General features: G+C 67.2%; 110 protein-coding genes (1 of these 110 cut by a window edge). 41 read left to right on the forward strand and 69 right to left on the reverse strand.

Annotated features, from left to right (window positions below; translation table 11 throughout):
- Nucleotides 1-303 precede the first annotated feature (303 nt).
- Both AC5P7E_RS09610 and AC5P7E_RS09615 read left to right on the forward strand, forming a co-directional pair.
- Complete coding sequence (locus AC5P7E_RS09610; RefSeq protein WP_043034209.1) at nt 304-516, forward strand: DUF4287 domain-containing protein; 213 nt, start codon at nt 304-306, stop codon at nt 514-516.
- Between the two features lie 110 nt (nt 517-626).
- Entirely contained in the window at nt 627-1,334 is a 708-nt protein-coding gene (locus tag AC5P7E_RS09615) for a YitT family protein (RefSeq protein ID WP_043034218.1), read from the forward strand.
- Between the two features lie 83 nt (nt 1,335-1,417).
- Here the strand turns inward: AC5P7E_RS09615 and AC5P7E_RS09620 are convergent, their stop codons facing one another.
- Both AC5P7E_RS09620 and AC5P7E_RS09625 read right to left on the reverse strand, forming a co-directional pair.
- Nucleotides 1,418-1,963 (reverse strand): DNA-3-methyladenine glycosylase I, encoded by a 546-nt coding sequence (locus AC5P7E_RS09620; RefSeq protein WP_114619170.1) that lies wholly within the window; start codon nt 1,961-1,963, stop codon nt 1,418-1,420.
- Complete coding sequence (locus AC5P7E_RS09625) at nt 1,960-3,759, reverse strand: DUF4153 domain-containing protein (RefSeq protein ID WP_111188983.1); 1,800 nt, start codon at nt 3,757-3,759, stop codon at nt 1,960-1,962. The genes AC5P7E_RS09620 and AC5P7E_RS09625 overlap by 4 nt, the downstream gene beginning before the upstream one ends.
- 91 nt (nt 3,760-3,850) lie before the next feature.
- Here AC5P7E_RS09625 and AC5P7E_RS09630 point away from each other — a divergent pair, with 91 nt between their 5' ends.
- The 4 genes from AC5P7E_RS09630 (at nt 3,851) to AC5P7E_RS09645 (ending at nt 6,565) form a co-directional block, all read left to right on the forward strand.
- Nucleotides 3,851-4,417: a YqgE/AlgH family protein gene (locus tag AC5P7E_RS09630; protein ID WP_495222839.1), complete on the forward strand. Its 567-nt coding sequence runs from the start codon at nt 3,851-3,853 to the stop codon at nt 4,415-4,417.
- Nucleotides 4,410-4,904, forward strand: coding sequence for a Holliday junction resolvase RuvX (gene ruvX, locus AC5P7E_RS09635; RefSeq protein ID WP_005408378.1), 495 nt, complete (start codon nt 4,410-4,412; stop codon nt 4,902-4,904). The genes AC5P7E_RS09630 and ruvX overlap by 8 nt, the downstream gene beginning before the upstream one ends.
- A 15-nt stretch (nt 4,905-4,919) precedes the next feature.
- Complete coding sequence (locus AC5P7E_RS09640) at nt 4,920-5,870, forward strand: aspartate carbamoyltransferase catalytic subunit (protein WP_005412492.1); 951 nt, start codon at nt 4,920-4,922, stop codon at nt 5,868-5,870.
- 197 nt (nt 5,871-6,067) lie between these two features.
- Nucleotides 6,068-6,565, forward strand: coding sequence for an REP-associated tyrosine transposase (locus AC5P7E_RS09645; RefSeq protein WP_114619171.1), 498 nt, complete (start codon nt 6,068-6,070; stop codon nt 6,563-6,565).
- A 186-nt stretch (nt 6,566-6,751) separates the two neighbouring features.
- On the opposite strand, the gene AC5P7E_RS09650 is transcribed toward AC5P7E_RS09645, so the two are convergent.
- The 16 genes from AC5P7E_RS09650 to AC5P7E_RS09725 all read right to left on the reverse strand — a co-directional run bounded on the left by AC5P7E_RS09650 (nt 6,752) and on the right by AC5P7E_RS09725 (nt 20,188).
- Complete coding sequence (locus AC5P7E_RS09650; RefSeq protein ID WP_043034206.1) at nt 6,752-7,549, reverse strand: carboxylesterase family protein; 798 nt, start codon at nt 7,547-7,549, stop codon at nt 6,752-6,754.
- Nucleotides 7,550-7,619: 70 nt separating this feature from the next.
- Nucleotides 7,620-7,886 carry a hypothetical protein gene (locus tag AC5P7E_RS09655; RefSeq protein ID WP_005412494.1) on the reverse strand — a complete coding sequence of 89 codons (267 nt, stop codon included), beginning with the start codon at nt 7,884-7,886 and terminating at the stop codon, nt 7,620-7,622.
- A 62-nt stretch (nt 7,887-7,948) separates the two neighbouring features.
- Nucleotides 7,949-9,310 carry a magnesium transporter gene (mgtE, locus tag AC5P7E_RS09660; RefSeq protein WP_005408383.1) on the reverse strand — a complete coding sequence of 454 codons (1,362 nt, stop codon included), beginning with the start codon at nt 9,308-9,310 and terminating at the stop codon, nt 7,949-7,951.
- A 227-nt stretch (nt 9,311-9,537) separates the two neighbouring features.
- On the reverse strand, nt 9,538-11,307 hold the full coding sequence (gene ptsP, locus AC5P7E_RS09665) for a phosphoenolpyruvate--protein phosphotransferase (RefSeq protein ID WP_114619172.1): 1,770 nt from the start codon (nt 11,305-11,307) through the stop codon (nt 9,538-9,540).
- A 2-nt stretch (nt 11,308-11,309) separates the two neighbouring features.
- Entirely contained in the window at nt 11,310-11,579 is a 270-nt protein-coding gene (locus AC5P7E_RS09670) for an HPr family phosphocarrier protein (protein WP_005408385.1), read from the reverse strand.
- Nucleotides 11,572-11,964 carry a PTS sugar transporter subunit IIA gene (locus AC5P7E_RS09675; protein WP_005408386.1) on the reverse strand — a complete coding sequence of 131 codons (393 nt, stop codon included), beginning with the start codon at nt 11,962-11,964 and terminating at the stop codon, nt 11,572-11,574. The genes AC5P7E_RS09670 and AC5P7E_RS09675 overlap by 8 nt, the downstream gene beginning before the upstream one ends.
- 491 nt (nt 11,965-12,455) lie before the next feature.
- Nucleotides 12,456-13,340, reverse strand: coding sequence for an RNase adapter RapZ (gene rapZ, locus AC5P7E_RS09680; RefSeq protein WP_005408387.1), 885 nt, complete (start codon nt 13,338-13,340; stop codon nt 12,456-12,458).
- Between the two features lie 27 nt (nt 13,341-13,367).
- Nucleotides 13,368-14,318, reverse strand: a complete 951-nt coding sequence (gene hprK, locus AC5P7E_RS09685; RefSeq protein WP_099484778.1) for an HPr(Ser) kinase/phosphatase — start codon at nt 14,316-14,318, stop codon at nt 13,368-13,370.
- Nucleotides 14,315-14,767 (reverse strand): PTS sugar transporter subunit IIA, encoded by a 453-nt coding sequence (locus AC5P7E_RS09690; protein ID WP_005408389.1) that lies wholly within the window; start codon nt 14,765-14,767, stop codon nt 14,315-14,317. The genes hprK and AC5P7E_RS09690 overlap by 4 nt, the downstream gene beginning before the upstream one ends.
- A 21-nt stretch (nt 14,768-14,788) precedes the next feature.
- A complete protein-coding gene (hpf, locus tag AC5P7E_RS09695; RefSeq protein ID WP_004147311.1) occupies nt 14,789-15,106 on the reverse strand; it encodes a ribosome hibernation-promoting factor, HPF/YfiA family in 318 nt (105 codons plus the stop codon).
- A gap of 58 nt (nt 15,107-15,164) precedes the next feature.
- Complete coding sequence (locus AC5P7E_RS09700; RefSeq protein ID WP_012479344.1) at nt 15,165-16,586, reverse strand: RNA polymerase factor sigma-54; 1,422 nt, start codon at nt 16,584-16,586, stop codon at nt 15,165-15,167.
- A gap of 39 nt (nt 16,587-16,625) precedes the next feature.
- Nucleotides 16,626-17,345 (reverse strand): LPS export ABC transporter ATP-binding protein, encoded by a 720-nt coding sequence (gene lptB, locus AC5P7E_RS09705; RefSeq protein ID WP_005408391.1) that lies wholly within the window; start codon nt 17,343-17,345, stop codon nt 16,626-16,628.
- On the reverse strand, nt 17,345-17,896 hold the full coding sequence (lptA, locus tag AC5P7E_RS09710; protein WP_005408392.1) for a lipopolysaccharide transport periplasmic protein LptA: 552 nt from the start codon (nt 17,894-17,896) through the stop codon (nt 17,345-17,347). Before lptA ends, lptB begins: the two co-directional genes overlap by 1 nt.
- A gap of 103 nt (nt 17,897-17,999) precedes the next feature.
- A complete protein-coding gene (gene lptC, locus AC5P7E_RS09715) occupies nt 18,000-18,575 on the reverse strand; it encodes an LPS export ABC transporter periplasmic protein LptC (protein ID WP_114619173.1) in 576 nt (191 codons plus the stop codon).
- Complete coding sequence (locus AC5P7E_RS09720) at nt 18,572-19,120, reverse strand: KdsC family phosphatase (RefSeq protein WP_005408394.1); 549 nt, start codon at nt 19,118-19,120, stop codon at nt 18,572-18,574. The genes lptC and AC5P7E_RS09720 overlap by 4 nt, the downstream gene beginning before the upstream one ends.
- A 66-nt stretch (nt 19,121-19,186) precedes the next feature.
- Nucleotides 19,187-20,188 carry a KpsF/GutQ family sugar-phosphate isomerase gene (locus AC5P7E_RS09725; protein WP_100437968.1) on the reverse strand — a complete coding sequence of 334 codons (1,002 nt, stop codon included), beginning with the start codon at nt 20,186-20,188 and terminating at the stop codon, nt 19,187-19,189.
- A 54-nt stretch (nt 20,189-20,242) separates the two neighbouring features.
- Between AC5P7E_RS09725 and AC5P7E_RS09730 the strand changes: the two genes are divergently transcribed.
- Genes AC5P7E_RS09730 through AC5P7E_RS09740 form a run of 3 tightly spaced genes read left to right on the forward strand, consistent with a single transcriptional unit; the run spans nt 20,243 to nt 22,080 of the window.
- Nucleotides 20,243-20,473, forward strand: a complete 231-nt coding sequence (locus AC5P7E_RS09730) for a BolA family protein (RefSeq protein ID WP_005408396.1) — start codon at nt 20,243-20,245, stop codon at nt 20,471-20,473.
- Between the two features lie 21 nt (nt 20,474-20,494).
- The gene (gene murA, locus AC5P7E_RS09735; RefSeq protein WP_099484943.1) at nt 20,495-21,766 is read left to right on the forward strand and encodes a UDP-N-acetylglucosamine 1-carboxyvinyltransferase; all 1,272 of its coding nucleotides are present in this window, start codon (nt 20,495-20,497) and stop codon (nt 21,764-21,766) included.
- Entirely contained in the window at nt 21,763-22,080 is a 318-nt protein-coding gene (locus AC5P7E_RS09740) for a hypothetical protein (RefSeq protein WP_005408398.1), read from the forward strand. The genes murA and AC5P7E_RS09740 overlap by 4 nt, the downstream gene beginning before the upstream one ends.
- Nucleotides 22,081-22,219: 139 nt before the next feature.
- Here the strand turns inward: AC5P7E_RS09740 and AC5P7E_RS09745 are convergent, their stop codons facing one another.
- The 7 genes from AC5P7E_RS09745 to purM all read right to left on the reverse strand — a co-directional run bounded on the left by AC5P7E_RS09745 (nt 22,220) and on the right by purM (nt 27,141).
- Nucleotides 22,220-22,903 carry a DUF3108 domain-containing protein gene (locus tag AC5P7E_RS09745; protein ID WP_005408399.1) on the reverse strand — a complete coding sequence of 228 codons (684 nt, stop codon included), beginning with the start codon at nt 22,901-22,903 and terminating at the stop codon, nt 22,220-22,222.
- A gap of 2 nt (nt 22,904-22,905) precedes the next feature.
- Entirely contained in the window at nt 22,906-23,727 is an 822-nt protein-coding gene (locus AC5P7E_RS09750; protein ID WP_005412504.1) for a DUF3108 domain-containing protein, read from the reverse strand.
- Nucleotides 23,728-23,794: 67 nt separating this feature from the next.
- Nucleotides 23,795-24,454 carry a phosphoribosylglycinamide formyltransferase gene (purN, locus tag AC5P7E_RS09755; RefSeq protein ID WP_114619174.1) on the reverse strand — a complete coding sequence of 220 codons (660 nt, stop codon included), beginning with the start codon at nt 24,452-24,454 and terminating at the stop codon, nt 23,795-23,797.
- Entirely contained in the window at nt 24,451-25,113 is a 663-nt protein-coding gene (locus tag AC5P7E_RS09760) for a DUF2238 domain-containing protein (protein WP_106551087.1), read from the reverse strand. The genes purN and AC5P7E_RS09760 overlap by 4 nt, the downstream gene beginning before the upstream one ends.
- A 40-nt stretch (nt 25,114-25,153) precedes the next feature.
- Nucleotides 25,154-25,576: a hypothetical protein gene (locus tag AC5P7E_RS09765; protein ID WP_106551086.1), complete on the reverse strand. Its 423-nt coding sequence runs from the start codon at nt 25,574-25,576 to the stop codon at nt 25,154-25,156.
- Complete coding sequence (locus tag AC5P7E_RS09770) at nt 25,573-26,061, reverse strand: hypothetical protein (RefSeq protein WP_106551085.1); 489 nt, start codon at nt 26,059-26,061, stop codon at nt 25,573-25,575. Before AC5P7E_RS09770 ends, AC5P7E_RS09765 begins: the two co-directional genes overlap by 4 nt.
- Nucleotides 26,062-26,082: 21 nt before the next feature.
- The gene (gene purM, locus AC5P7E_RS09775) at nt 26,083-27,141 is read right to left on the reverse strand and encodes a phosphoribosylformylglycinamidine cyclo-ligase (RefSeq protein WP_114619175.1); all 1,059 of its coding nucleotides are present in this window, start codon (nt 27,139-27,141) and stop codon (nt 26,083-26,085) included.
- A 99-nt stretch (nt 27,142-27,240) separates the two neighbouring features.
- Between purM and AC5P7E_RS09780 the strand changes: the two genes are divergently transcribed.
- From AC5P7E_RS09780 to hda, 3 genes are read left to right on the forward strand one after another with little or no spacing between them, the layout of a single operon-like run.
- Nucleotides 27,241-28,380 carry a DUF2066 domain-containing protein gene (locus AC5P7E_RS09780; protein WP_114619176.1) on the forward strand — a complete coding sequence of 380 codons (1,140 nt, stop codon included), beginning with the start codon at nt 27,241-27,243 and terminating at the stop codon, nt 28,378-28,380.
- Entirely contained in the window at nt 28,377-29,546 is a 1,170-nt protein-coding gene (locus AC5P7E_RS09785; protein ID WP_106551083.1) for an AI-2E family transporter, read from the forward strand. Before AC5P7E_RS09780 ends, AC5P7E_RS09785 begins: the two co-directional genes overlap by 4 nt.
- Entirely contained in the window at nt 29,546-30,253 is a 708-nt protein-coding gene (gene hda, locus AC5P7E_RS09790; RefSeq protein ID WP_106551082.1) for a DnaA regulatory inactivator Hda, read from the forward strand. The genes AC5P7E_RS09785 and hda overlap by 1 nt, the downstream gene beginning before the upstream one ends.
- A gap of 527 nt (nt 30,254-30,780) precedes the next feature.
- Here hda and murU read toward each other — a convergent pair.
- The 4 genes from murU to AC5P7E_RS09810 all read right to left on the reverse strand — a co-directional run bounded on the left by murU (nt 30,781) and on the right by AC5P7E_RS09810 (nt 34,410).
- On the reverse strand, nt 30,781-31,491 hold the full coding sequence (murU, locus tag AC5P7E_RS09795) for an N-acetylmuramate alpha-1-phosphate uridylyltransferase MurU (protein WP_114618508.1): 711 nt from the start codon (nt 31,489-31,491) through the stop codon (nt 30,781-30,783).
- Entirely contained in the window at nt 31,488-32,513 is a 1,026-nt protein-coding gene (locus tag AC5P7E_RS09800; protein ID WP_106549241.1) for an aminoglycoside phosphotransferase family protein, read from the reverse strand. Before AC5P7E_RS09800 ends, murU begins: the two co-directional genes overlap by 4 nt.
- A gap of 64 nt (nt 32,514-32,577) precedes the next feature.
- On the reverse strand, nt 32,578-32,847 hold the full coding sequence (locus AC5P7E_RS09805) for a GlsB/YeaQ/YmgE family stress response membrane protein (protein WP_005415577.1): 270 nt from the start codon (nt 32,845-32,847) through the stop codon (nt 32,578-32,580).
- A 69-nt stretch (nt 32,848-32,916) separates the two neighbouring features.
- Entirely contained in the window at nt 32,917-34,410 is a 1,494-nt protein-coding gene (locus AC5P7E_RS09810) for a M20 family metallopeptidase (RefSeq protein ID WP_114618509.1), read from the reverse strand.
- 199 nt (nt 34,411-34,609) lie between these two features.
- Here AC5P7E_RS09810 and AC5P7E_RS09815 point away from each other — a divergent pair, with 199 nt between their 5' ends.
- The 4 genes from AC5P7E_RS09815 (at nt 34,610) to AC5P7E_RS09830 (ending at nt 37,760) form a co-directional block, all read left to right on the forward strand.
- Complete coding sequence (locus AC5P7E_RS09815; protein WP_024958219.1) at nt 34,610-34,936, forward strand: ComEA family DNA-binding protein; 327 nt, start codon at nt 34,610-34,612, stop codon at nt 34,934-34,936.
- A 352-nt stretch (nt 34,937-35,288) separates the two neighbouring features.
- A complete protein-coding gene (locus AC5P7E_RS09820) occupies nt 35,289-36,374 on the forward strand; it encodes a L,D-transpeptidase (protein ID WP_114618511.1) in 1,086 nt (361 codons plus the stop codon).
- A 17-nt stretch (nt 36,375-36,391) separates the two neighbouring features.
- Nucleotides 36,392-37,117 carry a murein L,D-transpeptidase catalytic domain family protein gene (locus AC5P7E_RS09825; protein WP_005408415.1) on the forward strand — a complete coding sequence of 242 codons (726 nt, stop codon included), beginning with the start codon at nt 36,392-36,394 and terminating at the stop codon, nt 37,115-37,117.
- Between the two features lie 34 nt (nt 37,118-37,151).
- Complete coding sequence (locus AC5P7E_RS09830) at nt 37,152-37,760, forward strand: HutD/Ves family protein (protein WP_114618512.1); 609 nt, start codon at nt 37,152-37,154, stop codon at nt 37,758-37,760.
- A gap of 147 nt (nt 37,761-37,907) precedes the next feature.
- On the opposite strand, the gene AC5P7E_RS09835 is transcribed toward AC5P7E_RS09830, so the two are convergent.
- The 13 genes from AC5P7E_RS09835 to AC5P7E_RS09895 all read right to left on the reverse strand — a co-directional run bounded on the left by AC5P7E_RS09835 (nt 37,908) and on the right by AC5P7E_RS09895 (nt 51,335).
- Complete coding sequence (locus AC5P7E_RS09835; RefSeq protein ID WP_114618513.1) at nt 37,908-39,512, reverse strand: sulfite reductase subunit alpha; 1,605 nt, start codon at nt 39,510-39,512, stop codon at nt 37,908-37,910.
- Nucleotides 39,509-40,480, reverse strand: coding sequence for an FAD:protein FMN transferase (locus AC5P7E_RS09840; RefSeq protein ID WP_133050764.1), 972 nt, complete (start codon nt 40,478-40,480; stop codon nt 39,509-39,511). Before AC5P7E_RS09840 ends, AC5P7E_RS09835 begins: the two co-directional genes overlap by 4 nt.
- 53 nt (nt 40,481-40,533) lie before the next feature.
- Nucleotides 40,534-41,337, reverse strand: coding sequence for a DUF4198 domain-containing protein (locus tag AC5P7E_RS09845; protein WP_005408419.1), 804 nt, complete (start codon nt 41,335-41,337; stop codon nt 40,534-40,536).
- Nucleotides 41,338-41,412: 75 nt separating this feature from the next.
- Nucleotides 41,413-41,931, reverse strand: coding sequence for a DUF2271 domain-containing protein (locus tag AC5P7E_RS09850; protein ID WP_005408420.1), 519 nt, complete (start codon nt 41,929-41,931; stop codon nt 41,413-41,415).
- A gap of 26 nt (nt 41,932-41,957) precedes the next feature.
- Nucleotides 41,958-42,596 (reverse strand): PepSY-associated TM helix domain-containing protein, encoded by a 639-nt coding sequence (locus AC5P7E_RS09855; RefSeq protein ID WP_049459150.1) that lies wholly within the window; start codon nt 42,594-42,596, stop codon nt 41,958-41,960.
- 199 nt (nt 42,597-42,795) lie between these two features.
- A complete protein-coding gene (locus tag AC5P7E_RS09860) occupies nt 42,796-45,216 on the reverse strand; it encodes a TonB-dependent receptor domain-containing protein (protein WP_114618624.1) in 2,421 nt (806 codons plus the stop codon).
- Nucleotides 45,217-45,361: 145 nt separating this feature from the next.
- Complete coding sequence (locus tag AC5P7E_RS09865; protein WP_111193269.1) at nt 45,362-45,763, reverse strand: hypothetical protein; 402 nt, start codon at nt 45,761-45,763, stop codon at nt 45,362-45,364.
- A gap of 164 nt (nt 45,764-45,927) precedes the next feature.
- Complete coding sequence (locus AC5P7E_RS09870) at nt 45,928-46,605, reverse strand: Fe2+-dependent dioxygenase (RefSeq protein WP_012510312.1); 678 nt, start codon at nt 46,603-46,605, stop codon at nt 45,928-45,930.
- A 10-nt stretch (nt 46,606-46,615) separates the two neighbouring features.
- Entirely contained in the window at nt 46,616-47,335 is a 720-nt protein-coding gene (locus AC5P7E_RS09875) for a tetratricopeptide repeat protein (protein WP_087803694.1), read from the reverse strand.
- Between the two features lie 68 nt (nt 47,336-47,403).
- Nucleotides 47,404-49,710 carry a TonB-dependent receptor gene (locus tag AC5P7E_RS09880; protein WP_005408426.1) on the reverse strand — a complete coding sequence of 769 codons (2,307 nt, stop codon included), beginning with the start codon at nt 49,708-49,710 and terminating at the stop codon, nt 47,404-47,406.
- Nucleotides 49,711-49,861: 151 nt separating this feature from the next.
- Entirely contained in the window at nt 49,862-50,266 is a 405-nt protein-coding gene (locus AC5P7E_RS09885; RefSeq protein WP_005408427.1) for a hypothetical protein, read from the reverse strand.
- 200 nt (nt 50,267-50,466) lie between these two features.
- The gene (locus tag AC5P7E_RS09890) at nt 50,467-50,799 is read right to left on the reverse strand and encodes a non-heme iron oxygenase ferredoxin subunit (protein WP_005408428.1); all 333 of its coding nucleotides are present in this window, start codon (nt 50,797-50,799) and stop codon (nt 50,467-50,469) included.
- Nucleotides 50,796-51,335: a GNAT family N-acetyltransferase gene (locus AC5P7E_RS09895; protein WP_005408429.1), complete on the reverse strand. Its 540-nt coding sequence runs from the start codon at nt 51,333-51,335 to the stop codon at nt 50,796-50,798. Before AC5P7E_RS09895 ends, AC5P7E_RS09890 begins: the two co-directional genes overlap by 4 nt.
- 207 nt (nt 51,336-51,542) lie before the next feature.
- Between AC5P7E_RS09895 and AC5P7E_RS09900 the strand changes: the two genes are divergently transcribed.
- Complete coding sequence (locus AC5P7E_RS09900; protein ID WP_060380430.1) at nt 51,543-52,193, forward strand: transposase; 651 nt, start codon at nt 51,543-51,545, stop codon at nt 52,191-52,193.
- 141 nt (nt 52,194-52,334) lie between these two features.
- Here the strand turns inward: AC5P7E_RS09900 and AC5P7E_RS09905 are convergent, their stop codons facing one another.
- Genes AC5P7E_RS09905 through AC5P7E_RS09930 form a run of 6 tightly spaced genes read right to left on the reverse strand, consistent with a single transcriptional unit; the run spans nt 52,335 to nt 57,966 of the window.
- The gene (locus AC5P7E_RS09905; protein ID WP_010483557.1) at nt 52,335-53,591 is read right to left on the reverse strand and encodes a cysteine desulfurase; all 1,257 of its coding nucleotides are present in this window, start codon (nt 53,589-53,591) and stop codon (nt 52,335-52,337) included.
- Nucleotides 53,588-54,850: a Fe-S cluster assembly protein SufD gene (sufD, locus tag AC5P7E_RS09910; RefSeq protein ID WP_049459146.1), complete on the reverse strand. Its 1,263-nt coding sequence runs from the start codon at nt 54,848-54,850 to the stop codon at nt 53,588-53,590. Before sufD ends, AC5P7E_RS09905 begins: the two co-directional genes overlap by 4 nt.
- On the reverse strand, nt 54,850-55,614 hold the full coding sequence (sufC, locus tag AC5P7E_RS09915) for a Fe-S cluster assembly ATPase SufC (protein ID WP_024958766.1): 765 nt from the start codon (nt 55,612-55,614) through the stop codon (nt 54,850-54,852). Before sufC ends, sufD begins: the two co-directional genes overlap by 1 nt.
- 2 nt (nt 55,615-55,616) lie before the next feature.
- On the reverse strand, nt 55,617-56,021 hold the full coding sequence (locus AC5P7E_RS09920) for a hypothetical protein (RefSeq protein WP_005408434.1): 405 nt from the start codon (nt 56,019-56,021) through the stop codon (nt 55,617-55,619).
- Nucleotides 56,018-57,493, reverse strand: coding sequence for a Fe-S cluster assembly protein SufB (gene sufB, locus AC5P7E_RS09925; RefSeq protein ID WP_005408435.1), 1,476 nt, complete (start codon nt 57,491-57,493; stop codon nt 56,018-56,020). The genes AC5P7E_RS09920 and sufB overlap by 4 nt, the downstream gene beginning before the upstream one ends.
- 17 nt (nt 57,494-57,510) lie before the next feature.
- Nucleotides 57,511-57,966, reverse strand: a complete 456-nt coding sequence (locus AC5P7E_RS09930; protein ID WP_005408436.1) for an SUF system Fe-S cluster assembly regulator — start codon at nt 57,964-57,966, stop codon at nt 57,511-57,513.
- 208 nt (nt 57,967-58,174) lie between these two features.
- On the opposite strand from AC5P7E_RS09930, the gene AC5P7E_RS09935 reads away from it, so the two are divergent.
- Together AC5P7E_RS09935 and AC5P7E_RS09940 are read left to right on the forward strand one after the other, a co-directional pair.
- Nucleotides 58,175-58,642, forward strand: a complete 468-nt coding sequence (locus AC5P7E_RS09935; protein WP_012479369.1) for an SET domain-containing protein — start codon at nt 58,175-58,177, stop codon at nt 58,640-58,642.
- 162 nt (nt 58,643-58,804) lie between these two features.
- Nucleotides 58,805-59,347, forward strand: coding sequence for a type 1 glutamine amidotransferase domain-containing protein (locus AC5P7E_RS09940; protein ID WP_024956948.1), 543 nt, complete (start codon nt 58,805-58,807; stop codon nt 59,345-59,347).
- A gap of 38 nt (nt 59,348-59,385) precedes the next feature.
- Here the strand turns inward: AC5P7E_RS09940 and AC5P7E_RS09945 are convergent, their stop codons facing one another.
- The 4 genes from AC5P7E_RS09945 to AC5P7E_RS09960 form a co-directional block, all read right to left on the reverse strand.
- A complete protein-coding gene (locus tag AC5P7E_RS09945; RefSeq protein ID WP_005408439.1) occupies nt 59,386-59,982 on the reverse strand; it encodes a YceB family lipoprotein in 597 nt (198 codons plus the stop codon).
- 82 nt (nt 59,983-60,064) lie between these two features.
- A complete protein-coding gene (locus AC5P7E_RS09950) occupies nt 60,065-60,595 on the reverse strand; it encodes a hypothetical protein (RefSeq protein WP_005408440.1) in 531 nt (176 codons plus the stop codon).
- 51 nt (nt 60,596-60,646) lie between these two features.
- On the reverse strand, nt 60,647-60,955 hold the full coding sequence (locus tag AC5P7E_RS09955; RefSeq protein WP_005408441.1) for a DUF3861 family protein: 309 nt from the start codon (nt 60,953-60,955) through the stop codon (nt 60,647-60,649).
- Between the two features lie 295 nt (nt 60,956-61,250).
- Nucleotides 61,251-61,649, reverse strand: coding sequence for an HU family DNA-binding protein (locus AC5P7E_RS09960; RefSeq protein WP_005408442.1), 399 nt, complete (start codon nt 61,647-61,649; stop codon nt 61,251-61,253).
- Between the two features lie 372 nt (nt 61,650-62,021).
- Between AC5P7E_RS09960 and AC5P7E_RS09965 the strand changes: the two genes are divergently transcribed.
- Complete coding sequence (locus AC5P7E_RS09965; RefSeq protein ID WP_005408443.1) at nt 62,022-62,453, forward strand: OsmC family protein; 432 nt, start codon at nt 62,022-62,024, stop codon at nt 62,451-62,453.
- 158 nt (nt 62,454-62,611) lie between these two features.
- Here the strand turns inward: AC5P7E_RS09965 and AC5P7E_RS09970 are convergent, their stop codons facing one another.
- Together AC5P7E_RS09970 and AC5P7E_RS09975 are read right to left on the reverse strand one after the other, a co-directional pair.
- Entirely contained in the window at nt 62,612-63,490 is an 879-nt protein-coding gene (locus tag AC5P7E_RS09970; RefSeq protein WP_114618514.1) for a PhzF family phenazine biosynthesis protein, read from the reverse strand.
- Nucleotides 63,491-63,621: 131 nt separating this feature from the next.
- Nucleotides 63,622-64,494, reverse strand: a complete 873-nt coding sequence (locus AC5P7E_RS09975; protein WP_114618515.1) for a PhzF family phenazine biosynthesis protein — start codon at nt 64,492-64,494, stop codon at nt 63,622-63,624.
- Between the two features lie 75 nt (nt 64,495-64,569).
- Here AC5P7E_RS09975 and AC5P7E_RS09980 point away from each other — a divergent pair, with 75 nt between their 5' ends.
- The 3 genes from AC5P7E_RS09980 (at nt 64,570) to murD (ending at nt 69,983) form a co-directional block, all read left to right on the forward strand.
- The gene (locus AC5P7E_RS09980) at nt 64,570-67,164 is read left to right on the forward strand and encodes a bifunctional aspartate kinase/diaminopimelate decarboxylase (RefSeq protein WP_329761744.1); all 2,595 of its coding nucleotides are present in this window, start codon (nt 64,570-64,572) and stop codon (nt 67,162-67,164) included.
- Between the two features lie 76 nt (nt 67,165-67,240).
- Nucleotides 67,241-68,593 carry a UDP-N-acetyl-alpha-D-muramoyl-L-alanyl-L-glutamate epimerase gene (gene murL, locus AC5P7E_RS09985; RefSeq protein WP_114618516.1) on the forward strand — a complete coding sequence of 451 codons (1,353 nt, stop codon included), beginning with the start codon at nt 67,241-67,243 and terminating at the stop codon, nt 68,591-68,593.
- Entirely contained in the window at nt 68,574-69,983 is a 1,410-nt protein-coding gene (gene murD / locus AC5P7E_RS09990; RefSeq protein ID WP_114618517.1) for a UDP-N-acetylmuramoyl-L-alanine--D-glutamate ligase, read from the forward strand. The genes murL and murD overlap by 20 nt, the downstream gene beginning before the upstream one ends.
- A gap of 94 nt (nt 69,984-70,077) precedes the next feature.
- On the opposite strand, the gene AC5P7E_RS09995 is transcribed toward murD, so the two are convergent.
- Complete coding sequence (locus AC5P7E_RS09995) at nt 70,078-70,671, reverse strand: SMI1/KNR4 family protein (protein WP_012479376.1); 594 nt, start codon at nt 70,669-70,671, stop codon at nt 70,078-70,080.
- Nucleotides 70,672-70,803: 132 nt separating this feature from the next.
- Here AC5P7E_RS09995 and AC5P7E_RS10000 point away from each other — a divergent pair, with 132 nt between their 5' ends.
- Nucleotides 70,804-71,595 (forward strand): dienelactone hydrolase family protein, encoded by a 792-nt coding sequence (locus AC5P7E_RS10000; protein ID WP_049459141.1) that lies wholly within the window; start codon nt 70,804-70,806, stop codon nt 71,593-71,595.
- A 188-nt stretch (nt 71,596-71,783) separates the two neighbouring features.
- Here AC5P7E_RS10000 and AC5P7E_RS10005 read toward each other — a convergent pair whose 3' ends face one another.
- The gene (locus tag AC5P7E_RS10005) at nt 71,784-72,782 is read right to left on the reverse strand and encodes a polyprenyl synthetase family protein (protein ID WP_005408451.1); all 999 of its coding nucleotides are present in this window, start codon (nt 72,780-72,782) and stop codon (nt 71,784-71,786) included.
- Between the two features lie 214 nt (nt 72,783-72,996).
- On the opposite strand from AC5P7E_RS10005, the gene AC5P7E_RS10010 reads away from it, so the two are divergent.
- Entirely contained in the window at nt 72,997-74,610 is a 1,614-nt protein-coding gene (locus AC5P7E_RS10010; protein ID WP_114618518.1) for an alpha-glucosidase, read from the forward strand.
- 205 nt (nt 74,611-74,815) lie between these two features.
- Here the strand turns inward: AC5P7E_RS10010 and AC5P7E_RS10015 are convergent, their stop codons facing one another.
- Nucleotides 74,816-77,572 (reverse strand): TonB-dependent receptor, encoded by a 2,757-nt coding sequence (locus AC5P7E_RS10015; protein WP_162792531.1) that lies wholly within the window; start codon nt 77,570-77,572, stop codon nt 74,816-74,818.
- Between the two features lie 251 nt (nt 77,573-77,823).
- Nucleotides 77,824-79,875 carry a glycoside hydrolase family 97 protein gene (locus AC5P7E_RS10020; RefSeq protein ID WP_114618519.1) on the reverse strand — a complete coding sequence of 684 codons (2,052 nt, stop codon included), beginning with the start codon at nt 79,873-79,875 and terminating at the stop codon, nt 77,824-77,826.
- Nucleotides 79,876-80,112: 237 nt separating this feature from the next.
- Here AC5P7E_RS10020 and AC5P7E_RS10025 point away from each other — a divergent pair, with 237 nt between their 5' ends.
- The 6 genes from AC5P7E_RS10025 (at nt 80,113) to AC5P7E_RS10050 (ending at nt 86,932) form a co-directional block, all read left to right on the forward strand.
- A complete protein-coding gene (locus tag AC5P7E_RS10025) occupies nt 80,113-82,305 on the forward strand; it encodes a glucosidase family protein (RefSeq protein ID WP_114618520.1) in 2,193 nt (730 codons plus the stop codon).
- Nucleotides 82,302-83,789, forward strand: a complete 1,488-nt coding sequence (locus tag AC5P7E_RS10030; RefSeq protein WP_114618521.1) for an MFS transporter — start codon at nt 82,302-82,304, stop codon at nt 83,787-83,789. Before AC5P7E_RS10025 ends, AC5P7E_RS10030 begins: the two co-directional genes overlap by 4 nt.
- On the forward strand, nt 83,789-85,504 hold the full coding sequence (locus AC5P7E_RS10035; RefSeq protein WP_114618522.1) for an alpha-amylase family glycosyl hydrolase: 1,716 nt from the start codon (nt 83,789-83,791) through the stop codon (nt 85,502-85,504). The genes AC5P7E_RS10030 and AC5P7E_RS10035 overlap by 1 nt, the downstream gene beginning before the upstream one ends.
- A 121-nt stretch (nt 85,505-85,625) precedes the next feature.
- Nucleotides 85,626-86,012, forward strand: coding sequence for an SseB family protein (locus tag AC5P7E_RS10040; protein WP_114618523.1), 387 nt, complete (start codon nt 85,626-85,628; stop codon nt 86,010-86,012).
- Nucleotides 86,013-86,162: 150 nt separating this feature from the next.
- On the forward strand, nt 86,163-86,627 hold the full coding sequence (locus AC5P7E_RS10045; RefSeq protein WP_114618524.1) for a GNAT family N-acetyltransferase: 465 nt from the start codon (nt 86,163-86,165) through the stop codon (nt 86,625-86,627).
- A complete protein-coding gene (locus tag AC5P7E_RS10050; RefSeq protein ID WP_088431548.1) occupies nt 86,624-86,932 on the forward strand; it encodes a hypothetical protein in 309 nt (102 codons plus the stop codon). Before AC5P7E_RS10045 ends, AC5P7E_RS10050 begins: the two co-directional genes overlap by 4 nt.
- On the opposite strand, the gene AC5P7E_RS10055 is transcribed toward AC5P7E_RS10050, so the two are convergent.
- The 4 genes from AC5P7E_RS10055 to AC5P7E_RS10070 form a co-directional block, all read right to left on the reverse strand.
- Nucleotides 86,922-87,323: a hypothetical protein gene (locus AC5P7E_RS10055; protein ID WP_229302625.1), complete on the reverse strand. Its 402-nt coding sequence runs from the start codon at nt 87,321-87,323 to the stop codon at nt 86,922-86,924. The genes AC5P7E_RS10050 and AC5P7E_RS10055 overlap by 11 nt on opposite strands.
- A 146-nt stretch (nt 87,324-87,469) precedes the next feature.
- On the reverse strand, nt 87,470-91,054 hold the full coding sequence (locus AC5P7E_RS10060; protein ID WP_114618525.1) for an ABC transporter permease/M1 family aminopeptidase: 3,585 nt from the start codon (nt 91,052-91,054) through the stop codon (nt 87,470-87,472).
- A gap of 12 nt (nt 91,055-91,066) precedes the next feature.
- Nucleotides 91,067-91,969 carry an ABC transporter ATP-binding protein gene (locus tag AC5P7E_RS10065; RefSeq protein ID WP_060380496.1) on the reverse strand — a complete coding sequence of 301 codons (903 nt, stop codon included), beginning with the start codon at nt 91,967-91,969 and terminating at the stop codon, nt 91,067-91,069.
- Between the two features lie 130 nt (nt 91,970-92,099).
- Nucleotides 92,100-93,131, reverse strand: a complete 1,032-nt coding sequence (locus AC5P7E_RS10070) for a LacI family DNA-binding transcriptional regulator (RefSeq protein WP_114618526.1) — start codon at nt 93,129-93,131, stop codon at nt 92,100-92,102.
- 292 nt (nt 93,132-93,423) lie between these two features.
- On the opposite strand from AC5P7E_RS10070, the gene AC5P7E_RS10075 reads away from it, so the two are divergent.
- The 5 genes from AC5P7E_RS10075 (at nt 93,424) to AC5P7E_RS10095 (ending at nt 98,150) form a co-directional block, all read left to right on the forward strand.
- Nucleotides 93,424-93,996, forward strand: a complete 573-nt coding sequence (locus tag AC5P7E_RS10075; RefSeq protein ID WP_005408464.1) for a single-stranded DNA-binding protein — start codon at nt 93,424-93,426, stop codon at nt 93,994-93,996.
- Nucleotides 93,997-94,198: 202 nt separating this feature from the next.
- Entirely contained in the window at nt 94,199-95,104 is a 906-nt protein-coding gene (locus AC5P7E_RS10080) for a hydroxypyruvate isomerase family protein (protein ID WP_033833417.1), read from the forward strand.
- A 27-nt stretch (nt 95,105-95,131) separates the two neighbouring features.
- Complete coding sequence (locus AC5P7E_RS10085; RefSeq protein ID WP_114618527.1) at nt 95,132-96,817, forward strand: GMC oxidoreductase; 1,686 nt, start codon at nt 95,132-95,134, stop codon at nt 96,815-96,817.
- Nucleotides 96,817-97,392, forward strand: a complete 576-nt coding sequence (locus AC5P7E_RS10090; protein WP_012479395.1) for a gluconate 2-dehydrogenase subunit 3 family protein — start codon at nt 96,817-96,819, stop codon at nt 97,390-97,392. The genes AC5P7E_RS10085 and AC5P7E_RS10090 overlap by 1 nt, the downstream gene beginning before the upstream one ends.
- Nucleotides 97,392-98,150, forward strand: coding sequence for a 3-keto-disaccharide hydrolase (locus AC5P7E_RS10095; protein ID WP_114618625.1), 759 nt, complete (start codon nt 97,392-97,394; stop codon nt 98,148-98,150). Before AC5P7E_RS10090 ends, AC5P7E_RS10095 begins: the two co-directional genes overlap by 1 nt.
- Nucleotides 98,151-98,180: 30 nt before the next feature.
- On the opposite strand, the gene AC5P7E_RS10100 is transcribed toward AC5P7E_RS10095, so the two are convergent.
- The 5 genes from AC5P7E_RS10100 to AC5P7E_RS10120 are packed head-to-tail and all read right to left on the reverse strand — an operon-like array spanning nt 98,181 to nt 102,813.
- Nucleotides 98,181-98,477: a c-type cytochrome gene (locus AC5P7E_RS10100; RefSeq protein ID WP_012479397.1), complete on the reverse strand. Its 297-nt coding sequence runs from the start codon at nt 98,475-98,477 to the stop codon at nt 98,181-98,183.
- A gap of 18 nt (nt 98,478-98,495) precedes the next feature.
- The gene (locus tag AC5P7E_RS10105) at nt 98,496-99,359 is read right to left on the reverse strand and encodes a sugar phosphate isomerase/epimerase family protein (protein ID WP_114618528.1); all 864 of its coding nucleotides are present in this window, start codon (nt 99,357-99,359) and stop codon (nt 98,496-98,498) included.
- Nucleotides 99,360-99,378: 19 nt separating this feature from the next.
- Nucleotides 99,379-100,503: a Gfo/Idh/MocA family protein gene (locus tag AC5P7E_RS10110; RefSeq protein ID WP_114618529.1), complete on the reverse strand. Its 1,125-nt coding sequence runs from the start codon at nt 100,501-100,503 to the stop codon at nt 99,379-99,381.
- 12 nt (nt 100,504-100,515) lie between these two features.
- On the reverse strand, nt 100,516-101,733 hold the full coding sequence (locus AC5P7E_RS10115; RefSeq protein ID WP_495222840.1) for a nucleoside permease: 1,218 nt from the start codon (nt 101,731-101,733) through the stop codon (nt 100,516-100,518).
- Between the two features lie 27 nt (nt 101,734-101,760).
- Nucleotides 101,761-102,813 carry a sugar phosphate isomerase/epimerase family protein gene (locus AC5P7E_RS10120; RefSeq protein ID WP_111193223.1) on the reverse strand — a complete coding sequence of 351 codons (1,053 nt, stop codon included), beginning with the start codon at nt 102,811-102,813 and terminating at the stop codon, nt 101,761-101,763.
- A gap of 95 nt (nt 102,814-102,908) precedes the next feature.
- Here AC5P7E_RS10120 and AC5P7E_RS10125 point away from each other — a divergent pair, with 95 nt between their 5' ends.
- From AC5P7E_RS10125 to AC5P7E_RS10140, 4 genes are all read left to right on the forward strand, one after another.
- Complete coding sequence (locus AC5P7E_RS10125; protein ID WP_005412565.1) at nt 102,909-103,916, forward strand: LacI family DNA-binding transcriptional regulator; 1,008 nt, start codon at nt 102,909-102,911, stop codon at nt 103,914-103,916.
- A 148-nt stretch (nt 103,917-104,064) separates the two neighbouring features.
- On the forward strand, nt 104,065-105,117 hold the full coding sequence (locus AC5P7E_RS10130) for a sensor domain-containing diguanylate cyclase (RefSeq protein WP_005412567.1): 1,053 nt from the start codon (nt 104,065-104,067) through the stop codon (nt 105,115-105,117).
- Between the two features lie 107 nt (nt 105,118-105,224).
- Entirely contained in the window at nt 105,225-106,250 is a 1,026-nt protein-coding gene (locus tag AC5P7E_RS10135; protein ID WP_032966486.1) for an AI-2E family transporter, read from the forward strand.
- Between the two features lie 162 nt (nt 106,251-106,412).
- Nucleotides 106,413-108,155: a GGDEF domain-containing protein gene (locus AC5P7E_RS10140; RefSeq protein WP_114618531.1), complete on the forward strand. Its 1,743-nt coding sequence runs from the start codon at nt 106,413-106,415 to the stop codon at nt 108,153-108,155.
- 9 nt (nt 108,156-108,164) lie between these two features.
- Here AC5P7E_RS10140 and AC5P7E_RS10145 read toward each other — a convergent pair whose 3' ends face one another.
- Nucleotides 108,165-108,671 (reverse strand): PaaI family thioesterase, encoded by a 507-nt coding sequence (locus AC5P7E_RS10145; protein WP_114618532.1) that lies wholly within the window; start codon nt 108,669-108,671, stop codon nt 108,165-108,167.
- Between the two features lie 35 nt (nt 108,672-108,706).
- Entirely contained in the window at nt 108,707-109,141 is a 435-nt protein-coding gene (locus tag AC5P7E_RS10150; RefSeq protein ID WP_005412572.1) for a hypothetical protein, read from the reverse strand.
- Between the two features lie 284 nt (nt 109,142-109,425).
- Between AC5P7E_RS10150 and AC5P7E_RS10155 the strand changes: the two genes are divergently transcribed.
- Nucleotides 109,426-109,687, forward strand: partial view of a pyridoxamine 5'-phosphate oxidase family protein gene (locus tag AC5P7E_RS10155; protein ID WP_005412573.1) — the 5' portion only. 170 nt of this gene lie beyond the right edge of the window; 262 of the gene's 432 nt are visible here — the first part of the coding sequence; the start codon lies at nt 109,426-109,428; its stop codon lies beyond the right edge, outside the window.

Here is a 109,687-nt window from a genome sequence, read left to right on the forward strand (position 1 = left end):
GATTCCGGCGTGGGCGCCAAGCTACATGGCGATCGTCGAGATCCAGGCTCGTACGGCGGCCCACGCCGGCTCTCGACACCTACGCTGACAGATTTTCATCAGATAAGGCTCGGTCGCCGCATCCATGCGGCTCACGCCCCCTCAACCGGACCCACCCCACCTTCGACAGTTTCCCGTGAGCTGTTGGAACGGCATTCTGCTTTGGTGGGTGCCGACCGTTGGTCGGCACTGGGTCGGACGTGTGGGTATGTCGATTTCTGCGTCTGTTGTTCGTCGAATGAATGACTTCAACGGGAGCTGCACATGAGCACTGACACCAAGCCGAAAGGCCCGGCCTCGTATTTCCCCTCCATCGAGAAGACCTACGGGCAGCCGGTGGCGCACTGGTTCGGGCTGCTGGCCGCGAAGAAGGGCCTGAAACACATGGAACTGGTCAGCTTCCTGAAAAGTGAGCATGGGCTGGGCCATGGCCATGCCAACGCGCTGGTGGCGCACCATCTGGCCGGCAAGGGTTGAGCAGCGGCGGGCCGGAGATCGGGCGGGGCGCATTCAGCTGAACGATTTCATCTGCAACTGTCATGCAGATCGTGTCTAATACCGCTCCCCACCTGCTGTTCCCCACCCGTATGTCCCTTCCCTCCCATGGCCCCGCGCCGTGCGACGACGCTGACGGCCACCTGGTCACCGCCGGTCCGCTGACCCCGCCGCCCGACAGCGCCGGCACCACCGCCGACGAAAAAGCGCTGCGCCACTCGATCGCCGAGGACGTGCAGGGCATGGTGCTGGCCACGATGGTGGCCTCGCTGGGCTTGGCCATCTTCGCCAAGGGCGGGCTGATGATCGGCGGCATGGCGGGCATGGCGTTCCTGCTGCACTACGCGATGGGCTGGAACTTCGGCCTGGTGTTCGTGCTGGTCAACCTGCCGTTCTACTGGGTGGCGCTGCGGCGCATGGGCTGGGAATTCACCCTGAAGACCTTCGCTGCGGTCACCGCCTGTGGCGTGCTGACCGACCTGCTGCCGCGCTGGATCGACTTCTCGCACATCCACCCGCTGTGTTCGGCGATCGTCGGCGGTGCGTTGTCCGGCCTGGGCATCCTGTTCTTCATCCGCCATCGTGCCAGTCTCGGCGGCATCGGCATCCTGGCGGTGTACCTGCAGCGCACGCGTGGCTGGAGCGCGGGCAAGGTGCAGATGTCCTACGACGCCTGCCTGATGGTGGCCGCGTTCTTCGTGTTGTCGCCGTCGAAGGTGATGTACTCGGCCATCGGCGCGGTGGTGCTCAGCCTGGTGCTGATGTTCAACCACCGCCCCGGCCGCTACATGGGCGTGTGACCGTTCAACGGGGTTGCCGGCCAGCGGCCGGCACTACCGGAACCCACGCGTGATGACGCCGGGCCATGCCCGGCGGATATCCATCAGCCAGGCGCGGCCTGCAACCACGGCGGCGACAGCGTCAGCAGCCGCGCATGCACCGGGCAGTCCTCGGCATGCGCACCGGGCAGGTAGCCCAGGCTCATCAGGAACTCGCCGGTGATCTCGCCGCCGGTGAAGCGGAAGGTCTTCTTGAACAGCTTCACCCAGTCAGCCTTGCTGCGCGGGTGGTGCGCATCCAGCCACGACGCGAAGCTGCCGTGGCTGGCCCGCAGCTGCTGGATCACCTGCGCGTTGTGGATGGCCGCCAGCACCTTCAGCCGGTTGCGGATGATGCCTGCGTCCGACAGCAGGCGCTCGATGTCCTGCTCGGCGTACGCCGCCACGCGGTCCACATCGAAGCCGTCATAGGCCGTGCGGAAGCCCTCGCGCTTCTTCAGGATCGTTTCCCAGCTCAGGCCGGCCTGGTTGATCTCCAGCACCAGCCGTTCGAACAGCTCGCGCTCGTCACGCTGCGGGAAGCCGTACTCGTTGGCGTGGTAGTAGTCGTGCACCGGATGGCCCGGGGCGATGAGGCAGTAGCCGCTCATGGGGAAGGCTCGTTGGATTCGGGTTCGGATTCGGATTCGGGATCGATGGCCAGCGCAGGGCGCCCGCCGATGGACAGCATCGGCCAGCGCGCTGGCACGAGCGTGAGTTCGCCATCACGCAGGGCCTGGTTGATCGCCTCGGCCTGGCCGCTGACGGTGCCGAACAGCGAACCGGCCCGGCGCCAGTGGGCATCCCTGCCACGTGCGTACAGCACGCAGTCCGGCCCACGGTGGGTGTACAGCTCGCACAGCAGCACTTCGCCAGTGCCATCGCCGTCCAGGTCGCGATGCACGATCAGGCAGTCGCGCTCGCTCTGGGCGCAGGATTCGCCATCGATCGCGCGCGTGGCCAGTGCCTGCCACCAATCGTCCGGTGGCGAGCTGGATCCCTTGGCCAGCTTCAACGCGCGCTGCAGGGCGACGACGTCCTGCGGCCCCTTGTCGAGGCGGTGGCCGTCATCCCAGCGCGAGGTACGTGCCAGCGCGGCAGCGATCACCTGTGGCGCGTTGGCATCGGCGGTGATGGCCGGATCACGCTGCAGCTCGCGCAGCGCCCGCACGCCGCGGTGACCAAGATCAAAGCGCAGCACGTTGACGTCACTGCTGGTGATCGCGGGCGGGTCCGCACGCAGGCGCGCCAGCTGGCTGGACAGAGTCAGCCGCACCGGGTCCAGCAGCGGCGAGTTGCCCAGCAATGCCAGTGCCAGCACCGCCCAGCACATCCAGCGGTTGACCGGCTCCAGCATCTGCAACCAGCGGCGCTGCCGGCGCAGCACCGCCAGCGCGTAGCCCGTGGCATAGCCGGCCACGGCCATTGCGACGAGTACCGCCCAGAACCGGTCCACGGTCCAGCCGTACTGCACTACGCGCAGTCCCAGTGCGTACAGCGCCAGTGCGGCGTAGACCGGCAGCGCCAGCAGGCTGGCTTCAACCAGCCGGCGCAGCAGCAGCGGGTAGGGGGCGCTGTCTTCCCCCTGCTGGTAGACCGCATTGGTGAACGTCACCAGCAGCAGCGACAGCACCAGCAGCAGGCCGGCGGCCGAGCGGGTCTTCCACAACGGTTCCAGCCCGGTAAGCGGCAGGCTCAGCACGAACAATACGGCGATGAACGAGAGCAGCGGCAACAGCCCACGGCAGATCGCGAACAGCACCTGGCGGGTGATCTGGATGGTGCGGTGCTGGGTGCGCCCGATCAGTACGCCGAACCCGGCCAGGCTGCCGGTGGCCAGTGCGATGAACGCGTCCTGCCGGAACAGGTCGCGGAAGACGGTCACGTCGAGCAGCTGGAACAGCGCCGACCACAGCCACAACAGCAGCCAGGTCAGCCCGGTGAACAGTGCCGCCAGGGCCAGGGTCAGACCATTCTGCCAGGCGCGCTCGAACAGCTCGGGGTAGCTGGCACGCCAGTGCCCGTGCTGCAGCTGGAACTGCCACCAGGGCAGGACCACGAACACCGCAACGGCCATGCCCAGGGTCAACGGAAGCTGCAACGCGCCCGATTCCAGTGCGGTCTCGCCATTGAGGTTCCAGCCGATCCAGGCGGCCAGCGCCAGCACCACCGTCGAGCCGAGCACGGCCTGCAGCCACAGGCGGCGCTGGCCCAGCTCCACCAGGCTCAGCGCCACAGCGCTGGGAATGGCCAGCACCCAGGCGTACCAGCAGTAGCGCCAGCCGATATCGCGGAAGGGCCACGCGTCGGACAGTTCCTGCGCGGCATACAGCATCAGGCCCTGCAGCAGGGCAAGCAGGACGATGGCGCTGCGTGCCGGCAGGGTCAGGGGCGTTGAAGACTGCATCGATGACCTTCCATGGCAAAGCACCATCCTAGCCCATCGCTGTTCGACGCCATCGCGCGACCATCCCGCCCCCAGCAGGTAGAATAGGACCATGCCTGTAACGCCGACCTCCCTTGCCGATCACCTGCTCGTCGCGCTGCCGTCGCTGCTCGACGCGACCTTCGCCCGCAGCGTCGCGCTGATCTGCCAGCACGACGAGAACGGGGCGATGGGCGTGCTGGTCAACCAGCCTTCCGAGTACACGCTGGGTGAAGTGCTTGCACAGATGGACATCACCACCGGTGATGGCGACCTGCAGGCGCGCATGGTGCTCAACGGCGGCCCGGTGCATCCCGAGCGCGGCTTCGTCATCCATGACGACGCGCGGGCGTGGGATTCCAGCCTGACCGTGGGCGACGGCCTGTACCTGACCACCTCGCGCGACATCCTCGAAGCGATGGCGCGCGGCGAAGGCCCGGCCAATGCCGTGGTCACCCTCGGCTGTGCCGGTTGGGGCGCAGGGCAGCTGGAAAGCGAGCTGTCCGAGAACAGCTGGCTGACCGTGCCGGCCGATGCCGAGCTGTTGTTCCAGCTGCCGCTGGAGCAGCGCTGGCAGGGTGCGGCCTCGCGCATCGGCGTGGACCTGTTCCGGCTGACCGACTACAGCGGCCATGTCTGAGCCCATCACGCCCGCGCCGGATTCTGCTGCCCCGGCGATCCGCCGTGACGGCACCGTTCTGGGTTTCGATGTCGGCTCGCGACGGATCGGCGTGGCCATCGGCAGTGCCTTCGCAGCGCATGCGCGCGCGGTGGCCGTGGTCGATGTGCACGGCAACGGCCCGGACTGGACCGCGATCGAACGCCTGCTCAAGGAATGGAAGCCCGACGGCCTGGTGGTCGGCGACCCGCTGACCCTGGACGGCCAGGACCAGCCCAACCGCAAGCGCGCGCAGGGCTTCGCCCGCCAGCTGCGGGAGCGCTTCAAGCTGCCGGTGGTGATGATCGACGAGCGTTCCAGCTCGGTCGAGGCCGCACGCCGCTTCGCCGTCGAGCGCGCCGAAGGGCGCAAGCGCCGCCGTGATGCAGCTGCCCTCGATGCCGTCGCCGCAGCGGTGATCATCGATCGCTGGCTGTCGTCGCCGGACGACGCCACCCCCATTCCCTGACTGCCCGACACCGCCATGACCGCCCAGCAAATCGATGCCTCCGGACGCCTGCGCCACCTGCTGACCCTGGAGGGCCTGCCGCGCGAAACGCTGCTTCAGCTGCTCGACCGCGCAGGGCAGATCCGCGATGCCGCAGTCGGCCGCGTCGGCAACAAGCGCCAGGTGCTGGCCGGTTCGGCGGTGTGCACGCTGTTCTTCGAACCGTCCACGCGCACCCGCAGTTCGTTCCAGCTGGCCGCGCAGCGGCTGGGGGCGGACGTGCTGAATTTCGACGCCTCGACCTCCTCTACCCGCAAGGGTGAGACCGCCTGCGACACGCTTCGCAACCTGGAAGCGATGGGCGTGCGCGGCTTCGTGGTGCGCCACCCCGATGACGGCGCCGTGGCCGCACTGGCCGATGCGGCAGGCGAGGGCACCGCGCTGATCAATGCCGGTGACGGCCGCAGTTCGCACCCGACCCAGGGCCTGCTGGACATGCTGACCCTGCGCCAGGCCAAGGGCCCGGATTTCTCGAAGCTGAAAGTCGTGATCGTCGGCGACGTGAAGCACTCGCGCGTGGCCCGCACCGACCTGCATGCGCTGCGCACGCTGGGCGTGGGCGAGATCCGCGTGTGTGGCCCGCAGTCGCTGCTGCCGGACGACGAGACCCTGAAGGGCTGCGTGGTCGGCGATGATTTCGACGCGATGCTGGAAGGCGTCGATGCGCTGATGATGCTGCGCCTGCAGCGCGAGCGCATGGAAGAAGGCCTGGTGCCGTCGCTGGAGCAGTACCACGCGCAGTACGGCCTGACCAACGAACGCCTGGCGCGCGCGGGCAAGGATGCCGCGGTGCTGCACCCGGGCCCGATCAACCGCGGCGTGGAAGTGACCGACGAGGTGGCCGACGGCCCGCAGTCGTGGGTGCTGCGCCAGGTCGCCAACGGCGTCGCCGTGCGCATGGCCGTGCTGGAAACCCTGCTGGGCTGACCTGCCCTGGTGGGTGCCGACCGTTGGTCGGCACGGTTGATCTGTCCTTATCCGATCCGGTGGGTGCCGACCGTTGGTCGGCACTGAACCGTCAGTGCGGTGAAGTGCGGGCCTAGCCATTGAATGGTTCCGGGCCTACCTGTACTGACGTGATTGCCCGATAGAACCGGAGTAGCGGCAGGCGCACGCTTGGGCCCATGAGCCGCGCACGCCTACGCCTACGCCTTGGCCGCCATTCCCGGATCGGACAATCCTACATCCTGACCACCGTCATCCAGGAGCGTCGACGCTACTTCGATGATGCCACTGCGGCACAGGAGGTGATGGATGTGTTCCGTCGCATTGATGCTGAGGGCCTGACGCACTCACTTGCCTATGTGGTCATGCCGGACCACATCCATTGGCTTGTGGAGATCCGTGCGTTCTCGCTGGACTACATCATGCAACGCTTCAAATCGAGCAGTGCATTGCGGATCAACCGCATGCTGGGTAGGACAGGACCATTCTGGCAATCGAGCTATCACGATCACGCCATTCGTTCTGAAGAATCACTGTTTCGCCATGCGATGTACATCGTCGCCAACCCGGTCAGGGCGAACTTGGCGAGCTGCGTGGGAGAGTATCCGTATGCCTGGTGCCGATGGGAGATCGATGAGAGGTACCAGGCAATGGATTACCCCGAAGCGGAGAGGTAGTGCCGACCAACGGTCGGCACCCACCCATACCCAAGCCGACCAACGGTCGGCACCCACCCATACCCAAGCCGACCAACGGTCGGCACCCACCCATACCCAAGCCGACCAACGGTCGGCACCCACCAATACCCAAGCCGACCAACGGTAGGCATCCACCAACAGGTGTTTCCCAGCAGAAGCTGCGCTTCAGCGCTTCTGCGCGAACAGCCATTCCCACATTGCCGGGTCGGCGTAGGTGGCGTCCCAGGCATTGTGGTTGCCTTCCGGGTATTCGGTGTAGCGCACGTCGCGTGCGGCGGCGCGCTGGAATGCGGCATGCAGTCTGCGGTCGTCGTCCGGCGGCACCACGTCATCCAGTGCGCCGTGGAAGATCCAGATCGGCGTGTGCTGCAGGCGCTGGGCAATCACCGCGTACGGGTCCGCTTCGTGCGCGACCTGCTCGACGAACAGGGTCGGGCGTACCGCACGCGGGGCGAGCACCGCGCCGCACACGGGGACGATCGCGGCAAAGCGGCGTGGGTCATCCAATGCGATGTTCCAGCTGCCATAGCCGCCCATCGACATGCCGGTCAGGTATTGCCGCGCCGGGTCGGCGCCGAATTCGGCGATCGTCGCGTCCAGCGCGGCCACTGCCGCACGGTTGTTGCGGCCGCTCCATTCCTCGTGGCCCGGCACCTGTGGGAACACCACCAGGGCGGGGAAATCGGGATGCGCGCGCAGGTAAGGCCCCAGCCCGGCGTGGGTCTGCTTGACGCCATCGGCGCCGCGCTCGCCCGAGCCGTGCAGGAACAGGACGACCGGAAGGTGGGTGGGAGCGGCGGCCGGCACGCCGGCCGGAATGAACACCTGGTAGTAAGCCGTTTGCCCGTCCACCTTCACCGCACGTGCTTCGAAGCGGCCACGCGCGCTGTCCGGCAGCGAAGTGCAACCGCTCATCATCAGAAGGGCCAGCAGTGGCAGCCAGCGCGACAGCAAACGGACCATGGGATTTTCCGAAGCGGCGAGATCGCCTGCATCGTAGTCCGCCGACGTCGGCCCGGCATCGTGCGCCGCGTCACTGCGGGCGCGGGAAGCTGGCGATGATCTCCAACTGCTCCTGTGCCTCGGCATTGCCTTCGGCGGCGGCGGCCTGCACCTGCGCAATGTCCGGGTGCAGGACCACCAGCAGTGGGTTCTCGCAGACCGGGCAGTCGTACTCGGTGGCGTCCTCGTCCAGCTCCATCTCCATGGCACGCGAGCTGCCCTTCCATTCGCAGGCCGGGCAGGTGTGCTGCTGGTCGCGCCAGCCGGGCTGGAAGTAGTTTTCGATTGTCGTTGCCATGGGGGGATCCAGTTGGGATCGGGTCAGAGCGCCGCGCAGCGGGGATCCGACCGTCGAGATGGTCAGTGCAGGAGCACCAGGGTGGCCAGGCCGAGGAAGGTGAAGAAGCCCATCGAATCGGTCACGGCGGTCAGGAAGATGCCGCTGGCCAGCGCCGGGTCGAAGCCGAAGCGTTTCAGCGTCAACGGCACCAGCACGCCGGCCAACGCAGCAAACAACAGGTTGCAGGTCAACGCGATGGCGATCACTGCCGACAACCCGGGCGAGTGGAACCAGGCGAGCACGATCAGGCCCAGCACCGAACCCAGCATCACGCCGTTCAACAGCGCGACCCGAACTTCCTTCCACAGCAGGGTGCGGGCGTTGGAGGCGCCCACCTGGCCCAGCGCCAGGCCGCGCACCATCAGTGCCAGCACCTGGGTACCGGCGTTGCCGCCGAGGCCGGCGACGATCGGCATCAGCACCGCCAGCGCCACCAGTTTGTCGATGGTGCCTTCGAAGTGGCCGACCACGCTGGAGGCCAGGAAGGCCGTGCACAGGTTCACCGACAGCCACATCAGGCGGCGGCGCATCGCGCGCCAGACCGGGCTGAACAGATCTTCGTCCTCGTCCAGACCGGCGGCGCCCAGCGCCTGGTGCTCGGCCTGGCCGCGGATGATGTCGACCACGTCATCGATGGTGATGCGACCGATCAGGATGTTGTTGTCATCCACCACTGGCGCGGAGATCCAGTCATGGTCGGAGAACTGGCGGGCGACTTCCTGGTCGCTCTCGCCGACGTCGATGGCTGGCTGCTCGTCGTCGATCAGGCGATTGATCGGGGTGGTGTCCTCGTGGGTCACCAGTGCCGCCAGCGACACGCGGCCGAGGTACTGATGGCGGCGGCTGACCACGAACAGGTGGTCGGTGTGGTCGGGCAGTTCACCGCGCAGGCGAAGGTAGCGCAGCACGACGTCGACATTGACGTCGGCGCGCACGGTCACCACGTCCGGATTCATCAGGCGACCGGCGCTGTCCTCGGGATAGGACAGGACCTGTTCCAGGCGCTCGCGGTTCTCGCGGTCCATCGACTTGAGGACTTCGTCGATGACCGTGTCCGGCAGGTCTTCGACCAGGTCGGCCAGATCGTCGATGTCCAGGTCTTCGACCGCGGCGATGATCTCGTCCGGGTCCATGTCCGCGAGCAGGCTTTCGCGCACGTCGTCGCCGACGTGGACCAGCACCTCGCCGTCGTCTTCCGGATCAACCAGTCCCCACACCACCTCGCGCTTGCCCGGCGGCAACGATTCGAGCAGGTTGCCGATCTCGGCCGGGGCCAGGGTGTTGACCAGGCGACGCACCGGGCCCAGCCGGCCGCTGTCCAGTGCATCGGACAGCATCCGCAGTTGGCGCGCAGTCTTGTCGTGGCGTACAGCTTCAGCCATCGCAGCTCCCGCGGGGATAAGAAAAGCCGCGATCCCGGCAAGGATGCGGCAACAGGGGTGTTCAGCGCGTCATTATCGCAAGGCGATGTTTCAACGCATAGCCGCCGGGTGGCGGGAGTGCCGGCCGCTGGCCGGCAACGTCTTGACCTTCAACGGGCGGGGTCAGATCCCTTTTCCCGCGGAAAAGGATCTGACCCCAGGCGTGCATGCCCGGCGAGCGGGGGGTATCAGGTCGTTTCGGCCACCAGTGCCAGCCAGCGTTCGATCGCGCGGCGGTCGCGCGCGGCCAGCAGCTTCGGTGCGCGCGCGCGCAGCATGGCCAGGTCGGCCTCGCGGACCGCGCGGCGTACTTCCAGCAGCGTGCCCGGGTGCAGGCTGAACTCGGTCAGGCCCAGTGCCAGCAACAGCGGGGTCATCCGCGCATCGCCGGCCATCTCGCCACAGACCGCCACCGGGATGCGGTGGCGCGCGCCGGTCTCGATCACCATCTGCAGCAGCCGCAGCACCGCCGGGTGCAACGGCGAATACAGCTCGCCCAGTGCTTCATTGTTGCGGTCGGCCGCCAGCAGGTACTGCACCAGGTCGTTGGTGCCGATCGACAGGAAATCGACCAGGTCGATGAAGCTTTCCAGCGCCAGCGCCGCAGCAGGGACTTCGATCATCGCGCCCAGTGGCACGTGGTCGGACACCATGTGGCCTTCGCCGCGCAGCTGTTCGGTCAGCTTGAGCATGCGGCGGCGCACCGCCAGCAGTTCCTCCCGGGTGCTGACCATCGGCACCAGCACCCGCAGCTTGCCGTAGGCCGAGGCGCGCAGGATCGCGCGCAGCTGGGTGTCGGCTACCTTCGGCCGTGCCAGCGACAGGCGTACGCCGCGAAGGCCGAGCGCCGGGTTTTCTTCGTTGCTCAGGGTCAGGCCGGTGCGGTCGGCCTTGTCCGCGCCCAGATCGAGGGTGCGGATGGTCACCGGTCGCCCGCTCATGCCCAGTGCCGCATCGCGGTAGGTCTGGAACTGTTCTTCTTCATCCGGCAGCTCGTTGCGCTGCAGGAACAGGAATTCGGTGCGGTACAGGCCCAGGCCGTGGGCGCCCAGCGCATGCGCCTGGGTCACGTCCTCCAGCGACTCGGCATTGGCCAGCAGGGCAATGTCGACCTGGTCGCGGGTGCGGCTGGGCTTGCTGCGCAGGCGGCCGAGCTCGCGCTGTTCGCGCGCGTGTTCCTTCAGTCGTGCGCGGTAGTCGCGCAGATTGTCGGCCTGTGGATTGGCGGTGATGCTGCCGTCGGCGCCGTCGATGATCAGCACGTCGCCATCGGCGATGCGGCTGAGCAGCTGCGGCACGTTGACGATCAAGGGCAGGTGCAGGCTGCGCGCAAGGATCGCGCTGTGCGAGAGCGCGCTGCCGGCGGCGGTGACGATGCCGACCACGCCTTGCGCCTGCAGCTGTGCCAGTTCGGAGGGCGCGATGTTGTCGCAGACCAGGATCTCGCCGGCCAGGCCTTTCACCGCTGGCGGGCGTTCGGGCTGCAGGAAGGCATGGATGCGGCCGATCACATGGTCGAGGTCGTCCATGCGGCTCTTCAGGTAAGCATCGTCCATGCCGTCGAAGACCTTGGCCAGGCGGTCGCGCTGCAGGCGCAACGCATAGCCGGCGCTGTACGGTCCGCTGCGGATCAGTTCGTCCAGCCCATACAGCAGCTCGGGATCGTCCAGCAGCAGCGCATGCAGGTCGAGGAACTCACCCACTTCCTGGTTCAGCGCTCCATGCAGGCGCTGGCGCAGCTCGTGCATCTCCGAGCGCGCGGCGTCCACCGCGCGATGCAGGCACGCCAGCTCGGCCTCGACCTGGTGGGCGGCAACGCGCTGCTCGGCCACTTCCAGTGCATGCGGCAGGCGCACGCGGGCGCGGCCCATTGCCGTGCCGCGGGCGGCACCATGCCCGGCCAGCAGCAGTACCGGCCGCTGGCCGGAAGGGGGTTGGCCGGCGCGTGCGCGTGGCACGCTCAGCTGTCCTCGTCGAAACGGCGTTCGAACAGGCCGACCACCGCCTCCATCGCGGCGGCTTCGTCCTCGCCGTTGATCCGCACGGTGACGGGGGTGCCCTGGCCGGCGGCCAGCAGCATCACGCCCATGATGCTCTTGGCGTTGATCTCACGGCCTTTGGCGGCCATGGTCACGTTGCAGCGGAACGGCGCCAGGGTCTGCACCAGCTTGGCGGTGGCCCGGGCATGCAGGCCCAGGCGGTTGCTCACGGTGAGTTCTCGTTCAAGCATCGTCGACTATCGCTCCATTACGGGTACCCGCCGCGGCTGTGGCGGGCAGTTGATCCAGTCCCTGTTCCGGATAATTCATCACCCGCAGCAACATCGGCAGGCTCAGCGCCGACACCCGGCGAACCGGGGTCCCCAGCCGGGCCAGCTGCCCGGCGAGGTTGGCAGGGCTGGCGCCGTACAGGTCGGTCAGGATCAGCACACCATCACCCCCGTCAACCCGCCGCAGGGCGGCCGAGGCGAGCGGGAGCAGGGCGTCCAGGTCTGCGTCGAACGGTACTTCGAAAGCTTCGGTTTTCAGCGGCAACTGCCGCAGGAGCCGGGTCGCCACGTCAAGCAGGGCGGTCCCGACCCCGGGATGTGTTACGAGGAGAATGCCACAGGTCATTACTGCACGTTAACAGGTCAAGGTGAATTGGCGATAGCAGCAGGAGAGGGGCACTGTGTCCCGTATTCAGCGTTGCTCCCAGGGGAGGCCTTTTCCGTTGAGAAAGAGATCCGACCCCATCCGTTTTTCGATGCCTGACAGCGATTCATCCACGCATGGCGTGGATCCATCGTGTCGACCAGGGTCGACACCCCCCAACAGCGGCAGAAATCTGTCAGAGGTGGGGCGGTGTGGGTCTGCAGGACCGTTGGCGCCATGGATGGCGCCATCGAGCCCCCAGGGGTGAGGGCGCTTTGCTTGCGAAGCACTGCTTCGCAAGCGCCCGAACGCCCAGCCGCCAGCGGCTGGGCCGGACCGCGGAGCGGGGTTCACGGCGTGTCCTGCAGACCCACACCGCCCCGCCATCCCACGGAATGCCGCATCTGCTGTTGCTGTTGCCGGCCAGCGGCCGGCACTATCGGCGGGTGCCGGGCGCAGCCCGGCCGACCCCCTCAATCCTGTTCGCGGTGGTACGTCGCCACGTCTTCCCAGCCCATCTCGCGGGCATGCCGGGCCAGGCGCTCGGCCAGGAACACTGACCGGTGCTTGCCGCCGGTGCAGCCGAACGCCACGGTCACATAGCTGCGGGTGCCATCACTCAGCTTCGGCAGCCAGGTATCGAGGAAGTCCATCAGCTGGGCCAGGTAGCGCTGCACGTCCGGCTGCGCTTCCAGGTAGTCGCGTACACCCGGTTCGCGACCGCTGAGCGCGCGCAGGTCCGGGTCCCAGTGCGGATTGGGCAGCACCCGCGCATCGAACACGAAGTCCGCCTCGGCCGGCACGCCGCGCTTGTAGGCGAACGATTCGAACAGCAGCGACAGGCCGGTGGCATGGTCCATCGTGAACTCGGTGATGATCCGCCGCCGCAGCTGATGCACGTTGAGGCTGCTGGTGTCGATCACCGCATCGGCCTCGCGGCGCAGCGGTGCGGTCAACTCGCGTTCGCGGGCGATGGCTTCAGGCAGCGACAGGCCCAGCTGGCTCAGCGGATGGCGGCGACGGGTGTCGGCGTAGCGCTTGAGCACGGCCTCGTCGCTGGCCTCGAAGAACAGCACCTTCACGTCCACGCCGGCGTCGGCCGCCAGCTGCCGCCAGTCGCCCAGCTGGCTCAGGTCGGCCTGGCCGCGAACGTCGATGCCTACGGCCAGACGCCGTGGTGCGCTGCCGTCGTGGTTGGTCAGCAGGCTGCGCACGAAGTCGGGGAGCAGATTGATCGGCAGGTTGTCCGAGCAGTAGTAATCCTGGTCCTCGAAGGTCTTCAGGGCGACGGATTTACCCGAGCCGGACAGGCCGCTGACGATGATCAGGGTCGGGGCGGAGGGGGTGACGGTGCTCATGGACAGGCTCTTCGAAGGGCAGGGAAATCAGGGTGTTCGCCGTTCCAGCAGGTTGCTGTGACGGGCAATGAACATGGCTGCCGGGTCGATGCCCTTGGTGCGCAGGATGTGCAGGCGGGTGGCCGCCTCGGTCAGCACGGCCAGGTTGCGGCCGGGCATCACCGGCAGGGTGATCAGCGGTACGTCCAGGTCCAGCACATGGCGGGTGCCCGAATCGCCGGTCAGGCGCTCGTAGCCATGCGGGGTGGGTTCGGTCATCGGCTTGGTCAAGTGGACGATCAGCCGAAGGTACTTGTTCTTCTTTACAGCCGTGTCGCCGAACATCTCGCGCACGTTCAACACGCCCAGGCCGCGCACCTCCAGCAGGTCCTGCAGCAGCTCCGGGCAGGTGCCATCGAGTACATCGGGCGCGATCTGGGTGAATTCGGGGGCATCGTCGGCCACCAGGCGATGGCCACGGCTGAGCAGTTCCAGCGCCAGTTCGCTCTTGCCGGATCCCGCTTCGCCGGTGATCAGCACGCCGATGGAATAGATCTCCATGAACACGCCATGCAGGATCACCCGCGGCGCCAGCGTCCGCGCGAGGTGGTAGGACAGGTGGTTGAGCAGTTCGTGGCCGCGCTTGGGCGACAGCCACAATGGCGTGCCGGATTCGTCCGCGGCAGCGCGCAGGTCTTCCGGGCAGGCCTGGTTGCGGGTCAGCACCAGCGCCAGCGGGTGCGACTGCATGATCTTTTCGATGGTCTCCCAACGCTGGCGCGGTTCCAGCGCATCCAGCCAGGACAGTTCCTCGGTGCCCAGGATCTGCACCTTGTTGGGATAGATGGCATTGAGGTAGCCGGCCAGCGAGGGGCGCCGCGAGACCGTGTTGCCGGCCTCCAGCTCGCGCTGCTCGCCGGACTTGCCGGCAGCCCAGCGCAGTCCCAGCCGCTCGCGCTGCTGTTCGAACAGTTCACGGGCGGTGATGCTGGTATTCATGCGGCACTCGCAGGTGGGGTCATGTCCAGCGCCTCGCGCAGCGCCCGGGCATCGCCCGCTTCGCGCAGGGCCTGGCGGATGTCCGGCGCCGAGAACAGCTCGGCCAGCTCGGACAGCAGCATCAGGTGCTGGTGGGTGTAGTGGGCGGGGACGGCCATCGCGAACACCAGGTCCACCGGCTCCTCGCCACCGAAATCGACCGGGGTGGCCAACCGCAGCAGGGCGCCGCGGGGGCGGTCCAGGGTTGGCGCGCGGCCGTGGGGAATGGCGATGCCGTGGCCGATGGCCGTGCTGCCCAGCGCTTCGCGCTGGCACAGGTTCAGATAGATCTGTTCGGCGTTGGCCTGGCGGCAGGCCAGCAACCCGGCGGCGGCCTGCAGGACGCTGTCACGGTCGGTGGCCGTGCAGAGCTGGGTCTGCACGGCCGCCAGGAGGTCAGTCAGGGGCATGTCTGCGGGGAACGGTGGCGATCAGCCACCATTGTCGCCCACCGGCAGCGGTGCGTGCTGCTGTTTTTTCTCCTTGTGCTTGATCACCAGACGGTCAAGCTTGTCCGCAAGCAGGTCGATCGCGGCATACATCGTCTGGGCATTGGCCTCGGCGTGCAGGGTCTGGCCGGGAATGTTGAGGCTGGCGTCGACGTGGTGTTCGGTCTTCTGCAGCTTGAGGGTCACCCGCGCTTCGCAGTGCTGGTCGAAGTGCTTTCCGATCCGGGCCAGCTTCTCCTCAACATAGGACTGCAGGGCCGGGGTGACTTCGACATCTTTGCCAAACGTTTCGATGCGCATCGGGTTTCTCCTGTGTTCGGATGTGCCAATGAACCTCTCCGCCGGGCGCGGCGGCGCGTCAAGCGATTCTGACCCTTTCGTGCGAGGCGGAAATGTTCATGGCTTCACGATACTTCGCCACGGTGCGTCGCGCTACTGGAATTCCCGACGATTTGAGCAGGTCAGCCAGCTTGGCGTCAGAAAGCGGCTTGCGCGGGTTCTCGTCGTCGATCAGGCGCCGGATCATCGCCTGGATGGCGGTGCTGGACGCCTCGCCACCGCTCTCGGTATCGATGCCCGAAGCGAAGAAGGCGCGCAGCGGCAGGGTGCCTCGCGGGGTACGCACGTGCTTGCGGGCGATCGCGCGCGAGACCGTGGATTCGTGCAGGCCGAGCTCGGCGGCGATCTCGCGCAGGGTCAGTGGACGCAGCGCCTGCTCGCCGAATTCGAGGAAGCCGGCCTGCTGCAGGATCAGGCTGCGCACGACGCGCAGCAGGGTGTCACCACGCTGCTGCAGCCCTTTCAGCAGCCAGCGCGCTTCCTGCAGCTGGGCACGCAGGTAGCCGGCATCGGCGTCGCCACAACGTCGGATCAGCTGTTCGTAGCCACGGTGGATCACCACCTTCGGCCCGGCATGCGCGGCCAGCGCTGCGCGCCATACGCCGTTCTGCCGCCACACCACCACGTCCGGCACCACGTAGGTGTCCTGCGACAGCGGCGCGATCTGCGTGCCCGGGCGCGGGTCCAGCGAGCGCAGCAGCGCCACGGCAGTCTCGACCTCGTCCAGCGGCAGCTTCAACTCATGGGCGAGCCCGGCGACGCCGCTGCGCGGCAAACGTTCCAAGGGTCCTGCGGCAATCTGTCGTGCCAGGAGCAGGCCGGGCGTGTCGCCGGCCAGCACATCCAGCTGCAGCAGCAGGCATTCGCCCAGCGTGCGTGCAGCCACACCCACCGGATCGAAGCGCTGGATGCGATGCAGCACGGCGAGGATCTCGTCCTCGTCGGCGTGGATCGCCGGCAACAGGGTTTCAGCGATGGTGGCCAGCGGCTCGCGCAGGTAACCATCGTCGTCCAGTGCATCGATCAGCGCGGCACCGATGCTGCGATCACGCGAGGACAGATGCGACAGATGCAACTGCCACAGCAGATGGTCGGCCAGTGTTTCGGTTTCGGCTACGCGCTCGGCAGCGCTGCCGTTGTCGTCGTCATCATCGAAGCTGCCACCGCTGCCGGTCGTCGTCCAGTCCAGTTCGGTCGGCGCCCAGTCGTCGCCCTCATCGCTGCGCTCTGCAGGCGCTTCGTTGTCGTTGCCATCGCTGCCTTCGTTGGCGGCGCTGCTGTCGTTGCTGTCGGCCCAGTCCAGCAGTGGGTTGCTTTCCACTGCCTGCGCGATCTCCAGCTCCAGTTCGGTGGCCGACATCTGCAGCAGCTTGATCGCCTGCTGCAACTGGGGCGTGAGCACCAGTTGCTGTCCCAACGATGTCTGCAGCCGAGTCTTCATGCCTGTGCCGAAAGGAAGGAAAGGGACCCGGCGACTGCTTCACAGCTTGAAGGAATCCCCGAGGTAGACGCGACGTACATCGGCGTTGTCCAGGATCGCCTCCGGCGAACCCTGGGCCAGCACGCTGCCCTCGGCGAGGATATACGCGCGGTCGCAGATACCCAAGGTCTCGCGCACGTTGTGGTCGGTGATCAGCACGCCGATGCCACGCTGCTTGAGGTGGGTGACGATGCGCTGGATCTCGCCGACCGAAATCGGGTCGACACCGGCGAACGGTTCGTCGAGCAGGATCAGGCGCGGTTGTGCGGCCAGTGCGCGGGCGATCTCGCAGCGGCGGCGTTCGCCACCGGACAGGCTGGCGCCGAGCTGGTCGGCGACATGGCCCAGCTGCAGTTCGTCTAGCAGGCCGTTCAATTCGCGCTCGCGGCCGGCCGAGTCCAGGTCCTCGCGCAGTTCCAGCACCAGGCGGATGTTGTCGGCCACGGTAAGCTTGCGGAACACCGACGGTTCCTGCGGCAGGTAGCCCACCCCCTGCTTGGCGCGGGTGTACATCGGGTCGCCGGTGATGTCCTTGCCGTCGAGCACGATGCTGCCGGCATCGGCGGCCACCAGACCGACGATCATGTAGAAACAGGTGGTCTTGCCGGCACCGTTGGGGCCGAGCAGGCCGACCACTTCACCCGCATCGAGGGTCAGGCCGAAGTCCTTGACCACTTCGCGCTGCTTGTACTTTTTGCGCAGGCCCTTGGCGACGAGCATTACTTCCTGCTCCCGGCCGGCTGTGCCGGCGTGGTGGCCTTGGGCTGTGCCGCAGGCGCGGCCGGGGTCTTGTTCTTCGGCGGGATGACGGTACGCACGCGGCTGCCGTCACCACCGGAGTTCATCTCGCCGGTGCGGGTGTTGTAGACCATGCGCTGGCCGGCATTGGTGCCGCGCGCGCTGGTGACCTTGTAGTTGCCGGTCAGGGTGATGATCTCGGTCTTGATGTCGTAGTCGATGCGATCAGCCAGCGCATCCATCCAGGTGCCGTCATCAAGCTGCTGCTTCATCTTGGCCTGCTTGCCGGTGAACACCACGCGCACGGCCTCGCCGTCCTTGAGGTAGATCTCGGCCTCGGACGAACGCAGGTCCAGCGTGCCCTGGGTGATGATCACGCCCTGCGACAGCACGGTCTTGCCGTCGCCGGTGAGCATGCCGGACTGGGCGCCGGAATCGATGTGCATGTCTTCGTTGCGGTCGGTGGACTTGGCGAAGGCAGCGCTGGGGACAAGAAGACCGAGCGCGAGTACGGCGGCAAAGGGAATCTTCATCGGGGTCCGTTCTACCGGTGGGGGCCTGCCGGGCGGGCCGGGGGCGGAGGGTGGGGCTGTCGGCCCTGCGCCTGTCCGGAGACGTCGCGGGCTGGCGGCGGAATCAGCGTCTGGGCGTGTAACGGCCCTTGGACTGGCTGAGGAAATGATACGTGTTGTTCTTCGAATCCACTTCGAAGCCGACGCCGGACTGTTCCATGCCCGGGCGGGTCATGGTCACCAGGGCGTCGGTACGGGCGCGGTTCTCCTTCGGGAACACGTCCAGGTGGTCGGTGCGGAAGGTGGTCGGCACCACGCCCGGGCCCGCCGGGCTGTCGCCGGCAACCTTGCCGCGCAGCTTCATCTCGTCGCCCTTGGCGCTGAGCCAGCCGGTCTCGGCACGCAGCGTCCAGTGCTTGCCATCCTTGTCCGGCATCTCGAACAGCGGGGTGGCGATGTTGATGGTCTGGTCGCCGCGCTGGCGCTCCAGCCGCGGTGCGCGCAGGGTGGTCGATTCCTTGCCGTGCTCATCCAGGGCAACGATCTGGAAGTCATGGAGGATGTAATCCACGCCGACTTCCTGGCCCCCCGTGGCTGGACCCTTGTCGCGGTTGCGCAGCGCCGCCCAGCTGCTCAGCAGGGCGGCCAGCAGCAGGCTGATGCCGAGCACGGTGCGCCAGTTCAAGGTGGGCAGGTTCATGCGCCAAACCTCGCCAGCACCGCATCCGCGCGGCCCTGGGCGGCCAGCAGGATGTCGCACAGCTCGCGCGCGGCGCCACGGCCACCCTCGGCGCGGGTCTGCCAATGCACGCGTTCGGCGATCCACGGATGGGCATTGGCCGGGGCCACCGCAAGGCCGACCGCACCCAGCGGCGCCAGATCGGGCAGGTCATCGCCCATGAACGCCACCTGTTCCAGGCCGATCCCGTGCTGCGCACACAGCGCCTGCACGCTGGCCAGCTTGTCGCCCACGGCGATCTGGGTGTCGATGCCGAGGTCGGCGCCGCGCTTGAGCGCGGACTGGCTGTTGCGCGCGGTGATCAGCACGGGGTGGATACCGTGCTGCTGCAGCAGTTTCAGGCCCAGGCCATCCTGCACGAAGTACGCCTTGCTCTCGTTGCCGTCCTTGTCGTAGTACAGCCGACCGTCGGTGAGGGTGCCGTCCACGTCGAAGCAGGCTAGGCGGATCTGGGCCGCAGCGGCATGCAGGTGGGCGGGGAAGGCGGGCAGGGGGGACCAGGGCATCAGGGCGGCAGGCTCGTTATGGGCGGGTGCAGCGTTACAGACTGAATGGGGTCTACGGACTGTCGGTTAAACCACCCGGGCCCGCAACAGGTCATGAATGTTCAGCGCGCCAACCGCGCGGCCCTGGCCATCAACCACGATCAGGCCGGTGATCTTGTGGGTCTCCATCAGGCGGGCGGCCTCGACCGCCAGCTGGTCGGCGCCGATGGTGCGCGGGTTGCGGGTCATCACGTCGGCGATCTTCGCCGTGCGCACATCCAGCGCGCTGTCCAGCGCACGGCGCAGGTCGCCATCGGTGAACAGGCCGATCAGCACGCCGTCGGCGTCAACCACGGCGGTCATGCCCAGCCGCTTGCGGCTCATTTCCACCAGCGCCTCGCTGAGGCTGGCGTCGGCGCCCACGCTGGGCAGGTCGTCGCCGGTGTGCATGACGTCGGTGATGTGCAGCAGCAGGCGACGGCCGAGGCTGCCGGCCGGGTGCGAGCGGGCGAAGTCATCGGCGGTGAAGCCACGTGCATCGAGCAGGGCCACGGCCAGTGCATCTCCCATCGCCAGCGAGGCGGTGGTGCTGGAAGTGGGTGCCAGCGCCAGCGGGCAGGCCTCGGCCGGCACGCTCACATCCAGATGGATGTCGGCGGCGGTGGCCAGGCTGGACTGCGGGCGGCCGGTCATGGAGATCAGCAGGTTGCCCTGGCGCTTGAGCACCGGCAGCAGCATCAGCACCTCGTCCGATTCGCCCGAGTAGGACAGGGCCAGCACGACGTCGTCCTCGGTGATCATGCCCAGGTCGCCGTGGCCGGCTTCACCGGGGTGCACGTAGAACGCCGGCGTACCGGTAGAGGCCAGGGTGGCGGCGATCTTGCGCGCGATATGCCCGGACTTGCCCATGCCGGTGGCAACCACCCGCCCGCGGCTGGCCAGGATCGCCTGGCAGGCCTGCTGGAAGGCCTCGCCGAGGCGGTCGGCCACCGCATCCAGGGCCTGCCGCTCGATCTCGAACACGCGGCGGCCACTGGCAACCAGGCCGGCAGGGTCGACGGAACGGGGGGGCAACAGGGGTTCGGCCATGCGGACGCCACGCAGCGGAAGTAGAATGGACCCACATTTTATTAGGAAAGCCCGTTGGACGCCGACACCATCCGCAATCTGATCGAAACCGGCCTGCCCGGCGCCCGCGCCGACGTGCAGGGCGACGACGGCGTGCATTTCGAAGCGACCGTGGTCTGCGAGGCCTTCGCCGGCAAGATGCCGCTGGCCCGCCACCGCATGGTGTACGCCACCCTGGGCGACCTGATGGGCGGCGCGATCCACGCGCTGGCGCTGAAAACCGTGACCCCGGCCGAAGCCGGCTGAACCGCAGAAGATCCCGAATACATGGCCAAGATCGTTGTGACCGGCGGCGCTGCGCTGCACGGTGAAGTGAGCATCTCCGGCGCCAAGAACGCCGTCCTCCCCATTCTCTGCGCGACCCTGCTGGCCGATGCGCCGGTGGAGATCACCAACGTGCCGCACCTGCACGACGTGGTCACCACGGTGAAGCTGCTCGGCGAGCTGGGCGCCAAGGTCACCATCGACCAGGGCACGCTGTCGCGCGGCAGCGCGATCGTGGTCGACCCGCGTCCGGTCAACCAGCACGTCGCACCGTATGAGCTGGTCAAGACCATGCGCGCCTCGATCCTGGTGCTGGGCCCGCTGCTGGCCCGCTTCGGCGCCGCCGAGGTGTCGCTGCCGGGCGGCTGCGCGATCGGCTCGCGACCGGTCGACCAGCACATCAAGGGCCTGCAGGCGCTGGGCGCCGAGATCGTGGTCGAGAACGGCTTCATCAAGGCCAGCGCCAAGCGCCTGAAGGGTGGCCACTTCACCTTCGACATGGTCAGCGTCACCGGCACCGAGAACGTGCTGATGGGCGCGGTGCTGGCTGAAGGGACCACCGTCCTCGACAACTGCGCGATGGAACCGGAAGTGACCGACCTGGCGCACTGCCTGATCGCGCTGGGCGCGAAGATCGAAGGCCTGGGCACCGCCCGCCTGGTGATCGAGGGCGTCGAGCGCCTGTCCGGTGGCCGCCACGAAGTGCTGCCCGACCGCATCGAGACCGGCACCTTCCTGGTGGCCGCAGCGATGACCGGTGGCAAGGTTACGGTCAACCGTGCGCGCCCGAACACCATGGACGCGGTGCTGTCCAAGCTGGTCGAGGCCGGTGCGAAGATCGAGACCACCGACGACACCATCACCCTGGACATGCAGGGCAGGCGGCCGAAGGCGGTCAACCTGACCACCGCGCCGTACCCGGCATTCCCGACCGACATGCAGGCGCAGTTCATGGCGCTCAACTGCGTGGCCGATGGCGTGGGCGTGATCAACGAAACGATCTTCGAGAACCGTTTCATGCACGTCAACGAACTGCTGCGCCTGGGGGCGGACATCCAGGTTGAAGGCCACACCGCCATCGTGCGTGGCAGCGAGCACCTGAGCGGCGCACCGGTGATGGCGACCGACCTGCGTGCGTCGGCCTCGCTGATCCTGGCCGGCCTGATGGCCAGCGGCGATACCACCATCGACCGCATCTACCACCTTGATCGTGGCTACGAGAACATCGAAGAGAAGCTGTCTTCGCTCGGCGCCACCATCCGGCGCGTGCCATGATCCTGCGCGGCAAGTTCAGCCCGCGTCGCAAGGCGCTGCTGGCCCTGGTGCTGATCGTGCTGGCGTGGCTGGGCTATGCCTGGTACGCCAACATCGCCATCACCCAGGGCATCGAGCAGAAGGACATGGACTGGAACGGCGACGGCACGGTCACGCGTGACGAGATCATCGAGTCGTTCTATGCGGTCGCGGTGAACGACAGCCAGGACGGCAACCGTCATTGCCGCACCTTTGTCTGGCGCAGCACCGGCGAGCAGATCCGCGTGGACTGCCGCACCGAGTTCAAGCCGGCGGCGGCCGAGGAAAAGAAGTAAGAAAAACGCCCGCGAAAGCGGGCGTTTTCTTTTCGCGGGGCCCGGGGTCGGAGCCCTTTCCATCGGAAAGGGCTCCGACCCCAGCCACACAACCGGGATCAGAGCCCATCCCCGAGGGGATGGGATCCGACCCCGGCACTCAGTTCATCGCCTTGATGGTCAGGTCCAGCGCATCGCGGCCGCTCTCACGCTGCAGCATGCGCGCCGGCACCGGGAAGTCCGGCACGATCCAGGCGATCAGCTCCTTGTTGCCATCGGCGCGCGAGACCTTGGTCGCCTCGTAACTCTTGCCGGCCACGGTGATCGATTCCTTGCCGATCACGCGGTAGGTCATGTTCTTGATCCGGCCTTCGTCCACCATGCGATAGGTCAGCGGCTTGCCGGCGGCCAGGTCACGGGCGATCGCCAGGTTGATCAGCAGCGCGTCCATGTCGCCTGCTTTCAGCGCGATGGGGCCCGCACGGTCCGGCTTGATGTCGCCGGTCCAGGTGGCCTGGTTGCTGGTCCAGTTGTAGTTGGCCTGCACGTTGCGCTTCTTCACCAGCAGCGCCGAACGGTCCTGGCTGCTGAGCGGACGCAGCTGGCCACGCACTTCCTCGAACACCGTGCTCTGGCTGAGGTCGGCCAGCTGGTTCTTCACCTGCAGGCTGTAGCGCCATTTGTTGCTGCCTTCGCTGGCCAGGGTCATGGTGCCGTTGGCCTGCATGCCCATGTAGCTGGCCAGGTAATCCGCCTTGAACGGTTCCAGCGCCATGGCCGGCAGGCTGGCCACGGTCAGGGCAGCGGCTGCGATCCAGGTGAGGGGGCGGGTCAGGGTATTCATGCTCAGACTCCTTGGTATTCGATCAGGCGCAGGTCGACGCGGTCTTCGCCGTCTTCGCGTTGCAGGATGCGCACCGGGGTGGGGACACCGTTGGCGATCCAGAGAATGGTTTCGTTTCTGCCACCGTTGGTCCGGTAGACCCGCAGCGCGTTGTAGGACAGGTCGCCGACCTCGACGTTCTCGGTCTGCGGCGCGGCCTGGTAGTCGTGTTCGCGGACCTTGCCCATGTCCACGTAGCGGTAATGCATGGTGGCGCCCGGACGCGCATCGCGCATGATCGCCAGGTTGATCAGCAGCGCGCTCTGGTCGCCGGCCCGCAGCGGGATCGGCTGCGCGCGCTCCTTCTTGACGTCGCCGGTCCATTGCGCGGTGCCGGCCTGCCAGTTGTAAGTGCCCACGGCCTTCTTGCCCAGGAACAGGCCCTTGCGCACCGTGCTCTGGCTGAGCGGTGCGTAGACGCCACTGCGCTCCTCGAACACCGTGCTCTGCTCGATGTTCAGGCCGAGCACGCTGGCAAAGCCGCGGCGGCCGACCACCTGCATGTCCACCCGCCACTGGCTGCCGCCGGTGTGGGTGACCTGCATGCTGGCATCACCCGCTTCCTTGCCCTTGTAGAAGGCCTGGTAGGTGGCGGTGAACGGCTGCAGCGGCGGCGGCTCCCAGGCCAGTGCCGGCAACAGCGGCACACTGGGCTCGTTCGGTGGCAGCGCAGCGGGTGTGGGCGGCGGGGAAGCCGCAGGCGGCTGCGCCTGGCCCCAGCCCACAGCGGGAAGCACGGCAAGCGACAACAGCAGTGAAGTGGACAGCAGCGTCGTGGTCTTCATGGAGGACAGGAACCGCAGGAGGGGGCAGGATGCCAGCCCCGCAGTCAGCGGGGCGTGTGCAAGAGCGTTACCGGTTCAGGTTTCCGGCGGAATCTAGGGCCAAGGGGCTAAACAGGGGGTGACCGTCCAGCCAGGGCTGACCCTCCCGTTCAGCCAGGCGGCCCTCGCACAGCAGCTGCAGTGTGGCGATCAGCAGCGGATGCTCCACCGCAAGCACGCGTGCGGCCAGCGCCTGCGCGTCGTCGCCGGGCCGCACCGGCACGCGGGCCTGCGCCAGCACCGCGCCGGCATCCAGTTCGGGGACCACCAGGTGCACGCTGGCGCCATGCTCGGCGTCACCGGCCTGCAGCGCCCGCGCGTGGGTGTCCAGGCCCTTGTGCAGCGGCAGCAGCGACGGATGGATGTTGACCAGGCGGCCGGCGAAGCGCTGCACGAAGGCCGGACCAAGGATGCGCATGTAGCCTGCACAGACGATCCAGTCCGGCTGTACTGCTGCCAGCGCATCGCCCAGTGCCTGCTCGTAGGCGGCGCGGTCACTGAAGGACTTCGGCGTGTGTGCCCAGCGCAGGCCGGAATCGACGCGCTGCAGTGCTTCTGCAGCGGGGCGGTCGGAGAACACGCCGGCTACCTCGGCCGGCAGGCGGCCGCTGCCGATCGCGTCGAGGATGGCCTGCAGGTTGCTGCCGCGGCCCGAGGCGAGCACGGCGATGCGGGTTGGGGCGGTCATTGCAGGGAACTCCGGCGGATCAATGGCCAGGTCAGCAGGCTGCCGATGGTCGCCATCAGCATGTCGGCATGCGCATCCCACATGTCACCCTGCTGGCCGTTGTAGGCTTCGGCGGCATTCGGCGACAGCGCCAGCGCAATGGCCCATTCGAACCATTCGTAGACCAGGCTGGCGCACATCACCGTCATCACTGCCAGGGTGAAGGCCTGGCCCAGCCGCAGCGCTGGCCACGCATGGCGCGCCAGCTGCAGCAGCGCGGGGGTGAAGCAGACGCCGAACAGGAAGTGGATGAGGCGGTCGAAGTGATTGCGCTGCCAGCCGAATGCCGCGTTGGGCGACCAGCCGGTCAGCGCCTGCGCCCAGGCGTCGTAAGGCACGTTGGAATACAGCCAGCGCGCCGCCACGCAGTGCAGAGCGATGAAGCCGCAGATGGCGATGAAAGCGCCGTTGCCCAGCCAGCCACCGCGACGGTCGACCCACAGCAGGGCGACCAGCCCGACCACGGTCAGCGTGCTGTGCAGGGCCTGCTCGGTGGGCCACAGCGGGTGGATCCAGCTGATCGCGAAGACCGCCAGTACGGCGGCGAAGGCCAGCTTCTTCGGTACCGGGAAGCGGTAGCGGGTGGGTGAGGCGGTCGTTGAGAAGGCTGGCGAGGACATGTCGGGTCGATCAGGGGAGGGCGGCTGTCTGCCCACGGGCTCAGACACTGAGATGGTCGCCGCGGTCGAACAGCGCAGCCATCTCCGGCTTGGACAGGAACACCCAGGCATAAGCGGTCAGGGCCATGCCCAGCGGGCCGGCCAGCACGCCCAGCCAGGCCGCGCGCTGGCACCAGGCCAGGCCGGTGCGCTGTGAAAGCTGGCGGGCAGTACGCAGCTGCACGAAGCCCAGCACGGTGGCCAGCAGGGCGATCGAGGCATGGATCGAGGCCAGCATCCAGGCATCGTCCAGCCCGCGTGAGTGGGCCACCCATCCACTGAGGCCAAGGAACGCCACTGCGGCGACCCAGTGGAAACCGGCCAGTGCATGGAACAGCACGCTCAGTGTCTGCAGATGGCTGACCAGCTGCAGCTGCGCCAGGGTCTGGTGCGGCAGCGGCGGTGGATTGCCGGAGGCGGTCATGCGGCCGTGGCGGGAGCGTCGAAGGCAGCCTTGACCTGCGGACGCAGCAGGGTGATCAGGCTGAACACCCCCAGCACCGTGCCGACCGGCGTGAACAGGCAGGCCAGGCCAGCCGCGATCAGGCACAGCAGATGGCGGCGGCGGCGGGACAGGCAGCGGCCGGCATAGGCCACGAACGAACCCAGCGCGATGCCACCGAACACGACGACGCAGCCGAGAACAGTGAACACCCAGCCCATCAGGCGCTGTTCCTCCGGCGAGGAGGGCTCGCCGCCGGACTTCATCGGCAGGCTGCCGGTCAACGCAGCGATGCCGATCACGATGTGCAGGATGAAGATCAGCGAGAACAGCACGATCAGGCCACCGACCACGTAGTGTGCGATGGCCAGCATGCGCAGGTGGTCGGCATCCTGCGCGCTGAACGGCGGTACCGTCGCCAGCGGCGGCGGCACGGGGGCGGGCGACAAGGGGGGCGTTGCGTCCATGCGGGCTCCTGGTTGCCGGGCTCAGCCGATGTGGACGCGCTCGGCGCCTTCGGCGGTGACCACCTGGCCGATGGTCCAGTGCTCCAGGCCCTGCGCCTTGACCGCCTCGGACACCGCAGCAACCTGGTCCGGCGCGACGATCAGCACGAAGCCGATGCCGCAGTTGAAGGTGCGCCACATCTCGCTGTCGGCCACCGCGCCTTCCTTCTGCAGCCACTGGAACACCGGCGGCAGGGGCCAGGACGACGCCTGGATGTCCAGGCCGAGGCCGTCGGGCACCACGCGGATGATGTTCTCGGTCAGGCCGCCACCGGTGATGTGGGCCATGCCATGGATGGCCTCGCCGTGCGACTTCAGCAGCGACAGGATCGGCTTGACGTACAGGCGGGTCGGCGCCATCAGCGCATCGACCAGCTTCACGCCGCCTTCCAGCTCCAGATCGGCCGGGCGGCCGGCGCGGTCGTAGATGCGGCGGACCAGCGAGTAGCCGTTGGAGTGCGGGCCGGAGGAGGCGATGCCGATGAGCACGTCGCCGGCGGCCACGCTGGCGCCGTCCTTCAGCTCGCTCTTCTCGACCGCGGCGACCGTGAAGCCGGCCAGGTCGTACTCGCCCGGGGCATACATGTCGGGCATTTCAGCGGTTTCGCCGCCGATCAGGGCGCAGCCGGCCTCGGTGCAGCCGTTGGCGATGCCGCCCACGACCGCCGCCGCGGTGTCGATGTCCAGCTTGCCGGTGGCGAAGTAGTCCAGGAAGAACAGCGGCTCGGCACCCTGCACCAGCACGTCGTTCACGCACATGGCGACCAGGTCGATGCCGATCGTATCGTGGCGGTTCAGCTGGTGGGCCAGCTTCAGCTTGGTGCCCACGCCGTCGGTACCGGACACCAGCACCGGCTCGCGGTACTTGTTGGACAGGTCGAACAGGGCGCCGAAGCCACCCAGGCCGCCCATCACTTCCGGGCGGAAGCTGCGCTTGACCAGGGGCTTGATCCGCTCGACCAGTTCGTTGCCGGCGTCGATGTCGACACCCGCGTCACGGTAGGTGAGGGGGGAGGGGGCGGAAGACGGGGTGTTGGTCACGGGCGTCGGCGCTGGCAGGGGTTGAACGGGCGATTTTAACAGGCCGCATTGGCGCAAAGGCCGTATTCGGGCAACAATTCCCCCGGATACGTCGAGCCAATGGATGTCCTGATGCGCCGCAGCCTGATTCTGACCCTGCTCCTTGCGCTGAGCCTGCCGGTGGCCACGATGGCCCAGAGCGGCCTTCGCACCGAGGGTGATGTCGCCACCGCCAGTGGCGCGTACGAGGCCGAAGTGCCCGTCAACAGCCAAGCCGAGGCCGATCGCAACGGCGCCCTGGCCCGCGCCCTGAGCGTGGTACTGGGCAAGCTGTCCGGCGACCGCAGCGTGATGTCCCGCCCCGGCGTGGTGCAGGCGCTGCGCAACGCCAAGGACTACGTGGCCAGCTACGACTACAAGCAGGACCAGAGCGTGGGCGCCAGTGGCGCCCCCAGCTTCCGTACCCTGCTGGTGGCCCGCTTCCGCGAGGATGATGTCGACTCGCTGGTGTCGGCGCTGGGCCTGCCGCTGTGGCCGCAGCCGCGACCGAAGCCGGTGCTGTGGCTGGCCGTCGACGATGGCAGTGGCCCGCGCCTGGTCAGCGTGCAGCAGGCCAACGCCGCCCGGCCGTTGCTGAACCGCGCCATCGAGCGCGGCTACAAGCTGGGCCTGCCCAGTGGTGGCGCCGCCGAACAGGCGCTGGCGGGTGCGATCTGGCGCCAGGACAGTGCCGCCGTGGCCCGTGCCTCCTCGCGCTACTCGCCGCCGATGCAGCTGATCGGCAAGTTGTACCGCGCCAATGGCGGCTGGCAGGCGGACTGGGTGTTCGTCGACAACGGCCGTGAACTGAACAAGTGGACCAGCAAGGACGCCAACGCCATGCGCGCGATGGCGGCCGGTGCCGACGGCGCCGCCGATGCGCTGGTCAAACGCTATGCCAAGGCCGGCGCCGCCGTCGGCCAGGCCGGGACCTACCGTGTGGTGGTCACCGGCATCAACAGCGCCGACGACTACCTGCGTCTGGCCGCCGGCCTGCGCGAGGTGCCGGTGGTGCGCAATGTCACCCCCCTGCATGCCTCGGCTGGCCAGCTGGAGCTGAACCTGGAGATGACCACCGGCCTGGCCGGCTTCAACCGCATGCTGGGCGACAACGGCGTGCTGGTGCCGAGCGCACCGCTGCCGGCCCTGCCCACGCCGATCGACGACACCACCGGTACCCCGGTGGCCGCCCCGGTCAGCAACGAGTACCGCCTGCGATGACCCTGACCCCGGAAGCCGAAATCGCGCAGTTCCTGCGCCGCCTGAAGTACATCCTGTTCGCCGGCCTGATCGGCTGGGTGGTGTGGCTGCTGGCGCCGATCCTGACTCCCTTCGTGCTGGCGCTGGCGCTGGCCTGGCTGGGTGACCCGCTGGTGGACCGCATCGAGGCCACCGGCCGCTCGCGCATGACCGGCGTGGTGCTGGTGTTCGCGGCGATGGTGCTGGTGATCGTGGCGCTGCTGCTGGTGCTGGTGCCGATGATCGAGCGCCAGATCACCACCCTGATCGCGGTCGCGCCCCAGGCACAGGCGTGGCTGATGGAAAAGGGCATTCCCTGGTTCGAGCAGAAGACCGGCCTGGAAGTGATGCAGTGGCTGGACCCGGACCGCCTGATCGAATGGGTGCGCAGCCACTGGCAGCAGGCCGGCGGCTTCGCCACCACGTTCATGGGCTACGTCTCGCGCTCGGGCTTCGCGATGGTGACCTGGGTGGTCAACATCCTGCTGCTGCCGATCCTGGCGTTCTACTTCCTGCGTGACTGGGACAAGCTGGTCGAGCGGGTCGCGTCGGTGATTCCGCGCAACCAGATCGGCACCATCAGCGCGCTGGCGCGTGAATCCAACGAGGTGCTGGGTGCGTTCATCCGCGGCCAGTTCCTGGTGATGCTGGCGCTGGGCGTGATCTATGCCGGTGGCCTGTCGCTGGTTGGCCTGAAGCTGGGCCTGCTGATCGGCCTGATTGCCGGCCTGATCAGCTTCATCCCTTACCTGGGCGCGACCACCGGCATCCTGATGGCGATCATCGCCGCACTGGTGCAGGCGCAGGGCTTCGACCTGAAGCTGCTGATCCTGGTCGGCGTGGTGTTCACCGTGGGCCAGCTGCTGGAAAGCTACGTACTGACCCCGCGCATCGTCGGCGACAAGATCGGCCTGCACCCGGTGGCGGTGATCTTCGCGGTGATGGCCGGCGGCCAGTTGTTCGGCTTCCTCGGCATGCTGCTGGCGCTGCCGGTGGCGGCGGTGACCAACGTGCTGCTGCGCTACGCGCACCAGCGCTACCGCCAGAGCGAGCTGTACGTGGGCGAGAAGCCGGCGATCGTGCTTGATGGCGTGGTCGATGCCCCCCATATCATCATTCCGAACGACAAGGGCCCCGACCTGAAGTGATGGGTGTGCCGCAACTGCCGCTGGCCCTGCATTACCCGCGGGACCAGCGCCTGGAGACCTTCATCGGTGCGCCGGATGGCGCGCTGGCGCAGCTGCGCGCGATCGCGGTGGGTGCCAGCCACGATTGGGTCTACCTGGAAGGTGCGGCGGGCACGGGCAAGACCCACCAGGCGCTGGCGATGTGTTCCAGCGCCGAGCAGGCCGGGCGCCTGCCGACCTATGTGCCGCTGGCCAGTGCGGCCGGCCGCGTGCGTGCGGCGCTGGATGGGCTGGAGGCGCGCGAACTGGTGGCGCTGGACGGCCTGGACGAGGTTGCCGGCAACCGCGAGGACGAGGTCGCGCTGTTCGATTTCCACAACCGCGCGCGTGCCGCGGGCGTGACCGTGCTGTACACGGCGCAGAAGGCGCCGGAAGCGCTGGGCCTGGTGCTGCCGGACCTGCGTTCGCGGCTGGGCCAGTGCGTGCGCGTGCTGCTGCAGCCGCTGGATGAGGAAGGGCGGGCAGCGGTGCTGCGCGAACGCGCGCTGCGGCGTGGGCTGGCGATCGACGAGGCGTCCATCGAGTGGCTGCTGTCGCACACCGGGCGCGAGCTGGGTGGGTTGATCACGCTGCTGGACTGGCTGGACCGCGAGTCGCTGGCGGCGAAGCGGCGGATCACCGTGCCGTTCCTGCGCCAGGTGCTGGAAGAAGGCCGGCCCCGCTACTGAGGGTGGGTTTGTTTGCAGGGCTGCGCCCTGCACCCGCCGAATCAACGTCAACGTCAAAAGCTGGCTATCCGTGGGATGGCGGGGTGGGTCCGGTTGCGGGGGACGCTGCAAGTACGTCCATGTAAGCTCGGTCGCCGCATCCATGCGGCTCACGCCCCCGCAACCGGACCCACCCCGCCTTCGACAGTTGGCCGCGATCTGCCGGTACTGCGTACTGCACTGCTGACTGCTGACTGCTGTTGGTGGGTGTCGACCTTGGTCGACACGTGTCTTGCTTGTGGTGGTTGGCGACCGTTGGTCGTCACCAGAGCGAGCGCAGCGAAGCGATCCGCTTTTGATTTTCTTTCTTTCTTCCGTGGCTGGACGCGCACGGAAACTGTCAGAGGCCGGGCGGGTGGGCCATGCAGGGGCGTTGGCGCCATGGATGGCGCCATCGAGCTTACAGGGACGTACTTGCAGCGTCCCCTGCATGGCCCACCCGCCCGGCCAAGCACGCGATCCGCTCTACGCGACCAGCCACGAGGGGCTCAGCCGTTCGCCGCCAACTCAGCATCCAGCGCACGCAGCCGATCCACGGTGCCGACATCGGTCCAGCGCCCGCGATGGTGCTGCCCGGTCATCAACCCCTGCGCCATGAAATGCTTCTGCAGCGGCACCACCGAGAACTTCGGCGGCAGCCGCTCGCTGCCCGGCGCCTCGCCGATCACCGTGCGCCAGTCGGCCACGATCGAAGGACGGTACACGCCGATGCCGGCATAGGTCAGGCACGGGCCTTCGCGATCGTGGTGCAGCACCCCCTGCGTATCGAGGCGGTAGTCACCGTGCGGGTGCTGAACCGGATTGTCGACCAGCACCAGGTGCGCCTGGCCCTGCGGCTCGCGGGGCAGCGTGGCGAAATCGAAATCGGTCCAGATGTCGCCGTTAACCACCAGGAATGGGGCGTCGCCCAGCACCGGCAGTGCGTTGAGAATGCCGCCGCCGGTTTCCAGCGGGGTCTGCCCTTCGTACATGAAGTGCAGGCGCAGGCCCCACTGGCTGCCATCGCCCAGCGTCGCCGGGAACTGCTCGGCCAGCCATGCGGTGTTGACCACCACCTCGCGAACGCCCAGCGCGGCGAGGCGTTCCAGATGCCACACGATCAGTGGCTTGCCGGCCACTTCCAGCAGCGGCTTGGGCGTATGCAGGGTCAGCGGGCGCATGCGCTCGCCGAGGCCGGCAGCAAAGACCAGTGCTTTCATCGGGCCACGCGCATCGGTGCGGCCAGTTCGGCCAGCGCAGGCTTGATGCGGTCGTCCAGCAGCTGCTGCAGGGGGGCCAGCTCGCGGTAGCGCGGCAGCACTTCATCCAGATAGGTGATGAAGCGCGGTGCGTCGTCCAGGTAATGGCCCTTGTTGTCGCGGTAACGCAGGCGGCAGAACAGGCCGAGGATCTTCACGTGGCGCTGGATGCCCATCCAGTCGGCATCGCGCAGGAAGGTGGCGCGGTCGGGCACCGGCAGGCCGGCACCGCGCGCACGCTCGTGGTACTGCGCCAGCCATTCGTCCACACGCTGCAGTGGCCAGCTCAGGAAGGCGTCCTTGAACAGGCTTACCGCGTCGTAGGCGATCGGGCCGCGCACCAGGTCCTGGAAATCCAGTACCGCTGGGCCGCCGTCGACCGGCATCAGGTTGCGCGGCATGTAGTCGCGGTGGGTCATCAGCTGGGCCTGGCCCAGCGCGTTGTCCATCAGGCGGCGATGCACCAGCTGCAGGCCTTCGATCTCGCCGCAGTCCAGCTCCAGGTTCAAGTGGCGCTGCAGGAACCATTCGTCGAACAGGCCGGCATCACGCTGCAGCAGCGCTTCGCCGAACTGGCCGAAATCAGCGGGCACTGGAATCGCCTGCAGGCGCAGCAGCTGTTCGATCGAACGGTCGAACCATTCATCGGCGTTGCGCTCGTCGAGGATCTTCGCCAGGGTCGGGCCGCCGAGGTCTTCCAGCAGCAGGAAGCCGGCCTCCAGGTCCTGGGCGAGCAGCATGGGCACGCGCAGGCCGTTGTCGTGCAGCAGGCCGCGCATGCGCAGCCACGGCCGCGGATCTTCCAGCCCCGGCGGGGCGTCCATCACGATGTGGCTGCCGCGCGTGCTGGTGGTGCGCCAGTAGCTGCGCATGCCGGCATCGACCGAGGCGCGTTCGACCACTGCATTCGCATCTTCGAGCTGGGTACGGGCCCACTGCAGGCGCTGCGCGCTGCGCTGGGGATCGGAGGCGGGTTCGGTCATGCAGGCATATCCGGGCGCGCCGGGCGCGCCAACGTCGGGAACAGGAAGGGAAGGGGATGCGGGCTCAGCGGCGTCCGCTGAACAGGCGCAGGACGGCCAGCACGGCCACCGCGCCCACCACCGCACCGAGGAAACCGGCCGGTTCGCCGGGGGCGTACCAGCCCATGTACTGGCCGAACCAGCCGGCCAGCAGCGCGCCAAGGATGCCCAGCACGATGGTCAGCAGGCAGCCCATGCGGTTGTTGCCGGGCATGAAGAAGCGCCCGAGCAGGCCGACGAAGAAGCCCACCAGCAGGATGTACAGCCAGCTGCTGCTGCCGAACAGACCATTCATGCGCGCGGATTCCGCTTGAGTGTGGACGCAGCCTAGCAAGGCCAGGCTGCGTCCGTCACGGGTGCCGGATCAGCAGCAGCCGTGGTCGCCGTGGCGGGTGCCGCTGTCGGCCGCCACCGGCGAACCGCTGGTCTCGCCGCGCAGGCTGGCGGCGTAGTGCTCGCTGATCACCTTGGATACGCAGGCGGTGACCTTCTTGCCCATCGGGATGTGCAGGAATTCGTTCGGGCCATGCGCGTTGGAGTGCGGGCCGAGCACGCCGGTGATCATGAACTGCGCACCCGGGAACTTCTCGCCGAGCATGCCCATGAACGGGATCGAGCCGCCTTCGCCCATGTACATCGCCGGCTTGCCGAAGAAGGCCTGGCTGGCGTCGTCGATGGCCTGGGTCAGCCACGGCGCCATGGCCGGGGCGTTCCAGCCGGTGGACGCCTTTTCAAGGTCCAGGGTGACCTGTGCGCCGTTCGGCGGGTCGCGCAGCAGCGCTTCCTTCAGCAGCTCGCCGCAGGTCTTGCCATCGGCGGTCGGGGGCAGGCGCAGCGACAGCTTCACCGAGGTCTGCGGGCGCAGCACGTTGCCGGCCGATTCCAGCGGCGGCATGCCGCCGACGCCGGTGACCGACAGCGCCGGGCGCCAGGTGCGGTTGAGCACCAGTTCGGTCAGGTCCTCGTTCATCGGGCGCAGGCCGTCGACCATCGGGAACTTCTCGAAGATCTCGGTATCGACCACTTCGGCGGCACGCTTGGCCTGTTCCTGGCGTTCGGCCGGAATCTCGACGTTCATGCCGTCGATCAGGATGCGGCCGGTGTCCTGGTCCTCGATGCGCGAAAGGATCTGGCGCAGCAGGCGGAAGCTGGACGGGATCACGCCGGAGGCATCGCCGGAATGCACGCCTTCGTTGAGCACCTTCACGGTGAAATTGCCGCCGGTCAGGCCGCGCAGCGAGGTGGTGCACCACAACTGGTCGTAGTTGGCGCAGCCCGAATCCAGGCAGACCACCAGCGACGGCTTGCCGATGCGGTCGGCGAGGTGGTCGACGTAGGCTGGCAGGTCGTAGCTGCCCGACTCTTCACAGGCTTCGATCAGCACCACGCAGCGCGCGTGCGGCAGGCCTTGGGCCTGCAACGCCAGCACGGCGGCCAGCGAGCCGAAGATGGCGTAGCCGTCATCGGCGCCGCCGCGGCCATACAGCTTGTCGCCGCGCAGGACCGGGGTCCACGGGCCGAGGTCGTCGTCCCATCCGGTCATTTCCGGCTGCTTGTCCAGGTGGCCGTAGAGCAGGATGGTGTCGTCGCCGGTCTCGGCGCCGGTGGCCGGAATTTCCAGGAAGATCAGCGGGGTACGGCCTTCCAGGCGCACCACTTCAACCTTCAGGCCAGGCAGCTGCTGGGCCCTGGCCCAGTTCTCCATCAGCGTGACCGCCTGTTCCATGTAGCCGTTCTGCACCCAATCGGCGTCGAACATCGGCGACTTGTTGGGAATGCGGATGTAGTCGACCAACTGCGGGACGATCTCGCTGTCCCACTTGTCATTGACGAATTGGCCGAGCTTGGCGCTGTCCATCTGAAACTCCGGTTGCATGGGCTGATCCGGCCATTCTACGCCTGTGCCGTGGGTAGGGTTTTTCCTACATCACGTCGGGTATTTGGCTGGCTTACGGAAATCCGGGAAACCGATAGGCTGTGTGCATGTGGTGACGGACACTGTTCCTACCGACGGGATTGCCGGTCGGGGCGGCCAGAATCACAAGGAGATACACGTTGTGCCTTGGTTTGTCGTGTTGAGGGCACTGGTGCTGGTCATGGGGATCGCTGGGGCGCATGCCGCCGAACCGATCGACATCAACCGCGCCGATGCCCAGGCGCTGCAGCAGGGATTGACGATGGTCGGAGCCGCCAAGGCCGAGGCGATCGTCGAGCACCGGCGCAGACACGGCCCGTTTCATCGCGTCGAGGACCTGACGCAGGTGAAGGGGATAGGGAAAGCAATCGTCGAACGGAATCGACAGCGGATCACCGTAGGCAACAGGTTGTTGCCGGCGGATCCGGTACCCGGATCGGTACCGGTGCGGACCGTACCGAGGCGCTGACAGCAGGAATCGTCGGAACCGGCAGGAAGCTGGTTCAGCGGTCACGGACAGGACGGCCGTGACCACCGACCGCCGCAGGACGCGGCACCAATCACCAGGATGGTGGCATCACAGACCTGTGGAAGGGGCTGAGATACAAACAGGACAGACGCGGCCGCGTGCAGGATGCAACGCTACCCCCACAGCGCAGGATGCGAGGGGGCGGCAGCAGGCCGACAAGGACGTAACGATTGCCCGGTACGACACATGGTTGTGTCGCCGGGCAGTTTCATTTCCGGCGCCTGGTTTTGCCGCGGCCACCACGGGCCGATGGTGTACGGTGGCCGCACCGCATGGAAAGGACCCCCGCTGGATGCTCCCGCACCGCCCCACCACCCTGATGCTCGCCCTTGCACTGGCCCTGCCGCTGCTGGCCGATGCCGCTGCGCCGACAGCGGCTGCCAAGCCCACGGCTGCCGCAGCCAGCAGCGCTGAAGTGCGCGGGCCGACCGACCTCAAGCCGGGCGAATACCTCTGGCATCCGGAAATCTCGCCGACCGGCCCGATCGTGCTGGTGGTCAGCCTCGATGAGCAGCGCGCCTACGTCTACCGCAACGGCATTGCCATCGGCCTGACCACGATCAGCTCGGGCAAGGCCGGGCACGAGACGCCAACCGGCGTGTTCACCATCCTGCAGAAGGACAAGGACCACAGGTCCAACCTCTACAACAGCGCGCCGATGCCGTACATGCAGCGGCTGACCTGGGACGGCATCGCCCTGCATGGCGGCAGCCTGCCCGGGCATCCCGCCTCGCACGGCTGCGTGCGCCTGCCGCAGGCCTTCGCGCAGAAGCTGTTCAGCGAAACCCAGCGCGGCGATACCGTGGTCGTGGCCGATGCCAAGAGCTCACCGATGACCCTGGCCTATCCGTCGGTGCTGGCGCCGGTGAACGCGCGCGGTCAGGCGCTGCCGGAGGCCGAGGGCGGAGCCCCGGCACAGGCCTGGTGGGACGACAGCGCGGCGCCGGCCGGGCAGGTCGGCATCCTGGTCAGCCTGCACGACCAGCGCCTGTACGTGCTGCGCGATGGCGTGATGATCGGCGAGTCGCCGCTGAAGGCTGACGCCCTGCCGGCGTTCCAGGGCACCACGCTGTTCGTGATGGGGCAGGGTTACAGCGACACCCCCAGCCCGCTGGACGTGAACCAGCGCCTGCACCAGTGGACGGCCTACCCGTTGCTGGGCCAGGACCGTGCCCAGGCCACGCCGGACCTGCTGGCCACGCCCTCGCTGCCGATGGCGCTGCCGCCCGATTTCGCCCGCCAGCTGTACCAGGTGCTGGTGCCGGGCACGACCCTGCTGGTGACCTCGCTGCCGGCGGTCCGCCCAAGCCCGGCTGAATCCGGAATGCAGCCGGTCTTGGAATCCGAGCCGCCAGGGTCCACCCTCAAGGGCAACTGAGTCCCCTCGTTGTGCCCATGACTGCATCCCGCCTGTGCCGGCTGGCCGCGTTCGGCCTGCTGGCGACCTCGGCCAGCGCCCCGGCGCTGGCACAGACGCCCGCCCTTGCCACCAGCGCCGATGATCTGGCTGCCCTGCTGTCGCGCAGTGCGCCCAAGGCCGACCGCCACGTGTTGCAGCTGGCGGCGCACGCAATGCGCTGTGCGCTGCAGCGGCCGGAACTGGGCATCAATGGTGATCGCCTCAGCGTGATCGACTATTCGCGCCCGTCCACCGAGCCGCGCCTGTGGGTGTTCGACCTGGCCCACCAGCGCCTGCTGTTCGAGGAGTGGGTGGCGCATGGCCGCAACAGTGGCGAGAACCGCACCGAGCACTTCTCCAACCGCGATGGCAGTTTCATGTCCAGCCTCGGCGCGTTCACCGCGCAGGAGACCTACATGGGTGGCAATGGATATTCGCTGCGCCTGGCCGGGCTGGAACCGGGCTTCAACGACCGCGCGCGTGACCGAGCCATCGTCATCCATGGTGCGCCATACGTGAACCCGGCTGCCGCGCAGCTGCAGGGGCGGCTGGGCCGCAGCCTGGGTTGCCCGGCGGTGCGCCTGTCGGTGGCCAGGCCGCTGATCGATGCGTTGCGCGGCGGCACGATGGTGTTTGCTTACTACCCCGACCAGGATTGGCTGAAGCACTCGCAGCTGCTGGCCGGCGGGTGCGGTGGCCAGGGCACGCTCGCCACGCGGTGATGCACGACGGCGCGCGGCATGATGCAATGCGCCGATGAACATCGACTCCCTGCTGCACACTCCGAGCCAGGTGATCTCCAGCCTGGACTACCGCCGCGAACGTTGGCGCAACGGCCTGGGCTGGACCCGCGAGATCCTGCGCCTGCCCGCGCAGGGCGATGACTGGGCGCTGCGCCTGTCGGTGGCCGAAATCGAACAGGATGCCGCGTTCTCTGCCTTCCCCGGCGTGGAGCGCGAACTGGTGTTGCTGCAGGGCAATGGCGTGCGCCTGCGCTTCGACGATGGACGCGTGGCGGAAGTGCTGCCGCCACACGGACAAGTGCGGTTTGCTGGTGAGGAGACACTGCACGGGGAACTGGTCGATGGCACCACCCACGACTTCAACCTGATGTGGAAGCGCGAGCTGCTGCAGGCCGAACTGCTGCACCGGCCGCTGGTGGGCGCGATGTTCTTCTTCTGCGAACCGGGCGTGGCCTGGGCGCTGCATCTGCTGGCCGGTCAGGCGGAGTTTGGTGCCGACAGCGGGCTGCCGGCGCTGCAGGCGGGCGATACCGCATGGTTGGCGGCCGGCGAACGTCAGCGGCACGCGTTGCAGGGCGGTGGCGAGTTGCTGGCGATACGGGTCAGTGCAGCAGCGGGATGATTGCTGGGCGCCGGTGGGCTCCATCCACGCATGGCGTGGATCTACAGCTGTGCGGTTGTCACCATGCCTGGGCACGCCGTCATGGTGCGGCTGTGGTTGGGGTCAGAGCCCTTTCCTGCGGAAAGGGATCCGACCCCGATGGTTCGTTCAATACACATCGCGCCGGTAACGACCGGCCAGCAACAGCGCTTCCTTGCCCGCAGTACCCAGCACCTGCTCGATCACCGCATCCACCGCCGGGGCCATGCCCTGCAGGCTGCCGCAGACCAGGATCGTCGCGCCTTCATCCACCCACTGCCGCAGCGTTGCCGCTTCGGCCAGCAGCCGGTCCTGCACATAGCGATGCGCGCCGCCATCGCGGCTGAATACCGCATCCAGCCGCGCCAGCGTGCCGTCGGCCAGCATCGCCTGCAGTTCTTCACCGAAGTGGAAGTCGTGCGCGGCGGTGCGCTCACCGAACAGCAGCCAGGTGCGGCGTGCGCCACTGCGTACGCGTTCGTGCAGATGCGCGCGCAGGCCGGCGATGCCGGTGCCGTTGCCGATCAGCAGCAGCGGCACATCGGCGGGCACGCCATGGAAATTGTCGTTGCGGCGCAGACGCAGCTGCACCGGTTCGTCGATGGCCGCGTGGTCGCACAGCCAGCCACTGCCGATGCCCGGTGTTCCATCGGCGCGCAGTTGGCGGCGCAGCAGCAGCTCCACCGCACCGTCGGCCATCACCGAGGCGATCGAGTACTCGCGATGCGGCAGCGGCTGCAGGGTCGCCAGCAATGCAGGCAGATCACCCGGGGGAACCAATGAGGGCAGGTGCGAGCGCGCGACGCGTGCCAGCAACGTCTGTCCGTCATCCAGCACGATGTCCGCGTCAAAGCGTTGTGTGTCCAGCCAGGCACGCACGGTGTGCGATGCGTGCTGTGGGCCGATCTCGGCGATGTCACCGGCCTGCCATTGCGCATCTGCATCGGCTGGGGGCTGCAGGCGCAACCAATACACGGGGCCGCCGGGGCTGCCGGGGTTCAGATGCTCGCGCTGCAGCAGCGTCCACGGCTGGTACTCGGCCGGACTCCAGTCGGGCAGTTCGCTGGCGTTACCGCCGAGTTGTCCCAGCAACTGCTGCCAATGGCGCAGCGCCGCCGGATCGGCGTTGTCGACTTCGATTGCATCGAACAGTGGATGCGCGCCGTGCTGGCGCAGCCATTGGTCGAGCTGGTGACCGAATCCGCAGAAGTGGCCATAGCTGCGGTCGCCCAGTGCGAGCACGCCGTAGTGCAGATGCTGCAGCGAGGGCGGCGTGGCCATCACCCCGCGCAGGAAAGGCAGCGCGTGGTCGGGCGGATCACCTTCGCCGGTGGTGCTGGCGATGAACAGCGCGCGCTGGCTGCCGGCCAGCAACGCGGCGTCGACCTCATGCAGTCCGCGCACGCGCGCTGGCACGCCGGCACCGCGCAGGGCCTCGGCACTGCGTTCGGCCAGTTCGCGGGCGAAGCCGGTCTGGCTGGACCAGGCCAGCAGGATGGGCGCGGAGTCTCCGCTTGCGGCATCGTCGCGCGGGCGCCCACGCCACCACAGTGCAACGCAGGCCAGCGCATACAGCGCCGTGGCGAGTACCGCGATCTGGGACTGCCGCGCCGGTGGCGCACCCTGCCACCAGGCTTCACCGAGGTGCAGGCGCAGCAGCGCCCAGCCGATCAGCGCCAGCAGAAGCAGGACCAGCGCGTTGCCGAGCCACGCGCGCGACGGCCGGGTACTCATGGGCTCTGCTCGTCGAGCAGGCGCTGGAAGGCGCTGCTGAGGAATTCCTGCGGGCCGTCTGCTGCACGCTGCAGGTAGCGTGCAGCCAGGCCTTCGCGCTCGGCCAGCGCCATGCCCTGTTCGCGGCCCAGCACGGTCAGTGCGGTGGCCCAGGCATCGGCGCGCATGGCGTCGTCGGCCACCACGGTGACTGCCGCGGCAACCTGGCGCACCGGTCTGCCCGAACGCGGGTCCAGGCTGTGACTGTAGGCCTCGCCATCGACCTGGTACTGGTGCCAGCGATCGCCGGAGGTGGCCACCGCCTTGCCCTCCAGCGCCAGCACCCGCGGCGGGGTATTGGTGTGCGCATCTTCTTCCGGCGCGGACTCCACCAGCACGCGCCACGGCTGGCTGTCCGGTTTGCGGCCGTAGCCGGCCAGTTCGCCGCCGACTTCGACCAGCGCGGCAGTGATGCCCTGTGTGCGCAGCCACGCAGCGACATGGTCGACGCCAAAGCCCTTGGCGATCGCGGAGAGATCCAGTTCCAGCCCACCCGGTTGCAGCAGCGCATCGTCCTGCCACTGCAGGCGCTGCCAACCGCAGCGATCGCGCGTGGCCTGCAGGGTAGCGTCGTCGGGCTGGCGGCGTTCACCGGCATGTGCACCGAAGCCCCACAGTCCAACCAGCGGACCGACGGTGGGATCGAAGGCGCCGCCACTGGTGGACGCGATCGCCTGTGCGCAGGCCAGAACGTGGCGGGTCTCGGCCGGCAGCACGCACCATTGGCCCGCGTCGGCGCGATTGTAGCGGCTCAGGTCCGAACCGGGCTCCCAGGTACTCATCTGCGCGACCACTTCGTCCAGCCGCGCCTGGATGCCGGCGTGCAGCGGGTGCAGGTCGCGCTGGCGCGGCGCGACCAGCGACACGCTCCAGGTGGTGCCCATGGTGGTGCCGCCGAGGCGGGCGATGTCGAGCGGGGAATCGGTCATGGTGATGCGTTGCGGGTGCGATGCCGGGCTGCCCGGCATCGCGGGCCGCGTCATTACTGCGGCAGCACTTCCAGCGTGGCGACGTAGCTCAGGCGGCGCTTGGCGGCCTGCTTCACCGACGTCTTGTTGTCCTCGGTGCCGGTTTCCAGCCAGTACATGCCGGCTTCCGGCCAGGTCACCTTGATCTCGCCCTTGGCATCGCTGGTGACCTTCAGCTCGTCCTGTGCGTTGCGGTAGCGGGTGGCACCACGCACGATCTCGAATTCCAGGCCGGCCGCCGGCTTGCCATCGACGAGCACGCGGAAGGTGGCTTCCTCGCCGGCGAACAGATCGTTCGGGTGGCCGACGGCGACCAGCTCGATGCCACGATTGGTCGGCTTCAGCGCAGTATCGTTCGGCGCGCCGTTGGTGACGAAGGTCTCCACGCGGCCGACCGACTGGCTCACTTCCAGCTTCTTCGCGTCCTTCGGCAGTTCGCCGAAGGTGGCAACGCTGCCGCGCCAGCGCTTGCGCTCGCCGTTCTGCTCGTAGGTGGCGAACAGGCCATCGTTGACCGACGCGATGCGGTAGGTGCCCGGCTGCTTCAGTTCGATGTCGAACACGCTGCGGTACTTGCCGGTCGACGCGTTCTGCGGCTGCACGGTGCTGCCGTCCGGTGCGGTGATCACCAGCGATTCCAGGCGCAGCGGCACGTGGTTGAAGTAGAACAGGTCGTTGGAGACCGCACCGTCGACAGTGATCCACGGCGCGTTGCCGGCGATCACGGTCTGCGAGGGCAGCAGCCAGGCCTTGTGGGCCAGGGCGGAGAAGGGAAGGGCAGCGGCCAGGGCGGCGGCGAGGACGAGCGTGCGCTTCATGCGGAAGACTCCAGTGGATGCGGGGTAATGCGACAAGGGCGAGGGGATTACGACTTAATCCCCTCCGTCCCCTTTTCAGGGTTTGACGGCGAGGGTGACCTGGCCCAGTTCGGTGGCGCCCTGCGCCTTGCCGTTCTGCGCGGCGGTGGCCGGCCAGGTGAAGGGGATCTTCAGCAGTTCGCGGCCGCCGACTTCGCGCACCGCTTCCACTACCAGGGTGTAGTTGCCCGGGGCCAGCTGCTTCAGTGCCGGCTGCCTGTCATTGAACGACAGTGCGTGCTTGCCGGCCGGGCGGGTCGGACCGGTCACGCCGTCCACCGGCACCTGCAGGGTGCGGCCGCTCTTGCGCCACCACTGGCGCAGGTCGGGCAGCCACTTGGTGCCGTGGCCTTCGCTGTTGCTGGTCTGCTGGTACCAGACCGAGAGGTTGGCCGCGACCTTCTGGTCGGCGCCTTCCAGCCACACGGCCACATACGGGCGGTGGTATTCGGCCACGTTGAGCTTGGGCACTTCGACGTTGATGTCGAGGGTGGTGGCATAGGCCGGCGAGGTGGCCAGCAGGCCGCTGAGGGCGATGGTCAGGGTGACGCGCATGGGGCGGCTCCGGAAACGGGGAAAAGTCAGTGGATCAGCAACAGGGCGATCAGCAGCGGGATCATCAGGCCGAGGCCGACCAGCGGCCAGGTCATGCGCCGCTGCCGCGCATGCAGGTGCAGCAGGAACAGGCCGGTGATGCAGAACACCAGGCAGGCCACGGCGAACAGGTCCAGGAACCAGCCCCACGCCGGGCCCGCGTTGCGGCCCTTGTGCAGGTCGTTGAGGTAGGACACCGCGCCGCGCGAGATCGATTCGTATTCCACCGCGCCGGTCTCGCGATCGATGCTCAGCCAGGCGTCGCCGCCGGGGCGCGGCAGCGACAGGTAGATCTCTTCGGGCGACCACTCGGCCGGTCGCCCGCCGATGGCGATGCCCAGCTGCGTGTCCAGCCATTGCCGGGCAGGGCGCGGAATCGGTGCGTTGCCGTCTTCGCGCGTGCCGAGCTGTCCAAGCAGCGCGGCCGGCAGTTCAAGATGCTGGTTCTGCACCTCGGGCTTGGCCTCGATCTTCGCGGCATGGTTGAGGGTCAGGCCGGTCACCGCGAACAGCAGCATGCCGATCAGGCACACCGCCGAGCTGATCCAGTGCCACTGGTGCAGCGTCCGCAGCCAGAAGCCGCGGTTCTGTTGCTGCTGCACGGTGGAAGAGGCAGGACGGCTCACGGCAGGGTTCGAGGCGGACGGGGACTGCCCATTACATCATTGATGAGAATAGCTCGCAATTGCGTGTCGTTCTGTATCCCTGGAGCAGGTCTGGCGGGTTGCCGGCCAGCGGCCGGCACTACCGATCAGTAGAGCCACGCCATGCGTGGATGAAGCGGTGCCGACCAAGGTCGGCACCCACCGGGGCAGGGCGCGGCGATCAGAACTTCGCGTTCAACGAAATCCAGTAGCTGCGGCGCTGGTCCTTGGTCGCGTAGTCATCCACGCAGCTGAACTCGCTGGGATTGAGCAGCAGGCACGACTGTGAAACGAAGTCCTTGTCGAACAGGTTGTTGACCCGTGCATTGACCGTCAGCCACGGCGTAGCCTTCCAGCTGCCCCCAAGGTGAAAGATCGTGTAGTCCTCGTAATAGCGCACGTGGCGGGTGCCGGCACTGTCGATGAGGGTGTCGCGATAGCGGTCGTAGCGGCCTTCGCCGATCAGCGACAGGCTGATCGCTTCGTTGATCTGCCAGTTGAGGCTGGCGTTGGCCATGTGCTTTGCCGGCGTGGTGCCTGAGATCGGGCGTCCCTTGTCGGGGCCGCTGGTCTGCTCGCTCCTGGTCCAGGTGTAGTTGCCGCGCAGCTGCAGGGTGTCGAGCAGGTCGACATGACCGGCCAGTTCCGCGCCGCGGGTCTCGGCCTTGTCGATGTTCACGCTCTGGGTGAAGGTGCTGTAGCCTAGTGCTGCCCAGCCTGGGCCGATGTCCACGCAGTAGCCGCTGCCGGCGCGCGCCACTTCGCAGTTCGGGAACGTTCCGCCGCTGGCGATCTTGTCTTCGAACGTGTTGAAGAAGCCGGTGACGTTGAAGCCCCAGCGCTGGCCTTCGTAGTAGGCGGCCAGCTCGTAGTTGGTGCTGGTTTCAGGCTTGAGGTTCGGGGAACCGACCAGAGGCAGCACGCCCTGGCCACCAAAGCCGGTGATGCCCGGGAACAACTGGTCCGGTCGCGGGGTCTTGTAGCCGGTGCTGACGCCACCCTTGAAGGTCCACGCATCGCTGGCGTTCCACACCAGGTAGCCACGCGGACTGACGTGGCTGCCGAACACGTTGTGGTCGTCGTAGCGCAGGCCGAAGGTAGCGGTGAGGGTATCGGTCAGCGCCCAGTTGTCCTCGGCGAACAGCGCCCACATGCGGTGCTTCTGCCTGGTGTTGCTGCGATAACCGGCGCCATCCATGCCGAACACGCCGTCGATCATGTCGGTGTCGTTGTACTGGCCGCCGACGGTCAGCTTGTGCGCGCCGAAGTCGAGGTCGAGCATCGTGTCGAGCACGTAGCCTTCCAGTTCCATGGTGCGCAGCGGACGCGGCAGGAACGCCTGCAGGCGCGCCATCTCGCTCGGGTTGAGCGCGGCCAGGGCATTGCCACGGCCGGCCGCACAGTTGTTGGCGGCACCGGTGCGGCGGCAGACGTCATTCCACAGCGTCTGCAGGTTGGCGCGCTCGTCCAGGGTCAGCGGCAGCGAACGACCCAGGTTGCTGCTCTTGCTGTGGGTCAGCGAGGTCTGCCAGGTGCCGAAGCTGTAGCGGCCCTGGTGGGTCAGCGATACCTGGTCACGCTCATAGCGCTGGTAGGCGGTGTAGCCCACGCGCGGCTGCACCACGCGGCGGGTGACGGTGCCGCTGCCGTTCGGGTTGGGGATGACCGCATTGCCGATGCGCCACAGGCTGGCCAAGCTGTCCAGCGTGCCGGTCTGGCCTTCGCTGTTGTCGTACTTCTGCCGCGACACGTCGTAGTCCAGCCACAGTTCGTGGTCATCGTTGACCCGGAAGTCCAGGCGCACGCCGGTATTCCAGTTGGTGTTGGCCACTGACTTGCCACCGCCGCCGAAGCCGATGCTGCGCTCCCACAGGCTGCCGTCGGGCAGGGTCAGTGCGTCCCACTCCGGATTGGAGGCCTTGGCGTCGTAGTAGCTGCCGCGCACCGCCAGGCTGAGGCGGTCCTTCAGCAGCGGGCCGCTGAGATACAGGTCGGTGGTGCGCGCATCACCGAACTGGTCGTCCTGCTGCACGGTGAAGCCCTGGGTCACGGCGCCGTGCCAGCTGTCCTGGTTGCGTCGGGTGATGATGTTGATCACGCCACCCATCGCGTCCGAGCCGTACAGCGTGGACATCGGGCCGCGCACGACTTCGATGCGCTCGATCGCGTCCAGCGGCGGCAGGTAGGCGAACTGGCCGCCACCGAAATTGTTCGGGTACAGCTGGCCGACATTGCTCTGGCGGCGGCCGTCGATCAGCACCAGGGTGTATTCGGACGGCAGGCCGCGCATGGAGATGGTGGCGCGGCCGTTCTTGTCGGTGGCCTCCAGGCCGACGTCGATGCCCTCGACGTCGCGCAGCGCGTCGACCAGGTTGGTGTAGGGGCGCTTGCTGAGTTCTTCGCGGCTGACCACGCTGATGCTGGCCGGTGCATCGATCACCTTCTGCTCGAAGCCGGAGGCGGTGACCACCACCTTGTCCAGCGTCTGTGGCGCGCCGGAAGCGTCACCGTAGGCGAAGGCAGGGGCGGTCATGGCCGCCAGCACGGCGCTGGTCAGCAGGGTACGGGACAGGGACGAACGGACACGATGGCGCTGGGCCATGGCAGTAACCTCGAAGGATGCAGGGTGGTGCGATGCCAGGCGCGAACGGCGCGGCATGCACGGGAGGCCCGGTCAGGGGCGGCAGGGATGAAGCAGGCAGCGGCGCGCGGACACGACCGCGCAGGCGGTCACGCGGGGCCGTGAATCAGGCGAGCGGCGGCGCCTGGCCGCGTTGCTGGCGGCGCCCGGGCGCATCGGCCCAGGGCGTGTCCGGAGCGGCCAGCGGCCAGTCCGGGCGCACGCCGGGCATGGCCGGCGTAGCGGGTACAAGTTCCAGCTCGGAGCGCAGCCACTGGCTGGCCAGCAGCAACGGCGGGCGTGCCTTCTCGGCTGATTTCACCGGAGCGGCAGCACAGCGGCGCAGCTTGGCCGGTTCCTCTTCCTGCAAGGTGCCTTCGCCACCGCGCTCTTCCAGCGGCATCTGCACGGCCATTCCGGCCTGGCCGTGTGGAAGCAGCGGCAGGGTGCCCAGCAGCAGGGCCAGCATCGCCACCCACGCCAGCAGGCTGGCCAGCGCAGGACGCTGGCCGCGCATGGCGGTGCCCATCTTGCGATGGATGAGTGGACGAGGGCGAAGCGGGCGCAGCAAGCAGGGGTCCCCAGGGCTCTGCCGGCAGCGGCCGGCATCAACGGGGCGTGATTGTAATGAGAGCTGTTAGCTGTTGCAAATGAGAATGATTGCCAAGATGTCGCGGGCCAGCCGGACGGGGCTCAGACCTCGCTCCAGCGCCGCAGCAGGTTGTGGTACACGCCGGTCAGCTGCAGCACCGCCTCGGCGTCGCCGCCGGTCTGCCGCAGGCGCTCGATCGAGCCGTCCATTTCCCATAGCAGGCGGCGCTGCACATCGTCGCGGACCATGCTCTGCACCCAGAAGAACGAGGCCACGCGCGCGCCGGCGGTGACGGGGCGCACCTGGTGCAGGCTGCTGGACGGGTACACGATCAGGTCGCCGGCGGGCAGCTTCACTTCGTGCTCGCCGTAGGTGTCGCTGATGATCAGTTCGCCGCCCTCGTACTCGTCCGGCGCCGACAGGAACAGGGTGCAGGAAATGTCCGAACGCAGCTGTTCGCCGTTGGCCAGGTTCATCACCGCGCCATCAACATGGAAGCCATAGGTGCCGCCACCGCTGTAGCGGTTGAAGCGCGGCGGCAGGTATTTCAGCGGCAGCGCGGCGCTGAAGAACAGCGGGTGCCGGGCCAGTGCGACGAGGATGATCTCGCCCAGTTCGCGACGCAGCGGTGAGGCCTCGGGCAGCTGCTGGTTGTGCTTGGCCTGCGCGCCCAGATGGCCGACGGTTTCGCGGCCATCGGTCCAGTCGGCGGCATCCAGTCGGCGGCGAAAGTCGGCCACCTGGTCGGCGCTGAGAATGTCGGGGATGTGCAGCAGCATGCGGGACTCCTCAGAGGGACGGCGGCGCGACCAGGGCGCGGACCTGTGGATGCGGCGACGCGGCCAGTTCGGGCACGATGTGCGCCATGAACGCCGGGCTGCCGTGGGCCAGTGCGAGCCGCAGCCAGTGCACGGCCTGCTCGACCTGGCCGGCCTGCAGCAGGATCGAGGCGTAGTTCGCCTGGCCGCGGAAATCACCGGCTTCGGCCGCGCGCTGGTACCAGGCCAGCGCTGCCTGCGGATCGGGTGCGGTATCCAGCCCGTCTTCGAGGTGGCGGGCCAGCAGGTTCATCGATTTGGCATGGCCCAGGTGTGCGGCACGGGTGTACAGGGCCAGTGCCTGTGCGCGGTCCTGGGTCACGCCGCGGCCGGTGGCCAGCAGGTTGGCCAGGTTGTACAGGCCCCAGTCCAGCCCGGTGTCGGCCGCGCGCCGGTACCACACCGCGGCGAGTGTCGGGTCGGGGGCGGTGCCCTGGCCCAGTTCGTGGCAGCGGCCCAGCATGTTCATCGCCATCGGCGCGCCGTTGTTGGCGGCGGTTTCGTACCAGAGCCGTGCCGCCGAGGCGTCCTGTGTGGTGCCTTTGCCTTCCATGTGCATCTGCGCGAGCAGCAGTTGTGCCTCGACCTGCCCGGCCTGCGCGGCGTCGCGCACGCGTGCGAAGGCAGCCTGCGGATCGTGCTGCAGCAGCGCGGCCAGAGCATCGCTGTCGATGGGGGTACGGGTTGCCATGGGGTGAGTATCGCCGGAAACAAAAACGGCGGCAGGAGAGACTGCCGCCGTGGTGGAGCGCAGTTACATCAGAACTTCACGTTCAGTGCCAGGGTGGCCGAGCGACCCGGGGCGATGCTCGCGTAGTGCGAGGCATAGGCCTTGGTGAAGTAGGTCTTGTCGGTCAGGTTCTGCACGTTGAGCTGCAGGCTGATGTTGTCCTGGATCGCGTAGCTGGCCATCGCGTCGAAGCGGGTGTAGCTGGCAATCCACTTGGTGTTGGCGACGTCACCGTACTGCTTGTCCGAGTAGAACGCACCGGCGCCGATGGTCAGGCCGATCGGGAAGCGGTAGGTGGTCCACAGGTTGGCGCTGTGCTTGGCGGTGTTCGGGAACTCGTTGCCGTTGTTCGGCGACGGCACGTAGACGTTGGACGGGCAGGTGCGGCCCACCGGTGCGCCACAGACGAAACCGTTGTCCTTCAGTTCCGAGTCCAGGTAGGTGTAGCCGCCGTACAGGCTCCAGGCATCGGTCAGCTGGCCGGTGAAGCCCAGCTCGAAGCCGTTGATTTCCTTCTTGCCGGCGTTCTGGCTGGTGCCATTGTCGATGGTCACGCGTGCGTTGTTCATCACGGTGTGGAAGATCGCGGCAGTCAGGTTCAGGCGCTTGTCGAACAGGTCCCACTTGGTGCCCAGCTCGAGGTTCCTGGTGTCCTGCGGCTTGAGGTCGGCCACGGCGGCGCTCAGGCCGTCCGAACCGTCGCCACCGTCCATGCCCGGCGGGGTCGAGGAGGTGCCCCAGGACAGGTAGATGCTGCCGTTGGCGGCCGGCTTGAACACCACGCCGGCCTGGTAGTTCAGGAAGTCGTTGCTGTTGCGCACGCGGGTCGGTGCCTTGCCGGCCACCGGAGTGGTCAGGGTGGTACGGAAGTCGTCGTAGCGAAGGCCGAGGTTGATCATCCACTGCTCATTGAGCTCGATGGTGTCGAACACGTAGGCCGAGGTGGTCTTGGTGCGCTGCTCGACGTCCAGTGCCTTGTCGCTGCGATAGACGATCTGACCGGCCGCCCACGGATCGTTCGGGTTCGGATTGTTGAAGTCGGTGCAGTTGTAGCCGGTGGCCGCGCCGGACACCTGGCAGCGAGTGCTGTTGGCGCTGTTTTCAAGGGGATTGGCGGTGCCCGGCGACATCAGGTAGCTGCCACGGGTCATCTTCTCGTCGCTGTACTCCACGCCCGCGCTGTAGCTGTGCTTGAGCGCGCCGGTCTGGAACGCACCGGTCAGGCCCAGCTGGTCGGCGAAGCTCTTGACGTCGACCGCACGGGTGTTGGTGCGACGCCACAAGGTGCCGTACAGGTTGGGGTTGCCCTTGCTGTCGTCCGGCTGGGTCCACAGGTAGTCGTTGCTGGTGTTGCCCAGGCGCGCGATGTTGCGCAGCTTGTGGCCACCGAAGTCGTAGCTGGCATCCAGGGTGCTGATGTCGGCGCGGGTGCGCTGGAAATCACGGTCGACCAGGCCGTAGTAGTTGTTGCGGTCCGGCACCATCGGCCGGCCATCGCCGTTCTTGGCCACGTTCGGGCCGCTGGAGAACGGATTGCTGTAGGGGAAGCCACCCGCGTCCGGCAGGTCATCGCTCTGCATGTGGTAGTGGCTGGCGATCAGCTGCGCCGGTCCGTTCAGGCCGAACGCGATCGACGGCGCGATGCCCCAGCGGCTGACGTTGGCGGCGTCGCGGCCGGCGATGTCCGATTCGTGCTTCATCAGGTTCAGGCGGGCGGCGATGCCATCCCCCAGCACGTAGTTGGCGTCCACGGTGCCGCGCGCGTAGCTGTCGGTGCCGATGCCCATGCTGGCGCTGGTCTCGTTCTTCAGCTTCGGCGTCTTGCTCACCAGGTTCAGGCTGCCACCACCGGAGTCACGGCCGCCGTAGGCCGAGCTCGGGCCCTTGACCACTTCCACCTGCTCCAGGTCGAAGATCTCGCGGGTCTGCGAGCCGACGTCGCGCAGTCCGTCGACGAACACGTTGCTCTGCGAATCGAAGCCACGGATGAAGGGGCGGTCACCGGTCGGGTTGCCGCCTTCGCCGGCACCGAAGGTGATGCCCGGCACCATGCGCAGCGCATCCTGCAGGTTGGTCGCACCGGTTTCGGCGATCAGCTTCTCCGACACGATCGACACCGACTTCGGGGTGTCCAGCAGCTCGGCGGTGAACTTCGGCGAGGACGGGTTGAACCAGCTGCCGCGCACCTGCACCTTGTCCAGCTCGGTGGCGTTGCGGGAACCGGCGTCGGCGCCGTCGGCAGCCTGCGCAGCCAGCGGAGCAAAGCCCGCGGCCAGGGTGGCGGTGGCGAGCAGGGAAACGCGCGGGGCGTGCTTGCGGGACGTGATGTGGGTCATGGCGGTGGGTAGTGGCTTGGATCGGGAAAGGGCGAGCGCGAGCCGGCGCAGATGGGCATGCGGCGACAGGCGGGAGGTGGGTGCTGTAGAGCCGAGCCAGGCTCGGCTGGCGGGAACGCAATCAGGCGCACGGCAACGGCCGCAGGGCGCCTCAGCTGGCGTGCGGTGCGGGCGGTGCGTGGCCGGGGTTCAACCGCAGCGCGGGATCATGCAACTGCCAGCGCAGGGCATCGGAGCGCCACAGCGGGATACGCGCGACCAGAGCGGCGCGTGCAGGGACCAGACCGGTGCAGGGCGAGGTGCCCTCGCCATCAAACGGAGGCTCCGGTGCTGGTGCGGCGTGCTGCGGGCATTCGTCGGCTGGCGGTTGCGGCAGCGGCATCGCCTGCAGCAGATCTTCAGCGTGTGCCTGCCAGCCATGCGCAGCCGGATCGCCGCCACGCCCTTCGTGCAAGGCCGACCAGCCCAGCAGCAACGTCAGCAGCACGGCCACGAGCAGTGGCCACCCTTGGCGGGCGAGCTGGCACAGCGTGGCGGTGGGCGCGGGCGAAGCCATGGCGCAGGGGCGATGTCGTTACGAAGATGTTACGTAGAATAACATCAACGATAATGATTCGCATATGCGCAATCGGGTTGCCGATCTGGATGGCCTGGAAGGGCCCTGGAGGGCCCCTCAGTGCACTCCAGTGGATCACCCCATGGGTGGATGCTCTCCCGCGAGGCGCCCTCTGGGGGCTCTCCGGGCCCAGCGCCGCCTCAATCCCGGTCGTCGCGGGTCCAGATCGCGTCGTGCTCGCGCTTCACCGGGAACTTGGGCACAGGGCTGTAGGCCGGGGCGCACAGGGCGCGGCCATCGCGCACGTCGAAGCGCGCGCCGTGCAGCACGCACTCCACGCTGCCTTCGGTCGTGTTGAACTCGCCCGAGGACAGTTCGAACTCTTCATGCGTGCACTGGTCTTCCAGTGCGTACAGCTCGCCGTCGAGGTTGAATACCACGATCGGCGTGCCGGTCACTTCGTCGAACACGCTCTTCATTTCACCCGGCAGCAGCTCGTTGCCGGCACAGACAAAGGTCCAGGCCTCACTCACGCGGCGGCTCCGTTCAGCGGCTTTTCCAGGATCTCGAAGCGCAGGTCGTCGCGCTTCGGGATGCCGAAGCGTTCGTCGCCATACGGGAACGGCTTCTTGATGCCGGTACGGCTGTAGCCGCGGCGCTCGTAGAAGGCGATCAGCTCGTCGCGCACGTCGATGACGGTCATCTGCATCACCGGTACGTTCCATTCGCGCGCGGCGTGTGCTTCGGCGGCATCCATCAGCTGCTTGCCGACGCCGCCGCCCTGCTGGGCCGGATCGACCGAGAACATGCCGAAGTAGCCCTTGCCGTCGACATCGGCGACGTGGGCGCAGGCCACCAGCTGGTCCCCGCGCTCGGCCAGCAGGATGGTCGAGCGCGGGCGGTCGAGGTCGGCCTGGATGCCTTCGGCGTCGATGCGGGCGCCATCCAGCAGGTCGGCTTCGGTGGTCCAGCCGACGCGGCTGGCGTCGCCACGGTAGGCCGAGGTGACGAGGGCGATCAGGGCGGGGATGTCGGCCGGCGTGGCGGCGCGGAAGGTCAGAGTGCTCATGGCCCCATTCTAGGTGGGGCGTGGGCGGGCGCAAATGGGGGGAGGGGGCAGATCCCTTTCGCAACGCGGAAGAGCTCTGCCCCCGGCGTCTACTGACCCAACGGCAGGCCATGGACCGACTGGCACGGGCGCGGAATCGGCAGATGCTCGGGGTCAGATCCCTTTGCGCAGCGAAGGGCTCTGACCCTCTGTTACCAGGAGCTGCCCATGCCGAGGCCACGACGGGTCGATGCGCCCGGATACCCGCAACATGTCGTCCAGCGCGGCAACAATCGCCAGCCCGTGTTCTTCACCGATGGCGACCGCGCCGCCTACCTTCGCCTGCTGTGTCATCACGCGCACCAGCAGCATTGCCGGGTTCACGCCTATGTGTTGATGGGCAACCACGTCCATCTTCTGGCAACGCCTGATGCATCCGGCGGGTTGTCCCGGATGATGCAGGCCGTGAGCCGGGCCTACGTACGTCGGGTGAATGATCGGCAGGGCCGCACCGGCACGTTATGGGAGGGGCGCTTCCACTCCACGGTGGTGGATTCGGATCGCTATCTGCTGGCCTGCCAGCGCTACATAGAGCTCAACCCGGTTCGGGCGGGGAAGGTGGCGCATCCCGGCGACTATCGTTGGTCCAGCTATCGCGCCAATGCGCGTGGCAGGCCCAATGCGCTGCTCGAGCCGCATTCGGCATTCGAGCTGATGGGTTCTGATGCGGATGAACGGCGCAGGCGCTATGTGGAGTTCATCGAGGCGGGCATTCCGGCGGGGGATCTGCTGGCGATCCGGCGGGCATTGCAGTCGCAACGGCGGCTGTCGGGAATGCTGGTGGGGTCAGAGCCCTTTCGCATCGCGAAAGGGATCTGACCCCGGTGTGCTACGGGCGGTATGCCGGGTTCATCTGGTCGCGATCCGGCGGGCATTGCAGTCGCAACGGCGGCTGTCGGGAATGCTGATGGGGTCAGAGCCCTTTCGCATCGCGAAAGGGATCTGACCCGGTGTGCCGGCTCAGCCCAACAGCTTCCGTACCTTGGTCAGCGCGGTCATGAACCGCTCGATCTCGGCGTGCGTGTTGTAGAACGCCAGCGAGGCACGGCAGGTTGCCGCCACGCCGAAGTACTGCAGCAGCGGGTGCGCGCAGTGCTGGCCTGACCGCACGGCCACGCCTTCCAGGTCGAGCAGGGTTGCCAGGTCGTGGGCATGCGCGCCGTCGATCAGGAACGAGACCACGGCGGCCTTCTCCGGTGCTTCGCCGATGATGCGCAGACCGTCGACGCGGCGCAGCTCTTCGGTGAAATGCGCCAGCAGTTCAGCCTCGCGTGCCTCCACGTTCTCCTGGCCAAGCTGCTGCAGGTAGTCGGCGGCCACGCCCAGGCCGATGAAGCCGGCGATGTTCGGGGTGCCGGCTTCGAACTTGTGCGGGGCATCGTTGAACACGGTGCCGTCGAAGCTGACTTCCTTGATCATCTCGCCGCCGCCAAGGAACGGCGGCATCGCATCCAGGTGCTCGCGGCGCGCCCACAGCGCACCGGTGCCGGTCGGACCACACATTTTGTGGCCGGTGATGGCGTAGAAGTCACAGCCGATCGCGGCCACGTCGACCTTGCGGTGCGGCACGGCCTGCGAGCCATCAACCACGGTGATGATGCCGCGCTTGCGCGCTTCACGGCAGATCTCGCGCACCGGGTTGACCGTGCCCAGCACGTTGGACACGTGGGTGACCGCCAGCAGCTTGACCTCCGGGGTCATTGCCGCGCGCAGCGCATCCAGATCGAGTGCGCCGTCAGGCGTGATCTCGGCCACGCGGATGGTGGCGCCGGTACGCTGTGCGACCAGCTGCCACGGCACGATGTTGGCGTGGTGTTCCATGCGCGTGATCAGGATCACGTCGCCGGCCTTCAATCGCGGCAGGGCCCACGAATACGCCACCAGGTTGATGGCGAAAGTAGTGCCGCTGCACAGCACCAGGTCGCTGGGGCGCACGTTGAGGAAGCGTGCCAGCGTGTTGCGCGCGCCTTCGTAGGCGTCGGTGGCTTCGCTGCCGAGCGCGTGCACCGCGCGGCTGACATTGGCGTTGTAACGGCGGTAGAACTCGTCCACCGCGCCGATCACCTGCACCGGCTTCTGGCCGGTGTTGGCATTGTCGAAATAGACCAGCGGCTTGCCGTGCACTTCACGCATCAGCAGCGGGAAGTCGAGGCGGACGCGATCCCAATCGGGCGCGCCGGTGCGTTCTTCGATCGGGCGCGGGGTGGACAGGTTCATGCCACACCCGCTTCGGCCAGGGCCTTGTCCAAACGGCGTGCCAGCTGCTCGCGCAGGGCTTCCGGCAGGATCTTCAGCGGCTCGTGGCAGAACGCGGCGCTCAGCAGTGCCTGCGCCTGTGCCTGCGGCAGGCCGCGCGAGCGCAGGTAGAACAGCGCGTTGGCATCGAGCTGGCCGACGGTGGCGCCATGCGCGGCCTTCACTTCATCGGCGTCGATGACCAGCGTCGGCTGGGTATCGATCTCGGCGTCGGCCGACAGCAGCAGGTTCTTGTTGGACAGGTTCGCATCGGTGCCGTCGGCGCCTTCGCGGATCTGGATGCCACCATGGAACACCACGCGGCTGCGGTTGGCGGCAACGCCACGCCACAGCAGCTCGCAACTCGTATCGCGCGCGATGTGGTCGATGCCCAGGCGGGTCTCGACGTGGCGTCGGCCATTGCCGAGCAGTACGCCGTTCGCGGTCAGCTGGGCGTTGTCGCCTTCCAGGCGCACGTTCAGTTCGTGGCGGCTGAGTGCTGCGCCCAGTTCCAGGTCGACGCGGTGGTACTGTGCGTCGCGGGCCAGCACCGCGTCGGTACGCAGGAAGCTGGTCTGGCGCGCGCTGCCGGCCTGCACGCGGGCGTGCTTGAGCACGGCATCGCGGGCGACATGGGCGTGCAGCACGGTGTTGTCCAGGTGCGCCGAATCGCCGACGCTGAGGCGGTGCTCGACCACGCCCAGGCTGGCGCCGGCACGCAGTTCGATCAGGTGGCGGTGGTGCCAGGCCAGGTCGGTATCGCCGGCGACGCTGGCGAACACCAGCTGTAGCGGCGCTTCCACCTGCACGCCTTCGTCCACGCGCATCACCACGCCTTCATCGGCCAGCGCGGCATTCAGGCGGGCGAAGATCTCTTCGCTGCGCTCGTAGCGGCGGCCAAGGAAACGCACGGCGTCTTCGCCGGAGGCCAGTGCGGCCGACAGCGGCTGCAGCTGCACGCCGGCCGGCAGGCTCTGCACATCGCTCAGCGCGGCATCCAGACGGCCGTTGACGAACACCAGGCGCGGTGCCGGGATGTCCTCCAGCAGCGCGGCGTCCAGCGCCGGGCCCTGCAGCGGTGCAGCCGCGAACGCACGGCGTTCCAGCTGGCGCAGCGAGGTGTACTTCCAGGCTTCGTTGCGCGCGGCCGGCAGGCCGTCACGCAGGGCCGCGTCCAGCACTTCGCGGCGCGCGTCGCTGCCGCAGAAGGCCTGGGCCATGGAGTCGAGCAGGGCGCTCATCAGACCGCCGCCTCGCGCACCACGCGATCCTTGAGGAAATCGTAGCCGTGCGCTTCCAGTTCCAGCGCCAGTTCCGGGCCACCGGTCTTGACGATGCGGCCATCGGCCAGCACGTGCACCACGTCCGGCTTGATGTAGTCCAGCAGGCGCTGGTAGTGGGTGATGACCAGGAACGAACGGTCAGCGGCACGCAGCGCGTTGACGCCGTCGGCCACGCTCTTCAGCGCGTCGATGTCCAGGCCCGAATCGGTTTCGTCCAGGATCGCCAGCTTCGGCTCGAGCACGGCCAGCTGGAAGATCTCGTTGCGCTTCTTCTCGCCACCGGAAAAGCCTTCGTTGACGCCACGGTGCAGCAGTTCGTCCTTCAGGTGCAGCACGGCCAGCTTCTGGCGCACCAGCTTGAGGAACTGCATGGAATCGAGTTCCTCCTCACCGCGTGCCTTGCGCTGGGCGTTCAGTGCCGCGCGCAGGAAGTAGGTGTTGTTCACGCCCGGGATCTCCACCGGGTACTGGAACGCCAGGAACAGGCCGGCGGCGGCGCGCGCTTCCGGGTCCTGCTCCAGCAGGTCGACGCCGTCGAACTGCACGCTGCCTTCGGTCACTTCATAGCCGTCGCGGCCTGCCAGGACATTGCCCAGGGTGGACTTGCCGGCGCCGTTGGGGCCCATGATGGCGTGCACCTGGCCGGGCTTAACATCCAGCGACAGGCCCTTGAGGATTTCCTTGTCGCCGATGCGGGCGTGGAGGTTTTCGATCTTCAGCATGGTCATGGCTTGGTAGGTTTCGGGGCTGCGGGGGCGATGCGGACGATCTGCACCGTGCCGTTGCCGGGCTGCCCAGGTTGAGCGGGGAGGGCGGAGAAAACCACGATGATCTCTTCACCGGGTTCTTGCAGGCAGGAGACTGCGAGGGAGGCCTGTCGGATGGATTCGGCAGCGGCGCGATCCAGCTCACGGTTGCCCGAGCTCAGGCGAGCCCGGATCGCGCCGAAGCTGCCGTCCTGCCCCGTTGTCAGCACTATCGAAAATTCTTTCGGCGCGGAGATGACCGTGCTGGCGGGCAATCTGACCGGGGTGGCACCCACCAGGTCTTCGGGGGTGCAGGACGCGTTGGCCAGGGCCCAGGGCGAAAGGCCCAGCAGCAACAGTGCGGGCAAAGACGTACGCATCATCCGACGCTTCCTTCCAGCGAGACTTCCAGCAGCTTCTTGGCCTCCACCGCGAACTCCATCGGCAGTTCGCGGAACACCTGCTTGCAGAAGCCGTCGACGATCATCGACACCGCGTCTTCCTGGCTGATGCCACGGGCGCGGCAGTAGAACAGCTGGTCGTCGGAAATCTTCGAGGTGGTGGCCTCGTGTTCGACGGTGGCGCCCGGGTTCTTCACCTCGATGTAGGGGAAGGTGTGTGCGCCACACTGCTTGCCGATCAGCAGCGAATCGCACTGGGTGTAGTTGCGCGCGCCATCGGCGTTGCGGTCCACCCGCACCAGGCCGCGGTAGGTGTTCTGGCCACGGCCGGCACTGATGCCCTTGCTGACGATCTTGCTCTTGGTGCGCTTGCCGACGTGGATCATCTTGGTGCCGGTGTCCGCCTGCTGGCGGTGATGGGTCAGCGCCACGGAGTGGAACTCACCGACCGAGTCGTCGCCGAGCAGCACGCAGGACGGGTACTTCCAGGTTATCGCCGAACCGGTTTCGACCTGGGTCCAGGTGACCTTGCTGCGCGCGCCACGGCATTCGGCACGCTTGGTGACGAAGTTGTAGATGCCGCCGACGCCGTTCTCGTCGCCCGGGTACCAGTTCTGCACGGTGGAGTACTTGATCTCCGCGTCTTCCAGCGCGACCAGCTCGACCACCGCTGCGTGCAGCTGGTTCTCGTCGCGCATCGGCGCGGTGCAGCCTTCCAGGTAGGACACGTAGGCCTTGTCCTCGCACACGATCAGGGTGCGCTCGAACTGGCCGGTGTGGCCGGCATTGATGCGGAAGTAGGTGCTCAGTTCCATCGGGCAACGCACGCCCTTGGGAATGAACACGAAGCTGCCATCGGAGAACACCGCCGAATTGAGCGCGGCGAAGTAGTTGTCGCCTACCGGCACCACGGTGCCCAGGTACTGGCGGACCAGTTCCGGATGTTCCTTGATGGCCTCGGACATCGAGCAGAAGATGATGCCCTTCTCGGCCAGTTCCTTGCGGAACGTGGTACCGACGGACACCGAGTCGAACACCGCGTCCACCGCCACGCCTGCCAGCTTGGCACGCTCGTGCAGCGGCACGCCCAGCTTGTCGTAGGTGTCGAGCAGTTCCTTTGGCACGTCATCCAGCGAGGCGTACTTCGGGCCCTTGGGCGCGGAGTAGTAGCTGAGCGCCTGCAGGTCGATCGGCGCGATCTCCAGCTTGGCCCAGTCCGGCATCGGCATGGTCAGGAAGTGGCGGTAGGCGTCCAGGCGCCACTGCGTCATCCACTCCGGCTCGTCCTTCTTGGCCGACAGGGCACGGATGGTGTCCTCGTCCAGGCCCGGCGGCAGGGAGTCCGATTCGATCTCGGTGATGAAGCCGGCCGAATACTTGCGGCCGAGCTGCTCGTGGATCTCGCGGTTGGGGGTGTCGTCGTGGGCGACGTTTTCGATGGTTTCGGTGGCCATGGGGGGCTGCCTGTGGATCAGGAGACGACGTCGACAGCGATGGTGCGGCGCTGCTCGTCATCGGCAAGGGGAAGAGGGGGCAGGATCTGGGCGAGGGTGACATCGCGCAGGGCCTCGGAGACCACGTCGTTGATCAGCCGCCAGCTGCTGCGCGCGCCGCACTTGGGCGCCATGCCGCACTGGTGGTGGTCGTGGCTGCATTCGGTCAGGGCCAATGGCCCTTCCATCGCTTCGACCACTTCGAACAGCGAGATCTCGATGGCCGGGCGGGTCAGGCGGTAGCCGCCACGGACACCGCGCAGGCCTTCGACCAGGCCGGCCTGGGCCAGCGGCTTGAGCACCTTGCTGACGGTGGGCGGCTCCAGGCCGGTGAATTCGGCCAGCTCAGTGGCACTGAGCACCTCGCCCGGACGGGCGGCAAGCACGGTCAGCACCACGGTGGCGTAATCGGTGAGCTTGGTGACACGCAACATGGGAATGCGAGCGGTTCTTAAAGCGGACTGAAATTGTACGCTTTTATTCGCCGGCATCCAACCCGGGCATTCAGCCGGCGCTGGGACGGACCGGGACGACGCACCGGGGCCACCGCCGGGGCGCCATGCTGCGCCAACGGGGTGATTTTCGCAATCACCCGGAATGGGCGAGAATCCCGGTTCCATCCGCTGCAAACAGCCCGTGCCGATGCCGAAGAAGATCCAAGCCCGCAAGTCCGCCATCCATGGCAACGGCGTGTTCGCCGTGGCCCCGATCAAGCAGGGCGAGCGCGTGATCCAGTACAAGGGCCTGCTGCGCAGCCACGGCGACGTTGATGCCGATGACAGCGGCGACGTTGAAAGCGGCCACACCTTCCTGTTCACCCTCAACGATGACTGGGTGATCGATGCCAACTACAAGGGCAACGATGCGCGCTGGATCAACCACAGCTGCGACCCGAACTGCGAGGCGGTGATCGAGGAAGACGAGGACGGTGACAGCCGTGGCGACAAGGTGTTCATCGAGGCGCTGCGTGACATCAAGGCCGGCGAAGAGCTGACCTACAACTACGGCATCACCCTGGCCGAGCGTCACACCGCCAAGCTGAAGAAGATCTGGGAGTGCCGCTGCGGCTCGCCCAAGTGCACCGGCACCATGCTGCAGCCCAAGCGCTGACCGGTACCGGGTAGTGCCGGCCGCTGGCCGGCAAGGCGCAATCCAGGTGCCGGCCAGCGGCCGGCACCACCCGGAGGCTCTCCACCTGCCGTGCACGACAGGGTCACCGCCGTGCAAGGGCCGTTCTTCCATTCTGTCGGCACCCCCAACCGGAGTGCACCCATGGCAGAAAGATTGAAGGGCAAGCAGATTGCCATCCTTGCCACCCACGGCTTTGAACAGTCCGAACTGACCGAACCCAAGCGTCTGCTGGAAGCCGAAGGCGCGCGCGTCAGCGTCGTGTCGCCTGCAAAGGAGGCGACGATCAAGGGCTGGAAAGAGAAGAACTGGGGCGACGCCGTTGCAGTGGATATTCCGCTGGATGAGGCCGATCCGGCCAGCTTCGATGCCCTGGTGCTGCCGGGAGGGGTCATCAATCCGGACACGCTGCGTACCGACGAGGCTGTACTCGGCTTCGTCCGCGCAGTAGACGAAGCCGGCAAGCCTGTGGCGGCGATCTGCCATGGCCCGTGGCTGCTGATCAACAGTGGCCTCGCCGATGGCCGCGAGCTGACGTCCTGGCCGTCCCTGCAGCAGGATCTGACCAATGCGGGGGCGAACTGGCGCGATGCCGAGGTCGTGGTCGACGGCAACGTGATCACCAGCCGCAAGCCGGACGACATCCCAGCCTTCAGTGAGGCGGTGGTCAAGGCACTCGCCGCCTGATGCGCTGCCGGTAGTGCCGGCCGCTGGCCGGCACCACCTTACTTGCCCAGCACGCCTGCCGGCACCAGGTTGCCCAGGTTCTGGTTGAAGGTGACCACCAGCTTGCCGTTCTTCACCTGTGCCGATTGCACCTGCAGCGCGCCAAGCACGCCGGCCACGGCCGGGTCCAGCTTGTAGATCGGCTCCCGCTGGGCGTAGTCGCTCAGCCAGGCGTTGAGCAGGCCACGGGTACGGGAGTCGAGACGACCGCCCTGGTTGGCCGGTGTGAAGTCATCCACGCTCGGCTGCTGCAGGTGGAATCCCTGGGTCTGCGCGTCGTAGCGCAGGCCGCTGCTGAGCTTCACCGTACCCAGTTTGGCCGGATTGCCACCGGCAGTGGCCAGTGCCACGTCCATGCCAAGGTTCAAGCGCTCGCCGGCCGGGAGGCTCAGCTGGGGGTGGCTCATGGTGAGGGCGATCAGTCCGCCCAACGCGTCCTGGGTGCGCGGGAAGCTGCCATCGAGATACTGCTGCACATCGCTGGCGCCGACCGACAGTTCGCGGCCGGAAATGGAAGGGGCGGCCTGCGCGCCGATCGCGGCGGCGATCAGCACGGTGGAGGCGGCGAGGCGGGTCATCAGGGAACGCAGGCGCATGGCGGTGACCGCTGGACTGGGAAAGGATGGAGGAAAGAGTAGCCGGGACGGCTGAATCGCGCGTGCATGCCGCTGCAATGGTTCAGTCCAGCGTTGGCCGCAGTTGCGCCGACTGGATCTGCCAGCCGCGGCCATCAGCACTGGGCTGCACGCGGTACCAGCCGCCGAAGCGGAAGGTGCCTTGGGTGGTGACCGCGCGGATCCGCACCGGCACCTCCAGCAGCTTGGGAGGATGCTGGCCGTCGCGTGCCACCGGGGGCTCGCTGTCCAGCCGCAGCGTACGCACGCCCTGCAGCTGGCGTATGGCAGCGTCATCTGCGCGGTGCGGGTCGGCCGGTGGAATCGCCCATGCCGCGTCGCTGGCGCTGCGGTTGCGGTTGAGCAGCGCGATCACGTAGCGGTTGAGCATCACCGATGGTGGTTGGGCGTCGGCAGCGACTGCAGCGAACAGCGGATCGATCGCCGGTGTCTGCAGGGACGCCGCTTCGGTGCCGGCGATGCCCTGCGTTCCGGCGCTGGCGACAGCCGGCGCTGGCGCAACATCGGGCGCTGCCGCAGGCCTGGAGCAGCCGAGCAGCGCCAGGGGCGCGATCAGGAAAAGCGTCCTGCGCATGCCTCCTCCCCGAGGCGATGTGGGGGAGACAGTGTATCGGCTGCGCGGGAATCAGCGGGAGGAGGGCAACTGCTCCAGCGCATCCAGTGCCGGCAGCACCTGCCCGGCAATGGCGGCCAACGCATGTCCATCGGTCTCTGCGTGGCGCTGCACGATGTCGCGCAGCAGCTGGGTGGCGATCACCAGGGTCGCGCGTTCATCACCGCTGATGCCAGCGGTGCGTGGCGCCGCTTCCAGCAGGCGCATCAGGTCGCGGCTGGCGCGATGTTCCAGTTCGATGGTGCAGCGCCCGGTGCACTGCAACCCGTCCTTTTCGATGGGGGTCACCGAGATCCGGTAGCGGGTGGAGGGGCTGGCCATGAGGGGATGCTCGCCGTAGCTGTGGAGGATGTGCCCACCTTAGGCAAGGCCGTGCCCGGCGGCGATGGCCGGGGCTGCACGCAGTGTTCCACCCGGTACGTTCCAGGGCCTGCCCAGGCCGCGCCTGGCTAATGGCGACGGGCTTGAACGGGGATTTTCCAGTATGCGGCAACGCTGTGTTGCGGATGCCCCGGGGCAGCGCATCCACGCGTGGCGTGGACCTGCTGCCGGGAACGTGCAAAAGAAAACGGGACGGCCAGAGCCGTCCCGTCGGAATCCGCGTTGGGGCGCGCGCTTACAGCGCGGCGTCCTTCAGCTTCTTCAGCGGACGCACCTTCAGCTTGGTGGTGGCCGGCTTGGCAGCGAACCACTGCTCTTCCTTGGTGAACGGGTTGATGCCCTTGCGCTTCGGCTTGGCCGGCACATTGACGGTGGTGATCTTCAGCAGGCCCGGCAGGGTGAAGGAGCCAGCGCCCTTCTTGTGCACCGAGGAGGCAACGGCGCTTTCCAGCGAGGCCAGCACAGCGCGGACGTCCTTGGCGACGACGCCGGAGGCTTCAGCGATGTGTGCAACCAGGCCGGACTTGGTCAGCACTTCCTTGATCGGCTTCGGAGCGGCCGGCTTGGCGGCTGCCTTCGTCGCGACTTTCTTCACTGCCTTCTTCGGGGCAGCCTTCTTAGCGGTCTTTGCCATGGTTTCCTGTTCCGTGAACGGTTGGTTGTTTGGTCGGCGCCGAACCCCGTCGGCAAGCGCAATGTAGGGCAACTCTTGGGCGCCGCCAATAGCCCGAAGCGCGGAAAGTGCATGTTTTTTCATATCCAGGCCGATTCAGTACATGGCGCGCCGTGGGGGACGGGGGTGTGGCAACGCGCGCTACGGCCCACGCCCGCCCATCGGCGGAATGCGCGAAACCACTGAAAACAAGAGAAAAATGCGTTTCCGGCTGGTGAGAAAGTGTCCACGCGCCGGGTTCGGAAGGCGACCTGCGGCGTGCGGCGGAGCGACGCAGGGCTAACGCCTCCCGTGCGAGGGTGACCGTTCATCACCGTCACGCAGGAGCAGCACATGGGAATCTCGCGACACGCTACCGCGCACTGGGAAGGCGATCTGAAGTCGGGCAAGGGGCAGCTGAGCACGCCGCAGAGCGGGCTGCTGGACAAGACACGCTACGGCTTCAACAGCCGTTTCGGCGACGAAAAGGGCACCAATCCGGAAGAGCTCATCGCTGCTGCGCACGCCGGTTGCTTCACCATGGCGCTGTCGGCCAAGCTCGGCGAAGCCGGCTTTACCCCGACCTCGCTGGATACCGAAGCCAAGGTAGATCTGTCATTGGAGGGCGGCCCGCAGCTGTCGCAGATCCGGCTGAAGGTGAAGGCAGTGGTGCCGGGTATCGACGCGACGCAGTTCCGTGCGATTGCCGATGACGCCAAGCAGAACTGCCCGGTGTCCAAGGCGCTGAGCGCGGTGCCGATCAGCCTGGAAGCCGAGCTGGGCTGAGGGTAGTGCCGGCCGCTGGCCGGCAACCGCATGATGTCGAGGTCCAGGTAACAGCCGGCCAGCGTTATGGCCGCCTTCCTGGCCGCCACCCTCCGGGCCGTCGCGTCCGACGTTGGCAGCGGCTCCTGCCGCTGCCTTCGGCTCCACCTCGATGGTGTTTACCAATCGATGGTGCCGCTGATCACCGTCTGCACCTGGCCGCCCGACCAGACCTCGCCGTCCTGGTCGACCAGCAGGGTCAGGCGCGCGTCATGGCCGACTTCGCGGCCCTGGCTGACTTCAAATGGCGTCCGTCCACGCGGCAGCGCGTCACGCAGGTCCAGCCACGCGGCCAGCACCGCATTGGCCGCACCCGAGGCGGCGTCCTCGAAGCGGCGTCCATTGCCGACGAAGGCACGTACCGCCAGGTCGAAACCCTCGCTGCCATCGCTGAAGGCATAGGCGAACACGCCCATGCTGTCGGTGGATTCAGCCAGTGCGGCCACTGCATCCCAGTCTGGCTGCAGCGCGCGCAATGCGGCCTCGTCGGCCACCTGCACCACCCACCAGCTGCGGCCGCCCTGCATGCGTGCCGGCGGCAGTGTGCCCAGCGGCCAGTCCTTCAGCGCGGCCTGCAGGCGCGGATCGGTGGCCTCAGCGGTTTCGGCCAGCTGCGCGCGCGGGGTGCGGATGGCGATGCGCTGCTGCGTACCCTCACCGCTGACGCGCAGCGGCAGGGCACCGGCAATGCCGTCCTGCACCAGCACGCCGTCGACCGCTGCGGCCAGGCCCGCCTGCAGCACCGCGTGCGCGGTACCGACGCTGGGATGGCCCGCGAACGGTACTTCCTTCTGCGGGCTGAACATGCGCAATCGATAGCTGGCGCCCGGCACCTGCGGCGGGAACACGAAGGTGGTTTCGGGCAGGCGCGTCCAGCGCGCGATGGCCTGCATGCTGGCGTCGTCCAGGCCCTCGGCATCGAGTACCACGGCCAGCGGATTGCCAGCGCCGGCGCGCGGGGAGAACACGTCCAGCTGCAGGAAACGGCGGGTGGACATCAGGCGGCACTCCAGTAAACAGGCCGCATAGCGTAGCGCGGGGCACCAAAAAGGGGACGGAGGGAATTAAGTCGCTTTTGCCCCATGTGCCATAAGCGACTTAATTCCCTCCGTCCCCTTTTTTCCGTGGGCTACCAGCGGATGCTGCCGTCGATCACGCACTGCACCTGGCCGCCGATCCACACCGTGCCCTGCGCATCGACCTGCACCTGCACGCGACCATCGCGGCCGACTTCGCGGCCCTGACTGGCGGCGTAGCGGCCTTCGCGGCCGGGCAGGGCATCGCGCTGGCGCAGCCAGGCACCGATCAGCGCATTGGCGCTGCCGGTCACTGGATCCTCGGGCACGGCGGCTGCATCAGCGGGGCAGAAGGCGCGCACCACCCGGGTGTGGTCGTCGCCGGCCTCGTCGGCGAACACGGCCACACCGGTCGCGTCGGTGGCGAGGCTCCAGTCGGCCAGCGTGGCCATGTCCGGCACAAGGTTGCGTACGGCGGCGGCGTCGCGCAGCGGCAACAGCCACCAGCGTGCGCCGTTGTCCCACAGTTCGGGCACGTGCCCGCTGTCGGCCAGCGCCAGCAGCGCTTCGGGCGCTCCGTCGGCCGCTGTGTCCAGTCGCCGCGCCGGTGGGCTGGCCAGCTGGATCTGCAGTGCCTCGGCCGGGCCGCTGACCCGTACCGGCAGCAACCCCGCCGCACATTGCTGCAGCAGGGCACCGTCGTGCGGTTGCGCCAGGCCGCAGGTCACCGCCGCCCAGGCGGCGCCGACGCTGGGGTGGCCGGCGAAGGCCAGCTCGCGGGTCGGGGTGAAGATGCGGATGTGGTAGTCGGCGCCCGGCGTGCTGGGGCGCAGGAAGAACACCGTCTCGGACAGGTTCAGCCAGGCGGCCAGGGCCTGCATCTGGCTGCTGGAGAGCCCGTCGGCGTCCAGGATGACGCCCAGCGGGTTGCCGGTGCCGGGGCGGGGGGCGAAGACATCGAGCTGCAGGTAACGGAGGACGGCCATCTACGGGGATATTGCGCTTAGAATCAAAGGTTCCGCCCCCGAGGGCGGCTTCCCCACATTCTACATAGCCAATCCATGTCAGCTTCCCCCCTTGTCGATCGTTGGATCGTACTGAAGTTCGGCGGCACCTCGGTGTCGCGTCGTCACCGCTGGGACACGATCGGGAAGCTGGCGAAAAAACGCGCGGAAGAGACCGGCTCGCGCGTGCTGGTGGTGGTGTCGGCGCTGTCCGGGGTCACCAACGAACTGACCGCGATCGCCGATGGCGCGCCCGACAGCCGGGACCGCGTGGCGGCGCTGGTCGAACGCCACGAGGCCTTCCTGGTTGAACTCGGCCTGGGCCGCGAGGTGCTGGCCGATCGCCTCGCCGCGCTGCAGGGCCTGCTCGACGATGCGCGTGCAGCCACCCGTCCGCTCGACTGGCAGGCCGAAGTGCTGGGCCAGGGCGAGCTGCTGTCCTCCACCCTGGGTGCGGCCTACCTGCACGCGTCGGGCCTGGACATGGGCTGGATGGATGCCCGCCAGTGGCTGGACGCGATGCCGCCGCAGCCGAACCAGAGCGACTGGTCGCAGCGCCTGTCGGTGAACTGCCAGTGGCGCGCCGACGCGGAATGGGTGCAGCGCTTCCGCGCGCAGCCGACCCGCCTGCTGATCACCCAGGGCTTCATCTCGCGGCACGCCGATGGCGGTACCGCCATCCTCGGCCGCGGCGGCTCGGATACCTCGGCGGCGTACTTCGGCGCGTTGCTGGGTGCCAGCCGGGTGGAGATCTGGACCGATGTGCCGGGCATGTTCAGCGCCAATCCGAAGGATGTGCCGGACGCGCGCTTGCTGACCCGCCTGGACTATTACGAGGCGCAGGAAATCGCCACCACCGGCGCCAAGGTGCTGCACCCGCGCTCGATCAAGCCGTGCCGCGATGCCGGCGTGCCGATGGCCATCCTCGATACCGAGCGCCCGGAACTGCCCGGCACCAGCATCGATGGCAGCGCCGCGCCGGTACCAGGGGTGAAGGCGATCAGCCGCCGCAACGGCATCGTGCTGGTGTCGATGGAAGGCATCGGCATGTGGCAGCAGGTCGGTTTCCTGGCCGATGTGTTCAACCTGTTCAAGAAGCACGGCCTGTCGGTGGACCTGATCGGTTCGGCCGAAACCAACGTCACCGTGTCGCTGGATCCGTCCGAGAACCTGGTCAATACCGATGTGCTGGCCGCGCTGTCGGCCGACCTGTCGCAGATCTGCAAGGTGAAGGTGATCGTGCCGTGTGCGGCGATCACTCTGGTGGGCCGTGGCATGCGTTCGCTGCTGCACAAGCTGTCGGACGTGTGGGCGACCTTCGGCCGCGAGCGCGTGCACATGATCTCGCAGTCGTCCAACGACCTGAACCTGACCTTCGTCATCGACGAGGCCGATGCCGATGGCCTGCTGCCGGTGCTGCACGCCGAGCTGATCGACAGCGGCGCGATGCCGGTGGAAGAGACCGAAGTGTTCGGCCCGCGCTGGCGCGAGATCGCCGGCACCGTGCGCCCGCGTGGCACGCCGTGGTGGCGCGGCCAGCGTGCGCACCTGCTGCAGCTGGCCGATGCCGGTACGCCGCGCTACGTCTACCACCTGCCGACCGTGGGCGCCCGCGCCCGCGCGCTGGCCGCGATCAAGCCGATCGACCAGCGCTACTACGCGATCAAGGCCAACAGCCACCCGGCCATCCTGCAGCTGCTGGAAGCCGAGGGCTTCGGCCTGGAATGCGTGTCGCATGGCGAGCTGAAGCACGTGTTCCAGCACCTGCCGGAACTGTCGCCCAAGCGCGTGCTGTTCACCCCCAGCTTCTGCCCGCGCAGCGAATACGAAGCCGCATTCGCGCTGGGCGTGACGGTGACGGTCGACAACGTCGAAGCACTGCAGCGCTGGCCGGACCTGTTCCGCAACCGCGAGCTGTGGCTGCGCGTCGACCTGGGCCGTGGCGAAGGCCACCACGCCAAGGTCCGTACCGGTGGCAAGGAGTCCAAGTTCGGCCTGCCGATCGCCCGTGTCGACGAGTTCGTGCGCGCAGCCACCGATCTGGGCAGCCGCGTGGTCGGCCTGCACGCGCACCTCGGCAGCGGCGTGGAGACCGCGCAGCACTGGCGCCTGATGTGCGATGAGCTGGCAGGTTTCGCCCGCCGCATCGGCAGCGTGCAGACCATCGACATCGGCGGCGGCCTGCCGATTCCGTATTCCGCCGAGGACGAGCCGTTCGACCTGGATGCCTGGGCCGAGGGCCTGGCCGAGGTCAAGGCGCTGCATCCGGCGTTCCGCCTGGCGATCGAGCCGGGCCGCTACCTGGTGGCCGAATCCGGCGTGCTGCTGACCCACGCCACCCAGGTGGTGGAAAAGGACGGCGTGCGCCGCGTCGGCCTGGATGCCGGCATGAACGCACTGATGCGCCCGGCCCTGTACGACGCCTGGCACGACATCGAGAACCTCAGCCGCCAGGGTGGGTATGCCGAGGCGGCGTTCGATGTGGTCGGCCCGATCTGCGAATCCAGCGATGTGTTCGGCAAGCGCCGCAAGCTGCCGGTGTCGACTGCGCCGGACGACGTGATGCTGATCGCCGATGCCGGCGCCTACGGCTATTCGATGGCCAACACCTACAACCAGCGGATGCTGCCGCGCGAAGACGTGATCGAATGATCGCCGCGCGCGCCCTGCACCCGCCCACCGACACGCCGCGCGCCATCGCGCGGGCCCGTGCCTGACCGGATACACCATGACTGCTTTCGACAAACACCAGGTTTCCCGCTTCCGCTTCGTCCGCTGCGAATTCGCCGCGGAGACCGGCGTGGCCGAGCTGGTCTATGCCTTTGATGACGGCCCGGAGATGGTGGAAACCATCGCCGTGCCGGGCGCCCCTTTCGTGCTGGACGAGGCGCGTGCCGCCGCCGTGCAGCGTGCGCTGCAGCTGCTGCACCTGATCGCCGGTGTCAGCTACTACAAGGCGGGCGTGCCGGAGACGGTCAGCATCGACAGCTACAGCATCGATGCCGATACCGCCGCACTGGTGGAGACCATTTACCTCAACGGCCTGGGCGAATTCGCCTACCGCAATGGCCTGAACCTGCGCGGCCGCTTCCGGTTGCCGGTGCAGGGCGAGGCCGTGCAGGCGCCGTCGCTGGGCCTGCAGCCGCACGCGCTGGTGGCCATCGGCGGCGGCAAGGATTCGCTGGTCAGCATCGAAGCGCTGCGCCGTGCCGGCGTGGACGAGACCGTGACCTGGATCGGTGGCTCGCAGCTGATCCGTGCGTGCGCCGAGCGCACCGGCCTGCCGACATTGAACCTGGGCCGCACGCTGGCACCTGAACTGTTCGAGTTGAATCGCCAGGGCGCATGGAACGGCCATATCCCGGTGACGGTGGTGAACTCGGCGATCATGGTGCTGGCCGCGTTGCTGCACGGCGTGGACCAGGTGGTGTTCTCCAACGAGCGCTCGGCCAGCTACGGCAGCCAGATTCCAGGCACCGGCGAAGTGAATCATCAGTGGTCCAAGGGCTGGGCCTGCGAGCAGGCGTTCGGCAGCCATGTGCAGAAGCACGTGGCGGCGGACCTGCAGTACTACTCGCTGCTGCGCCCGATGTCCGAGCTGGCGGTGGCCCGCCAGTTCGCCAAGAGTGACTTCTACGACGCGCATTTCTCCAGCTGCAACCGCAACTTCCACATCCTCGGCGAGCGCCCGGTGAACCGCTGGTGCGGCGTCTGCCCGAAGTGCCATTTCGTGTTCCTGGCACTGGCCCCGTTCATGCCCAAGACGCGCCTGGTGCGCATCTTCGGCCGCAACCTGCTGGATGATGCCGAGCAGGCCGGTGGCTTCGATGCGCTGCTGGAATTCCAGGACCACAAGCCGTTCGAGTGCGTGGGCGAAGGCCGCGAATCGCGTGCGGCGATGGCGACCCTGGCGCAACGCCCGGAGTGGAAGGAAGACGTGCTGGTGAAGCGCTTCTGCAACGAGATCCAGCCGCAGCTGGATGCCGCCGAACTGGAACTGGCACCGCTGCTGCAGCTGCAGGGCGAGCACCGCGTTCCGGCTGCGCTGTGGGAACGGGTGCGTGAAGATTTCGAAGCTTGAAGGAAAGCGCGTTGCGCTGTGGGGCTGGGGCCGTGAGGGCCGCGCCGCGTTTGCGGTGCTGCGTGAGCGCCTGCCCTCGCTGCCGCTGAGCCTGTTCTGCCCGGCGGCCGAAGTCGAGGCCGCGCGTGCGGAAACGCAGGGCGTGCTGGACGTGCGTGGTGAGCCTTCCGCTGAAGCGCTGGCCGCGTTTGACGTGGTGATCAAGTCTCCCGGCATCAGCCCCTACCAGCCAATCGCGTTGGCGGCGGAAGGGCAGGGCACCCGCTTCATTGGTGGCACCGCGCTGTGGTTCGCCGAACACGCGGCCGACGATGGCATCGTGCACGACACCGTGTGCGTGACCGGTACCAAGGGCAAGAGCACCACCACCGCGCTGGTCGCGCACCTGCTGCGTGCCGCCGGCCACCGTACCGGCCTGGTCGGCAACATCGGCCTGCCGCTGCTGGAAGTGCTGGACCCGCAGCCCGCGCCTGAGTACTGGGCGGTGGAACTGTCCAGCTACCAGACCGGCGAAGTGGCACGCAGTGGCGCCCGCCCGCAGGTGGCGGTGGTGCTGAACCTGTTCCCGGAACACCTGGACTGGCACGGCAGCGAACAGCGTTACATCGACGACAAACTGCGGCTGGTGACTGAAGCCGCACCGCGCATCGCCGTGCTCAATGCCGCCGATCCGCACCTGGCCGCGCTGTCGCTGCCCGACAGCGAAGTGGTCTGGTTCAACCAGCTGCAGGGCTGGCACATGCGCGGCGACATCGTGCATCGCGGTGAGCAGGCCGTGTTTGATACCCGCAACACGCCGCTGCCGGGCCGCCACAACCGTGGCAACCTGTGTGCGGTGCTGGCCGCGCTGGAAGCGCTGGGGCTGGATGCCGCGGCGCTTGCGCCGGCGGTGCAGGACTTCCGTCCGCTGCCCAACCGCCTGCAGCGCATCGGCGTGGCCGATGGCCTGACCTACGTCAACGATTCGATCAGCACCACGCCGCATGCCAGCCTGGCTGCGCTGGAGTGCTTCGCCGGCCAGCGCATCGCGCTGCTGGTGGGCGGGCACGACCGTGGCCTGGACTGGACCGATTTCATGCAGCACATGGCGCACGACGTGCCGCCGGTGGAGATCGTGACCATGGGCAGCAACGGCCCGCGCATCCACGCCATGCTGCAGCCGCTGGCCGATGCCGGTCGCTTCGGTCTGCATGCTGCGGGCGATCTTGCCGAGGCGATGGTGCTGGCGCGTACTGCGCTGGGTGAGCAGGGTGGGGTGGTGCTGCTGTCGCCGGGCGCACCGAGCTTTGGTGCGTACCGCGATTACGTGGCGCGTGGCCGTCATTTCGCCGAGCTGGCCGGATTCGACCCGGACAGCATCAGCGCGATTCCGGGGTTGGGCATCGCCTGAGGGGTCGGATCCCTTTCCGCAGGAAAGGGCTCTGACCCCAACGGGATTCTGGCCGGCAACCCTCCGGAGAAATTCATCCACGCATGGCGTGGATCTACTGCTCCTCGTCGATGAACGCGTAGCCGCCGTCGATCAATTGCTGCAGATACGCATCGAAGCTGGGCGCGATCACCGCATAGCTGTCCGGGTCGTGCAGGTAGCGCACCACCTGGCCGACCGTGCCGCCCGGTGCGGGGTTGAAATCCAGGTAAAGCATCGACGTGCCGCCGTTGTTCATGCAGTGCGAGAAGCACAGGCGGCGGTTCATCGGCAGATCCGCGTCGATGCCTTCACCCAGAATCTCCGGCTCGTCATCCAGCCACTCTTCGTAGATGGAACGGATGCTGTCGTCCCATTGCTGCTGGTCCTCGAAGATCTGCGCGACCGAGCGCAGGTAGTACGGATAGCCGCCGTCTTCCACGTCCGACCCGAGCATCAGCACGCAGACCCCGCCGCCGGGGTACTCGCGGAAGTGGGTGCCATCGACGCGGGACAACAGTTCCACCAGGCTGTCAGGCACCTGCGGCCATTGCATGCGCAGGCGCTGCAGGTCTTCTGCGCTGGCGCCCTGGACGTGAGCCCATTGCGGGGCATCGTCGGCGGGCAGGCGTGGGATCAGGCCAGACAGAAAGCGGTCAACAAGGTTCATGCGAAAAAGGGGACGGAGGGGATTAAGTCGTATCCAACCACACCTGCGTCACGTCGCCAATGCAGAATGCGACGCGGGAGGGGCGAATACGGCTTAATCCCCTCCGTCCCCTTTTTCTCGCGGAGCAGGCGCATGAACCGATGGCGTTGTGGTGTGGCGATGGTGCTCGGCCTGGCGGCGATGCCGGCGTGGGCGGCAATGAAGACGCAGCCGGTGGAGTGGAAACACCAGGGCACGACTTTCAGTGGCGTGCTGGTCTATGACGACGGCGACAACGACAAGCGCCCTGGCCTGGTGATGGTGCCGAACTGGAAGGGTGTGAACGAGTCGGCCATCGAGAAGGCCAAGCAGCTGGCGGGCGATGATTACGTGGTGCTGGTGGCCGATGTGTACGGCAAGGGCGTGCGGCCGAAGACCGATGCCGAGGCCGGGCCGGTGGCGACCAAGCTGCGCAACGACCGGCCGTTGCTGCGGGCACGTGCGCTGGAAGCGGTGAACGTGCTCAAGGCGCAGGCCGGCAGGGTGCCGCTCGATGCCAGCCGGATCGGTGCGGTGGGCTTCTGCTTTGGCGGCACCACGGTGCTGGAACTGGCCCGTGCCGGTGCGCCGTTGGCCGGTGTGGTCAGCCTGCACGGTGGGTTGGGTTCACCGCTGCCGGCGCAGGCCGGTGGCAGTCACCCTTCGGTGCTGGTGCTCAATGGTGCCGACGACAGGAGCGTGACCGCCGAGGATATCGCCGGTTTCCAGAGGGAAATGAACGCGGCCAAGGTCGACTGGGAGTTCACCAACTACAGCGGGGCGGTGCACTGCTTCGCCGAGCGCGATGCCAACAGCCCGCCGGGGTGCCAGTACAACGAGCGGGCGGCCAAGCGCGCGTGGAAGGCGCTGGATGAGTTCTTCGAGGAGCGCTTCGAGAAACGTTGATCCGCGCAGCGGTAGTGCCGGCCGCTGGCCGGCAACCTCATGATGCTGCGGATGTCATCGGGAATGCCGGCCAGCGGCCGGCACTACCGGATGCGGTCAATGCGGGCGTTCCCGTGCCGACCAACGGTCGGCACCCACCGGAATGCCGGTGGGTGGGTGCCGACCGTTGGTCGGCATACCTCAACCCATCAATGCGAACGCTGCACCGCGTAACGCGCCAGGCCACGCAGGGCCGCCACGGCGTCGTTGTCGCCCAGACCATCGAGCGCACGCTCGGCGGCTTCGGCATATTCCTCGGCACGCGCGCGGCTGTACTCCAGGCCGCCGGTAGCACGGATCGCGGCCAGCACTTCCGGCATCGCCGAAGCGTCGCCGTCCTGCACGATGGTGCGCAGGCGTTCGCGGGTGGCGTCGTCGGAGTGGGCCATCGCGTGGATCAGCGGCAGCGTGGCCTTGCCCTCGGCGAGGTCGTCGCCCAGGTTCTTGCCCAGTTCCTCGGCATTGGCCGAGTAGTCCAGCACGTCGTCGGCGATCTGGAACGCGTAGCCCAGGTGCATGCCGTAGTCGAACAGGGCCTGCTGGGTGGCTTCGTCCACGCCGCTGGCCAGCGCACCCAGGCGGGTGCCGGCGGCGAACAGCACCGCGGTCTTGCGCTCGATCACGCGCAGGTAGGCGGCTTCGTCGGTATCCGGGTTGTGCACGTGCAGCAGCTGCAGCACTTCACCCTCGGCGATGCGGTTGGTGGCGTCGGCCAGGATCTGCATCACCGGCATGCGCTCCAGCTCGACCATCAGCTGGAAGCTGCGCGAGTACAGGAAGTCGCCGACCAGCACGCTGGGCGCGTTGCCCCACAGCGCGTTGGCGGTGCTGCGGCCACGGCGCAGGCTGGATTCGTCCACCACGTCATCGTGCAGCAGGGTCGAGGTATGGATGAACTCGATGATCGCCGCCAACTGGTGGTGCTCCGGACCGGCCTGGCCGACCGCGTGGCCGGCCAGCATCACCAGCATCGGGCGCAGGCGCTTGCCGCCGGCGGAAATGATGTGGTCGGCAATCTGGTTGATCAGCACGACGTCCGAAGACAGCCGGCGCCGGATCAGGGCGTCGACGGCGGCCATGTCGGCCGCGGCAAGCGACTGGATCTGGGGCAGGCCCAGGGCGGGACGGGTGTCTTCGGTGATGGTCATGCGATCAGGCTTTCAGGCTCACCACCGATTATAGGCGCTGGCCGTGAATTCGGGCGCAAACGGGGCTGGCCGGCGTTCCCGGCCCCGCAAACGCTGCCGCCTGCGTGAATACGTATGCAGGTTGCGCCATGCCCGCGAGGCCGCCGCTAAGCTTGCCGGAACAGGATTTCGGCCCGCTTCTGGCGGGTCCCGCATGCCCGGAGGGGGGCTGTCGATGTCGCACTATCCATGGTGGCGCGGAGCCGTCATCTACCAGATCTACCCGCGCAGCTACCTCGATGCCAACGGCGATGGCGTGGGCGACCTGCCGGGCATCATCCAGCGCCTGGACCATATTGCCGCGCTGGGCGTGGACGCGATCTGGATCTCGCCGTTCTTCAAGTCGCCGATGGCCGACTTCGGCTACGACATCGCCGACTATCGCGACGTCGACCCGCTGTTCGGCAGCCTGGACGACTTCGACCGCCTGCTGGCCAAGGCGCACGACCTGGGCCTGAAGGTGATGATCGACCAGGTGTTGAGCCATACCTCGATCGAGCACGCCTGGTTCCGCGAGAGCCGCCAGGACCGCAGCAATCCGAAGGCCGACTGGTACGTCTGGGCCGACCCGCGCGAGGACGGCACCCCGCCCAACAACTGGCTGTCGCTGTTCGGCGGCGGCGCCTGGCAGTGGGAACCGCGCCGTGAGCAGTACTACCTGCACAACTTCCTGGTCGACCAGCCGGACCTGAACTTCCACAACCCGGACGTGCAGCAGGCCACCCTGGACAATGTGCGGTTCTGGCTGGACCGCGGCGTGGACGGCTTCCGCCTGGATGCGATCAACTTCTGCTTCCACGACGCGCAGCTGCGCGATAACCCGCCCAAGCCGGCGGACAAGCGCGTGGGCCGCGGCTTCAGTCCGGACAACCCGTACGCCTACCAGTACCACTTCTACAACAACACCCAACCGGAGAACCTGCCATTCCTGGAGCAGCTGCGCGCGCTGCTGGATGAGTATCCGGGCGCGGTGAGCCTGGGCGAGATCTCGTCGGAAGACTCGCTGGCCACCACCGCCGAGTACACCCAGGACGGCCGCCTGCACATGGGCTACAGCTTCGAGCTGCTGGTGGACGACTACAGCGCGGCCTACATCCGCGACACGGTTTCGCGGCTGGAAGCGGCGATGACCGAAGGCTGGCCGTGCTGGGCGGTTTCGAATCACGATGTGGAACGCGCGGTCAGCCGCTGGGGCGGCTATCCGGCCGATCCGCGCCTGGCGCGGATGCTGGTGGTGATGCTGTGCTCGCTGCGCGGCTCGGTGTGCCTGTACCAGGGCGAGGAGCTGGGCCTGGCCGAGGCCGAGGTGCCGTTCGAGGCGCTGCAGGACCCGTATGGCATCACCTTCTGGCCGAATTTCAAGGGCCGCGACGGTTGCCGCACCCCGCTGCCGTGGACCGACGCTCCGCTGGCTGGCTTTACCTCCGGCACGCCCTGGCTGCCGATCCCGGCCGAGCACCGGGCGGCGGCGGTGGCCGTGCAGGAGCGCGACCCGCACTCGGTCCTGGCGGCGTTCCGCGCCTTCCTGGCCTGGCGGCGTAGCCAGCCGGCGCTCCTGCATGGCAGCATCCGGTTCATCGAAAGCGCCGAGCCAGTGCTGCTGTTCGAGCGTATGCTTGCAGATGAAACCCTCCTGCTGGCCTTCAACCTGTCGGCCGAGGCGGTGAGTCATCCGCTGCCGCCGGGCAACTGGCAGCAGGTGGCGGTACCGGGCCCGGATGCGGGCACGGTGCAGGGCAATGAACTCCAGCTGCCGCCGCGTGCGGTGTATTGCGCCCGACGCAGCTGACCGTTTTCTCCGGTGGCGGTACTTGCGGGGACGGGGCCGAAGCGCCCCGTCCCTTTTTTGTGGGTGGGATTGCGGTGAAGGGCATTCGCGCAAAAGAAAACCCGCTGCCTGCGCAGCGGGTTTCCGGTCCTGCTCCCTGTTTTCTGTTGCCGGCCAGCGGCCGGCACTACCGAGTCCGGGGCGCCGGGCAGGGCCCGGCGCGACCTCAGAACTTGTAGTTCACGCCCAGCATGTAGGTGCGACCCCATTCGATGTACTCCAGCGGGCGGTCCTTGCTGCCGGCGTAGGTGCGGTACGGCTCGTTGGTCAGGTTGCTGCCCTGCAGCAGCAGGGTCAGCCCCCGCAGGGCGCTGCTGTCGCTGAAGGTGTAGCTGACCTGCGCGTCGGTCACGTTTTCGCCCACCACGTAGCGCAGGCTGCGATTGCCGTTGAAATTGCCGATCTCACCGATGAAGTCCGAACGTCGGCGCTGGCTCACGCGTGCTTCAAAGCCGCTGCGCTCGTAATAGGCGGTGAAGTTGTACACGCGCTTGGACAGACCCGGCAGGCTGATCGGGTCACTGCCTACGCTGGACGCGCTTTCCGGATCCAGGATGGTGATGTCGCTCTTGTTGAAGGTCGCGCTGGCCTGCACGCCGAAGCCACGCAGGCTGTCGGTCAGCATGTCCAGCGGGAACGATGCGGTCAGCTCCAGGCCCTTCAGCGTGCCGCCCTTGCCGTTCTGCGGCGCGGAGAAGGTGCCGGTGGTCAGCACCGGTGCGGTCATGCCCGGCGGCGGTACGTAGCTGCCCAGCAGCGCGGTGAAGTCGTAGTTGTCCACCGACTGGGTGTAGACGTAGCTCTTCAGGTCCTTGTAGAAGATCGCGGCGGCCACGTAGGCCTTCTCGCCGAAGTACTTCTCATAGGACAGATCCAGCGCGGTGGCACGCCATGGGTCCAGCAGCGGATTGCCGCCACTGCCGCCGGGGCGGCCAGTGCCGGTGTCCACGCCGAACTCCAGGCCGGCACGCATCTGGTCCACGCGCGGCCGCGCAACCTGCTTGGCGGCGGCAAAGCGCAGCGTCTGCTGGTGCGGGAACATGAAGGCCAGGTTCAAGCTCGGCAGCCAGTCGTTGTACTTGCGGCCTGCGGAGTAGGGCTGGATGTTGCTGCCAGCCGGCTGCGAGCTGTCCCAGTAGCGCGAATCCGAGCTCTGGTCGGTGTGCTGCATCTGCACGCCGATGTTGCCGCGCACGCCGACCACGCCGATGTCGGTGTTGATGTTCAGGCGCGCCCACGCGGTGGTGATCTTTTCCTGCACCGTCCACGACTTGGGAATCAGGTAGTCCAGGTTGTCGACCGGGTTGAAGGTCATGTAGCGACCGACCGCGGCCGGCACGTTCCAGGCCGGGATGGTGCCGAGGCCGGCGAAGCTCAGGTCGACCGGGCGGTACTGCAGGTCCGAGGCGATGTTGGCATCGCCCTGTGCACCGAGCAGGATGTTGCCTTCGGACTGGGTCTTCACCTTGCGGCGGTCGGCATAGTTCACGCCGATGTCGAGGTCTGGCGCCCACGAGGCAATGGCCTCGGGCAGCGCAATCGTGGCGGCCAGCTTGCCGCCCTTCAGGCGGTCTTCCACCTGCGGCACCTTGCCGTAGCCGGAACCGTAGATGGTGTTGGTCAGGAACAGCGCGTCGGGATTGGAGTAGTTCAGGCCCGGGTTGATCTGCGAGAAGCCGTTCTGGCGGATCGACACGCCGACCGTGTCCAGCTGCGGCATCGGGGTCAGCTGCAGGTTGTTTTCCAGGTTCAGCTCAGCGCGCGTGGCTTTGGAGTAGTTCAGGTCGGCGACCAGCTTGACGCCGCCGAAGTTGAACTCGTTGTTCCAGCCGAACGCATCGATCTTGTCCTTGCGCTTGTTGTACATGCCGCGCACCAGCGGATACACGCCACTGGCGGTGCCGCCGGTGAACGAGCCGTTGGCGTTGATCTGCGGGTTGCTGACCAGCAGGCCCGGGGTGTAGTTGCCGTTGTAGTTGCTGAGGTTCAGCTCGAACTGGTTGGCGGTGTCGATCTGCTCGGCTTCGGTGTGGAACGCATCGAAGGTGCTGGTCCAGCTGTTGTTCGGCCGGAACTGGATCGTGGCCATCACGCCGTCGCGCTTGTTGTTGCCGGTGCGGCGCAGCGCCTTGATGCCATCGGAGAAGTAGGTGCCGGCGCCCACGCCCGGGCGCTCGCCCTTGTCGGTGTGTTCGGTGGTCCACGGTTCGTACAGGCCGACCTGGTTCTCCTGGATCGGCATGTCGCTGTGCGCGTAGCCGATGGCAATGCCCAGGGTCTTGTCCAGGAACTGGTCGATGTAGCTGGCGCTGAAGCGGTTGCCGTACGGATCGACGTTGGCGGCGCGGCCCAGCGAACTCTTCTGGTAGCGGCCGCTGACCGCGATCACGCGCTCGCCAAAGCTGAGCGGGCGGGCAGTCTGCATGTCGATGGTGCCCGACAGGCCCTGGCCGACCAGCGCCGCGTCCGGGGTCTTGTAGACGGTCACGCCGTTGACCAGCTCGGACGGGTACTGGTCGAACTCGACACCGCGGTTGTCGCCGGTGCTGACCACTTCACGGCCATTGAGCAGGGTGGTGGCGAAGTCCGGCGACAGGCCGCGCACGCTGATCACCTGCGCACGGCCGGCCACGCGCTGGGCGGCCAGGCCGGGCAGGCGCGAGATGGATTCGGCGATGCTGACGTCGGGCAGCTTGCCGATGTCTTCGGCGGAAATCGCCTCGACCACCGAAGTGGCGTCCTGCTTGACCGCGATCGCGCTCTCGATGCCGCGGCGGATGCCGGTGACCTGCACCGTATCCAGGTTGGTGGCGGCGGTGGCGGCCGGCGTGGTGGTGCTCTGCGTGGACTGTGCCGACGCCAGCGTCGGCGCCAGCACAACGGCCAGCGCGAGACTCAGCGCACTGCGCTTGTGGTTCAACATTTTCCCCTCCCAGGCAATGTTGCAGATCGATTTGTGAGCGTTCCGGCGGGGCCGTGAACGTGCGACGCGGTGGCCGCTGTCGTCGCCGCTATGGTAGGCAGCGCATTCTTCGCGGGAATCACCCTGCATACGTATTCAATGGCGTCTGCAGGGGTGTAATCGCTTTCAGATCCTGCTTGCGGTGGTGCCGGCCAGCGGCCGGCAATCACGTTCACCGGCTTGCCGGCCAGCGGCCGGCACTACCGGGGCATTCACAGCGGCGTGAAGCGAATGGCCTGCCCACCGCCCGGTGCCAGCACCAGCGTCAGTGCATCGGCACTGGTCACCTCGCGGGTTTCGCGTGCGAACGCGAACGGGTTTCTGCGGAAATCAGCGCCCTCGCCATCGCGGTAGATCTCGGCGCGATAGCGCACGCCGGGCTCCAGGAAGCCCAGTGACACCGGCAGCACGCGGCCGTGTTCGTCGGTGATGCTGCCGAGGAACCAGTCACGGCTGTTGCGGTCACGGCGCACGATCGTCACGTAGTCGCCCACTTCGCCATCGAGCACGCGGCTCTGCTCCCAGTCCACCGCCACGCCCTCGATGAAGCGGAATGCCTCGCGATGCTGCAGGTAGTGCTCGGGCAGGTCGGCGGCCATCTGGATCGGGCTGTACAGCACCACGTACAGCGCCAGCTGGCGGGCCAGCGTGCTGGGAATGGCCTGGCCGTGGCGGCCCTTCAGGCTGAGGATGCCGGGGGTGTAATCCATCGGCCCGGCCAGCATGCGGGTGAACACCAGGTTGACCTCGTGCTCCGGCGGGTTCGGCGGCTGGCCCCAGGCGTTGTACTCCATGCCGCGCGCGCCTTCGCGCGAGATCCAGTTGGGGTAGGTGCGGCGCAGGCCGGTGTCCTTGATCGGCTCATGCGGGTTCACCGACAGGTGCCGGCGCGCAGCCTCCTGCACCACCTTCAGGTGATGGCGGGCCATGAACTGCCCGTCGTGCCACTCGCGCCACAGCGGGCCCCCCGTGGGATTGCGGCGGTCGACCTGGCCATCGTCGCAGACGTAGCCGGTCTTGAACTGGTCCACGCCCAGCCGTGCGTACAGGTCCAGCGCGGCGCCCAGCTGCTCCTCGTAGTGCTCGATGGCGCAGCCGGTTTCGTGGTGCCCGATCAGGTGCACACCTTTCTTCAGGCCATACGCCGACAGCGCCTCGATGTCGAAATCGGGCGTGGCGCGGGTGAAATCGAAGTCGTAGCCATTGCCCACCCACATGCCGTCCCAGCCCGGGTTCCAGCCTTCCACCAGCACGCCACGGAAGCCGTGCGCGGCGGCGAAGTCGATCACCTTCTTCGTCTTGGCGGTGGTGGCAGCGTGCTTCCGCCCCGTAGCCCAGCTCTCGTTGTCCAGGTGCATCGACCACCACACGCCCACGTACTTGGCCGGCTTCACCCAGCTCACATCGCCCAGCGCATTGGGCTCGTTGAGGTTGAGGATCAGGTCCGATTCGACCAGGCCACCGGCGCGGTCTGCGATCTGCAGCGTGCGCCACGGCGTGGCGAAGGGCAGGGCACGACGCACCTTCCAGCCTTCGGCCGAGGGTGACAGCTGCGCGCGCAGGCGTTGCCCCTCGGTGCGCCGCAGCCACATGCCGGCGTAGTCCACCAGAGCGGCCTCGTGAATGGCCACATGCAGGCCATCGCGGCTGCGCACGGTCATCGGCGTATGCACCAGCGGCACCTCGCGCAGCGGGGTGCGCTGGTACAGATATTCGTAGTGGATCGGCTCGCCGGCGGGGATCCACCAGGCGGTGGATTCAGGCGCGATGGCGAACTCGGTCAGTTCGTCATCGATGATCGCCTCGTGCAGGTTCGGCTGTTCGGGGAATACATAGCGGAAGCCCAGGCCATCGTCGTAGGCGCGGAACACCACATCCAGCCGACGCTTGCTGCCGGTGGTTTCGGCCAGCTGCACGGTCAGCTCGTTGAAGTGGTTGCGGGTGAGCCGGCGCTCGCCCCACGGCTGCTCCCAGCTGTCGTCGACGCTGCGCCGCTGCTGGCCAAGCAGGGCGAAATCGCGGTCCAGGCGGCCGTCGCGCAGGGCGAAGCCGAGCCTCGAATCCTCCACCACGGGTTCGCCGAAACGCTCGACGCGGTAGCGGGCGGTGCCGCCGTCCAGCACCAGGCTGACCTTGAGCACCTTGCCGGGTGATTCGACGCTGACGACCTGTGGCGCGGCCTGCGCCAGCGTGGCCACGCCCAACAGGGCCAGGCCGAACATGTGCGCGAACAGCGCGCGTACAACCGTGTGTGGCATCGGCATTTCCCCTCCCAAGGCGCCGTTGGCAGACCCGGACCATAAGCCAGCGCAGCAGGCGCGCTACCGCGTGGCGCCATGAATACGTATGCAGCTGGACGCAGCCGACAGCCCCGCGTCTACCATGGGGCCAAGGCACCTTGAGGGAGGGGCCGCGCCCGCCCGCCGGCAACGACGGTGCGGACCTACAACGCGTGCAGAGAGGGAGGGAGGCCGACGGGCGCAAGCCGGTCCGCCGCTTCGATGCTGAAGATCATTTGCCTGACCGCTGCCCTGGGGGCAGCGCTGGGATCGACCGCGCAGGCGGCCGACCTGCAATTCGACGGCCGCCATGCGCGCGCCGAAGCCGCTGCCAACGGCGGCTTTGTTCTGCATGCGCCGAAGGGCGCAGTGCAGATCGCAGCCGCACCGATGCGCAGCCAGACCGGCAGCGTGATGTTCGACGCGTTGTTCGCGCTGGCCCAGCAGGAGATGGACCAGGACCGCGTGGACGCGATTCGCGATCCCGCGTTCGACGAAGGCCGACCGGTGCCGTGCGAGTGTTTCCAGACCGGCGCGCGCTGGCCCTATGTGTGGACCCGCGATGTCAGCTTCGCCGCCGATCTGGCGCTGGCGCGGCTGGACCCGGAGCGCACCCGGCAGTCGCTGCAGTTCAAGCTGTCGGCGGCGCGCGACGGGCACACGCCCGGCCTGTTCGTGGCGCAGGACACCGGTTCCGGTGGCAGCTGGCCGATCAGCAGCGATCGCGTTGTGTGGTTCCTGGCGGCACGTCATCTGCTGGAGGATCGCGCGTTTGCCGACCAGGTCTGGCAGGCGCTGCAGGGCACGCTGGCGCAGGACCGCGCGATGGTGTTCGACGCGCAGGTGGGCCTGTACCGTGGCGAGACCTCGTTCCTGGACTGGCGCGAGCAGACCTATCCGGACTGGACCCGCGAGGACGTGCGCTTCATCGGTGATTCCTACGCACTGTCCACCAACGTGCTGCACTACCAGGCATTGCGCCTGGCCGAACGCCTGGCCGGCCAGCACGGCGACGCCCGCGCGGCCGACTACAAGGCGTGGGCCGATGCGTTGGCGCAGCAGATCGATGCGCGCTTCTGGCGCGAGGATATCGGCCAGTACATGAGCTACATCGGCGAAGCCGCGCACCCGGTGCCGTACGCCAAGGTCGATCTGCTGGGCCTGTCGCTGGGTATCCTCGCCGGGGTGCTGCCGCCCGAGCGCGCGCGCCGTGCACTGGCTGCTTACCCGATGGGGCCAGCCGGCAGCCCCGTGGTCTGGCCGCAGGAAGCGCAGCAGCCGATCTACCACAACCGTGCGATCTGGCCGTTTGTCAGCGCCTACTCGCTGCGTGCGGCGCGGCAGCTGGACGATGCGCCGCGCATCGCCGCCGAGATCCGTTCGCTGATGCGGGGCGCCGCGCTGGCCGGTTCCAACATGGAGAATTACGAGCTGGTCAGCCAGGCCGTGCATGTCGAGGAAGGCGCGCTGAGCGGCCCGGTGGTCAACTCCGAACGCCAGCTGTGGTCGGTGGCCGGGTATCTGTCGATGGTGGTCGAAGGCGTGTTCGGCGTGCAGGACGATGGCCGCGTGCAGCCCAAGCTGCCGGCCGCGCTGGTGCCGGAACTGTTCGGCACGCAGCGCAGCATCAGCCTGGAAGTCACTGGCAAGCGCTATGTGCTGGAGCGTCCGCAGAGCGTGGGCGATGGCTTGCTGGTGGCGGGCAGGACCACCACGCGCGGCACGACCACCACGGTGCAGCTGGTGACTGCCCCGGCAGCAACAGGCTTCGCTGCTACGACTGCGGATGCCAACGCGCGTGCGCCCGCAACACCGGCGGCACCGCAGGCCCTGCGCAGGGGCACGGGTTGGAACGTTCCGGTGCAAGCCGGGCAGGTTCTGTGGAAGGACGGCAGGGCCGTCGTCGCCAGCAATGGCCAGGTGCAGATCAGCGACGATGGGCTGCAGCATTGCCTCAGCCTGACCCGACGCGAAGGCGCGTTGGAATCGCTGCACAGCCCAATGGTCTGCGTCGGTCCGCAGCAGGTGCTGAAGGGTGCGCAGCGCTGGCCGTTCACCTCGGCCAAGGCCGGGCAGGTTCGCCTGCGCCTGCAATATCGAAACCCGAACGGGCCGATCAACACCGGCGTCACTGCAGCGGTCAAGCAGCTGGTGCTGCAGTGCCCGGGCCAGCCGTTGCAGCGGCATACGGTCACTCTGCCGCACAGCATGGCCGTGCAGGACTCGACCTCGGCAACATTCACGGTGCCAAAGGGGCAATGCACGGTTGCGCTTGAAGAGGGCTTCAACATGAGCGCGCTTGAACATTTCGCGCACTACACCGGTGGCAAGGGCGGCCGCGAGGGCGTGCTCAACCAGGCCCAGGTGCAGGCGCTGACGGTGGCGCCGGTGGCGATGGAAGAGGGTGCACGATGAATCGTCCCGCCAAACCGCAGCTGTCGTTCTGGCAGATCTGGAACATGTGTTTCGGCTTCCTCGGCATCCAGTTCGGGTTCGCCCTGCAGAACGCCAACGCCAGCCGCATCTTCGAGACGCTGGGTGCGGACATCGACACGGTACCCGGGCTGTGGATTGCCGCGCCGCTGACCGGCCTGCTGGTGCAACCGGTGATCGGTTACCTGTCCGACCGCACCTGGACCCGCTGGGGTCGTCGTCGTCCGTACTTCATGATCGGTGCGGTGTTGACCACGCTGGCGCTGCTGGTGATGCCGAACTCGCCGACGCTGTGGATCGCGGCCGGCACGCTGTGGGTGCTGGATGCCTCGATCAACGTATCGATGGAGCCGTTCCGTGCCTTTGTCGGCGACCAGCTGGCGCCACGCCAGCGTCCGGCCGGCTACGCGATGCAGAGCTTCTTCATCGGCGTGGGCGCCATCGTCGCCAGCTTCCTGCCATTCATCCTGGCCCACTTCGGCGTTGCCAACACCGCGGCCGCCGGGGAAGTGCCCGACACTGTGCGCTATGCGTTCTACTTCGGCGCGGTGGTGCTGCTCGCGGCGATCACCTGGACGGTGGTCAGCACCCGCGAATATTCACCGGCGGAGCTGGCCGGGTTCGATGATGCCGAGCCACCGGAACATCACGCGGCGGCCGCGATCAACGGACCGGCTTCATGGACGCGGGTGACCCTGTGGCTTGGGTTGGGTGTGTTGTTGGCGCTGCTGATCACCTGGCGGCAAGGCGACAGGATGCTGTACGTGCTGGCCGGCCTGTGCGCCGGCTACGGCCTGCTGCTGGCGGCGGCGCGCGCGCTGCCGGCCACGCATATGCTGGCCGCCATCGTCGGCGACCTGCGCGCGATGCCGGTCACCATGCGCCGCCTGGCGTGGGTGCAGTTCTTCTCGTGGTTCGCGCTGTTCGCCATGTGGATCTACACCACCGCTGCGGTGGCCGGTACCCACTTCGGTTCGACCGATCCACAGTCGGCCGCCTACAACGAAGGTGCCAACTGGGTGGGCGTGCTGTTTGGCGCCTACAACGGCTTCGCTGCGCTGGCGGCGGTGCTGATTCCGCCGATGGTGCGTGCGATCGGCCTGCGCTGGAGCCACCTGGTCAACCTGTGGCTGGGCGGCGCCGGCCTGGTCTCGCTGATGTTCATCCGCGACCCGCACTGGCTGCTGCTGTCGATGGTGGGTGTGGGCTTTGCCTGGGCCTCGATCCTGTCGTTGCCGTATGCACTGCTGTCCGACAGCGTGCCGGCGTCGAAGATGGGTGTGTACATGGGCATCTTCAATTTCTTCATCGTGATTCCGCAGCTGGTGGCGGCCAGTGCGCTTGGCTTTGCCCTGCGCGCATGGCTGGGTGGCCAGCCGATGCATGTGCTGGTGCTGGGCGGCTGCAGCCTGTTCCTGGCCGGCCTGTGCGTGCTGCGGGTTCCGTCCCGTCCGGAGGTGGTGTGATGCGTGGTGTCCTGGCTGTTGCTGTTTCCCTTGCCCTGTTCGCCGGCCAGGCCGCGGCCGCGCCGCGCCCGGACTACGTCGGCACCACCGAGCCGTTCGCCAGCGATGCGGTGTACTTCGTGGTCACCGACCGCTTTGTCAACGGTGACCCGTCCAACGACCATCGTGACCAGGGTGGCGCGCACCGCACCTTCGATATCCCGGTGCCATGCCCGGACAAGGTGGACGGCAACATCGGCTACCTCGGCGGCGACTTCCGTGGCGTGCTCGACAATGCGCAGTACATCCGCAACCTGGGCTTCGGTGCGGTGTGGATCACGCCCATCGTCGACAACCCGGACGAGGCCTTTACCGGCAGCAAGCCGATCAGCTGTACCAGCACGCTGACCGATCGTGGCAAGACCGGTTACCACGGCTACTGGGGCATCAATTTCTACAAGCTCGACGAGCACCTGCCGAGCAGGGACCTGGACTTCGCCGGGCTGACCAAGGGCCTGCACGGTGCTGGCTTGAAGGTGGTGCTGGATATCGTGGGCAACCACGGTTCGCCGGCCTGGACCATGCCGACGCGGCAGCCGCAGTTCGGGCAGATCTTCGACAAGGACGGAAAACTGATTGCCGACCACCAGAACCTGCCGCCGCAGAAACTGGATCCGAAGCACAACCCGTTGCACGCGTTCTACAACAACATCGGTCCGGTCGACAGCAAGGACGGCTCGATCTTCGACGGCAACCTGGCCGAGCTGTCGGACTTCAACCAGGACAATCCGGCGGTGATGGACTACCTGGTCGGCGCCTACCTGCAGTGGACCGCGCAGGGCGTGGACGCGTTGCGCATCGACACCATCGGCTGGCTGCCGCACCCGTGGTGGCATGAATTCGTCAAGCGCATCCGCGCCGAGCATCCGGGCATGTTCATGTTCGGCGAAGCCTTCGACTACAACGCGGCGACCATCGCCGAGCACACCTGGCCCGCCAACGCGAACATGAGCGTGCTGGATTTCCCGTTGCGCGGCGCACTGGAGCAGACCTTCGGCACCGCCGGCAAGGGCTTCGAGACCCTGGCCGAGCCGCTGCACCTGAGCGGCGGACCGTACGCCAACCCGTACGAGCTGATGAGCTTCTACGACAACCACGACATGCCGCGCCTGCAGGCCAGCGACGATGGCTTCATCGATGCGCACAACTGGCTGTTCACCGCGCGCGGCATTCCGGTGGTCTATTACGGTTCGGAGACGGGCTTCATGCGTGGCCGTGCCGAGCATGCCGGCAATCGCGCCTACTTCGGCCAGCCGCGTGTGGATGCGGCGCCGAAGAGCCCGATCTTCGCGCCGCTGCAGCGTATCGCGCGACTGCGCGAAGTCACCCCGGCGCTGCAGCGCGGCCTGCAGGTGAATGAGCGCCTGCAGGGTGATGAGGCAGTGTTCTTCCGCGTGCTGCAGCATGGCGAGGTGGCGCAGACCGCGCTGGTGCTGCTGAACAAGGGTGACCAGACGAAGACCTTCAGCGTGACGCGCTTCGTTCAGGCCGGCCGCTGGCGTGATGCGCTGGACGGCGGTTCGTTGCAGGTGAACGGTCCGCTGAAGGCCGACGTGCCCGCGCACGGCGTGAAGGTCTACGTGCTGGATGCCGCCGTTCAGCAGCCGGCACTGCAAGCCGAGCTGGACAAGGCGATGGCCGACCAGAAGGCGCGGGACCAGCGTCTGGGGCGGTAGTGCCGGCCGCTGGCCGGCAGCCCCGGATTCCGGGTACCTGCAGATGCCGGCCAGCGGCCGGCACTACCGGGTTTGGCCGCATCCGGCACAATAGGCACCCCTCACGCCCCGCCGTATCGCCATGACCGACCTCGCCCCGCAGACCCCGATCGAAACCCTGCTGAAGGCGGCGATGGACGGGGCGGTGCCGATCCGCGCCTTCATGGAGGCCTTCGTCGCTTCCGAGGTAGTGCTGCTGACCGGCAGCCTGGTCACCCCGGACGGCAGCGGCTTCGACCCGCTGCTGTTCGACAAGCAGGGCACCCTGCATGTGGCGGTGTTCACCGAGCCGTCGCGGGTGGGCGTCTACAGCCAGCAGGCGCAACACCAGATCCGCTGGCTGATGCTGGAGGTGCTGCGCCGCGTGCCGGGTGGCTACGGCGTGGTAATCAACCCGGGTACTTCGCTGGGCTTTGAGATCTCGCCCAGCGGCGTTGGCGAGATCCTGAAGGACTTCGCCCAAGGCTGAGTTGCCGTCGGGCCATTTGTAGCGTCGAGCCATGCTCGACTGCCTTTCGCGCATGGCCTGATGTGTCGAGCATGGCTCGACTTTACAGAAGGCTTCCCTTCGGGCGCCGTCCATGATCCCCTTGGGTGACATCGGGATCGAGGCATTGCCATGGAATTCAGGGGACTACCCGCCGACGCACCGGAACGGCAGCAATTGGCCCAGTGGTACCACGCGGAATGGGGCCTGGACGCCAACCTGACACTGGAACAGGAACTGCAGCGGCTCAATCCGCCACAGGATGCCGAAGGTTTCCCGCACCTGATCGCCGCATTCGATGACGGTCAGGTGGTTGGCGCAGTCCAGCTCAAGCGGCGGGAAATGCAGGCGTTCCCACAGTACGAACATTGGCTGGGCAGCGTGTTCGTGGCCGACAGCCATCGCGGGCGTGGGCTGGCTGGCGCGCTGGTGGAGCAAGCAGCGGCGCAGGCGGTGCGGATGGGGGTTTCCGATCTCTACCTGCAGACCGAGGCCCTGGACGGTGGGCTGTATGCGCGGCTGGGCTGGAAGCCGCTGCAGGAAGCCGACAACCGCAGCTATCGCGTGCTGGTGATGGTGCGCAGGTTGGCCGCATGAGCGTATCCACGGCACGCCATTCCCGCTCGGCCCTAATCTTCCTGATCGCGGCGATCGCTGCCGCGCTGGTGTCCATGCCCCTGCTGCGCGCGGTGGGCATGGTGCTATGGCCGGTGTTCGTCATTGCCTGGCTGATCAACCTGGGCGCGGCCTGGCATCTGGCCCAGTGGGCGCGCCAGCAGGGCCGTTCGGCATGGGCGTTCGGGTTGCCGGCGGCGCTCGGTACCGTCGCCTCGATCGTGGTCTTCGTGCTGCTGGCGTTGCTGGGGCCGAAGGCCAGGCCTCAGCCGGAAATCACCGGCTGAGTGCTTCGTTCCACTCGTTCCACAGGACACCGTCCACGGCGGTGAGCAGTGTCTGCTGGACCTCGATCAGCGTGTTCATCTCATCCAAAACCGCCTCCAGGTCGGTGATTGAGATCTCGAATCTGGCCGTGCACTGGCTCATGGCATGTACGTGTTCAGTGCCATGCGCTAGCTCGATGGCTTCCTGGAGGACATGGGGCGCGTCGTTGAGAGAGAGCCGCAGGCGAACGTCTTCATCGCCCGTAATGAGAACACTGTTCCCACCCAGCTCCAATTCGAGCTCAAGACCACAGTCGGCCAATACCTCGGCTGCCCAGTTCACTGATGCGGAGATTCCGTGTGCGGCGAAGTAGATATGGCTGGATGTCATCGCGGCCTCTCGAAGGTTCACGGAGAGTATCGCTTGCCTTGAAATGGAATCTGGTGGTGTCCCTGCATCTCTGGCCAATCAGGACTTTAAATGACGCAATTGGGCGTGGCATGTCGTTTTTGTCTGCAGCAGTGATGCCAGCCATTTGACTGGCACCACCGCATACCTCACATCGTTACCTTGCGCCGGTTGTCATCGCTCACCCGGTCGATCAGCTTGTTGTAGGGATCGAAGCCTGCTTCGTCCGGCTTTTCATCCACCGTCACTGTGATCTTCGGATCGGCGCTGGTAATGTGGTGGCGCTGCAGGTACAGCACCTTCTGGTCGCGCTCCTTGCCCGACGGCCCATTGGCGAACACGCCGACCTCGACCCAGTCATCCATCTTTCCGTCGCTCTCCTTGCCCTTGCCGTCGGCGTACTGCTTGGCGGCGTGCAGGTCCAGGGTCACGTCGTAGCGGCCGTCATCGCGCTTGCGGGCGCTGGCGGCCATCACGCGGTTGTCGTAGAAGCTGATCTTCTCGAACAGGTCGGTGACCAGCTGCTGGCGGTCGGCCGGGGTCTCGGTGCGGATGTAGTCCAGCAGCTCGCGTGAGGTGGTGTACGGCGGTTGCTGGTACCCCTTGTCCTGCAGGAAGCGCTTCAATGCGCGGTTAAGCGCCTGCTCGCCGATCTCCTCGCGCAGCCGGTAGAACACCAGCGAACCCTTCTGGTAGTGGATGTACTGCTGGTTCTCCACACGTTCCAGCGGCTGTTCCTCGATGGCCTCGCCGCCGCGGCCGGACAGGTAGCCGTCCAGTTCGCGCTTGAGGAACTGGCGCATGTGCTGGCGGCCGTACTCCTGCTCCATCACCATCAGTGCCGAATACTGCGACAGCGATTCGGACAGCACCGTCGCGCCCTGCACGTTGGCACCGATCACCTGGTGCGCCCACCACTGGTGTGCGATCTCGTGCGCGGTTACGTAGAACACGTAGTCCACCTTGTCCGGGTCACGCAGGTCGGCGATGAAACCGATGGCCTCGGAGTAGGGGATGGTGTTGGCGAACGACTGCGCGAAGCGGGCATAGCCCGGGAACTCGATGATGCGTACCTGGCGGTGCTGGTACGGGGTGAAGTTCGCTTCGTAGTAGGCCAGCGACTTCTGCACCGCTTCGATCATACGGTCCACGTTGTAGCCGTGCGCCGGGTCGAAGTAGACCTCCACCGGGATGTTCTTGTACTTCGCCCTGCGCACCTCCCAGCGTGCCGACAGGTAGGCGTAGAAGTTCAGCATTGGCCGGTCCATGGCGTAGCTGAAGCAGCGCCGGCCATTTACCGTGGTCTCCTTCAGAAGGTAGCCCGGCGCCAACGCCACCTGGTCCGGTGCCGTGCAGACCGTGGTGCGGAAGTCGAGCCAGTCGGCATCGTGGGCTATGTACGTGTTGGCACGCGCGGCTTCGTCTTCCAGCTTGGGCATGCGCCGCGGCTCACCCAGGTTGCGCTTGCGCCGCTCGTTGCGGTCGCTGATCTCGGCGCCTTCGTTGTAGCCGAACGACGGCAGTACACGGCTGTTGAAGAAGGTGCCGTTGTCGACGATGTTGCTTGGTGCCTGGCCCGCGGTGATGCCGTTGGGCTTCTGCACCACCCGGAAATGCACGCTGCGGGTTTCACCCGGTTGCAGCGGTTTCTGCAGGCGGTAGATGCGGTAGCCGAGATCGGCGTCATGCATCGAAAGTGTCTGCCCACCCAGGTCGACCGCGACCAGCTGCTTGTCATCGCCCATCGAGACGTGCACGTCCTGGATCGGCGTGGCGTGGGTATTGCGCACCGTCCAGTTCGCATCGATCACCATCGACTGCGATTCGGGGAACAGGTCCACGCGGTTGTCCACCGCCACGATGCGGGGCTGCGGCAGGTTGCGGTACTTCGACAGCTCGCGCTCGTAGCGGGCCTGCAGGTCCAGCTGTTGATCCGGGGAAAGGAACTCGTTGCGGATGTTGGTGCTCCAGTACAGCCAGCCGCCCACGGCGACAAAGGCCAGGGCGGCCACTGCGGCGAAGGCACCGGTCGGGCCGCGCAGGCGACGGCCGGCCAGGGCCAGGCGCTGGCGCAGGCTCTGGCTGACACCTCGTACCCAGAAGGCCGACGCCAGGCACATCAAGGTCAGCAGGAACAGCGCCCAGTAGCCCTGGAACGCCAGTTGCCCGGTCAGGAAGTGGCCGTAGCCGTTCATGTCCGAATAGGGCGCGTTGGGCCAGCTGCCGAAGTTGTACAGGTTCTGCGTGTAGTCGAGCAGGCCGAGCACGCCCTGGCCGATCATCACCACGATCAGCAGCGCATAACCGATGAACTTGTTGTTGGTGAGCACCTGCAGCACCAGCGCCAGGCCCCCCATCAGGATGTAGACCACCGAATCCAGCGCCAGGCTGCGCAGGTACAGCAGCGGCTCCAGATGCGTGTAGCCCTTGGCCAGCTGCACGCCCATCGCCGCCAGCGCGCCGGCGGCCTGGAAGCAGATGATCACGGCCAGCAGTGCGGTGAACTTGGCCAGCAGCGGCACCCAGTTCGGCACCGGCATGGCATCGGTCACTTCATTGATGCGCGCACTGCGTTCCTTCCAGACCAGCTCACCGGCGAAGAACAGCACGATGATCACCAGCAGCCAGCTGAAGGCCCCCTGCAGGCCCATGATCATCTGCGAGGTGACCGGCCAGATCGAGGTGCCGTACAGAGTCTGCCGGAACAGCGCGCTGGGCAGGAAGTTGGCCAGGCCCAATACCAGCAGCACGATGAACGGCACGCTGCGCAGCACGCCGCGTGTATCGAAGCGGACCTGGCGCAGGAACTGCTGCCACGCCGTGCTGGCAGTGAACGCCGGTATCACGCGCGGCAGTGTCGCGCGGGTGGGGCGGACCACGCTGGCATCGGCAGCCGGTTGCGCCTGCCTGCGGCCCCAGCGCCGACGGCCACTGCCGCTGCGTTCGGTGCGGAACAGCGCGAAGGTGGCGGCGAACAGCGCGGCAGCCACGCCCAACCACAGGGCGCGGTTGGCCAGCAGGTAACCGGCCAGCTCGGGAATCCCGTCGTTGCGTTCGGCAGTGGACCAGTAGCGGATGGTACGGCCGAGTGCGCGCATGCCCAGCGGTTCGCTCAGCACCGCGATCCACGTATTGTCGATGTCGCGCAGCAGGGCCGCGCTGGCGCCGTACAGGACCAGGTAGGCCACCAGGCCGATGTAGACCCACAGGATCGAGCGGGTCAGCGCTGCCAGCAGCGACAGCAGTGCGGTGGTGAACAACAGGTTCGGAATGACGATGACCGCGAACGTCCAGGCATAGCCCTGCCAGCTGATCGGGCCCATGCGCTCGGGATCGACCCATGGCATGAACGGCGCCAGCCACAGGCCGAACGCGATCAGGATGTAGACCAGCAGCCCGGCCGCCAGCGCGGCACCGATGCGCCCGGCCAGGTATTCGCGGCGCTTCACCGGGCTGGCGAAGATCAGTTCGGCAGTGCCGAGTTCGAAGTCACGCAACAGCGCGTTGCTGACGAACAGCGCGGTGACCAGCATGCCGAGCAGGGTGAAGATGCCCAGCATCTGCGCGATCACGGTGGGCGCGTTGCTGTGCACGTTGCCGGTGCCGCCACCGATCTGCACGGCGTCGCTGGACGCGGCGGCAAAGGCAAGCAGGGCGAACAGCCCGGCCAGCAGCCACAGCAGCGGGGAACGCAGCTGCTCGCGCAGTTCGAAGCGGAAGAAATTGAAGATCATGGCGTGCTCCGCTCAGGCTGCCGCGCGGGCACGGGCCTGCAGGCGCAGGCGCTGGAAGTACACATCCTCGAGGTCGGGAGCCACGGCCGCGAAGCCGTCGCCAGGGTCGTTGGCGCTGTGCACGTGGATCACCGGGCGACCACCGACCAGGCGGGTGGACAGCACCACGTAGCGTGCCTCGTGGTCGGCCAGTTCCGAAGGATCAACCTGCTTGCGCCAGACCTGGTGCTGCAGGGCGTCGATGGCATCGGCCGGGCGCCCGGTCAGCAGCACCTGGCCTTTGTTCATGATCGCCATCGTCGGGCACAGATCGGTCACGTCCTCGACGATGTGGGTGGACAGGATCACCGCCACGTTCTCGCCGATCGCCGCCAGCAGGTTGAGGAAGCGGTTGCGTTCTTCCGGGTCGAGGCCGGCGGTGGGTTCATCGACGATCACCAGCCGCGGGTCACCCAGCAGCGCCTGGGCAATGCCGAAGCGTTGGCGCATGCCGCCGGAGTAGGTGCCCAGCTTGCGCTTGCGCGCGTCCCACAGGTTAACCTGCTGCAGCAGCCCATCGACCACCTCGCGGCGCTGCGCGCGCTGGGTCAGGCCCTTGAGCACCGCGAAATGCTCCAGCAGGTCCAGCGCGCTGACTTTCGGATACACGCCGAAATCCTGCGGCAGGTAGCCCAGCCGGCGGCGCACCGCGTCCTTGTCGCGCAGCACGTCGATCGGCGCCTCGCCTGGAATGCTGAGCGTCGCCGTCCCGCTGTCGGCCTCCTGCAGGGTGGACAGCGTGCGCATCAGCGACGACTTGCCGGCGCCGTTGGGGCCGAGCAGGCCGAACATGCCGCGCGGGATGTCCAGGCTGACGTTGTTGAGGGCGTGCACGCCATTAGCGTACGTCTTCGACAGCGAATCGATCTTCAGCATGTGACGTACACCTTTCCATGGGCGATGTCTGCGCGTTATCCGCGCATCAGCGTCCGTGCGCATCCGCCGTTGGTCATGGGGGGGAGAATCCGGCCGTCGTGCGTTGGTAGGGGCGCCGGCCCTGCGGTGCCTACCCGCGCAGCGACGATTCCCGCACCACCAGCTTCACCGGGATGCTCTGGCTTTCCACCGGCTGCCGCCCGATCAGGGCCAACAGGCGTTCCACCAGCAGCTGCCCGGCCTGCTTGGTGTCCTGCTGCACGGTGGTCAGCGCCGGGGACACCGAAGCCGCCAGCGGGATGTCGTCAAAGCCGGTCACCGCCACGTCCTGCGGCACCCGCAGGCCGGCCTCGCGCAGGGCCCGCATCGCGCCGATGGCGATCAGGTCGCTGGCGGCGCAGATCGCATCGATCGGTCCACCGCGTGCCAGCAACGCCTGGCAGGCTTCCTGGCCCGACGCCTCGGTGGTGATCGCATCGTGCTGCAGTGCCGGTTCGGCGGCCAGGCCGTGATCCTGCAGGGCCGCGACATGGCCTCGGTAGCGCTCCTGGAATTCGGGGTAATGGCTGGAGGCATGGCCGAGGAAGGCGATGCGGCGGCAGCCCTGCTGTAACAGGTGGGTGGTGATGTCATGCCCGCCCTGGAAGTTGTCGCTGCCGATCGACACGCCGGGCTGGCCGGGCAGGGCGGCGCCCCAGCGCACGAAGTGCGTGCCCTGTTCAACCAGCCGCTGCAGGCGGTCGCGCGATTCGTGGTAGTCGCCGTAGCCGAGCAGGATGATGCCGTCGGCTTTGTTGCTGTCCTCGTAATCGGCCTGCCAGTCGGTGGACAGCTGCTGGAACGAGACCAGCAGGTCCTGCCCGTGCAGGGCGCAGGCGCGGGTGATCGAGCCGAGCATCGAATGGAAGAACGGGTTGATCAGCGAGTCGTCGTTGGTCGGGTCCTCGAAGAACAGCAGGGCCAGGGTGCCGGCATTGCGCAGGCGCAGGCTGGAGGCGTTCTTGTCGACCTTGTAGTTCAGCTCGCGGGCGATGCGCAGGATGCGCTCGCGAGTCTCGGCGTTGACCATCGGGCTGCCCCGCAGGGCCCGCGACACGGTCGGCTGGGAGACCCCGGCCAGGTGGGCGATGTCCAGGGAGGTGGCTTTGCCTTTGATCGTCATGGGAACGCGGAAGGGGGCGGGGGGAGGTGCCCGGGCATGATGCCATGGGCAGACGGCAATGCCCCTCCGGATGTCCGCCGAAGCGAGGGTAAGTCATTGCCGGACAAGGAAATCAGTTCAATCCTCCTGCGCGGCCGGGGTCTTCTGACCGGGCGGATGGCGGCGGCAATGCTAAGATGCATCGTTCTCGCATTCCCCCAAATTTCAACAGGGGCGGCCTCGCCTACTGCACCCCCGCCCGGGGCTGTGCTATCACTGGCGGTCTGCCCCTGGACAACGGACGAAGGTACCTATGGCGCGCGGCATCAACAAAGTCATCCTGGTCGGCAATCTCGGCAACGACCCGGACGTGAAGTACACCCAGGGCGGCATGGCGATCACCCGCATCAGCCTGGCCACCACCAGCGTCCGCAAGGACAAGGATGGCAACCAGCAGGAGCGCACCGAGTGGCACCGCGTGGTGTTCTTCGGCAAGCTCGGCGAGATCGCCGGCGAGTACCTGCGCAAGGGTAGCTCGGTCTACGTCGAAGGCAGCCTGCGCTACGACAAGTACACCGGCCAGGACGGCGTGGAGAAGTACTCCACCGACATCATTGCCGATGAAATGCAGATGCTGGGCGGCCGCGGTGAAGGCGGTGGCGGCGGCGGTGGTGGCAACTACGGCGGCGATCGTCCGCAGCGCCAGCAGGCTCCGCGCCAGGAGTATGGCGGCGGTGGCGGCCAGCGTGGTGGCCAGGGCGGTGGCTATGGCAACCAGGGCGGCAACCAGGGCGGCGGTTACGGCAACCAGGGTGGCAACCAGCGCCCGCAGCCGCAACAGGCGCCGCCGATGGACGACTTCGCTGACGACGATATTCCGTTCTGATCGAACGCTCGTTCGCAGCAGAAAGGAAAGCCCCGCTCATGCGGGGCTTTTCTTTTTGCGCGATGCCATCTGCGTTGTGCCTCGCACCATCAGTTTTTCGTGCACCGCGACTTGCAAACAGACAATTTCCTCCCCTATGGTGCAATCGATTGCATTGCTGTGAATCGTTGCGTTTGATACCGGTTGGGAGGCCGGAAGGTGGATGTCCATCCATTCGATCAGACCGGCTCCTTCGAGGGGGCTCACGCGGCGCGATGCGCTGCGCATCGCAGTTGCCGGCAGCATTGGCCTGGGGGCCGCGACAACCGCGGGCGCATTGCCCGCATTCGCCGCCACGGCGCCACTCAAGGGCAACCTGAAGCATTCCGTCGCACGCTGGACCTTCCCGCAGCTGTCCGTTGCCCAGCTCTGCACGACGGTGAAGGACATCGGCTTTGCCGCGATCGACCTGGTCGGCCCGGAAGACTGGCCCACGCTGAAGGCGAATGGCGTGTACAGCTCGATGTGCAACGGCGCGGAACTGGGCCTGACCAAGGGCTTTGCCGGCCGCGAGTTCCACGACCAGCTGGTGGAACGCTACACGCGGCACATCGATCTGGTCGCCGATGCCGGCTATCGAAACCTCATCTGCTTTTCCGGCAACCGCAACGGTATGGACCCCCAGGACGGCATGGCCAATGCCGAGGCCGGGCTCAAGCGCATCCTCGGACATGCCGAGAAGCGCGGCGTGGTGCTGGTGATGGAACTGCTCAACTCCAAGGTCGATCATCGCGACTACCTGTGCGACCACTCCGCGTGGGGTGTGGAGCTGTGCCAGCGGCTCGGCTCGGACAATTTCGGCCTGCTCTACGACATCTACCACATGCAGATCATGGAGGGCGACATCATCGCCACCATCGGCAAGCATCACGCCTGCTTCAAGCACTACCACACCGCAGGCGTGCCCGGCCGGAACGAGATCGGAGACCAGCAGGAGCTCCACTATCCAGCCATCTGTCGCGCGATCCGCGACACCGGTTTCAAAGGGTATCTGGCGCAGGAGTTCACGCCTGCAGCGCCCGATCCCGTTGCCTCATTGCGCGAGGCGATCCGCCTCTGCGACGTCTGAAACGATATCCACCCAGGTGAGAAACCCATGGCAGATAATCACTACGACGCCATTGTTGTTGGCTCGGGAATCAGTGGCGGTTGGGCGGCGAAGGAGCTGACCGGGAAGGGCCTGAAGGTCCTGATGCTGGAACGCGGGCGCAACATCGAGCACGTCAAGGACTACGTCAACGCGATGAAGGAGGCGTGGGATTTCCCGCACCGCAACCGGCCAACGCAGGCAATGAAGGCCGAGTTCCCGGTGCTGATGCGCGACTACGGCCTGGCCGAGAACCTGGAAGGGATGTGGGCCAACGAACAGGAATCGCCCTACATCGAGACCAAGCGCTTCGACTGGTTCCGTGGCTACCACGTCGGTGGTCGTTCCTTGATGTGGGGGCGGCAGAGCTATCGCTTCTCCGATCTGGATTTCGAGGCCAACCTCAAGGACGGCATCGCCACCGATTGGCCGATCCGCTACGCCGATATCGCGCCGTGGTACGACCATGTAGAGAAGTTCGCCGGCATCGCCGGCACGCGCGAAGGACTGGACGTGCTGCCGGACGGCGAGTTCCTGCCGCCGATTCCCTTGAACATCGTCGAGAAGGATGTGGCCGCGCGCATCAAGAAGGCCTTCGGCGGAACGCGGCACATGATCCACTCGCGCACTGCCAACATCACCCAGCCGATGCCCGAGCAGGGGCGCGTGAACTGCCAGTACCGCAACAAGTGCATCCTGGGCTGTCCCTTCGGTGCCTACTTCTCGACCCAGGCGGCGACGCTGCCAGCGGCGATGAAGACCGGGAACCTGACCTTGCGGCCGTTCTCGATCGTCAAGGAAGTGCTCTACGACAAGGACCGCAAGCGCGCGCGCGGCGTGGAGGTCATCGATGCCGAGACCGGGCAGACCTACCAGTACACGGCCAAGGTCATTTTCCTCAACGCGTCGTCGTTCAACTCGACGTGGCTGCTGATGAATTCGGCCACCGATGTCTGGGAAGGGGGGCTGGGCTCTTCGTCCGGCGAGTTGGGGCACAACGTAATGGACCATCATTTCGGGGCCGGCGCCTCGGGCCGGGTCGAGGGTTACGAAGACAAGTACTACTTCGGCCGCCGTCCCTGCGGCTTCTACATTCCGCGGTTCCGCAACGTCGCGGCCGACAAGCGCGGCTACCTGCGCGGGTTCGGCTACCAGGGCGGTGCCAGCCGCACCGGATGGTCGCGCGAGATCGCCGAGCTCAACATCGGTGCCGATCTGAAGGAGGCACTGACCGTGCCGGGTGACTGGCGCATCGGCATGACCGGGTTCGGTGAAATGCTGCCGCACCACGACAACACGATCCGCCTGGACCACGACCGCAAGGACAAATGGGGACTGCCGGTGCTGGCGATGGACGTGTCCATGCGCGCCAATGAACTGGCGATGCGCAAGGACATGGCCGCCGATGCCGCCGAGATGCTGGAGGCGGCCGGGGTCAAGGAGGTGAAGATGCACGACAACGACTATGCCCCGGGCAAGGGCATCCACGAGATGGGGACCGCACGCATGGGACGTGATCGGAAGAGCTCGGTATTGAATGCGCACAACCAGGTCTGGGATGCCCCCAACGTCTATGTGACCGATGGTGCCTGCATGACCTCCAGCGCCTGCGTGAATCCCTCGCTGACCTATATGGCGCTGACCGCGCGCGCGGCCGACCATGCGGTACGCGAACTGAAAGCGGGGAACCTCTGATGGATCGCCGCGAACTGTTGAAGATGATCGTTGCCGCCACCGGTGCGGCCATGGTTGGCCTGCCTGCGCTGGTGCATGGCAAGGTGCCGGCTGCCGGGGCGATGCCCGCGTTCTCCGATGCCGACATCGGCATGCTGGACGAGATCGCCGAAACCATCCTGCCGCGGACAAGGACGCCCGGGGCCAAGGACGCGGGTGCCGGTGCGTTCATGGCGACGTTCGTCAGCGACTGCTACACCGCCCGGCAGCAGGCGACGTTCCGCGCCGGCCTGGCCGACATCGACACGCGCGCCGGTGGCCGTTTCGTATCGCTCACGCCGGAAGCCCGCACCAGGTTGCTGCGAACGCTGGACGTCGAAGCCAAGGCACGCAATGCCGACGTGACCGAGACCGGCACTCCCGAGGAAGGCGAGGCCATGCCGCATTACTTCACGATGATCAAGCAGCTGGCCATCTTCGGCTTCTTCACTTCAAAGGTCGGGGCGACCGGTGTGCTGCAGTACGTCGCCGTGCCGGGCCGCTACGACGGTGACCTGGCCTATGTCCCCGGTACGCCCGCGTGGGGGACCAGCTGATGGACACCACCCTGATGATCCGCCCTGGGTTGATCACGGCCGGCCTGCTGGCCGCTGCATCTGCATTCGCTCAGGACGGCGCCGACGCTGCGCGTGACCCGAAGAAGACCGAAGTGTGGACGCCCGTGCCCGCAGTCGTGGCCACGCCGCCAGGCAAGGCCCCCTCCGATGCCATCGTGCTGTTCGATGGCAAGGATGTCTCGGCGTGGGAGGCAGAGCAGGGCGGGCGCGTGCCCTGGACGGTTGCCGATGGCGCCATGACCGTCGTTCCGGGCAGCAAGGGCATCCGCACCCGGCAACGCTTCTGCGATGTCCAGCTGCATGTCGAATGGCGTACCCCCACCGAGACGAAGGGCTTCGACGGCCAGAACCGGGGCAACAGCGGCATCTTCCTGCAGGAACTGTATGAGCTGCAGGTGCTCGACAGTTACAACAACCCGACGTATGCCAACGGCCAGGCGGGTTCGATCTACAAGCAGGCCATGCCACGGGTGAACGCCTCGCGCGCACCGGGCCAGTGGCAGGTCTACGACATCATCTGGAAGGCACCGCGCTTCTCGCAGGGCGGCGGCCTGACGTCGCCCGCGCGCATCACCGTGCTGCACAACGGCGTACTCGTGCAGGACGACACCGTGCTGGCAGGCAGGACCGAGTACATCGGTGCGCCTTCGTACGCACCCCATGCGTGCGCGCCGCTCTATCTGCAGGAGCATGACTCCAGGGTCAGCTACCGCAACATCTGGGTGCGCGAACTGTAGCGGCACGCGGCCGGCGTGGTCGCCGGCCGCCTACTTCGCCAGATAGCTGGCGAGGTCGTCGATCTCCTGCTGCGACAGCTGGGCAAAGGGCGGCATCAATCCTCCGCCCTTCCTGATCTTGTCCTTGACCTGGGCGGGCTGAAGCCGCTTGCCGACGTCGGTAAGCGCTGGGAAGGTCGGCGGTACGCCGGCGCGTTCAGCACCGTGGCAGGCAGTGCAGTGCTGGGCATAGAGTTTCGCGCCGGCGGCAGGATCGTCCTTGGCCCGGGCTGCCGTTGAAGTACTCATGCCGCCCAGGGCCAGGGCCAGGGCCAGGATCATCTTCATGTGGGGCTCCTTGATGCGTCAGCGCCGTGCACGGGTGGGCACGTTGGCGGGCAGGTGTTCACGCAGGTAGTCCGCGCCGGTCTGGATGACCTTGGCCGGGTCGCGTGGCTGGTCGTGTTCGACGATGTACCACTGCACCTTGGCCGCCGCAGCGGCGGGCAGGATCGCGTTCCAGTCCAGCACGCCCTGGCCCACCGCGGCGAATCCGCCTTCATCCTGGGCCTGGCCCTTCGGCGCATTGTCCTTGGCGTGCACCGCAAACACGCGGCCACGGAATTTTCCCAGCATCACCGCCGGGTCCAGGCCCGCGCGTGCAACCCAGGCCAGGTCCAGCTCGGTCTGCAGGTCGGGCCCGGCCGCTGCGAACAGCAGCTCCAGCCCGGTCTGACCGTCGAAGTCGGCCAGCTCGAAATCGTGGTTGTGATAGGCCAGGCGCATGCCCTTGCCGCGCACCTGCTTGGCGATGCGGCCCAGCTCCTTGCCCAATGCGGTCCAACCCGCGGCATCGGTTGGGCGGTCCTTCTGGTCCAGGTAAGGCACCACCAGCGTGCTGTTGCCGATCGATCGGTTGAACGTCACCACACCATCCAGGTTGCCCAGCAGCTCGGCCAGTGGCACGTGCGACGAAACCGCCTTGATCGAATACCGGTCCAGCAGCTGCTTGAGTTCGGTGGCGCTGGTGTTCTGCGTACCGACCGTTTCCACCGCACGGACGCCCGCGTCGTGGACAATCTTCAACTGCTGATCGAGCGAGCCTGCATTGCGCAGGGTGTACATCTGCACCGCGATCGGCTTCTGCGTGGTGGCGGCTTCGCTTGCGAAGGCGGGCAGGGCAGCGAGCAGCAGGATGAGACTTGCACTTCTACGGAAAAGAGCTTTCATCAACAGATCCTCCCGGAATTCAACCGATGGTGGTCCAGGCACGTGACCTGGCTGATGCAATGACGCGATCGACGATCCGTGCCGAGCGCAGGCCGTCTTCGAAGGTGGGCAGGCCCTGCGGCCGCTCGCCTTCAATGGCGCGATAGGTGTCGGCGACAAACGCCTCGAAACACTGGGCGTAGCCCTGTGCATGCCCGGCCGGCAGCACGGAAAGGCGGCGTTGTTCGACGCTGCCGGCACCGGGGCCGCGCATGAAGGTTTCCTCGCGCTGATCGGGCAGGCCGATCCAGAGTCGTTCGGCATCCTCCTGGTTGAAGGCCACGCTGGCCTTGGCGCCATCGATCTCGAACCAGAGGCGGTTGTGGCGTCCGGCCGAGACCTGGCTGACCGTCAATGACGCCAGCGTGCCGGCGCCGGTCCTGAACATCGCTGCGGCCACGTCTTCGCTGGTGACAGCCTGCATCGCGCTGGCGGCCGTTGGCGTGCTGAAGCTCTGCCCGCTGACGGCGCCACGCTCGGCGATCACCGTGGAGAACGCCGCGTTCACTTCGGCGAAGCCCTCGCCACTGACCCATTCGACCAGGTCGCACCAGTGCGAACCGATGTCGGCGAACACGCGCGACGTGCCTCCCAGCGCGGGGTCCACGCGCCAGTTGTTGCTGGCCGGGTCCAGCAGCCAGTCCTGCAGGTAGCTGCCGTGGATCAGGTGCAACGGCCCCAGATCGCCCTGGGCGATGCGTGCGCGTGCCTCGCGCACCACTGGGTGGTAGCGGTAGACGAAGGGCACCGTGGCAACCAATCCGGTCGATGCGGCCAGCGCCGCCAACGCCTGTGCATCATCCAGCGTCGTCGCCAGCGGTTTCTCGCAGATCACGTGCTTGCCGGCTTCCAGCGCAGCCTGCGCCATGGCGCGGTGCAGATGGTTGGGCGTGCACACGTGCACGACCTGTACCTGCGGATCGGCGATCACCTCCTCGATATCGCGGTAGGCGCGTGGGACATTCCAGGACTGCGCGGCCTCATGCGCGCGCTGCGGTGACGAGGCGGCTACGCCGCGCACGTCGGCACCGGCCAGCAGTGCCGCACGACGATGCACTGCACCGATCATGCCGGCGCCGACGATGGCGATTCCAAGCTTGGGCATCGACGGGGATCCTCAGGGTGTGGAGGGCGCGGCCGTGACCGCCGGCCGGTCGCGGAACAGCAGCAGGAAGGCGATCAACACCACCAGTGCAACGCCGGCCGGGAACAGCCAGATCTGCTGCCAGTCGGGGCCGGCCTCGGTGGTGAAGTGCTCCACCACCGCGCCGGACAGGAAGGTGCCGATCAGCATTCCGACGCCGTAGGTAGCCAGGGTGATGAAGCCCTGCGCGCTGCTGCGCGCGGCGGGGCCGGCATGCGCATCGGTGTAGATCTGGCCGGTGACGAAGAAGAAGTCGTAGCAGATGCCATGCAGCACGATGCCGATCACCAGCAGCGAGAAGCCGCTGCCCGCATCGCCGAAGGCGAACATGGCGTAGCGCACCACCCAGACGGCCATGCCGACCGCCAGCATGGTCTTCACTCCCAGCCGCACGAACAGGAACGGCATGGCCAGCATGAGCAGCACTTCGGAGACCTGGCCCAGCGACTGCAGGCCTGCTGCGCCGCGCACGCCCAGGTCGTTGAGATACGGATTGGTGAAGTTGTAGTAGAACGACAGCGGGATGCAGATGGCGATGGACGCCAGGAAAAACACCAGATAGGCACGCGATTTCAGCAGACGCAACGAATCCAGCCCCAGGATCTGCCCCAGCCCGGCATCGCGCTGCTGTGCCAGTGGCGGCGTGTGCGGCAGGGTGAATGCATACAGGCCCAGCACCAGCGATGCCAGCGCGGCCATGCGGAAGGTGAGTTCAAGCCGATGGGCCTGTTCCCAGCCCAGCCAGCCGATCAGCACACCGGCGACGATCCAGCCGATGCTACCGGCCACGCGTACCAGCGGGAACTGTTTCTCGGGCGACTGCATGTGCCGCATCGCCACGCTGTTGGCCAGTGCCAATGTCGGCATGAACAGCAGCATGTAGCCCATCACGCAGGCGGAGAACATGCTGAAGCTGGATGCCGTGGACGCCAGCCACATCAGCACCGCGCCCGCCAGGTGCAGCACCGCAAGGATGCGCTGCGCCGCGAAGTAGCGGTCTGCGATCAGGCCGACCAGGAACGGCGCCACGATGGCGCCGATGGACTGGCTGAGGAAGGCAGTGGCCACCTGGCTGGCGCTGGCCTGCAGCGGGCCCTGCACCAGGTAGGTTCCGAGGGTGACGAACCACGCCCCCCAGATGAAGAACTGCAGAAACATCATCGCGCCCAGGCGCGACATGGCGTGCGTCATGGCTTGCCCTCCCGGGGCGGTCTTGGCTCAGATTCCCAGCATGCGGTGCAGTGATGCGGCGTCCGTGCCACTGTCGGCAAAGTCGTCGAAGGCGTGTTCGGTCACGCGGATGATGTGGTCGCGGATGAAGGCGGCACCCTCGCGTGCGCCGTCCTCGGGGTGCTTCAGGCAGCATTCCCATTCCAGTACCGCCCAGCCGGGGAAGTCGTACTGGGCGAACTTCGAGAAGATCGCCTTGAAGTCGATCTGGCCATCACCGAGCGAACGGAAGCGGCCCGGACGCTCGATCCAGTCCTGGTAGCCGCCATACACGCCGCTGCTTGCGCTGGGGCGATACTCCGCGTCCTTGACGTGGAAGATGCCGATGCGCGCGTGGTAGCGGTCGATGAAACCCAGGTAGTCCATCTGCTGCAGCAGCAGGTGGCTGGGGTCGTACAGGATCTTGGCGCGGGGGTGATGATCCACCACATCGAGGAAGCGTTCGAAGGTCGCGCCATCGTGCAGGTCCTCGCCCGGGTGGATCTCGAAGCAGAGATCCACGCCGCAGGCATCGAAGGCATCGAGGATCGGGCGCCAGCGGCGGCCGAGTTCGGCGAAGGCTTCTTCCACCAGTCCCGGTGGGCGCTGCGGCCAGGGATAGAAATAGGGCCAGGCCAATGCGCCGGAGAACGTGGCATGCGCGGTCAGCCCCAGCCGCTGGCTGGCTTTGGCGGCCAACAGAAGCTGCTCCACCGCCCAGGCCTGGCGGGCCGCAGGATCGCCACGTTTGTCCGCGGGTGCGAATCCGTCGAACAAGCTGTCGTAGGCCGGATGGACCGCGACCAGCTGCCCCTGCAGATGGGTGGACAGCTCGGTGATCTGCACGCCATGACCGGCCAGCATGCCGGCGAGGTCGTCGCAGTACGCCTGGCTGCGCGCGGCCTCGGCCAGATCGAACAGGTGGGGCGCCGTGGTGGGGACTTGTACGCCAGAATAGCCCAGACCCGCGGCCCATCCGGCCAGCGTGTCCAGCCGATCAAAAGGAGCCGCGTCGCCGATGAACTGCGCCAGGAACAGCGCTGGACCCTTGAGCGTCTTCAACGTGATTCGCCCTCGATGCAATCGATTGCATTATCCTAGCAGGGGCTTACGCAGGACCTGTTGTGCAGTGCACAGCGGGCGGGAGAACTAACGCCATGGCCACCATCTACGACATCGCAAAGCACGTCGGCGTCTCCGCCGGCACCGTGTCGCGTGCACTTTCGCGGCCGGACAAAGTGCTGCCGGCCACGCGCACGCGCATCGAGCAGGCCGCCGCGGCGTTGGGCTACGTGCCCAACACGGTCGCCCGCACGCTCAAGACCCAGCGCAGCGGCAAGATCCTGGTCACGGTGCCGGATATCGCCAACCCGTTCTTCGCGCAGATCCTGCAGGGCGCGGAAGACGCTGCGCAGGCTGTCGGCTATGCGGTACTGCTGGGCGATACGCAGGACCAACCCGACCGCGAGGAGCGCTACGCGCAGATGCTCCGGCGCAACGAGGCCGACGGCATGATCGTGCTTGGCCATCGCCTGCCACCGACGGCGCGCGAGATTGTCCAGCAGAGGGGGGCTGCCGCGCCGGTGGTCAACGGCTGCGAGTTCGATCCCGCGCTGGGCCTGCCCAGTGTGCACATCGACAATGCCGCCGCCGCACGCGCCGTCATGGAGCACTTGTACGCACTGGGCCATGAACGGATCGCCGTGGTCGGTGGGCCGCCGGACAATCCCCTGCACCAGCAGCGCCTGGAAGGGGTGCGGGCGGCCGGCAAGGCGCGCGGCCGCCTGCGCCAGCTGAGCATCGTGCCCGGGGATTTTTCAGTGGAATCCGGCCATGCAGCTGCCATGGCGCTGCTGGACGGCACGTCCGCACCAACGGCGATCTTCTGCTTCAGCGACCAGATGGCGCTGGGCACCCTGGCGGCCTGCCGGGAGCTGGGCATCCGCGTGCCGGAAGACCTGTCCATCGTCGGCTTTGATGATCTGGCGTCTTCCCGCTACCTCACGCCGCCATTGACGACCATCCGGCAGCCGATGCGGGAAATCGGCGCGCGCGCGGTCAACCTGCTGCTCGCCATCATCGAACAGGTGGATGTTCCGCTTCAACAGACGCTGGATTTCAGCCTGATGGTGCGGGGATCGACGGCTGCGTCCCGACGCAGGTGACCACGGGGTGGGGCCGCGGGAGCGTGGCAGCCGGCCCGCGCGATATCGTGCAACCTTGATCCCGAATTGACGCAAAGCTGTCAGACTCATCGCAGGCAGCCCGGCAAGGGCCGTAGCAGCAGGTGCGATCGCGCAAGGGGGGGCGGCAATGCCATTCTTCACCGATTCGGCGGAAGGCGCGGTCGAAGGCATTGGCGCGGCACGTCGCATCGGCTGGATGCGTTTCGTCGGCAATGGACTGGGAGCGATCCCCATTGCCTCGATCATGCTTGAACGCCAGGATGGCGGGCTGGCGTGGGTCCTGCTGCTGCTCAACGCGCTGGCGTGGCCGGCACTGGCATTGCTGCTGACCCAGCGCTCCCGCCAGCCGGCGGTCGTCCAGTTCCGTTGCATGGTGGCCGACTCCTTCTTCGGCGGTGGCTGGATCGCCTTCATGGCGTTGAGCGCGGTGCCCAGCGCACTGTTCGCCGCGCTGCTGGTGGCCGACAAGATCGCCGCCGGTGGCGTGCGCCTGGCGATGCGCGCCACGCTGGCCCTGCTGCTGGGCTTCGCACTCACCTGGTGGTTGCTCGGCTTCCCTTACCAGCCGGTCACCTCGCAGCGCACGATCGTGCTGAGTGTCCCGTTCCTGTTCGTGTATGGCATCGGCCTCAGCATTCTCAGCTGGCAGCTGGCGCGCCGGGTCAAATCGCAGAACCGTCAGCTGCAGCGGCTCAGCCGGATGGACCCGCTGGTCGAGCTGGCCAACCGTGGCTTCCTGATCCTGCGTGCGCAGCAGGCGCTGGACAAGGCACAAGGGCAGGGCAGCTTTGCCTGCCTGCTGATGCTCGATGTGGATGATTTCAAGCGCATCAATGACTCGCATGGCCACCGCGCCGGTGATGAGGTGCTGCGGCATATCGCGGCGACATTGCGCACCTTTGCCCGGCCCGGTGATACGCCCGCGCGGCTGGGGGGCGATGAATTCGTGGTGCTGCTGCGCGACTGCGCGCCCGTCGATGCGATGCGCTTGGCCGAGCGGGTGCGCCTGCACCTGCTGGAGGCCGCGCGGCAGGCCACGCCGGGCGTGGAGTTCAGCGTGAGTATCGGCATTGCCGCGACGCCGCGTGGCGGTAGTGTCGAGGACTGGTTGGCACTGGCCGACCGCGCGCTCTACCACGCCAAGCGGCAGGGCAAGAACACAGCCAGCTACGGTGAGTGAGTGCGGCACGGCTGCCGCCGAACGAGGCCGAAACGCCCGTTCATCCTGCACGCGGAATCGGCACGCCAATCCTCTACCATGGGCCACCCCGCCCGGACGCGCCGCCCATGCAAGACGCCCTCGTTGCCCAGCCCAAGCCCCCCGTTGCGAGGATCGCGGCCTGGCTGATGATGCTGTTGGGCATGTGGCTGGCGCTGAAGCTCGGGCTGGTGGTGACGCTGCTGTCGGGCCTGCTGGTGTTCCAGCTGACCCATGTGCTGGCGTCCACCGTGGAAGGCAGGCTGCCGCCGGGACGGGCGCGGGCGATCGCGGTGATCGTGCTGTCGGCGATCATCATCAGCGCGCTGGTGCTGGCCGGGATCGGTGTGGCGTCGTTCTTCCGCAACGAGACCGGTGGGCCGGACGCGCTGCTGGCACGGCTGATGGATATCCTCAATTCGTCGCGCCACCAGGTACCGGCGCTGCTGCAGCCGTATATCCCCGAGGACATGCCGGCGCTGCGTGCGGCGCTGAATGACTGGGCCGCCGAGCACCAGCGCCAGCTGGGCGTGGCCGGTACCTCGGTGGTGCAGGTGGGTGTACGCGTACTGATCGGCATGGTGCTGGGCGCGATGATCGCGCTGTATGACGAACTGCCGCTGCCGACGATGGGGCCGCTGGCGCAGGAGCTGATCGGGCGCACCAGCCGCCTGGCCACCGCGTTCCGCCAGGTGGTGTTCGCGCAGGTGAAGATCTCCCTGCTCAACACCCTTTTCACCGCCATCTTCCTGCTGGGCGTGCTGCCGTTGTTCGGCGTGCACCTGCCCCTTTCCAAGACGCTGGTGCTGATCACCTTCATCGCCGGCCTGCTGCCGGTGGTGGGCAACATCATCTCCAACACGATCATCAGCATCGTCGCGTTGTCGGTCTCGTTCTATGTGGCCGTGGCCGCGCTGTTGTACCTGATCGTGATCCACAAGCTGGAGTACTTCCTCAATGCGCGCATCGTCGGTGGCGAGATCCAGGCGCGTGCCTGGGAGCTGCTGCTGGCCATGCTGGTGATGGAGGCGGCCTTCGGCCTGCCGGGCCTGGTCGCCGCGCCGGTGTTCTATGCCTACGTGAAGCGCGAACTGGTCGACCAGCGCTGGATCTGACGCGGCTGGGCATGACGTATTTGTCCCGGTTCGAATGTCCGCGCGGCCTTGTCGGTGCGTTCGCGGTCGGCAGGGTTTACCCACCGCCACGGTTGGCCCGCGAGTGGCTTGGCGCCTGTGTAGCCGGCCGTTACAGTGTTCGGCACTACAGGGGAAATGTGCATGGCCCGCAAGGCGTCGCCCATCGGATTGCGGACCTGGGTCTGGATCCTGGCTGGGCTGTTCGTAGTCTGTACGCTGCCGCTGATGGCCATCGCACTGGTGCAGGGCACGCTGCGCTTCACGGCCGCCGAGGACAACCTGGCCAGCCTGCGCCAGCTGCGGCAGACCTTCGACCTGGCCAACCTGGTGTCGGCCGAACGCGGCCCCGCCAACAGCCTGCTGGGGGCCGACCCGGCCGATGCGGCCGAGCAGGCACCGCTGGCCGCGCAGCTGGCGGCCGCGCGCAAGCGGGTCGACGCTGCCCTGCTGCAGCTGGACACCGTGTTCAAGGCTGATCCGGGAGTGGTCGACGAGCATGGGCTGCTGGCCGACGCGCAACGTCGCCTGCAATCGGCGCGGGCTGCGGTTGACCGGGTCGTGGCGCAACCCCATGACGCACGCCGCGTGGAGGAGGTGGAGCGTGCGATCAGTGGCATGTTCGCCGTGGTCGATCGCCTGCACCTGCTGACCTCGGCACAGATCAACGTGCTGGTCAGCGCCGACCGTGAAGCAGCGATTCCGGCGATGCAGGGCCAGGTGCTGATCGATCTTCGCGAGCATGGTGGCCGCCTGGCCTCGAATGTGATGGCGCCGGTGGCGGTGCCAGGGGCATGGCGGGAGGAACAGGTACGCGCTGCACTGCAGACCGAGGGTCGCCTGTTGGAGCTGTGGCGGTTGGCGGGCAGCCACGAGTCGGTGTTCCGCACTGACCCGGAATTGTCATGGCACTGGGACATGGCGCGTCGGCAGTTCTTCGGCGAATCGCTGCCGATGATCGAGCAGTTGATCGAAGATGGCCGCCGAGGCCTGCCGCCGCCATGGACCGCCGCCGAATTCACCACGCGCTACGTGCCGACCCTGCAGTCGCTTGAGGCGCTGCGTGATGGCTACCTGAGCGTGTCCATCGCCCGCTTTGAACGCACCCGCAATCGCGAGGCCATGCGCCTGGCCGTGCTGGTGGCGACCGCGCTGGGCACACTGGTGGTGCTGGGCGTGGCATTGCGCATTGCCCACCGGCAGATCCTGCAGCCGTTGCTGCAGGCGCAGGCGCAGGTGATCCAGCTTGCCTCGGATGCACCCGGTCCGGAGCAGCATATCACCCACCCGCTGGCCGAGATGCAGCGCTTGTTCGACGCCATCGAAGTACTGCGTGAGAAATCGCGCGAGCGCTCGGCACTGACCAGCGAGCTGCGCCAGCTCGCTGGCACCGACGAGCTGACCGGATTGTTGAACCGGCGCGCGCTGGATGAGGTGGTGCAGCAGAGACACGCGGGGGGCGATGCAAGCGCCGTGGTGATCCTGCTGGACGTGGATCGCTTCAAGGCGATCAACGATGGCCATGGCCATGATGCCGGCGACGAAGTGCTGGTGCGGGTGGCGCAGTTGTTGCGGCATCAGCTGCGCCGCAGCGACAGCATCGCCCGTTATGGCGGCGAGGAATTCCTGGTGCTGCTGGCCGACGGTGATCTGGCCGGTGGCCGCCAGCTGGCCGAGTCATTGCGATTGGCCCTGCAGCAGATGGACATCGCGCTGGCCGGCGGCACCGTGCTGCGGGTGACCGCCAGTTTCGGCGTGGCCGAGGGCGGCACCGACGCGCTGGGCTGGCGCACCCTGCTACGAGCCGCCGATGCGGCCATGTATCGGGCCAAGGCGCAGGGGCGTGATCGGGTACGGGTGGCGGGTGGCGGTCGCATCACGCGTTGAGGGCATGCGTCAGCCGATGCGTGCATGCACCCGCCGCAGCGTCCGCGCGATCATCCGGCGCGCGATCGGACGTGGTACCGATAAGCCACGCCAGCGCAGCGCACCCACCCGGAAGGTGGCGGTGGCGGTGGCCAGTACGTTGCCTGCCGGGTCAGTCAGCCAGCCACGCGTGAAGGCGATGCTCCCCTTGCTGTGCTCGACTTCGCCCCAACCGATGATGCGCCCTGGTCGTGCCGGACTGACGAAACTGGTCTTGGATTCCACCGTGACCGCGATGCGGTTGGCGGGCAGTGTGGCGTAGATCGCCGGCCCCATGCAGTCATCCAGCATCGCCGACAGGAAGCCTCCCTGCACGTTGCCCATCGGGTTGGTCAGCATCGGCCCGGCGTCGAACTCGACATGGATGCGGCGCAGTGCGTCGTCGTATTCGACGAATCGCCAGCCGAGCAGGGTGCCCGCCTGGGAGGGCGGCAGATCACCGCTGACCACGCTGTAGAAGATCGATTCGGGATTCATGGGAGCCTCGATGGAGGGATAGGAGGGAGCACGCATCAGGACAGTGCCAACAGGGCCAGCACGAATCCGATGACCGACAGCAGCACCACCGCGGCGCCGGCGGGCACCGGTGTACTCGCACCGGTGCGTCGCCGCACGCCGGAAGCGACCAGTACCGGCGGCACGGTGGCGACCAGGCAGAACAGCTGGAAGGCCAGCAGTTGCGGCAGCGCGAAGTGTCCGCCGAAGAAGATCAGCCAGGCCAGCATCACGCCGGCGCCGGCCAGTGCGATCCAACCGGCGCCGACCACGCGGATGAGTGCCATCAGCAGCAACTGCATGCGCGGTTCGACCTCCTTCCATGGCAGGCCCACGGCCTGGCCGTGGTAGGGCATGAAGTCGGAGCGTTTCAGGTAGGCCGCAGCAAACAGCGAGACAATGAAGAACGCCAACAGGTAGCAGCCGAACGCGAGCCAGGCGAACAGGTCCATGTGGGGGCCATGCGGTTGCGGAGGGGAGCCTCGGTGATGCCGGCGGCCATGCCGGATGCATCGCGAGGTTGCGCGATTCTCGGGCAATGCCCTGTTAGAGGCGTGTCGCGGCGTGGAGGACCGTTCCTCCATCCGCCTTTAACGCGGGTGTGGTGGTGAGGAATGCGTCACACACGTGCCATGCGCCCTATCGCGTTTTCTGTGAAGAGGTCGCAACTGCCCATCCACGCTTCGGTCACCGCCCTGCGCAGACGCTGGGATTCCATCCGACGAGGGACGACGACATGACCCAGCTCACCCTGCCTGAACTGTCCAGGAAAATGGCCGGCATCGATTTCACGATGCTGCAGACCCACGCCGGCGGAGAGATTGCCGGTCGTCCGATGAGCAACAACGGCGACGTGGACTATGACGGTGACAGCTGGTTTTTCACCACCGAAGACACCGACATGGTGCGCGAGATTGAAGCTGACCCCGCCGTCGCGTTGGGTTTTTCCGGCAGCAAGTCGCTGCTGGGCAAGCCACCGTTGTTCGTGCACGTGCAGG

This window comes from Stenotrophomonas sp. YJH_SMC_25, from assembly GCF_059369595.1.

What these genes read in the sequence shown, in the direction of transcription:
- AC5P7E_RS09895 (WP_005408429.1), bottom strand. Translation starts at nt 51,335, where the DNA reads ATGAGCACTCTGACCTTCCGCGCCGCCACGCCGGCCGACATCCCCGCC.
- lptA (WP_005408392.1), bottom strand. Translation starts at nt 17,896, where the DNA reads ATGAAGATTCCCTTTGCCGCCGTACTCGCGCTCGGTCTTCTTGTCCCC.
- AC5P7E_RS09980 (WP_329761744.1), top strand. Translation starts at nt 64,570, where the DNA reads ATGTCAGCTTCCCCCCTTGTCGATCGTTGGATCGTACTGAAGTTCGGC.
- AC5P7E_RS09750 (WP_005412504.1), bottom strand. Translation starts at nt 23,727, where the DNA reads ATGAAGACCACGACGCTGCTGTCCACTTCACTGCTGTTGTCGCTTGCC.
- sufD (WP_049459146.1), bottom strand. Translation starts at nt 54,850, where the DNA reads ATGAGCGCCCTGCTCGACTCCATGGCCCAGGCCTTCTGCGGCAGCGAC.
- AC5P7E_RS10095 (WP_114618625.1), top strand. Translation starts at nt 97,392, where the DNA reads ATGGACACCACCCTGATGATCCGCCCTGGGTTGATCACGGCCGGCCTG.
- AC5P7E_RS09805 (WP_005415577.1), bottom strand. Translation starts at nt 32,847, where the DNA reads ATGAATGGTCTGTTCGGCAGCAGCAGCTGGCTGTACATCCTGCTGGTG.
- murU (WP_114618508.1), bottom strand. Translation starts at nt 31,491, where the DNA reads ATGAAAGCACTGGTCTTTGCTGCCGGCCTCGGCGAGCGCATGCGCCCG.
- AC5P7E_RS10005 (WP_005408451.1), bottom strand. Translation starts at nt 72,782, where the DNA reads ATGACCATCACCGAAGACACCCGTCCCGCCCTGGGCCTGCCCCAGATC.
- AC5P7E_RS09900 (WP_060380430.1), top strand. Translation starts at nt 51,543, where the DNA reads ATGCCGAGGCCACGACGGGTCGATGCGCCCGGATACCCGCAACATGTC.
- murL (WP_114618516.1), top strand. Translation starts at nt 67,241, where the DNA reads ATGACTGCTTTCGACAAACACCAGGTTTCCCGCTTCCGCTTCGTCCGC.
- AC5P7E_RS10125 (WP_005412565.1), top strand. Translation starts at nt 102,909, where the DNA reads ATGGCCACCATCTACGACATCGCAAAGCACGTCGGCGTCTCCGCCGGC.
- AC5P7E_RS09955 (WP_005408441.1), bottom strand. Translation starts at nt 60,955, where the DNA reads ATGGCCAGCCCCTCCACCCGCTACCGGATCTCGGTGACCCCCATCGAA.
- AC5P7E_RS10085 (WP_114618527.1), top strand. Translation starts at nt 95,132, where the DNA reads ATGGCAGATAATCACTACGACGCCATTGTTGTTGGCTCGGGAATCAGT.
- AC5P7E_RS10150 (WP_005412572.1), bottom strand. Translation starts at nt 109,141, where the DNA reads ATGGACCTGTTCGCCTGGCTCGCGTTCGGCTGCTACCTGTTGGCGTTC.
- AC5P7E_RS09800 (WP_106549241.1), bottom strand. Translation starts at nt 32,513, where the DNA reads ATGACCGAACCCGCCTCCGATCCCCAGCGCAGCGCGCAGCGCCTGCAG.
- AC5P7E_RS10135 (WP_032966486.1), top strand. Translation starts at nt 105,225, where the DNA reads ATGCAAGACGCCCTCGTTGCCCAGCCCAAGCCCCCCGTTGCGAGGATC.
- AC5P7E_RS09845 (WP_005408419.1), bottom strand. Translation starts at nt 41,337, where the DNA reads ATGAAGCGCACGCTCGTCCTCGCCGCCGCCCTGGCCGCTGCCCTTCCC.
- AC5P7E_RS09860 (WP_114618624.1), bottom strand. Translation starts at nt 45,216, where the DNA reads ATGGCCCAGCGCCATCGTGTCCGTTCGTCCCTGTCCCGTACCCTGCTG.
- AC5P7E_RS09615 (WP_043034218.1), top strand. Translation starts at nt 627, where the DNA reads ATGTCCCTTCCCTCCCATGGCCCCGCGCCGTGCGACGACGCTGACGGC.
- AC5P7E_RS09840 (WP_133050764.1), bottom strand. Translation starts at nt 40,480, where the DNA reads ATGACCGATTCCCCGCTCGACATCGCCCGCCTCGGCGGCACCACCATG.
- mgtE (WP_005408383.1), bottom strand. Translation starts at nt 9,310, where the DNA reads ATGGCTGAAGCTGTACGCCACGACAAGACTGCGCGCCAACTGCGGATG.
- AC5P7E_RS10035 (WP_114618522.1), top strand. Translation starts at nt 83,789, where the DNA reads ATGCGTGGTGTCCTGGCTGTTGCTGTTTCCCTTGCCCTGTTCGCCGGC.
- AC5P7E_RS09725 (WP_100437968.1), bottom strand. Translation starts at nt 20,188, where the DNA reads ATGGCCGAACCCCTGTTGCCCCCCCGTTCCGTCGACCCTGCCGGCCTG.
- hda (WP_106551082.1), top strand. Translation starts at nt 29,546, where the DNA reads ATGGGTGTGCCGCAACTGCCGCTGGCCCTGCATTACCCGCGGGACCAG.
- AC5P7E_RS09780 (WP_114619176.1), top strand. Translation starts at nt 27,241, where the DNA reads ATGGATGTCCTGATGCGCCGCAGCCTGATTCTGACCCTGCTCCTTGCG.
- AC5P7E_RS10060 (WP_114618525.1), bottom strand. Translation starts at nt 91,054, where the DNA reads ATGATCTTCAATTTCTTCCGCTTCGAACTGCGCGAGCAGCTGCGTTCC.
- AC5P7E_RS09690 (WP_005408389.1), bottom strand. Translation starts at nt 14,767, where the DNA reads ATGCCCCTGACTGACCTCCTGGCGGCCGTGCAGACCCAGCTCTGCACG.
- AC5P7E_RS10025 (WP_114618520.1), top strand. Translation starts at nt 80,113, where the DNA reads ATGCTGAAGATCATTTGCCTGACCGCTGCCCTGGGGGCAGCGCTGGGA.
- AC5P7E_RS09960 (WP_005408442.1), bottom strand. Translation starts at nt 61,649, where the DNA reads ATGGCAAAGACCGCTAAGAAGGCTGCCCCGAAGAAGGCAGTGAAGAAA.
- AC5P7E_RS09940 (WP_024956948.1), top strand. Translation starts at nt 58,805, where the DNA reads ATGGCAGAAAGATTGAAGGGCAAGCAGATTGCCATCCTTGCCACCCAC.
- AC5P7E_RS09700 (WP_012479344.1), bottom strand. Translation starts at nt 16,586, where the DNA reads ATGAAGACTCGGCTGCAGACATCGTTGGGACAGCAACTGGTGCTCACG.
- AC5P7E_RS09640 (WP_005412492.1), top strand. Translation starts at nt 4,920, where the DNA reads ATGACCGCCCAGCAAATCGATGCCTCCGGACGCCTGCGCCACCTGCTG.
- AC5P7E_RS09945 (WP_005408439.1), bottom strand. Translation starts at nt 59,982, where the DNA reads ATGCGCCTGCGTTCCCTGATGACCCGCCTCGCCGCCTCCACCGTGCTG.
- AC5P7E_RS10040 (WP_114618523.1), top strand. Translation starts at nt 85,626, where the DNA reads ATGACCGACCTCGCCCCGCAGACCCCGATCGAAACCCTGCTGAAGGCG.
- AC5P7E_RS10090 (WP_012479395.1), top strand. Translation starts at nt 96,817, where the DNA reads ATGGATCGCCGCGAACTGTTGAAGATGATCGTTGCCGCCACCGGTGCG.
- AC5P7E_RS09830 (WP_114618512.1), top strand. Translation starts at nt 37,152, where the DNA reads ATGAACATCGACTCCCTGCTGCACACTCCGAGCCAGGTGATCTCCAGC.
- AC5P7E_RS10130 (WP_005412567.1), top strand. Translation starts at nt 104,065, where the DNA reads ATGCCATTCTTCACCGATTCGGCGGAAGGCGCGGTCGAAGGCATTGGC.
- AC5P7E_RS09875 (WP_087803694.1), bottom strand. Translation starts at nt 47,335, where the DNA reads ATGGCAACCCGTACCCCCATCGACAGCGATGCTCTGGCCGCGCTGCTG.
- AC5P7E_RS09865 (WP_111193269.1), bottom strand. Translation starts at nt 45,763, where the DNA reads ATGGGCACCGCCATGCGCGGCCAGCGTCCTGCGCTGGCCAGCCTGCTG.
- AC5P7E_RS10010 (WP_114618518.1), top strand. Translation starts at nt 72,997, where the DNA reads ATGTCGCACTATCCATGGTGGCGCGGAGCCGTCATCTACCAGATCTAC.
- AC5P7E_RS09930 (WP_005408436.1), bottom strand. Translation starts at nt 57,966, where the DNA reads ATGTTGCGTGTCACCAAGCTCACCGATTACGCCACCGTGGTGCTGACC.
- sufC (WP_024958766.1), bottom strand. Translation starts at nt 55,614, where the DNA reads ATGCTGAAGATCGAAAACCTCCACGCCCGCATCGGCGACAAGGAAATC.
- AC5P7E_RS09645 (WP_114619171.1), top strand. Translation starts at nt 6,068, where the DNA reads ATGAGCCGCGCACGCCTACGCCTACGCCTTGGCCGCCATTCCCGGATC.
- murA (WP_099484943.1), top strand. Translation starts at nt 20,495, where the DNA reads ATGGCCAAGATCGTTGTGACCGGCGGCGCTGCGCTGCACGGTGAAGTG.
- AC5P7E_RS09740 (WP_005408398.1), top strand. Translation starts at nt 21,763, where the DNA reads ATGATCCTGCGCGGCAAGTTCAGCCCGCGTCGCAAGGCGCTGCTGGCC.
- AC5P7E_RS09745 (WP_005408399.1), bottom strand. Translation starts at nt 22,903, where the DNA reads ATGAATACCCTGACCCGCCCCCTCACCTGGATCGCAGCCGCTGCCCTG.
- hprK (WP_099484778.1), bottom strand. Translation starts at nt 14,318, where the DNA reads ATGAATACCAGCATCACCGCCCGTGAACTGTTCGAACAGCAGCGCGAG.
- AC5P7E_RS10145 (WP_114618532.1), bottom strand. Translation starts at nt 108,671, where the DNA reads ATGAATCCCGAATCGATCTTCTACAGCGTGGTCAGCGGTGATCTGCCG.
- AC5P7E_RS10080 (WP_033833417.1), top strand. Translation starts at nt 94,199, where the DNA reads ATGTCCATCCATTCGATCAGACCGGCTCCTTCGAGGGGGCTCACGCGG.
- AC5P7E_RS09630 (WP_495222839.1), top strand. Translation starts at nt 3,851, where the DNA reads ATGCCTGTAACGCCGACCTCCCTTGCCGATCACCTGCTCGTCGCGCTG.
- AC5P7E_RS10030 (WP_114618521.1), top strand. Translation starts at nt 82,302, where the DNA reads ATGAATCGTCCCGCCAAACCGCAGCTGTCGTTCTGGCAGATCTGGAAC.
- AC5P7E_RS10050 (WP_088431548.1), top strand. Translation starts at nt 86,624, where the DNA reads ATGAGCGTATCCACGGCACGCCATTCCCGCTCGGCCCTAATCTTCCTG.
- lptB (WP_005408391.1), bottom strand. Translation starts at nt 17,345, where the DNA reads ATGCTCGTCGCCAAGGGCCTGCGCAAAAAGTACAAGCAGCGCGAAGTG.
- AC5P7E_RS09675 (WP_005408386.1), bottom strand. Translation starts at nt 11,964, where the DNA reads ATGACCTGTGGCATTCTCCTCGTAACACATCCCGGGGTCGGGACCGCC.
- AC5P7E_RS10015 (WP_162792531.1), bottom strand. Translation starts at nt 77,572, where the DNA reads ATGTTGAACCACAAGCGCAGTGCGCTGAGTCTCGCGCTGGCCGTTGTG.
- AC5P7E_RS09610 (WP_043034209.1), top strand. Translation starts at nt 304, where the DNA reads ATGAGCACTGACACCAAGCCGAAAGGCCCGGCCTCGTATTTCCCCTCC.
- AC5P7E_RS10045 (WP_114618524.1), top strand. Translation starts at nt 86,163, where the DNA reads ATGGAATTCAGGGGACTACCCGCCGACGCACCGGAACGGCAGCAATTG.
- AC5P7E_RS09765 (WP_106551086.1), bottom strand. Translation starts at nt 25,576, where the DNA reads ATGACCGCCTCCGGCAATCCACCGCCGCTGCCGCACCAGACCCTGGCG.
- AC5P7E_RS09935 (WP_012479369.1), top strand. Translation starts at nt 58,175, where the DNA reads ATGCCGAAGAAGATCCAAGCCCGCAAGTCCGCCATCCATGGCAACGGC.
- AC5P7E_RS10105 (WP_114618528.1), bottom strand. Translation starts at nt 99,359, where the DNA reads ATGAAAGCTCTTTTCCGTAGAAGTGCAAGTCTCATCCTGCTGCTCGCT.
- AC5P7E_RS09835 (WP_114618513.1), bottom strand. Translation starts at nt 39,512, where the DNA reads ATGAGTACCCGGCCGTCGCGCGCGTGGCTCGGCAACGCGCTGGTCCTG.
- AC5P7E_RS09905 (WP_010483557.1), bottom strand. Translation starts at nt 53,591, where the DNA reads ATGAACCTGTCCACCCCGCGCCCGATCGAAGAACGCACCGGCGCGCCC.
- AC5P7E_RS09920 (WP_005408434.1), bottom strand. Translation starts at nt 56,021, where the DNA reads ATGATGCGTACGTCTTTGCCCGCACTGTTGCTGCTGGGCCTTTCGCCC.
- AC5P7E_RS10075 (WP_005408464.1), top strand. Translation starts at nt 93,424, where the DNA reads ATGGCGCGCGGCATCAACAAAGTCATCCTGGTCGGCAATCTCGGCAAC.
- AC5P7E_RS09785 (WP_106551083.1), top strand. Translation starts at nt 28,377, where the DNA reads ATGACCCTGACCCCGGAAGCCGAAATCGCGCAGTTCCTGCGCCGCCTG.
- AC5P7E_RS09965 (WP_005408443.1), top strand. Translation starts at nt 62,022, where the DNA reads ATGGGAATCTCGCGACACGCTACCGCGCACTGGGAAGGCGATCTGAAG.
- AC5P7E_RS09670 (WP_005408385.1), bottom strand. Translation starts at nt 11,579, where the DNA reads ATGCTTGAACGAGAACTCACCGTGAGCAACCGCCTGGGCCTGCATGCC.
- AC5P7E_RS09995 (WP_012479376.1), bottom strand. Translation starts at nt 70,671, where the DNA reads ATGAACCTTGTTGACCGCTTTCTGTCTGGCCTGATCCCACGCCTGCCC.
- AC5P7E_RS09880 (WP_005408426.1), bottom strand. Translation starts at nt 49,710, where the DNA reads ATGACCCACATCACGTCCCGCAAGCACGCCCCGCGCGTTTCCCTGCTC.
- AC5P7E_RS10115 (WP_495222840.1), bottom strand. Translation starts at nt 101,733, where the DNA reads ATGACGCACGCCATGTCGCGCCTGGGCGCGATGATGTTTCTGCAGTTC.
- AC5P7E_RS09975 (WP_114618515.1), bottom strand. Translation starts at nt 64,494, where the DNA reads ATGGCCGTCCTCCGTTACCTGCAGCTCGATGTCTTCGCCCCCCGCCCC.
- AC5P7E_RS09820 (WP_114618511.1), top strand. Translation starts at nt 35,289, where the DNA reads ATGCTCCCGCACCGCCCCACCACCCTGATGCTCGCCCTTGCACTGGCC.
- AC5P7E_RS09850 (WP_005408420.1), bottom strand. Translation starts at nt 41,931, where the DNA reads ATGCGCGTCACCCTGACCATCGCCCTCAGCGGCCTGCTGGCCACCTCG.
- AC5P7E_RS09650 (WP_043034206.1), bottom strand. Translation starts at nt 7,549, where the DNA reads ATGGTCCGTTTGCTGTCGCGCTGGCTGCCACTGCTGGCCCTTCTGATG.
- AC5P7E_RS10140 (WP_114618531.1), top strand. Translation starts at nt 106,413, where the DNA reads ATGGCCCGCAAGGCGTCGCCCATCGGATTGCGGACCTGGGTCTGGATC.
- AC5P7E_RS10070 (WP_114618526.1), bottom strand. Translation starts at nt 93,131, where the DNA reads ATGACGATCAAAGGCAAAGCCACCTCCCTGGACATCGCCCACCTGGCC.
- AC5P7E_RS09810 (WP_114618509.1), bottom strand. Translation starts at nt 34,410, where the DNA reads ATGGACAGCGCCAAGCTCGGCCAATTCGTCAATGACAAGTGGGACAGC.
- AC5P7E_RS09770 (WP_106551085.1), bottom strand. Translation starts at nt 26,061, where the DNA reads ATGGACGCAACGCCCCCCTTGTCGCCCGCCCCCGTGCCGCCGCCGCTG.
- AC5P7E_RS10000 (WP_049459141.1), top strand. Translation starts at nt 70,804, where the DNA reads ATGAACCGATGGCGTTGTGGTGTGGCGATGGTGCTCGGCCTGGCGGCG.
- purN (WP_114619174.1), bottom strand. Translation starts at nt 24,454, where the DNA reads ATGACCGCCCCAACCCGCATCGCCGTGCTCGCCTCGGGCCGCGGCAGC.
- AC5P7E_RS09655 (WP_005412494.1), bottom strand. Translation starts at nt 7,886, where the DNA reads ATGGCAACGACAATCGAAAACTACTTCCAGCCCGGCTGGCGCGACCAG.
- AC5P7E_RS10065 (WP_060380496.1), bottom strand. Translation starts at nt 91,969, where the DNA reads ATGCTGAAGATCGATTCGCTGTCGAAGACGTACGCTAATGGCGTGCAC.
- AC5P7E_RS09620 (WP_114619170.1), bottom strand. Translation starts at nt 1,963, where the DNA reads ATGAGCGGCTACTGCCTCATCGCCCCGGGCCATCCGGTGCACGACTAC.
- AC5P7E_RS10110 (WP_114618529.1), bottom strand. Translation starts at nt 100,503, where the DNA reads ATGCCCAAGCTTGGAATCGCCATCGTCGGCGCCGGCATGATCGGTGCA.
- AC5P7E_RS09625 (WP_111188983.1), bottom strand. Translation starts at nt 3,759, where the DNA reads ATGCAGTCTTCAACGCCCCTGACCCTGCCGGCACGCAGCGCCATCGTC.
- AC5P7E_RS09720 (WP_005408394.1), bottom strand. Translation starts at nt 19,120, where the DNA reads ATGCCCTGGTCCCCCCTGCCCGCCTTCCCCGCCCACCTGCATGCCGCT.
- sufB (WP_005408435.1), bottom strand. Translation starts at nt 57,493, where the DNA reads ATGGCCACCGAAACCATCGAAAACGTCGCCCACGACGACACCCCCAAC.
- AC5P7E_RS09950 (WP_005408440.1), bottom strand. Translation starts at nt 60,595, where the DNA reads ATGCGCAGGACGCTTTTCCTGATCGCGCCCCTGGCGCTGCTCGGCTGC.
- AC5P7E_RS10020 (WP_114618519.1), bottom strand. Translation starts at nt 79,875, where the DNA reads ATGCCGATGCCACACACGGTTGTACGCGCGCTGTTCGCGCACATGTTC.
- AC5P7E_RS09970 (WP_114618514.1), bottom strand. Translation starts at nt 63,490, where the DNA reads ATGTCCACCCGCCGTTTCCTGCAGCTGGACGTGTTCTCCCCGCGCGCC.
- lptC (WP_114619173.1), bottom strand. Translation starts at nt 18,575, where the DNA reads ATGAACCTGCCCACCTTGAACTGGCGCACCGTGCTCGGCATCAGCCTG.
- hpf (WP_004147311.1), bottom strand. Translation starts at nt 15,106, where the DNA reads ATGCGCATCGAAACGTTTGGCAAAGATGTCGAAGTCACCCCGGCCCTG.
- AC5P7E_RS09870 (WP_012510312.1), bottom strand. Translation starts at nt 46,605, where the DNA reads ATGCTGCTGCACATCCCCGACATTCTCAGCGCCGACCAGGTGGCCGAC.
- AC5P7E_RS09760 (WP_106551087.1), bottom strand. Translation starts at nt 25,113, where the DNA reads ATGTCCTCGCCAGCCTTCTCAACGACCGCCTCACCCACCCGCTACCGC.
- AC5P7E_RS10100 (WP_012479397.1), bottom strand. Translation starts at nt 98,477, where the DNA reads ATGAAGATGATCCTGGCCCTGGCCCTGGCCCTGGGCGGCATGAGTACT.
- ruvX (WP_005408378.1), top strand. Translation starts at nt 4,410, where the DNA reads ATGTCTGAGCCCATCACGCCCGCGCCGGATTCTGCTGCCCCGGCGATC.
- AC5P7E_RS09885 (WP_005408427.1), bottom strand. Translation starts at nt 50,266, where the DNA reads ATGGCTTCGCCCGCGCCCACCGCCACGCTGTGCCAGCTCGCCCGCCAA.
- rapZ (WP_005408387.1), bottom strand. Translation starts at nt 13,340, where the DNA reads ATGAGCACCGTCACCCCCTCCGCCCCGACCCTGATCATCGTCAGCGGC.
- AC5P7E_RS09825 (WP_005408415.1), top strand. Translation starts at nt 36,392, where the DNA reads ATGACTGCATCCCGCCTGTGCCGGCTGGCCGCGTTCGGCCTGCTGGCG.